This is a genomic window from Pseudomonas monachiensis, assembly GCF_047345015.1.
Lineage (GTDB): Bacteria > Pseudomonadota > Gammaproteobacteria > Pseudomonadales > Pseudomonadaceae > Aquipseudomonas > Aquipseudomonas monachiensis.
Genome location: NZ_CP178857.1, coordinates 3426449 through 3539942, shown reverse-complemented (window position 1 = coordinate 3539942; position 113494 = coordinate 3426449). Strand labels below are relative to the sequence as shown.

The 113494-nt window shown below is 61.3% G+C and carries 106 protein-coding genes, 1 tRNA gene and 2 pseudogenes (1 of these 109 only partly in view); 43 read left to right on the top strand and 66 right to left on the bottom strand.

Annotated elements, in window-relative coordinates; all coding sequences use genetic code 11:
* Positions 1-434: the 3' portion of an amino acid ABC transporter ATP-binding protein gene (locus ACMDB8_RS15740; protein WP_409078731.1), read on the top strand. 316 nt of this gene lie to the left of the window's left edge; 434 of the gene's 750 nt are visible here — the last part of the coding sequence; its start codon lies beyond the left edge, outside the window; the stop codon is at positions 432-434.
* A 62-nt stretch (positions 435-496) separates the two neighbouring features.
* On the opposite strand, the gene ACMDB8_RS15735 is transcribed toward ACMDB8_RS15740, so the two are convergent.
* On the bottom strand, positions 497-1255 hold the full coding sequence (locus tag ACMDB8_RS15735) for a DUF899 domain-containing protein (RefSeq protein ID WP_056727329.1): 759 nt from the start codon (positions 1253-1255) through the stop codon (positions 497-499).
* A gap of 84 nt (positions 1256-1339) precedes the next feature.
* Between ACMDB8_RS15735 and ACMDB8_RS15730 the strand changes: the two genes are divergently transcribed.
* Positions 1340-2560 carry a helix-turn-helix domain-containing protein gene (locus ACMDB8_RS15730; protein WP_223541790.1) on the top strand — a complete coding sequence of 407 codons (1221 nt, stop codon included), beginning with the start codon at positions 1340-1342 and terminating at the stop codon, positions 2558-2560.
* Positions 2561-2595: 35 nt separating this feature from the next.
* Positions 2596-3228 (top strand): DUF5074 domain-containing protein, encoded by a 633-nt coding sequence (locus tag ACMDB8_RS15725; RefSeq protein WP_056727325.1) that lies wholly within the window; start codon positions 2596-2598, stop codon positions 3226-3228.
* Between the two features lie 752 nt (positions 3229-3980).
* Here the strand turns inward: ACMDB8_RS15725 and ACMDB8_RS15720 are convergent.
* From ACMDB8_RS15720 to ACMDB8_RS15690, 7 genes are all read right to left on the bottom strand, one after another.
* Positions 3981-4841 carry a CAP domain-containing protein gene (locus ACMDB8_RS15720; RefSeq protein ID WP_056727323.1) on the bottom strand — a complete coding sequence of 287 codons (861 nt, stop codon included), beginning with the start codon at positions 4839-4841 and terminating at the stop codon, positions 3981-3983.
* A gap of 270 nt (positions 4842-5111) precedes the next feature.
* Positions 5112-5486, bottom strand: a complete 375-nt coding sequence (locus ACMDB8_RS15715) for a RidA family protein (protein ID WP_056727322.1) — start codon at positions 5484-5486, stop codon at positions 5112-5114.
* A gap of 29 nt (positions 5487-5515) precedes the next feature.
* The gene (locus ACMDB8_RS15710) at positions 5516-6238 is read right to left on the bottom strand and encodes a DUF3726 domain-containing protein (RefSeq protein ID WP_223541789.1); all 723 of its coding nucleotides are present in this window, start codon (positions 6236-6238) and stop codon (positions 5516-5518) included.
* A gap of 1 nt (position 6239) precedes the next feature.
* Positions 6240-7955 carry a hypothetical protein gene (locus ACMDB8_RS15705; RefSeq protein WP_056727318.1) on the bottom strand — a complete coding sequence of 572 codons (1716 nt, stop codon included), beginning with the start codon at positions 7953-7955 and terminating at the stop codon, positions 6240-6242.
* 23 nt (positions 7956-7978) lie between these two features.
* Positions 7979-9532 (bottom strand): BCCT family transporter, encoded by a 1554-nt coding sequence (locus ACMDB8_RS15700; protein WP_056727317.1) that lies wholly within the window; start codon positions 9530-9532, stop codon positions 7979-7981.
* Between the two features lie 106 nt (positions 9533-9638).
* Positions 9639-10625: a dipeptidase gene (locus tag ACMDB8_RS15695; protein WP_056727315.1), complete on the bottom strand. Its 987-nt coding sequence runs from the start codon at positions 10623-10625 to the stop codon at positions 9639-9641.
* A gap of 13 nt (positions 10626-10638) precedes the next feature.
* On the bottom strand, positions 10639-12081 hold the full coding sequence (locus tag ACMDB8_RS15690) for an aldehyde dehydrogenase family protein (protein ID WP_056727313.1): 1443 nt from the start codon (positions 12079-12081) through the stop codon (positions 10639-10641).
* 91 nt (positions 12082-12172) lie between these two features.
* Here ACMDB8_RS15690 and ACMDB8_RS15685 point away from each other — a divergent pair, with 91 nt between their 5' ends.
* A complete protein-coding gene (locus ACMDB8_RS15685) occupies positions 12173-13060 on the top strand; it encodes a LysR family transcriptional regulator (protein WP_409078732.1) in 888 nt (295 codons plus the stop codon).
* A 141-nt stretch (positions 13061-13201) separates the two neighbouring features.
* Here ACMDB8_RS15685 and ACMDB8_RS15680 read toward each other — a convergent pair whose 3' ends face one another.
* Positions 13202-13990, bottom strand: a complete 789-nt coding sequence (locus ACMDB8_RS15680; protein WP_409078733.1) for an alpha/beta hydrolase — start codon at positions 13988-13990, stop codon at positions 13202-13204.
* Between the two features lie 129 nt (positions 13991-14119).
* Between ACMDB8_RS15680 and ACMDB8_RS15675 the strand changes: the two genes are divergently transcribed.
* The gene (locus tag ACMDB8_RS15675; RefSeq protein WP_177336493.1) at positions 14120-15064 is read left to right on the top strand and encodes an aldo/keto reductase; all 945 of its coding nucleotides are present in this window, start codon (positions 14120-14122) and stop codon (positions 15062-15064) included.
* A gap of 123 nt (positions 15065-15187) precedes the next feature.
* On the top strand, positions 15188-15841 hold the full coding sequence (locus ACMDB8_RS15670) for a peroxiredoxin (RefSeq protein ID WP_056727305.1): 654 nt from the start codon (positions 15188-15190) through the stop codon (positions 15839-15841).
* 140 nt (positions 15842-15981) lie between these two features.
* Here ACMDB8_RS15670 and yghX read toward each other — a convergent pair whose 3' ends face one another.
* From yghX to ACMDB8_RS15640, 6 genes are all read right to left on the bottom strand, one after another.
* Positions 15982-16869 carry a YghX family hydrolase gene (gene yghX, locus ACMDB8_RS15665; protein WP_056727303.1) on the bottom strand — a complete coding sequence of 296 codons (888 nt, stop codon included), beginning with the start codon at positions 16867-16869 and terminating at the stop codon, positions 15982-15984.
* Between the two features lie 163 nt (positions 16870-17032).
* Positions 17033-17434 carry a heme-binding protein gene (locus ACMDB8_RS15660; protein WP_223542420.1) on the bottom strand — a complete coding sequence of 134 codons (402 nt, stop codon included), beginning with the start codon at positions 17432-17434 and terminating at the stop codon, positions 17033-17035.
* 19 nt (positions 17435-17453) lie between these two features.
* On the bottom strand, positions 17454-18671 hold the full coding sequence (gene glcF, locus ACMDB8_RS15655) for a glycolate oxidase subunit GlcF (protein WP_223542421.1): 1218 nt from the start codon (positions 18669-18671) through the stop codon (positions 17454-17456).
* A 3-nt stretch (positions 18672-18674) separates the two neighbouring features.
* Positions 18675-19739, bottom strand: coding sequence for a glycolate oxidase subunit GlcE (gene glcE / locus ACMDB8_RS15650; RefSeq protein ID WP_409078734.1), 1065 nt, complete (start codon positions 19737-19739; stop codon positions 18675-18677).
* A complete protein-coding gene (glcD, locus tag ACMDB8_RS15645; protein ID WP_409078735.1) occupies positions 19739-21238 on the bottom strand; it encodes a glycolate oxidase subunit GlcD in 1500 nt (499 codons plus the stop codon). The genes glcE and glcD overlap by 1 nt, the downstream gene beginning before the upstream one ends.
* A gap of 104 nt (positions 21239-21342) precedes the next feature.
* Complete coding sequence (locus ACMDB8_RS15640) at positions 21343-23106, bottom strand: L-lactate permease (protein WP_056727289.1); 1764 nt, start codon at positions 23104-23106, stop codon at positions 21343-21345.
* Positions 23107-23286: 180 nt separating this feature from the next.
* Between ACMDB8_RS15640 and ACMDB8_RS15635 the strand changes: the two genes are divergently transcribed.
* Complete coding sequence (locus tag ACMDB8_RS15635) at positions 23287-23523, top strand: hypothetical protein (RefSeq protein WP_056727288.1); 237 nt, start codon at positions 23287-23289, stop codon at positions 23521-23523.
* A 37-nt stretch (positions 23524-23560) separates the two neighbouring features.
* On the opposite strand, the gene ACMDB8_RS15630 is transcribed toward ACMDB8_RS15635, so the two are convergent.
* Both ACMDB8_RS15630 and ACMDB8_RS15625 read right to left on the bottom strand, forming a co-directional pair.
* Entirely contained in the window at positions 23561-23821 is a 261-nt protein-coding gene (locus ACMDB8_RS15630; RefSeq protein WP_056727286.1) for a hypothetical protein, read from the bottom strand.
* Entirely contained in the window at positions 23818-24099 is a 282-nt protein-coding gene (locus ACMDB8_RS15625) for a hypothetical protein (protein ID WP_409079548.1), read from the bottom strand. The genes ACMDB8_RS15630 and ACMDB8_RS15625 overlap by 4 nt, the downstream gene beginning before the upstream one ends.
* Before the next feature lie 44 nt (positions 24100-24143).
* Between ACMDB8_RS15625 and ACMDB8_RS15620 the strand changes: the two genes are divergently transcribed.
* Together ACMDB8_RS15620 and ACMDB8_RS15615 are read left to right on the top strand one after the other, a co-directional pair.
* On the top strand, positions 24144-25208 hold the full coding sequence (locus ACMDB8_RS15620; RefSeq protein ID WP_056727285.1) for a hypothetical protein: 1065 nt from the start codon (positions 24144-24146) through the stop codon (positions 25206-25208).
* Between the two features lie 17 nt (positions 25209-25225).
* A complete protein-coding gene (locus ACMDB8_RS15615; protein ID WP_409078736.1) occupies positions 25226-25579 on the top strand; it encodes a DUF1428 domain-containing protein in 354 nt (117 codons plus the stop codon).
* Positions 25580-25593: 14 nt separating this feature from the next.
* Here the strand turns inward: ACMDB8_RS15615 and ACMDB8_RS15610 are convergent, their stop codons facing one another.
* Positions 25594-25788, bottom strand: coding sequence for a hypothetical protein (locus tag ACMDB8_RS15610; RefSeq protein ID WP_056727280.1), 195 nt, complete (start codon positions 25786-25788; stop codon positions 25594-25596).
* 122 nt (positions 25789-25910) lie between these two features.
* Here ACMDB8_RS15610 and thpR point away from each other — a divergent pair, with 122 nt between their 5' ends.
* Entirely contained in the window at positions 25911-26453 is a 543-nt protein-coding gene (gene thpR, locus ACMDB8_RS15605; RefSeq protein WP_409078737.1) for an RNA 2',3'-cyclic phosphodiesterase, read from the top strand.
* A pseudogene (locus ACMDB8_RS15600) lies at positions 26450-26796 on the top strand (aldo/keto reductase); the annotation flags it as partial. The gene thpR and the pseudogene ACMDB8_RS15600, both read left to right, overlap by 4 nt.
* Before the next feature lie 781 nt (positions 26797-27577).
* Here the strand turns inward: ACMDB8_RS15600 and ACMDB8_RS15595 are convergent.
* The 5 genes from ACMDB8_RS15595 to ACMDB8_RS15575 form a co-directional block, all read right to left on the bottom strand.
* A complete protein-coding gene (locus tag ACMDB8_RS15595) occupies positions 27578-28675 on the bottom strand; it encodes a polyamine ABC transporter substrate-binding protein (protein ID WP_056727970.1) in 1098 nt (365 codons plus the stop codon).
* Between the two features lie 192 nt (positions 28676-28867).
* Positions 28868-29752 (bottom strand): ABC transporter permease subunit, encoded by an 885-nt coding sequence (locus tag ACMDB8_RS15590; RefSeq protein ID WP_056727968.1) that lies wholly within the window; start codon positions 29750-29752, stop codon positions 28868-28870.
* Entirely contained in the window at positions 29749-30663 is a 915-nt protein-coding gene (locus ACMDB8_RS15585; RefSeq protein ID WP_056727966.1) for an ABC transporter permease subunit, read from the bottom strand. The genes ACMDB8_RS15590 and ACMDB8_RS15585 overlap by 4 nt, the downstream gene beginning before the upstream one ends.
* Complete coding sequence (potA, locus tag ACMDB8_RS15580) at positions 30660-31802, bottom strand: polyamine ABC transporter ATP-binding protein (protein WP_046042409.1); 1143 nt, start codon at positions 31800-31802, stop codon at positions 30660-30662. The genes ACMDB8_RS15585 and potA overlap by 4 nt, the downstream gene beginning before the upstream one ends.
* A 366-nt stretch (positions 31803-32168) precedes the next feature.
* Positions 32169-32930 carry a gamma-glutamyl-gamma-aminobutyrate hydrolase family protein gene (locus ACMDB8_RS15575; protein ID WP_056727961.1) on the bottom strand — a complete coding sequence of 254 codons (762 nt, stop codon included), beginning with the start codon at positions 32928-32930 and terminating at the stop codon, positions 32169-32171.
* 283 nt (positions 32931-33213) lie between these two features.
* Here ACMDB8_RS15575 and ACMDB8_RS15570 point away from each other — a divergent pair, with 283 nt between their 5' ends.
* From ACMDB8_RS15570 to ACMDB8_RS15555, 4 genes are all read left to right on the top strand, one after another.
* Complete coding sequence (locus tag ACMDB8_RS15570; RefSeq protein WP_056727960.1) at positions 33214-34590, top strand: glutamine synthetase family protein; 1377 nt, start codon at positions 33214-33216, stop codon at positions 34588-34590.
* A 197-nt stretch (positions 34591-34787) separates the two neighbouring features.
* Entirely contained in the window at positions 34788-36278 is a 1491-nt protein-coding gene (locus ACMDB8_RS15565; RefSeq protein ID WP_409078738.1) for an aldehyde dehydrogenase, read from the top strand.
* Between the two features lie 51 nt (positions 36279-36329).
* On the top strand, positions 36330-37628 hold the full coding sequence (locus tag ACMDB8_RS15560; protein ID WP_056727956.1) for an NAD(P)/FAD-dependent oxidoreductase: 1299 nt from the start codon (positions 36330-36332) through the stop codon (positions 37626-37628).
* Between the two features lie 283 nt (positions 37629-37911).
* Entirely contained in the window at positions 37912-38460 is a 549-nt protein-coding gene (locus ACMDB8_RS15555; RefSeq protein ID WP_007975263.1) for a cupin domain-containing protein, read from the top strand.
* Positions 38461-38588: 128 nt separating this feature from the next.
* On the opposite strand, the gene ACMDB8_RS15550 is transcribed toward ACMDB8_RS15555, so the two are convergent.
* Positions 38589-39296, bottom strand: coding sequence for a CatB-related O-acetyltransferase (locus ACMDB8_RS15550; RefSeq protein ID WP_223542410.1), 708 nt, complete (start codon positions 39294-39296; stop codon positions 38589-38591).
* A 341-nt stretch (positions 39297-39637) separates the two neighbouring features.
* Here ACMDB8_RS15550 and yecR point away from each other — a divergent pair, with 341 nt between their 5' ends.
* On the top strand, positions 39638-40108 hold the full coding sequence (gene yecR, locus ACMDB8_RS15545) for a YecR family lipoprotein (RefSeq protein WP_409078739.1): 471 nt from the start codon (positions 39638-39640) through the stop codon (positions 40106-40108).
* Between the two features lie 136 nt (positions 40109-40244).
* Here yecR and ACMDB8_RS15540 read toward each other — a convergent pair whose 3' ends face one another.
* Positions 40245-40538, bottom strand: coding sequence for a hypothetical protein (locus ACMDB8_RS15540; protein ID WP_056727952.1), 294 nt, complete (start codon positions 40536-40538; stop codon positions 40245-40247).
* A 632-nt stretch (positions 40539-41170) separates the two neighbouring features.
* Between ACMDB8_RS15540 and ACMDB8_RS15535 the strand changes: the two genes are divergently transcribed.
* A complete protein-coding gene (locus ACMDB8_RS15535; RefSeq protein WP_056727950.1) occupies positions 41171-41974 on the top strand; it encodes a hypothetical protein in 804 nt (267 codons plus the stop codon).
* Positions 41975-42007: 33 nt separating this feature from the next.
* On the opposite strand, the gene ACMDB8_RS15530 is transcribed toward ACMDB8_RS15535, so the two are convergent.
* Positions 42008-42745 (bottom strand): hypothetical protein, encoded by a 738-nt coding sequence (locus ACMDB8_RS15530; RefSeq protein ID WP_056727948.1) that lies wholly within the window; start codon positions 42743-42745, stop codon positions 42008-42010.
* Positions 42746-42935: 190 nt separating this feature from the next.
* Positions 42936-43172, bottom strand: coding sequence for a hypothetical protein (locus ACMDB8_RS15525; RefSeq protein ID WP_056727946.1), 237 nt, complete (start codon positions 43170-43172; stop codon positions 42936-42938).
* Between the two features lie 449 nt (positions 43173-43621).
* Between ACMDB8_RS15525 and ACMDB8_RS15520 the strand changes: the two genes are divergently transcribed.
* From ACMDB8_RS15520 to ACMDB8_RS15510, 3 genes are all read left to right on the top strand, one after another.
* Positions 43622-44110 carry an anti-virulence regulator CigR family protein gene (locus ACMDB8_RS15520; RefSeq protein WP_056727944.1) on the top strand — a complete coding sequence of 163 codons (489 nt, stop codon included), beginning with the start codon at positions 43622-43624 and terminating at the stop codon, positions 44108-44110.
* A 120-nt stretch (positions 44111-44230) separates the two neighbouring features.
* Entirely contained in the window at positions 44231-44746 is a 516-nt protein-coding gene (locus tag ACMDB8_RS15515; RefSeq protein ID WP_409079604.1) for a hypothetical protein, read from the top strand.
* Between the two features lie 250 nt (positions 44747-44996).
* Entirely contained in the window at positions 44997-46916 is a 1920-nt protein-coding gene (locus ACMDB8_RS15510) for a tyrosine-protein phosphatase (protein WP_409078741.1), read from the top strand.
* A gap of 244 nt (positions 46917-47160) precedes the next feature.
* Here the strand turns inward: ACMDB8_RS15510 and ACMDB8_RS15505 are convergent, their stop codons facing one another.
* Positions 47161-48108, bottom strand: a complete 948-nt coding sequence (locus ACMDB8_RS15505) for an AraC family transcriptional regulator (protein ID WP_236709759.1) — start codon at positions 48106-48108, stop codon at positions 47161-47163.
* A gap of 280 nt (positions 48109-48388) precedes the next feature.
* On the bottom strand, positions 48389-48841 hold the full coding sequence (locus ACMDB8_RS15500; RefSeq protein WP_056727937.1) for a hypothetical protein: 453 nt from the start codon (positions 48839-48841) through the stop codon (positions 48389-48391).
* Between the two features lie 383 nt (positions 48842-49224).
* Here ACMDB8_RS15500 and ACMDB8_RS15495 point away from each other — a divergent pair, with 383 nt between their 5' ends.
* Positions 49225-50946 (top strand): SulP family inorganic anion transporter, encoded by a 1722-nt coding sequence (locus ACMDB8_RS15495; protein ID WP_409078742.1) that lies wholly within the window; start codon positions 49225-49227, stop codon positions 50944-50946.
* A gap of 58 nt (positions 50947-51004) precedes the next feature.
* Positions 51005-51823 (top strand): polyphosphate kinase 2, encoded by an 819-nt coding sequence (gene ppk2, locus ACMDB8_RS15490; protein WP_056727933.1) that lies wholly within the window; start codon positions 51005-51007, stop codon positions 51821-51823.
* A 50-nt stretch (positions 51824-51873) separates the two neighbouring features.
* On the opposite strand, the gene speF is transcribed toward ppk2, so the two are convergent.
* Positions 51874-54057, bottom strand: a complete 2184-nt coding sequence (gene speF / locus ACMDB8_RS15485; RefSeq protein WP_409078743.1) for an ornithine decarboxylase SpeF — start codon at positions 54055-54057, stop codon at positions 51874-51876.
* 405 nt (positions 54058-54462) lie between these two features.
* Between speF and ACMDB8_RS15480 the strand changes: the two are divergent.
* A pseudogene (locus tag ACMDB8_RS15480) lies at positions 54463-54549 on the top strand (DeoR/GlpR family DNA-binding transcription regulator); the annotation flags it as partial.
* Between the two features lie 150 nt (positions 54550-54699).
* Here the strand turns inward: ACMDB8_RS15480 and ACMDB8_RS15475 are convergent.
* The 7 genes from ACMDB8_RS15475 to ACMDB8_RS15445 all read right to left on the bottom strand — a co-directional run bounded on the left by ACMDB8_RS15475 (position 54700) and on the right by ACMDB8_RS15445 (position 60404).
* A complete protein-coding gene (locus ACMDB8_RS15475; protein ID WP_409078798.1) occupies positions 54700-55995 on the bottom strand; it encodes an NAD(P)/FAD-dependent oxidoreductase in 1296 nt (431 codons plus the stop codon).
* A gap of 506 nt (positions 55996-56501) precedes the next feature.
* Positions 56502-57860 carry a chromate efflux transporter gene (gene chrA, locus ACMDB8_RS15470; RefSeq protein WP_056727929.1) on the bottom strand — a complete coding sequence of 453 codons (1359 nt, stop codon included), beginning with the start codon at positions 57858-57860 and terminating at the stop codon, positions 56502-56504.
* Between the two features lie 43 nt (positions 57861-57903).
* Positions 57904-58392: a molybdopterin synthase catalytic subunit MoaE gene (moaE, locus tag ACMDB8_RS15465; protein WP_223542632.1), complete on the bottom strand. Its 489-nt coding sequence runs from the start codon at positions 58390-58392 to the stop codon at positions 57904-57906.
* A 3-nt stretch (positions 58393-58395) separates the two neighbouring features.
* Entirely contained in the window at positions 58396-58647 is a 252-nt protein-coding gene (gene moaD, locus ACMDB8_RS15460) for a molybdopterin converting factor subunit 1 (RefSeq protein WP_046044028.1), read from the bottom strand.
* A complete protein-coding gene (gene moaC, locus ACMDB8_RS15455) occupies positions 58644-59150 on the bottom strand; it encodes a cyclic pyranopterin monophosphate synthase MoaC (RefSeq protein ID WP_056727925.1) in 507 nt (168 codons plus the stop codon). Before moaC ends, moaD begins: the two co-directional genes overlap by 4 nt.
* A complete protein-coding gene (locus ACMDB8_RS15450) occupies positions 59147-59467 on the bottom strand; it encodes a hypothetical protein (protein ID WP_156385872.1) in 321 nt (106 codons plus the stop codon). The genes moaC and ACMDB8_RS15450 overlap by 4 nt, the downstream gene beginning before the upstream one ends.
* 46 nt (positions 59468-59513) lie before the next feature.
* Positions 59514-60404: a LysR family transcriptional regulator gene (locus ACMDB8_RS15445; protein WP_056727923.1), complete on the bottom strand. Its 891-nt coding sequence runs from the start codon at positions 60402-60404 to the stop codon at positions 59514-59516.
* 286 nt (positions 60405-60690) lie between these two features.
* Here ACMDB8_RS15445 and moaB point away from each other — a divergent pair, with 286 nt between their 5' ends.
* Together moaB and glp are read left to right on the top strand one after the other, a co-directional pair.
* Positions 60691-61230, top strand: a complete 540-nt coding sequence (moaB, locus tag ACMDB8_RS15440; protein ID WP_409078744.1) for a molybdenum cofactor biosynthesis protein B — start codon at positions 60691-60693, stop codon at positions 61228-61230.
* A complete protein-coding gene (glp, locus tag ACMDB8_RS15435; protein ID WP_409078745.1) occupies positions 61227-62432 on the top strand; it encodes a gephyrin-like molybdotransferase Glp in 1206 nt (401 codons plus the stop codon). Before moaB ends, glp begins: the two co-directional genes overlap by 4 nt.
* A 264-nt stretch (positions 62433-62696) precedes the next feature.
* On the opposite strand, the gene ACMDB8_RS15430 is transcribed toward glp, so the two are convergent.
* On the bottom strand, positions 62697-63596 hold the full coding sequence (locus ACMDB8_RS15430) for a bestrophin family protein (protein WP_409078746.1): 900 nt from the start codon (positions 63594-63596) through the stop codon (positions 62697-62699).
* A gap of 5 nt (positions 63597-63601) precedes the next feature.
* Positions 63602-64600, bottom strand: coding sequence for a GTP 3',8-cyclase MoaA (gene moaA, locus ACMDB8_RS15425; protein ID WP_056727916.1), 999 nt, complete (start codon positions 64598-64600; stop codon positions 63602-63604).
* Positions 64601-64933: 333 nt separating this feature from the next.
* On the opposite strand from moaA, the gene ACMDB8_RS15420 reads away from it, so the two are divergent.
* The 4 genes from ACMDB8_RS15420 (at position 64934) to ACMDB8_RS15405 (ending at position 69977) form a co-directional block, all read left to right on the top strand.
* Positions 64934-67258 carry an FdhF/YdeP family oxidoreductase gene (locus ACMDB8_RS15420; RefSeq protein WP_409078747.1) on the top strand — a complete coding sequence of 775 codons (2325 nt, stop codon included), beginning with the start codon at positions 64934-64936 and terminating at the stop codon, positions 67256-67258.
* A gap of 121 nt (positions 67259-67379) precedes the next feature.
* Positions 67380-68801 (top strand): cytochrome ubiquinol oxidase subunit I, encoded by a 1422-nt coding sequence (locus ACMDB8_RS15415; protein WP_056728101.1) that lies wholly within the window; start codon positions 67380-67382, stop codon positions 68799-68801.
* Between the two features lie 17 nt (positions 68802-68818).
* Positions 68819-69835 carry a cytochrome d ubiquinol oxidase subunit II gene (gene cydB / locus ACMDB8_RS15410; RefSeq protein ID WP_409078748.1) on the top strand — a complete coding sequence of 339 codons (1017 nt, stop codon included), beginning with the start codon at positions 68819-68821 and terminating at the stop codon, positions 69833-69835.
* A complete protein-coding gene (locus ACMDB8_RS15405; RefSeq protein WP_007992893.1) occupies positions 69822-69977 on the top strand; it encodes a DUF2474 domain-containing protein in 156 nt (51 codons plus the stop codon). The genes cydB and ACMDB8_RS15405 overlap by 14 nt, the downstream gene beginning before the upstream one ends.
* A gap of 104 nt (positions 69978-70081) precedes the next feature.
* On the opposite strand, the gene ACMDB8_RS15400 is transcribed toward ACMDB8_RS15405, so the two are convergent.
* Both ACMDB8_RS15400 and ACMDB8_RS15395 read right to left on the bottom strand, forming a co-directional pair.
* Complete coding sequence (locus ACMDB8_RS15400) at positions 70082-70462, bottom strand: hypothetical protein (RefSeq protein WP_056727910.1); 381 nt, start codon at positions 70460-70462, stop codon at positions 70082-70084.
* Between the two features lie 36 nt (positions 70463-70498).
* A complete protein-coding gene (locus tag ACMDB8_RS15395; protein ID WP_409078749.1) occupies positions 70499-71350 on the bottom strand; it encodes a CAP domain-containing protein in 852 nt (283 codons plus the stop codon).
* Between the two features lie 141 nt (positions 71351-71491).
* Between ACMDB8_RS15395 and ACMDB8_RS15390 the strand changes: the two genes are divergently transcribed.
* The 5 genes from ACMDB8_RS15390 (at position 71492) to ACMDB8_RS15370 (ending at position 75906) form a co-directional block, all read left to right on the top strand.
* Positions 71492-72112 (top strand): cell wall hydrolase, encoded by a 621-nt coding sequence (locus tag ACMDB8_RS15390; protein WP_409078750.1) that lies wholly within the window; start codon positions 71492-71494, stop codon positions 72110-72112.
* 198 nt (positions 72113-72310) lie between these two features.
* Positions 72311-73288, top strand: a complete 978-nt coding sequence (locus ACMDB8_RS15385) for an NAD-dependent epimerase (protein WP_056727901.1) — start codon at positions 72311-72313, stop codon at positions 73286-73288.
* A 48-nt stretch (positions 73289-73336) separates the two neighbouring features.
* Positions 73337-74077 (top strand): glycosyltransferase family 2 protein, encoded by a 741-nt coding sequence (locus ACMDB8_RS15380; RefSeq protein WP_056727899.1) that lies wholly within the window; start codon positions 73337-73339, stop codon positions 74075-74077.
* The gene (locus tag ACMDB8_RS15375) at positions 74074-74352 is read left to right on the top strand and encodes a lipid-A-disaccharide synthase N-terminal domain-containing protein (RefSeq protein WP_095945709.1); all 279 of its coding nucleotides are present in this window, start codon (positions 74074-74076) and stop codon (positions 74350-74352) included. The genes ACMDB8_RS15380 and ACMDB8_RS15375 overlap by 4 nt, the downstream gene beginning before the upstream one ends.
* Before the next feature lie 3 nt (positions 74353-74355).
* Entirely contained in the window at positions 74356-75906 is a 1551-nt protein-coding gene (locus ACMDB8_RS15370) for an ArnT family glycosyltransferase (RefSeq protein ID WP_409078751.1), read from the top strand.
* A 248-nt stretch (positions 75907-76154) separates the two neighbouring features.
* Here ACMDB8_RS15370 and ahr read toward each other — a convergent pair whose 3' ends face one another.
* The 9 genes from ahr to ACMDB8_RS15325 all read right to left on the bottom strand — a co-directional run bounded on the left by ahr (position 76155) and on the right by ACMDB8_RS15325 (position 85046).
* On the bottom strand, positions 76155-77186 hold the full coding sequence (gene ahr, locus ACMDB8_RS15365; RefSeq protein ID WP_056727894.1) for an NADPH-dependent aldehyde reductase Ahr: 1032 nt from the start codon (positions 77184-77186) through the stop codon (positions 76155-76157).
* Positions 77187-77312: 126 nt separating this feature from the next.
* Positions 77313-78080 (bottom strand): metallophosphoesterase, encoded by a 768-nt coding sequence (locus ACMDB8_RS15360; RefSeq protein ID WP_409078752.1) that lies wholly within the window; start codon positions 78078-78080, stop codon positions 77313-77315.
* Between the two features lie 266 nt (positions 78081-78346).
* Complete coding sequence (locus ACMDB8_RS15355; protein WP_223542622.1) at positions 78347-79819, bottom strand: aldehyde dehydrogenase family protein; 1473 nt, start codon at positions 79817-79819, stop codon at positions 78347-78349.
* Positions 79812-80639 carry an ABC transporter permease gene (locus ACMDB8_RS15350; RefSeq protein WP_223542621.1) on the bottom strand — a complete coding sequence of 276 codons (828 nt, stop codon included), beginning with the start codon at positions 80637-80639 and terminating at the stop codon, positions 79812-79814. The genes ACMDB8_RS15355 and ACMDB8_RS15350 overlap by 8 nt, the downstream gene beginning before the upstream one ends.
* A gap of 1 nt (position 80640) precedes the next feature.
* Positions 80641-81558: an ABC transporter permease gene (locus ACMDB8_RS15345; protein ID WP_223542620.1), complete on the bottom strand. Its 918-nt coding sequence runs from the start codon at positions 81556-81558 to the stop codon at positions 80641-80643.
* Between the two features lie 31 nt (positions 81559-81589).
* Positions 81590-82732: an ABC transporter substrate-binding protein gene (locus tag ACMDB8_RS15340; protein ID WP_056727887.1), complete on the bottom strand. Its 1143-nt coding sequence runs from the start codon at positions 82730-82732 to the stop codon at positions 81590-81592.
* A gap of 39 nt (positions 82733-82771) precedes the next feature.
* Entirely contained in the window at positions 82772-83887 is a 1116-nt protein-coding gene (locus ACMDB8_RS15335) for an ABC transporter ATP-binding protein (RefSeq protein WP_409078753.1), read from the bottom strand.
* A 188-nt stretch (positions 83888-84075) separates the two neighbouring features.
* Positions 84076-84564, bottom strand: coding sequence for an RES family NAD+ phosphorylase (locus ACMDB8_RS15330; protein WP_409078754.1), 489 nt, complete (start codon positions 84562-84564; stop codon positions 84076-84078).
* Positions 84561-85046: an antitoxin Xre/MbcA/ParS toxin-binding domain-containing protein gene (locus ACMDB8_RS15325; RefSeq protein ID WP_056727882.1), complete on the bottom strand. Its 486-nt coding sequence runs from the start codon at positions 85044-85046 to the stop codon at positions 84561-84563. The genes ACMDB8_RS15330 and ACMDB8_RS15325 overlap by 4 nt, the downstream gene beginning before the upstream one ends.
* Before the next feature lie 627 nt (positions 85047-85673).
* Between ACMDB8_RS15325 and ACMDB8_RS15320 the strand changes: the two genes are divergently transcribed.
* Entirely contained in the window at positions 85674-86036 is a 363-nt protein-coding gene (locus ACMDB8_RS15320; RefSeq protein ID WP_223542618.1) for a DUF6124 family protein, read from the top strand.
* A gap of 141 nt (positions 86037-86177) precedes the next feature.
* Here the strand turns inward: ACMDB8_RS15320 and ACMDB8_RS15315 are convergent, their stop codons facing one another.
* Together ACMDB8_RS15315 and ACMDB8_RS15310 are read right to left on the bottom strand one after the other, a co-directional pair.
* Entirely contained in the window at positions 86178-87002 is an 825-nt protein-coding gene (locus ACMDB8_RS15315; protein ID WP_056727879.1) for a response regulator transcription factor, read from the bottom strand.
* 171 nt (positions 87003-87173) lie between these two features.
* Positions 87174-88394 carry an MFS transporter gene (locus ACMDB8_RS15310; RefSeq protein WP_056727878.1) on the bottom strand — a complete coding sequence of 407 codons (1221 nt, stop codon included), beginning with the start codon at positions 88392-88394 and terminating at the stop codon, positions 87174-87176.
* A gap of 134 nt (positions 88395-88528) precedes the next feature.
* Here ACMDB8_RS15310 and ACMDB8_RS15305 point away from each other — a divergent pair, with 134 nt between their 5' ends.
* Positions 88529-89302: an AraC family transcriptional regulator gene (locus tag ACMDB8_RS15305; RefSeq protein ID WP_223542640.1), complete on the top strand. Its 774-nt coding sequence runs from the start codon at positions 88529-88531 to the stop codon at positions 89300-89302.
* Between the two features lie 41 nt (positions 89303-89343).
* On the opposite strand, the gene phnX is transcribed toward ACMDB8_RS15305, so the two are convergent.
* The 4 genes from phnX to psrA form a co-directional block, all read right to left on the bottom strand.
* Entirely contained in the window at positions 89344-90171 is an 828-nt protein-coding gene (phnX, locus tag ACMDB8_RS15300; protein WP_007980567.1) for a phosphonoacetaldehyde hydrolase, read from the bottom strand.
* An 86-nt stretch (positions 90172-90257) separates the two neighbouring features.
* Positions 90258-91130, bottom strand: coding sequence for a LysR substrate-binding domain-containing protein (locus ACMDB8_RS15295; RefSeq protein ID WP_056727874.1), 873 nt, complete (start codon positions 91128-91130; stop codon positions 90258-90260).
* 54 nt (positions 91131-91184) lie between these two features.
* Positions 91185-92480, bottom strand: coding sequence for an MFS transporter (locus ACMDB8_RS15290; protein WP_223542615.1), 1296 nt, complete (start codon positions 92478-92480; stop codon positions 91185-91187).
* Positions 92481-92611: 131 nt separating this feature from the next.
* The gene (psrA, locus tag ACMDB8_RS15285; protein WP_056727869.1) at positions 92612-93703 is read right to left on the bottom strand and encodes an iron-containing alcohol dehydrogenase PsrA; all 1092 of its coding nucleotides are present in this window, start codon (positions 93701-93703) and stop codon (positions 92612-92614) included.
* 259 nt (positions 93704-93962) lie between these two features.
* Between psrA and ACMDB8_RS15280 the strand changes: the two genes are divergently transcribed.
* The 3 genes from ACMDB8_RS15280 to ACMDB8_RS15270 all read left to right on the top strand — a co-directional run bounded on the left by ACMDB8_RS15280 (position 93963) and on the right by ACMDB8_RS15270 (position 97384).
* Complete coding sequence (locus ACMDB8_RS15280) at positions 93963-94586, top strand: NIPSNAP family protein (RefSeq protein ID WP_056727868.1); 624 nt, start codon at positions 93963-93965, stop codon at positions 94584-94586.
* Positions 94587-94765: 179 nt separating this feature from the next.
* Positions 94766-95146, top strand: coding sequence for a RidA family protein (locus ACMDB8_RS15275; RefSeq protein ID WP_223542614.1), 381 nt, complete (start codon positions 94766-94768; stop codon positions 95144-95146).
* A gap of 249 nt (positions 95147-95395) precedes the next feature.
* Positions 95396-97384: a peptidase U32 family protein gene (locus ACMDB8_RS15270; RefSeq protein WP_056728097.1), complete on the top strand. Its 1989-nt coding sequence runs from the start codon at positions 95396-95398 to the stop codon at positions 97382-97384.
* Positions 97385-97489: 105 nt separating this feature from the next.
* On the opposite strand, the gene ACMDB8_RS15265 is transcribed toward ACMDB8_RS15270, so the two are convergent.
* Positions 97490-97918, bottom strand: a complete 429-nt coding sequence (locus ACMDB8_RS15265; protein ID WP_056728096.1) for a hypothetical protein — start codon at positions 97916-97918, stop codon at positions 97490-97492.
* 321 nt (positions 97919-98239) lie between these two features.
* On the opposite strand from ACMDB8_RS15265, the gene ACMDB8_RS15260 reads away from it, so the two are divergent.
* Positions 98240-98314 (top strand) — tRNA-Gln (locus ACMDB8_RS15260).
* A gap of 97 nt (positions 98315-98411) precedes the next feature.
* On the opposite strand, the gene ACMDB8_RS15255 is transcribed toward ACMDB8_RS15260, so the two are convergent.
* Entirely contained in the window at positions 98412-99074 is a 663-nt protein-coding gene (locus ACMDB8_RS15255) for a glutathione S-transferase family protein (protein WP_409078755.1), read from the bottom strand.
* 90 nt (positions 99075-99164) lie between these two features.
* Entirely contained in the window at positions 99165-99671 is a 507-nt protein-coding gene (locus tag ACMDB8_RS15250; RefSeq protein ID WP_409078756.1) for a DoxX family protein, read from the bottom strand.
* Positions 99672-100023: 352 nt separating this feature from the next.
* On the opposite strand from ACMDB8_RS15250, the gene ACMDB8_RS15245 reads away from it, so the two are divergent.
* A complete protein-coding gene (locus ACMDB8_RS15245; RefSeq protein WP_223542611.1) occupies positions 100024-101526 on the top strand; it encodes an aldehyde dehydrogenase family protein in 1503 nt (500 codons plus the stop codon).
* A gap of 115 nt (positions 101527-101641) precedes the next feature.
* Here ACMDB8_RS15245 and ACMDB8_RS15240 read toward each other — a convergent pair whose 3' ends face one another.
* From ACMDB8_RS15240 to ACMDB8_RS15230, 3 genes are all read right to left on the bottom strand, one after another.
* On the bottom strand, positions 101642-101971 hold the full coding sequence (locus ACMDB8_RS15240) for a hypothetical protein (RefSeq protein WP_032829393.1): 330 nt from the start codon (positions 101969-101971) through the stop codon (positions 101642-101644).
* A 523-nt stretch (positions 101972-102494) separates the two neighbouring features.
* Positions 102495-102998 (bottom strand): GNAT family N-acetyltransferase, encoded by a 504-nt coding sequence (locus ACMDB8_RS15235; protein ID WP_056727858.1) that lies wholly within the window; start codon positions 102996-102998, stop codon positions 102495-102497.
* Between the two features lie 193 nt (positions 102999-103191).
* The gene (locus ACMDB8_RS15230; RefSeq protein WP_236709758.1) at positions 103192-105138 is read right to left on the bottom strand and encodes a DNA topoisomerase III; all 1947 of its coding nucleotides are present in this window, start codon (positions 105136-105138) and stop codon (positions 103192-103194) included.
* 255 nt (positions 105139-105393) lie between these two features.
* On the opposite strand from ACMDB8_RS15230, the gene ACMDB8_RS15225 reads away from it, so the two are divergent.
* Positions 105394-105762, top strand: coding sequence for a DUF427 domain-containing protein (locus tag ACMDB8_RS15225; protein ID WP_008046975.1), 369 nt, complete (start codon positions 105394-105396; stop codon positions 105760-105762).
* A 54-nt stretch (positions 105763-105816) separates the two neighbouring features.
* Here the strand turns inward: ACMDB8_RS15225 and ACMDB8_RS15220 are convergent, their stop codons facing one another.
* Together ACMDB8_RS15220 and ACMDB8_RS15215 are read right to left on the bottom strand one after the other, a co-directional pair.
* Complete coding sequence (locus ACMDB8_RS15220) at positions 105817-107439, bottom strand: MFS transporter (RefSeq protein WP_056727853.1); 1623 nt, start codon at positions 107437-107439, stop codon at positions 105817-105819.
* A 154-nt stretch (positions 107440-107593) separates the two neighbouring features.
* A complete protein-coding gene (locus ACMDB8_RS15215) occupies positions 107594-109255 on the bottom strand; it encodes a GMC family oxidoreductase (protein WP_409078757.1) in 1662 nt (553 codons plus the stop codon).
* 132 nt (positions 109256-109387) lie between these two features.
* Between ACMDB8_RS15215 and ACMDB8_RS15210 the strand changes: the two genes are divergently transcribed.
* Entirely contained in the window at positions 109388-110284 is an 897-nt protein-coding gene (locus tag ACMDB8_RS15210; protein WP_056727849.1) for a LysR family transcriptional regulator, read from the top strand.
* A gap of 87 nt (positions 110285-110371) precedes the next feature.
* On the opposite strand, the gene ACMDB8_RS15205 is transcribed toward ACMDB8_RS15210, so the two are convergent.
* Positions 110372-111469 carry a DNA alkylation repair protein gene (locus ACMDB8_RS15205; RefSeq protein WP_409078758.1) on the bottom strand — a complete coding sequence of 366 codons (1098 nt, stop codon included), beginning with the start codon at positions 111467-111469 and terminating at the stop codon, positions 110372-110374.
* A gap of 160 nt (positions 111470-111629) precedes the next feature.
* Entirely contained in the window at positions 111630-113438 is a 1809-nt protein-coding gene (locus ACMDB8_RS15200) for a monovalent cation:proton antiporter-2 (CPA2) family protein (protein WP_056727846.1), read from the bottom strand.
* Positions 113439-113494 lie beyond the last annotated feature (56 nt).

Here is a 113494-nt window from a genome sequence, read left to right as displayed (position 1 = left end):
TCGGCCCGATAAAACTTAAGGGGCTTACAAAAAAAGCATCTCGTGAATTGGCGATGGAATACTTGTCAAAAGTTGGATTGGCCAACAAGTTCGATGAGTATCCTTCTCGCCTGTCGGGTGGACAGAAGCAGCGCGTTGCCATAGCAAGGGCACTGGCGATGCAGCCAAAGGTTATGCTGTTCGATGAAGCTACATCGGCACTGGACCCCGAGCTTGTCGAAGAGGTCAACCTGGTCATGAAGCAACTCGCTGCGGAGCACATGACGATGTTGATCGTCACTCATGAAATGCGCTTTGCAGGCGAAGTGGCAGACCGGATTGTCTTTATGGATGGCGGGGTTGTCGTAGAAGAAGGAGCGCCGCAGGAGATCCTGCAGAACCCCGTCCACGAGCGAACCCGGTCATTCTTGAAAAAGCATCTGCACGATAGATAAGTGGCGCTTTCCTTGCGTGATCTGGCAAAGCGTAGTCTCGCAGACCAAACCGGCGCTGCCGCTCACCGGTACTCATCATGCCGACGCCACCAGGGCCCCGTCTCATTGCGGCCCTTGGGCGCGCGGTCGAGCCATTGGTACATGCTCCACAATCCGTCCAGACCCCGCGCGTAGGTGGAGTAGGTGTGATAGATCGCGCCGTCTTCCAGCACGAACGTACTCAGCCCCGGCCGGTCGCGGGTATAGGTGGGCGCATCGGTGCCACAGGTTGCGGCGAACTGTTTCACCGGTTCCGGTATTTCACTGGCGTCCATGGCATGGCCGCCGCGCTGGTAGTTGTATTCGACCAAGCCTTCGCGCTGCTGCGCTTCGGTGAAGTAGACATTGAAGTCGGCGGTGAAGTCGCTGTCGGCGGCCGAGGCCCAGGGGAAGGTCCAGCCCATTCGGCGCTTGTAGGCCTGCAGTTTCGCCAACGGTGCGCGGGATATCGCCAGCAGGGTCACGTCGTGGTTCGCCAGGTGGACGACGACGGGCTCGAAGCCATCGGCGATGGCTGAGCAGGACGGGCAGCCTGCCGTGTAGTCGGGGCCGAACATGAAGTGGTAGACCAGCAGCTGCGAGCGCCCTTGAAAGAGTTCGGCCAGGGTGGCGCTGCCGTTGTCGGTATCGAAGCGGTACGTCTTGTCGAGGCGAACCCAGGGCAATGCCTGGCGTTGCCTGGCCACTTCATCGCTGCGTCGGGTCAGGGCCTTTTCCGCTTCGAGCAGTTGCAGGCGAGCCGTCAGCCATTGGTCCCGGGACGCGGTTGTGTGGGTGTTCATCGTTCTACGCTCCTGGTGAAAGGTCGTGATTTAGACTAAACCCGGGTGTCAAATGATGGGAGTGACAAGCGTGGCGGGATTTCCATGGACTCGATGATTACGGCCGCCGCACAGGCGCTGGCAGCGGGCAATCCGCTGGGCGCACTGGACCGCGTGGCCTTGCGTGACGATGCGCCGGCGCTTGCCCTGCGCGGTATCGCCATGGCGCAACTGGGCGATCTGGTGCGGGCCAGGTCACTGGTCAAGCGTGCGCAACGGGCATTTGCGCCCAAGGAAGTGCTGGCCCGGGCGCGCTGTGTGGTGGCCGAGGCCGAAATCGCCCTGGCTTCGCGGGAGCTCGGGTGGCCGGTCAAGGCGCTCGAAACGGCGCGGGTCACCCTTGAACACCACGGTGACCGGGTCAATGCCGCCCATGCGCGCTACCTGCAAATTCGCCGTTTGCTGTTGATCGGGCAACTCGACGAGGCGCAGCAGTTATTGACCGGACTCGATCCCGGCCGATTGCCGCCGGCCTTGCGGGCAACCCATGAACTGGTGCTGGCGGGCATAGCCATTCGGCGCCTGCAATCGCACGTGGCGCGGGGGGCGTTGAACAGGGCCGGGCAGGCTGCCGGTCAAGCCGGGATTGCCGCGCTGATCGCTGAGGTCCAACACGCTGCGCATCTGCTCGATGCCCCCGCGGCACGCCTGATTGCCCAGGGTGAAGTACGGCCGCTGTTGCTCGATGATGTTGAAGCGTTGTTTTGTTCAACGTCACTGGTGGTGGATGCCTGCCGGTACGTTGTGCGCGGTTGTGGCATGTCGGTATCGCTCGCGACGCGGCCGATTTTGTTTGTGCTCGCCCGTGCGTTGGCCGAGGCGTGGCCCGGCGACGTTGCGCGGGAAGTGCTGATCGCCCGGGCGTTTCGCCTGAAGCTCTCGGATGAATCCCATCGTGCCCGGCTTCGCGTGGAAATCGGCAGGTTGCGTAAAGCGCTCAAGCCGTTGGCCGGTGTCATCGCGACGGCCCGCGGTTATGCCCTGCAATCGCCGGTGTGTACGCAGGTGGTGACACTGGCGCAACCGGTCGAGGAAAAATTTGCCGCGGTATTTGCCTGCCTCGCCGATGGCGAGTCGTGGTCGAGTTCCGCCCTGGCACTGGCGCTGGGTACCAGTCAGCGCACGGTGCAACGGGCGCTCGATACACTGGCGGAGCAGGGCAAGGTGCAGTGGTTTGGCCGTGGTCGCGCACGGCGCTGGATGACGCCGCCCGTGCCGGGATTCGCGACGACCTTGTTACTCCCGGCGCCGCTGCCCGGTGGTTAGGATGAACGCCACCAACCCCCGTCGAGGAATGCCAGATGAAACAAGCAACTGCTGAAATCATTCGCGAATATGGCCCGTTTGCCGATGTCGACCACGTGTGCGGCGTCACCTGGGACGGCGAAAAGGTCTGGTTCGCCTGCAACAGCAAAATCAACGCCCTGGACCCGGAAAGCGGCAAGGTGCTGGGTTCGATCAATGTCGCTGCCCATGCCGGCACCGCGTTTGACGGGGAGCACCTGTTCCAGATCGCCGAAGACCGCATCCACAAGATCGACCCCCGCAACGGTCGTATCCTCTCAACCATTCCTGCCCCCGGCGCAGGCACCGATTCGGGGCTGACCTGGGCCGAAGGGACGTTGTGGGTGGGCCAGTACCGTGAACGCAAGATCCACCAGATCGACCCCGAGACCGGCAAGATCTTGCGCACCATCGAATCCAACCGTTTCGTCACCGGCGTGACCTGGGTGGACGGTGCGCTGTGGCACGGTACGTGGGAAGGCGATGAGAGCGAATTGCGCCGCATCGATCCGCAATCGGGCGAAGTGCTGCAGAGCCTGACAATGCCCGAAGGCGTGGGCGTGTCGGGGCTTGAGTCCGATGGTGGCGAGCGGTTGTTCTGCGGTGGTGGCGATAGCGGCAAGGTGAGGGTGGTGCGTCGGCCTTCGTGAGGCGCAGCGGCCAGGTCAACAGGTACAACCTTTGTGGGAGCGACGGTGCGGCGATCCGCCCTGCTCGCGAATGCGGAGTGTCAGGCAACATCAATGTTGACTGATTTGACGCTATCGCGAGCAAGCTCGCTCCCACAGGATTAGCGGGTGTACGCAAAATCTGCGAGCAGTCGAAATCACTGTGGGAGAGTGTCAGGCAACATCAATGTTGACTGATTTGACGCTATCGCGAGCAAGCTCGCTCCCACAGGGTTAGCGGGTGTACGCAAAATTTGCGAGCAGTCGAAATCAATGTTGAATGTGCTGGCCACATCGCGAGCAAGCTGGCTCACACAAAGGCAGCTGCCCTGGCGAAATTCATCTATTACAGTCATCTGCGCACTGATAGTATTTTTCCGTCCTGCCATGTTTTCTGCTGGTCGAAATCGGTCTAAAAGCCCGGTTGGAAAACGCTCCTGTTTTGCTATCCTCAAACCTGTAGGTGAAGACGCAGACTGATGCGCAAAAGGATAGCAAGGAGACGTGGGGCGCGTTCCGAAGGGTACACGGTTAGAAAGATCCCCGCGCTGGGATCCAGCCCTTATGCCGTGTGAAGCAGAAGAGTTCCATTACAGTTTCACGACTCTTTTGTGGGAGGCCTGATAAACCTTGTAAGCCGGAGACCAGCACCGGCCACCTACTTGTTACATCCACCCACAAAGCCCGCTCAGTGCGGGCTTTTTAATGCCCGCGAGGTGGGTCCGGCCGGCGGCTCAAGGCGCGCCAAACAGCATCGTCCAGTAGACACCGTTGTCGCTGCGGGCGTTGGCGGCGTAGGCGGCACCGACCTGGGTGAACATCGGGTTCATCAGGTTGGCGCAGTGCCCGGGGCTGGCGAGCCAGCCGGCCATGGCCTTGCTGGGTGAGCCTTGCCCGGCGGCGATGTTTTCACCGATCTGCCGGCCACGGTAGCCGGCGGCCTTGGCACGGTCATAGGGCATGTCTCCGTCGGGGGCCTGGTGGGCGAAATAGTTGCCGTAGGCCATATCCTTGCTGTGGTTTTGTGCTGCGGAACCCAAGGCGGCACTCCAGGACAGCGGCCGCGCGGCGCCAAACCGCTGGCGACCGCACATGCGCGGCCTGGCCCGGGCGGCGTTGACCTGCGCCAGCAACGCCTGTGCGGCGCTGCGTGGGTCGCCGGTTTTCCCATCGAGCACCGGCCGTGCCAGCACCACTTGCCATTCACTCCCGGCGCGGCTGACGCCGATGTCGGCGTATTGGTTGTCGAGCAGTGCGGCGCAGTGCTCGTCCTGGAACAGATCGAAGGCTTCTTCGGCATCCCGTGCACCCACCACGCGAATCGACCGCACCATGGTGGCCTGATAGCCGGAAGCCTTTAACCGGTCCCGCAGCCCACCGCCATAGCCAACAGGCAGGGCCAGGTTCGACTTGAGCGTCAGGGGTGATAAGCGTTGCGTCGGCCGCCGGTCGCAGCGTTGCGGATGGGCGCGATAGTCGTTGATGGCGTCTACCAGTTGCCGTTGCCCATCGGCATGGGCGGGGCTTGCATAAACGGGGAGCAGGGAAAACAGGCACAGCGAAGAAAAGCGCAAGGCAACGGCGGTTTGGCGCATGGACGGACAACTCGGATGAGATGACGACGATAGGAGAGGAAAAACGCTCGGGTATGACCGGGGTCTGGAGACAAGGTTCACGGCGCGAGCGAACCTGTTTGTAGCCGGAACCGAATGTCCGACGAAGGGTAGGACTTTTGTGGGAGCGGGCTTGCTCGCGAAGATGGCCTTTCAGGCAACAGAGATGTTGACTGATCTACCGCCATCGCGAGCAACCTCGCTCCCACAGGTTTTGTGTACATCAGTGACCCGCAAGCGGACCTGAATCGATCAATCCATGCAGGCGTACACCACCAGCTCCACGAGCATTTCTTCCCGGGCCAGGCCCGCCACGACCATGGCGGCGCGGTTAGGGTAGGGCGCCTGGAAGTACTCGGTGTAGAGCGCATTCACGGTTGCCAGGTAGCTGCGGTCAGTGACGTAGATCAGTACCTGGGTGACCGCGTCCAGCGAGCTGCCGGCGGCTTGCAGGGTATGGCGCAGGTTGTCCAGGGTCTGCCGGGTTTGTGCTTCGATGCCGCCGCTCACCACCTGGCCCTGGCGGTCGATGGGGATTTGCGCGGTGTACAGCGTGCCGTTGCCGACAACAGCCCATTCCAATGGCGCGCGCGAGGCAAAGAGGTCGGTCTTGATCGCCTGTTTCATTGATGATTCCTGATACGGGTTTGAGGGGCTTACCGGGCGTCGCTGCCTTCACCGGCTCCACGGCGACGGGATTCTTCGGTGCTTTCCACCAGCACCCGTTCACCCAGCTTTTTCAACTGGGCCCAGACTTCATCATTGACCTGCAGCCCGCCCGCGGCTGCCGGCTGACTGAATTCAAGCGTCGGGGCCGCGTCTTCGGCACTCAGGCGTGGCAGCAGCGCGAAGTGTCTGGAAATCAGCACGTTGATGCTTTGCTCGTCGCCCTGCGCCGGTTGCGGCAGGTCATATACCCGCAAGGCCGGGTGTGTGTTCCCGGCGCTGAAGGTGGCCACCAGCTCCTGCCGGGCATCGCGCCAGTACACACAAAAATTCAGGCCTTCTCCGGCACAGCGCGCCAGGTAGCCCAGCAGCAGGATGCGGTTGTGGCAATGGCGGACGCGGATCAGCGCACTGCCGCGGCGCAAGGCCTTGCTCACCCCCAGTTCGATTGCCTGGGCGGCGCAGCGCAATACGCTCTGGCCATGGGCGTCGAGGGTCAGTTGCGTGGCGTCTTCGTAGCAGGTTTCGATGGGGCGATCGACTTCATCGTGAAGGAAGTCCAACGCTTTTTTCAGCGCGCCGATACCGTCGAGGCCTTGCTGTTGCAGCCTGGCAATCATTTCGGCGGCGTCGTCGCAATCACCGGGTGCAAAGCCGATGCCTTCGAAGGCCTTGCGGCAGATCACCTGGATTTCATTGAGCGATACACGCATTTCAGAGTGCTCCGGCAGCGTTGGTCAGTTCAGGCATGACGGCAAAATTCCAGTCGTCGGGGAACGGCTGGCCGATCTCGCTGACCAGCGGTGCCCCCTGAAACAAGGTGATGCGCACCCAGCGGCTGGACTTGGGGTCGAACTTGCCGGCGCCGAAGAACGCCAGCTTGCAGCGCAGCAAGTGGATCGGCAGCATGCCGCGGTCCATCAGGTTGGCGCGGATTTCCCCGAAGGCGCAGCGAGCCATGCCTTGCAGGCGGCAGACCGTGCCTTTGAACTGCGGTAGCGCCAGCAGAAAGTGCGCGGTCAATTGCCGTGGGTGTTGCTCGCGGTAGGCCAGCAGGGCGCGATGACAACGTTGAATGTTGTGCGCGATCCCCAACTGCATTTCCTTCTCGGCGCCTGGCTCCATGGCCCGCTCGCCCAGGCGTGGTTCTTCCTTTTCCGCCGAGCGATACCAGAAAAAGTGGTTGGCCTCGGCGTCGCTCAAGTCGTAGTCGAGCGCCCAGCGGTACTTGGTCTCGATGAGATCGCACAGCTCATCCAGTGGCATCTCGGCGTTCAGGCGAAACCCCTCGTTGACCGACATCTGCTCGGCCAGCGGATCGACCTGTTCGGGGTACAACTCCAGCAGCAGGCTGACCAGCAGTTCCTGGCAACCGGTGCCGACGTTCACCTCGGCCCAGGCTTGCAGGCGTGACCACAACCCCGCGTTGACCGACTGGCCCGCGAACCACTCGGCCAATTGCTCGAGATCGGCCAGCGTCTGCTGGTCGATGCCGCTTTGCCGTTGGTCCTCGGTGCTGGTTTGCTGCAAGTGCCGGCGGGCCCGTAGCAGCAACGCCTGAAAGCGCTGGGCATGAGGCAAGTCAGCCGCTTGCGCCACAACCTGCGCCAGTGCGGTTTCCCTGGCCCACAGCCATTGGTTGACCAGTTGCGGGTGATTGATCAGGAACGGCGCCATGCCCAGCCCCGTGGAATTGCCGACCCCAAGGTAACGCTGCAGGGCAGGGTCCAGGCCCACCGCCCGCTGTGGATTGCGCGCCCGGGCCATGTGTTCGATCTGCTCGATGCTGAAATGCCGCAACAGATACACGGTGAACATCTGGGCGCTGAAGGGTTGTGTGAAGTCCGCAGTGCCTTGCAGGCAACTGAAGTCGGCGATGCCGAACTTGCCGTTGCCGTACACCGCGGTGGTGCGATACAGGTAGCCGACCTCGGCCAGTTGCCGCGGGTCTGGCTGACAACCTTCGGCCAGCGCTTCGAGGAAGCGTTCGAAGTTGCGCAGGCTGCGGTTGGCCCGCGACAGCACCAGCACTCGCGAATCAAAACGCCCGGCTTCCTGCAACGGCACATTGCGTCGCAGGTCAGCCAGTTGCTGCTCATCGACATCGCCGGCGAGCAGGACAAAACTGACATCCCACTGATCGGCGATGACCCGGTCGCTGCGCTTCTCCGGCGGCAGGTACGTGGAGAAAATCACGCAGTGATAGTGGGCACTGGCGGTGTCGATGCGGTAGATCGCCGTACCGAAGCCCTCGGCATCCAGGTCGAAGCAGGTGCGCTGGATGCGCCACTGCTCGTTCATCATCCGCCGCATGCTGCTGCGCACGAAACTCAAGCGGCTTTGAAAGTGGCTGCCCAGTCGCTCCAGGTCCATGACCCGGGCGGTGGGCCGCAAGGCCGAAGAGGTGTCTGTGTCGGTGTGCGACATCATTGCGATTCCTGAACTGTTCATCGTCAGACTGCCTGTTCGCGAGCCATCTGCCGGGCGATGCGCAGAGCATCCCAGAGCGACGGCAGGATCAGCAGTGAAACCGGTACGGCAGTAATTACGATAAAGGATTGCAGCGCCGTGACCCCGCCAGAACCAATGGTGATCAACACCACCGCGGCCAGGCCCATGCCGATGGCCCAGAAGGCACGCAACCATGGCTTTGGCTTGTCATTGCTGGACATGGCCATCGCCACGGTGAACGCCATCGCATCGCCGTTGGTGGCCACGGAAATGAAGCTCAGGAACAGGAACAGCGCCGAGATCAGTCCACCCAGGGGCAGGTTCTGGGTCACGCCCAGCAGCAGATCTTCGGGCTGCGCGCCGTGGGCGGTGACGATGCCTGGCGTCTGCAATTCCATGCCGATGCCGGCGCCACCGACGATGGTGAACCAGAACATGGTGACCAGCGGTGCGATGATCGACAGGGTCATGATCACTTCACGGATGGTCCGGCCACGGGAAATCTTCGCCACATACAGGGCGACCATCGGCGCGTAGCCAATGAACCAGCCCCAGTAGAACACCGTCCACCAGTCCAGCCATTTCGGATCGGCGCGGAACAGGGTCATCGGAATGAACTGCTCCAGGTGCAAGGCGAACGCGGTGGGAAAGCCGCCGAGAATGAAAGCGGTGGGCCCCAGCAGCACCATGAACACCGCCAGGCCGATCATCAGCCAGACGTTGATCCCGCTGACGAAGCGGATGCCTTCGAGGCCGACCAGGCAGGAAATGGTGTACATCACCGTGACCAGCACGATGGTGATGGACTGCACCATCAGGTCATTGGGAATGCCCCAGACCGAATGCAACGCACTGCTGATTTGCAGGCCGAGGAAACCGATCGGGCCGATGGTCCCGGCGACGACGGCGATGATCGAGGTGGCGTCCGCCAGCGTGCCGATCGGGCCCTTGAGCGCACGCTCACCGAACAACGGATAGAGCAGGGTACGCGGTGCCAGTGGCAAGCCTTTGTCGTAGTGCAAATGCATCAGCACGATGGCCAGCAGGCTGCCCAGCACTGCCCAGGCCAGAAAGCCCCAATGCACGAACGATTGCGCGAGCGCAGCGTGTGCGGCGGCTTCGGTGTGAGGCTGCACCCCGGCGAACAACGGTGGCGGGCTGGCGAAGTGCATCATCGGTTCCGCTGCCGCCCAGAACGCACCGCCACCGGCGAGCAGGGCGCACATGATCACGGCGATCCAATTGAAGGTGCTGGTATCGGGACGCTGGTCGACGCCGCCCAGGCGTACCCGCCCGCATTTGCTGAAGCAGATGAACAGGCTCATGGCGAAGGTCGCCAGCATCAGGATCTGCCAGTACAAGCCAAAGAACTTCGTCGACCAGGCGAACAGCGTATTCACCAACAGCGATACGCCATCGATGTTGATCAGTGCCGCGATCAGGAAGGCGCCGAGGAAGCCGCCACTGATTAAAAACAGCGGCCAGTCGATGTCTTTTTTCGGCGGTGCGAGGTCCAGTGGCTGGACGTCGGCTTGCAGGGAGTCGGATGTTTTCATGATGCCTCCAAAATACGCGCCTGGGGCTGTGCATCGCCGGTCGGGGAGATGAACGGGAGGCTATTGTTGTTATTTTTCATGCTGTCCTCACGGTGTCGATCAAGAGTCAGTCTTGCGCCGTCGTAGCGTTTTCCAGCAGGCGCAACCAGTTGAGTCCCATGATGTTGCGTACCTCGTCCTCGGCGAAGCCACGGTCGCGCAGGCCCTGGGCGATGACCGGGAAATCCCGGCTGTCGCGGAACCATTGCAGCGGTGCCGGCCAGTTGGCGTTGTCCTTTGATCCTTCGCCGTAATCCTTGTCTTTGCTCCAGCGCCCGTTGCGCATCCATTCGAGCACTTGCAGGGGTTGTTGCTGGCACAGGTCGGTGCCGATGCCGATGTGTTCGACGCCCATCAGCTCCGCCGTGCTGGCGACCATGTCGCAGAACGATTCCAGGGTGCAGCCCGACGCGCCCTTGAGGTGAAACGGGTAAGTACTGAAACCCAGCAGACCGCCGGACTCGGCGATGCCGCGCAACACCGCGTTGGACTTGTTGCGTTTGGCCGCGTGGAAACTCGACGGGTTGGCGTGGGAGACGATCACCGGCCGGCTCGACAACTCGATGGCTTCCAGGGTGCTGCGCTCGGCGCTGTGGGACATGTCGATCAGCATGCCGACGCGGTTCATCTCGCGGATCACCTGGCGGCCGAAACGGCTGATGCCATTGTCTTCGGTCTCGTAGCAACCGCTGGCCAGCAGGCTCTGGTTGTTGTAGGTGAGCTGCATGATCAGTACGCCGAGCTGGCGGAAAACCTCCACCAGGCTGATGTCGTCTTCGATCGGCGAGCAGTTCTGGAATCCGAAGAAAATCCCGACGCGGCCTTCCTGGTGTGCCAGGCGAATGTCCGAAGCCTCGCGCACCGGACGAATCAGCTCGGGCCAGGTTTCGAAGCGCCGGTTCCATTCGCCGATGCGCGACAGGGTTTCCCTGGCGTTCTCGTGGTAGGCGATGGTGGCGTGCACCGCGCTCAGGCCACCGGCCTGCATCTGGCGAAAGATCTCTTCGTTCCAGTGGGAATATTGCAGGCCGTCGATCATCAATAAATCGTGCATGGTGATCTCCTGTTCAAGGACGCACGTAGGTGGTCTTGACCACGGTGTAGAACTCGCGGGCGTACTGCCCTTGCTCGCGCGGCCCGAAGCTGGAGGCTTTGCGGCCGCCGAACGGCACGTGGTAATCGGTGCCGGCGGTGGGCAGGTTGACCATGACGCAACCGGTGCGGGCACGGCGCTTGAAGTCGCTGGCATAACGCAGCGACTGGGTGATGATCCCGGCGGTGAGGCCGTATTCGGTGTCGTTCAACACGGCGAGGGCTTCTTCGTAATCGCCGACCCGGATCACACAGGCAATCGGCCCGAAAACCTCTTCGCGATTGATGCGCATGCTGTTGTGGGTGTTGGTGAACAGGGCGGGGCGCATGTAGTGCCCGGCCGGTTGCAGGTTCAGCAGTTCGCCGCCCTCGACCAGGGTTGCGCCTTCGTCTTCGGCCAGTTGCAGGTAATGAAGGTTCTGCTCCAGTTGCCGGGCTTCAGCCACCGGGCCGATCTGCACCCCTTGTCCGAGCGCATGACCGACCTTCAGTTGACGCATGCGTGCCACCAGCGCCTCGACGAAGCGGTCATGGATGCCGTCGCAGACGATCAATCGCGAAGAGGCCGTACACTTTTGCCCGGTACCGAAGAAGGCGCCGTTCAACGCGCATTCCACGGCGATTTCGAGGTCGGCGTCATCGAGCACCACCAAGGCGTTCTTGCTGCCCATTTCCAGTTGGCAACGCACCAGATTGCCGGCGGTGGCGACCGCGACGCGGCGACCGGTCTGCAGGGAACCGGTGAAGGTCAACGCATCGATGTCGGCGGACTGGATCAGGCTTTCGCCAACCACCGCGCCGCTGCCCATGACCAGGTTGAAGGTGCCGGCGGGCAAGGCCTGGCGGCTGATGATTTCAGTCAGGGCCCAGGCACTGGCCGGTACCAGGTTTGCCGGTTTGAACACCACGGCGTTGCCGAAGGCCAGGGCCGGGGCGATCTTCCACGCGGCGGTGGCCATGGGGAAATTCCACGGCGTGATGATGCCGATCACGCCGACCGGTTCACGCTGGACTTCGATCTCGATGCCGGGACGTACCGAGGCGGCTGTCTCACCCATCTGACGCAGCACTTCAGCCGCGTAGTAGTGGAAGAACTGCGCGGAGCGATTGACTTCGCCGACGCCCTCGGCCAGCGGCTTGCCTTCTTCCCGGGAGAGCAGTTCGCCGAGTTCTTCCTTACGCGCCATCAACTCGTTGCCGATGGCCATTAATACTTGCTGGCGCTGCTCCAGGCCACTGGCGGCCCATTGCGGCTGGGCATCGCGGGCGGCGGCGATGGCATCCAGCGTCTGCTCGGCGCTGGCCTGGTGGTAATGGCCAATGAGGTCTTGAACATCCGAAGGGCTGTGGTTGGCGATAACGCCCTGGCCTTCGCACCAGTTGCCGCCGATGTAGTTTTTGTAGGGTTGCAGTGCCATGGGAACCTCCGATTGCGTTGGCCCCATCTTGAGAGTATTAGTCTGCAAATAAAAATTAATAATAAATATGAAATGATAAGGAAAACTTACCGTGCTTCCCGAGCTGAAGATTACCCAACTGCGCTATTTCGTCCTGGTTGCCCAGTTGAAAAGCTTCCATGGCGCGGCAAGGCAGGCCTATCGCACGCAACCGGCGCTGTCCCTGGCTGTGCGCGAACTGGAGCTGAAACTCGGCCAGCCATTATTCGAAAAGGGCGGCAAAACCGAACTGACGCCATTCGGCGAGCACTGTTTGCCGCTGTTCCAGGATTTACTGGCGCATCACGACCGCATCGCCCGGGAAGTCAGTTTGCTGGCGCGGCATGAAATCGGTCAGGTGAGCATCGCTACGGTGCCGTCGGTGGCCAGTCGGTTGTTGCCGCATCTGCTCGCGCGGTTTGTCAGCGAGCACCCGAAAATGCAGATCAGCATGCAGGACGGCAATGCCGACAGCGTGCAGCAGTTGTTGGTCCAGGGGCAGGTGGATTTTGCGATCAGTAGCGTGTGGGCGGCCGACGAAAACATTGAGTTCGTGCCGATCCTGAGTGATCGGGTGGGTGTGGTCTGCCGCCACGATCATCCGTTGGTGGCCCAGGGTGAGGCACTGCATTGGTCGAGCCTGCAAGCCTATCCGTTAGTGCGCAATGGCACCTCGCGCTTGCTCGCGGGCACGGAAGCGGCGGGGTTGCTGGACAGCAGTCTGCTGTTCGTCTCCAACATGATTTCGCTGATTGCGATGCTTGAAGAGGGCATTGGCATCACCACGTTGCCGTCCCTGGCGTTCCCGCAGGGCAATGAGAAACTGACGTTCCTGCCGCTTTCAGAACCGCGGCTGGAACGCCAGATCGGCATTCTGTGCCGCAAGGGGCACAGCCTGTCGCCAGCGGCAGCCGAGTTGATGGGCTTTCTCAAAGCGAACATGCAGTTGATCGATCTGTAAGGTCAGTGTTCGTGTGGGGGCTCCGGGGGGGGGGCGCTCGGACGCAACTGCGGGTAATCGTGCGCGGCGACTTAAGGGCTTGTCTGTGGCGAGGGAGCAAGCTCCCTCGCCACAGGTCACAGGTATGTTCTACCTTGCTTGCTACAACCCATCCCCCAGCGCCTTTAAGTATTCAGGGCTTTCGCCGATCGAGTTATGCCCCGTCCCCGGTATCACCCGCAATGACGCCACGCCTTTGGTGAAGTGCGTGTACAAACGTTCGGTGCTCGGGCGCGGAATCACCTCGTCATGCTCGGCCGCGATCAACAGTGTCGGCACCGTGATGCGGGCGGCGTACTGCCAGGACGGGTATTTGTCCTTCAACAACCAGCGCACCGGAAACCAGCGAAACTGCCGGGCGGCGAGCCCTTCGAGGCTGTTGTAGGGCGTGATCAGCACCAGTCGCGCGGCCGGGCGTTCGCTGGCCAGGCGCACGGCCACCCCGGAACCCAGGCTGCGGCCGACCACCGCCACATGCGGATGGCTGGCATGTACCTGGTCGAACAAAGTGATGGCGTCGCGGGCAATGGCCTCTTCGGAAGGCGAGCCGGAACTGCCGCCATAACCACGGTAATGCAGCAGGTACAGGGCGTAGTCAGGGAACGCTTGAGAGAACCCGGGCAGGTTGTGCGAGACGTCTTCGGCATTGCCGCCAAAATAAATCAGTGCGTTGGGACCTTCGTGCGGTCGGATGGAAACCAGCACCTGCGCGTCAGCGACCGGCAGGGTGAGCAGCGTCCCGGCGGTCCCGACGGCGCGTGGTTGCGGGTAGTAGATCAGCGCCCGCTGGAACACGAACAGCGCCACGCACAGCGCCAGGTACAACGCAGCGACGATGACGACGAGTAACAACAAGGTGCGTGACATTCGACTAACGTTAGTGGGCGGCATTGACTGCTCGGGGTTTGAAAGTGGCTGGCGCCGCAAGGCTTTCTGAGTGTAGTCAATCGACCCTTGGCGCGGGTTATCCGGGTTGTCGGCGCAACAACCCGGACCCTGGCGACTGGTGAGAAACGTTTTATGAGCCATCCTGAGGGTTACACCCGTAGAGAAGTACTCACGCTGGCTGCCGGTGCTTCGGCGGTCTTCACCTTCGGTCAGGCGGGGGCACAACCCGCGCCGTCGACGGGAACAGGAGGCAAGACCATGCAGACCCGCGTCATTCCTTCCAGCAACGAGTCCTTGCCGATCGTAGGCTTGGGCACTTACCGCGGATTCGATGTCGAGCCTTCGCAACCGGCCTACAAGGACTTGCCCGCAGTGCTGGATGCCTTGTTCGACAAGGGTGGCAAGCTAATCGACAGCTCGCCGATGTACGGTCGCGCCGAACAGACCATAGGCGAGTTGCTGTCGATCCATGAGCCGCGCTCGCCGGCCTTCCTGGCCACCAAGGTGTGGACCCGGGGCCGCGAAGAAGGCATCGCGCAGATGGAACAATCCTTCGCCCTGTTGCAGACCGACCGGATCGACCTGATGCAGATCCACAACCTGCTGGACTGGCAGACGCACCTGCCGACCCTGCGCCACTGGAAGGAAGCAGGGCGTATCCGCTACATCGGCATCACCCATTACACGGCATCGGCCTATGAAGAAGTGGAAGCGGTACTCAAGGCCGAGCCAGTGGATTTCTTGCAGATCAACTACGCCCTGGATGATCGCGGCGTCGAGAAACGCCTGCTGCCGTTGTGCCGCGAGCGGGGCGTGGCGGTGATTTGCAACCGGCCTTTTGGCGGTGGCGGCTTGCTGGCCAAACTGAAAGATAAGCCGCTGCCAGGCTGGGCGGCGCAGGTCGGGGTCAAGAGCTGGCCGCAACTGGCGCTGAAGTTCCTGCTGTCACATTCGGCGGTGACCTGCGTGATTCCCGGCACCGGCAACCCGCGCTACATGGCGGAAAATGCCCGGGCCGGTTTCGGCCCGATGCTGACCGATGCCCAGCGTCAGCAATTGATTGCGCTGGTGGGCTAGCGACGTGTTCAACCCGTCGCGGCGAGTCCTCGAACCTCTCCTATACTGATTCGCGTCCATGCCGTGGGAAGTGCATTCGCTGCCCTGACGGCGTCCCTGTCCATCACTGCAAGGAGATCGAACATGGCTATCCGCATTGGCGACGAAGCACCGGATTTCACCGCCGACACCACTGAAGGCACCCTCAATTTTCACCAATGGATCGGCGATGGCTGGGCCATCCTGTTTTCCCATCCCAAGGATTTCACCCCGGTGTGCACCACCGAACTGGGTTACCTGGCCAAACTCAAGCCGGAATTCGACAAGCGCAACACCAAGGTCCTGGGCCTCAGCGTCGACCCGGTCAGTGACCATAACCGCTGGGTCGGCGACATCGCCGAGACCCAGGGCACGGCGGTCAACTATCCGCTGATCGGCGACGAAAACCTGGTGGTGGCCAAGCTCTACGACATGATTCACCCTAATGCCAGCGGCGGCGCGCGCACGGCGGTGGACAACGCCACGGTGCGTTCGGTGTTCATCGTCGGCCCGGACAAGAAGGTCAAGGCCATGCTGATCTACCCGATGAGCGCCGGGCGCAATTTCGATGAAGTGCTGCGTCTGCTCGATTCCCTGCAACTCAATGCCAAGCACACCGTTGCCACGCCGGTTAACTGGCGGCCGGGTGAAGACGTGATCATCCCGACTTCAGTGTCTGACGAAGACGCGAAGAAGAAATACCCGGATGGCTTCAAGACCCTGAAGCCGTATCTGCGGACCGTGGCTCAGCCGAAGTAGTCGCCATTAGTGATGCCGCCATCGCGAGCAAGCTCGCTCCCACAGGTTCCTGAGTCGTTCACAGACAGGTGCTTCGACTCGGACCCTGTGGGAGCGAGCTTGCTCGCGATGAGGCCAGCCCTGCCGGCCTCAACCTCTGGTCAAACCAGATACTTGCGAAACCAACCCAACGTCCGCTCCCACGCGAGCTTCGCCGCCGCCTCGTCATAACGCGGTGTCGAATCATTGTGAAAGCCATGGTTGCAGCCAGGGTAGATATAGGCCTCATAGGTCTTGCCCCCGGCCTTCAACGCTGTCTCATAGGCGGGCCAGCCTTCGTTGATCCGCGTATCCAGTTCGCCATAGTGCAACATCACCGGGGCCTTGATCCGGGGCACTTCCTCGGCCGTTGGCTGACGGCCATAAAACGACACGGCGGCCCCCAGTTCCGGATAGGCCACGGCGGCGGCGTTGGTCACGCCACCGCCGTAGCAGAACCCGGTGATGCCGACTTTGCCAGTGGCGGCAGGGTGTTTCATCATCCACTCGACGGCGGCGAAAAAGTCGTTCATGAGCTTTTCCGGGTCAACCTTGGCCTGCAGCTCGCGGCCCTTGTCGTCATTGCCGGGATAACCGCCGACCGAACTCAGGCCATCCGGGGCCAGGGCGATGAACCCGGCTTTGGCCACACGCCGGGCCACGTCTTCGATGTAGGGGTTGAGCCCACGGTTTTCGTGCACGACCACCACCGCCGGCACCTTGCCGGTGGCCTTGGCCGGACGCACCAGATAAGCGCGAACCTGGCCGTGGCCCTTGGGCGAGGGGTAGGTGATGTATTCGGCAATGATGTCCGGATCGGTGAACTCGACTTGCTCGGCCAGCGCATAGTTTGGGCTTAGCGCGGCGAGCAGGGCTCCAGCGGTCAAACCGCCGAAGGTAAACAACGCCGCGCGATCGAGAAACTCCCGGCGGTTGATCTTGCCGTGGGCGTAGTAGTCGTAGAGTTCCAGCAGTTCAGGGGCGAAATCTTTGGCAGTTAGACGGGTCATGGCTGCAACTCCTCTCGGCTGGTTTAACACGGACTCTGTGGGACGGACCTTGTGGGAGCGAGCTTGCTCGCGATGGCGGAGTGTCATTCAACATCGATGTCGACTGGTCTGCCGCTATCGCGAGCAAGCTCGCTCCCACAGGGGGAATGGTGATGCCGACATCTTATTTCAGGCACTGCGCCCCGGCCTTGGCCACCTGCGCATCCTGCCCGGGCTTGACGCCCGACACCCCGATGGCACCAATCACCTGGCCATCGAAAACAATCGGCACGCCACCCTCAAGCGAAGTCAGCAAGGGTGCTGACAGGAAAGCGTAGCGCCCGGCGTTGACCATGTCCTCATAGCTTTTCGAATCGCGCCGCCCGAGGGCTGAAGTGCGGGCCTTTTCGGTGGCGATGTAGGCACTGCCGGGGGCGCAGCCGTCGAGGCGTTCGAGGGCCAGCGGGTGGCCGCCGTCATCGACCACCACTATGGTCACGGCCCATTGATTGGCCTGTGCTTCGGCGCGGGCGGCTTTGATGATCTGGCCGACTTCGGCCTGGCTCAGGACGGCTTTGCTGTTCATGGGCATCTCCAGGGTTCGGTTAAGGCAGGGCGGCTTCGACCAGTTCGATCCAGTGTCGCACCGGGGTTCGGCCCGCGCCGTCGAGGTGCGACTGGCAGCCGATGTTGGCCGTGACAATGACCTCGGGATGGCCGCTTTCCAGGGCGTTGAGCTTGTTGTCGCGCAGTTGTCGCGAGAGTTCGGGCTGGGTCAGCGAATAGGTGCCCGCCGAACCGCAGCACAGGTGGCCGTCGGGGACGGAGGTCAGGTTGAAACCGAGTCCGGTCAGCAGCGCTTCCACGGCACCGCCGAGTTTCTGCCCGTGCTGCAAGGTGCAGGGGCAATGGAAAGCCAGGCGTTGCGAGGCGTGAATGCCAAGTTTTTCCAGCGGTTCGTCGCGCAACACCTCCACCAGGTCCCGGGCCAGCGCGCTGACCTTTTTCGCCTTGTCGGCATAGGCCGGGTCGCTGGCGAGCAGGTGGCCGTAATCCTTGATGAAGGCGCCGCAACCGCTGGCCGTCTGCACAATCGCCTCGGCACCTTTTTCGATGCCCGGCCACCACGCGTCGATGTTGCGCCGGGCACGGTCGAGGCCGATGGCCTGGGCGTCCAGGTGGTAGTCCACGGCGCCGCAGCAACCGGCTTCGCGGCTCGCGATGACGCTGATCCCCAACCGGTCCAGCACCCGCGCCGCCGCGGCGTTGGTGTTGGGTGACAGGCTGGGCTGCACGCAACCTTCGAGCATCAGCACCTGACGCTCACGCACGGTCACGGGGCGCTGTTTGGCCGGCGGTGCATTGCGCGGCAATTTGCTTTGCAGGGTGCCGGGCAGCAGCGCGCGGAACACCTGGCCGCCATTGACCAGGCTCTTGAACAGCTCTGGATGCGGCACAGTCTGGCGCAACCCCTCGCGCAACAGGCGCTGACCCAGCGGGCGCGGCACCGCCGCATCGACCACCGCCCGGCCGATGTCCAGCAGGTTGTGGTAATCGACGCCCGACGGGCAGGTGGTTTCGCAGTTGCGGCACGACAGGCAGCGGTCCAGGTGCTGTTGGGTCTTTTGCGTGACGTCGTTGCCTTCCAGCACCTGCTTGATCAGGTAGATACGGCCCCGTGGTCCGTCCAGTTCATCGCCGAGCAATTGATAGGTCGGGCACGTGGCATTGCAAAACCCGCAGTGCACGCAGGTGCGCAGGATGCTTTCGGCTTCTGCGGCGCGGGGCAGATGGCTGGCGCGTTCACTCAAGGTCGTCTGCATGGTTCATAGCTCCGCGTACAGGCGTCCGGGGTTGAAGATGCCCAGTGGATCGAGTTGTTGTTTGAGGTTGCGGTGATAACGCATCAGCGCCGGTGGCAGCGGATGGAAGGGGCTGTCGGACAGGCCGTGGCTGAAGCAGGTGGCATGGCCGCCGACCTCGTCGACGACCTGGCGGATGTACGCGGCATCGGCATCGGATTTCAGCCAGCGCTGGGCACCGCCCCAGTCGATCAACTGGCGCCCCGGCAGCGACAAAAGCGGCGTGTTGTGTGGCAACGACAGGCGCCACAGCGGTTGGTCTTGATCGAAGAAACTCAAGCGCTGTTCATTGAGATCGTCCCACCAGCAAGCCTCCAGACGTTCGCCACCGAGGCGCTCATGGGCCGCCGCCACCGATCCCTCGCCGCCCTCCAGTCGCAGGTGCAGGCGCGAACCGTCGTGACAGGCCGCACTGATCGGCAACGGCTGCTGGCCCCATTCCGCCAGGCGCAGCAAGGCCCGTTCGGCGTCCATTTCCAGGCTGATGCTTAAGGCTTGCCGGGGTTTGGGCAGCACTTTGAGGGAAACTTCGGTGATCAGCCCGAGGCTGCCGTAACTACCGGCCATCAGGCGCGACAGGTCGTAGCCGGCGACGTTTTTCATCACCTCGCCACCGAAGCGCAACAGCTTGCCGTGGCCGGTGATGACCCGCGTGCCGAGCACGAAATCCCGCACCGAACCGGACCACGGGCGCCTTGGCCCGGACAGCCCGCAGGCGATCATGCCGCCGACGGTGGCGCCGTCGCCGAAGGACGGTGGCTCGCAGGGCAGCATCTGTTGCGCGGCGTCCAGCACCTGCGCCAGCTGCGACAACGGTGTGCCGCAACGGGCGGTGATCACCAGTTCAGTCGGGTCGTAACTGACGATGCCCCGGTGCGAACGGGTGTCGAGAATTTCCCCGGCCGTGGTGCGCCCGAGAAAGGCTTTGCTGTTGGAACCCTGGATGCGCAACGGCGTGGCGTTTTCCAGCGCCTGATTGACCTGTTCCAGCAGTGACTGGCTGTCATCGAAATCTTCAGGGCTGCGCATCAGAAACGCTCCAGCTCGGGGAAGGGCAACTGACCGCCGTGTATGTGCATGGCACCGAATTCGGCGCAGCGGTGCAGGGTCGGAATGTTCTTGCCGGGGTTGAGCAGGCCACCGGGGTCGAAGGCGGTCTTGACGGCATGGAACAGGGTCAGCTCATCGCTGTTGAACTGCGCGCACATCTGGTTGATCTTCTCGCGGCCCACGCCGTGTTCACCGGTGATGCTGCCGCCGACTTTCACGCACAACTCCAGGATCTTGCCGCCCAGGGCTTCGGCGCGATCAAGTTCACCGGGTTGATTGGCATCGAACAGGATCAGCGGATGCATGTTGCCGTCGCCGGCATGGAACACGTTGGCCACCCGCAGACCGTATTCCTTCGAGAGCTCGGCGATGGCGTGCAGCACGCCGGGCAGTTCGCGACGGGGGATGGTGCCGTCCATGCAGTAGTAGTCCGGCGAGAGGCGGCCCACCGCCGGGAAGGCATTCTTGCGCCCGGCCCAGAAACGCACGCGCTCGGCTTCGTCCCTGGCCTGGCGCACCTCGATGGCGCCGGCCTGTTGCAGCACCTGGCGCACCCGCTCGCAGTCATCCGAGACATCGGCTTCAACGCCGTCGAGTTCGCACAGCAGAATGGCCTGGGCATCCACCGGATAACCGGCGTGGATGAAGTCCTCGGCGGCGCGGATGGCCAGGTTGTCCATCATTTCCAGGCCGCCGGGGATGATGCCGGCGGCAATGATGTCACCGACGGCGCGCCCGGCTTTTTCCACGGAGTCGAACGCCGCCAGCAGCACTTTGGCGGTCTGGGGCTTGGGCAGCAGCTTGACCGTGACCTCGGTGATCACCCCGAGCAGGCCTTCGGACCCGGTGAACAGCGCCAGCAGGTCGAAACCGGGGGCGTCGAGGGCGTTGGAGCCCAGGTTCAGGTGCTCGCCATCGACGGTGAGGATGTCGACCTTGAGCACGTTATGCACGGTCAGGCCGTACTTCAGGCAGTGCACGCCACCGGCATTTTCCGCGACGTTGCCGCCGATGGAGCAGGCGATTTGCGAGGATGGGTCCGGCGCGTAATACAGGCCGAAGGGTGCCGCCGCCTGGGAGATCGCCAGATTGCGTACACCGGGCTGTACCCGCGCAGTGCGGGCGGCGGGATCGATGTGCAGGATGTTGTTGAAGCGCGCCATCACCAGCAGCACGCCTTTCTCCAGGGGCAGCGCACCGCCGGACAACCCGGTGCCGGCGCCACGGGCCACGACGGGGACGTGCAGTTCATGGCAAACCCGCAGCACCCCCTGGACTTCCTCGATGTGCCGGGGCAGCACCACCAGCATCGGCGTGGTGCGATAGGCCGACAGGCCGTCGCATTCGTAGGGCTTGAGTTCCTCGCGCTGATGCAGGACTTGCAGATTCGGCAAGCGGGTTTGCAGGGCCTGCAACAGCGCCTGTTTGTCGACATCGGGCAGGGCGCCGTCAACGCGTTCATCGTAGAGAATGTTCATGGGTTCACGATTCTCGCAGGAGGCCACTGACCTTCATCATTGGCCTGATACAGCCGACTGTCCATTGGGATGTTTGTCTGCACGACGTACCATGTGGGGTCGATTCAGTGCCCGCCCACCACCATGTGGCTGAACGGCGCGACGTAGGCCTGCAGCGTCACCAGGCCACCGACCAGGATCGCCAGCACAATCGAGTGGAAGAACACGTAGCGCAGGATTTCCCCTTCATGGCCGTACCAGCGGGTGGCGGTGGAGGCGACCACGATCGACTGGGCGTCGACCATCTTGCCCATGACCCCGCCGGAACTGTTGGCGGCGGCCATTAACACCGGGCTGATGCCCAGTTGCTCGGACGTCACCCGTTGCAAACCGCCGAACAGCACGTTGGACGCCGTGTCCGAGCCGGTCAGCGCCACGCCGAGCCAGCCGAGCAGGGTGCCGAACATCGGGTAGAAAATGCCCGTCGCGGCGAAAGCCAGGCCCATGGTCGCATCAAGCCCCGAGTAGCGGGTGAGGAAGCCCAGCGCGAGCATTGCCGCGATGGTGATCAGCGAATAACGCACCACCCACAGAGTGCGCAGGTACTGGTGAATCAGTTGCGGGATCGAGTACCCCATCAGCAAACCGCCGACAATCGCCGCCAGCAGAATGCCGCTGCCGGTGGCGGTGAACCAGGTGAACTTGTATACCGCTTCTTCGGTTTTCGGCGCGGCCACCACGGGCGGGACTTTCTCGACCTGCAAGTGCAGGGTGGTGAAGGTCACGACCGGCGCAAACAGCGGATTCGCCTCGCGCATCGGCTTGCCCTGTGGATCGAGCTTGGCGGCACTGGTTTGCGGGTCGATGGCGGGGCGGGTGTCGAAGGTGTTCTTGAAGCCCTGGGTGCCCCAGATGAACACGAAGACCGTCAGGATCAGCCACGGCATCCACGCCCGCATCACTGCCGGTTTTGCCTCATTGGCAAAGGTTGCAGTGGGTACGGGCTTTTCGTCGTGCTCGGCGTCGATTTTCGAGTTGTCGACCCGGCCGGTCAGGGCGGCGGACGTGTGTACGGTGGCCGGTTTCCACACCTTGAGGAAACCGGTCAGGCAGGCCATGGAAATCAGTGCGGCGATCACGTCCACCAGCATCGGCCCGTGATAGTTGGACACCAGGAACTGCGGTACGGCAAAACTGACCCCGGCCACCAGGATCGCCGGCCAGATTTCGAGCATCTTGCGCCAGCCGGCAAAGGCCCAGATCAGCCAGAACGGCACCAGCACCGAGAAGAACGGCAACTGCCGGCCAACCATCATCGACAGTTCCATTTCATCGAGCCCGGTGACCTTGGCCAGGGTGATGATCGGCGTGCCGAGGGCGCCGAAGGCCACGGGGGCGGTGTTGGCGATCAGTGCCAGCCCTGAAGCGGCAAGTGGCGAAAACCCCAGCCCGATCAGGATTGCCCCGGTCACCGCCACCGGCGTGCCGAATCCGGCCGCGCCTTCGAAAAACGCCCCGAAGCAGAAGGCGATCAGCAGCAATTGCAGGCGCCGGTCATCGGTGATGCGCGCCAGGGAGTCTTGCAACACCTTGAACGAACCGTTCTCGGTGGTCAGGCGGTGCAGGAAGATGATGTTCAACACGATCCAGCCAATGGGCAGCAGGCCGTTGGCCGCACCGAACAACGCCGCCGAACCGGCCATGCCCGCTGGCATGCCGAAGGCGAAGATCGCGATCAGCAAGGCCGAGGCCAGGGCGAGCAATGCCGCCAGGTGCGCCTTGACATGGAAAAACGCCAGGGACGCCAGCATCACCACCACCGGCACCGCCGCCATGAGCGTTGAAAGCACCGGGTTACCGAACGGATCGTAGACTTGCTGCCAGACCATGTTCCACCTCTGCTTTTTATTGTTGGACGTGCAGATCCCCTGGGGGGGAGGTGGTCTTCAGTATAGGTGGCATTGCGCCGCTGTCAGGGCAGGCCTCCGGTCCTGCCAATCGGCGCATTCCGGAGGGCTGAGCTAGCATGGCCAGTAGGGTTTGAATTCAGCCAGGGGAGCAATGCAGTCATGACCGAGCGCCATATGGAGCACAAGGAAACGCTATCGAACGGATGCAACATCAAAGTCACGGCCGAGATATTGAAAGACGGTTCGTTGGGCATGTTCATCGGTATCTATCGGCCGGACGGTACGGCCATCGATGAAAACCACGACCCACGGCCGCATATGCTGGACATGGAAGCGGCGATGGATTGGGGGATCGATATTGCCAAGGGGATCGGCAATAGCCAGCGAACATTGTGAGCGGTGCCGTCTGTGCCCGGGCGACCGGCGGTCGCTGTCAGAACCCGAACGAACGTGCCGAGCTTTTTGCCAGTTCGACTTCCAGCAGATGCTCGACCAGCAGGTCATTCAAAAACCGGAACTGATCATTGAGCCCGACCACTTCGTTGCTGAAGTGATGATCGGCTGCCGGGATCAGCAACGCCTCGAAATTTTTGTCGAACATCAGAGTCAACTCTTTACATGACTCGAATTCCTGCGCGTAGAAATTGTTGCCGAACACCGGGAAACGTACGGCGAGGGTGACAGTGTTAATCATGATGTTTGTTCCTCGCTCAGGACGTACCAGGCAAACACACTCAATGTGAACGCCGTCAGGGCCAGGCAGGTCAGCAGATGGATCAGCATGAGGTTCCCCTCCGGTTCGGGGCTTCGTGTTGGCTTGGGATCGATCCTACGCTGACGGCGTACAAGCGGAAGGCAATCGCGGCGATGGTGAATATCGACGCCAGTGATGGTGGTTTTTGTGCTGATGATGCGGCCCCCTTCGCGGCCATGCACATGCCGCCACCTATACTCAAAACAGAGGTTGTCCAATCACCGAACCTCCGGTTCGATGACAACTGTAGGAAGCCGCCATCGTGAACCTGCGTTCGCTGATCATTACCGTGCTGGTGGTGTTGGCAGGCTGCGCCACACCCCCGCGTGCGCCGGTGGAAACGGCACCGGTCATCGTTTCAGCGAGCACCTGGCAGCAAGTGGACCGGGAGATCGTCGCCGCGTCGCAGTCGGCCACCGAGCAAACCCGAATCTACTCCCGCGGTGCCATGGATTACTGGCGTACCCGGGTCTATGAATTGACCGAACAGAACTTCATTCCATGGTTCAGCAGTTACTGGACCCAGGAATGGCTGTCGATGAAGGTCAGCTGGTACACCCTCAGCGCCAAGGGCGAGCAGGACGCATCGGAAAAACGTCTGGCGGCCTACCTGCTCGAAGCCTATCAAGAGAAGGTTCTGGCCCCGGTGGCGCTGGAAGTCGATCCCGATTCGATTCTGGGCCTGTCAGTGGCGTTCTACGTCGACATCCTCAAGGAAGAGCTGCAGAAGATCTCTACCCGCCACGGCGTGCCGATAGCCCAGCTCAACGGGCGTATCCAGAAAATCCCGGCCATCGCCCTCGGTCCACCCCCGGCGCGGAACGCCTCGTTGTACCAGATCGTGCACACCGATCCGCTGAACACCTTGCCGGCCTACGCCGCGCTGATCGACAAAATCCACAAGGCCGGCGGCGACAGGGGCGTGGGTTCGACCGACACCGCGATGGCGCCGGTGGCCAGGCGCGCCAGCCGGCGGATGGAAGCCGAGATGGCCCCGCGTGGGGCCGCCAGCGCCGTGGCCGCGGCCGCCGGAAAACTTGCCGGTGGTTTGATCACTGTAGGGGTGGCGGGCATTCGCGCACTGATTCAGGCCAACGACCGGCCCGACAGTGAGGCGCTGATCCGCAGCAGCCTGGGCAATACCTTCGACAAGGCCTGGCTCAAGCTGGTGCAGAACCCGACGACCGGCGTCATGGCCGGCACGCTGTACATGGCAGGGCAGATCGAAGGCAGCCTGGCGGACCGCACTGCACCGCCGGTCGGTTTGAGCGCCGGGACTGTCGATTTGACGCCATCGCAACCGACTACCCAGCAGAACACCCCATGACCCAAGGAGAAATGCTCATGTCTTATGTCGATGGTTTTATCGCTGCCGTACCCACCGCCAACCGCGGGCAATACCTCAAGCACGCCGAAGTCGCCGCCTCGATCTTCAAGGAAAACGGTGCCTTGAGTGTGGTCGAATGCTGGGGCGAGGATGTCCCGGAAGGCAAGGTCACCTCGTTTCCCATGTCGGTGAAGCTCAAGGACGGTGAAACCGTGGCCTTCGGCTGGATCATCTGGCCGGACAAGGCCACTCGCAATGCCGGAATGGACAGGATGATGCAGGATCCGCGCATGAAGCCGGACGTCAATCCGATGCCCTTCGACGGCCAGCGCATGGTCTACGGCGGGTTCGAAGTACTCCTCCAGGCCTGACGCCGCACGCGGGATCACTCCGGCGTCGGGGTGATCCTGCAACTCTTGCGCTGGCGGATCTCGTCGTCCGTCGGCCGCTCGCGGATGAACTCGAAGCGCGGCTCGCCTTCGCTGTAATGCACCAGCCAGCCCCATTCCAGCTTGAGTTCATCCTGGCCGGGCTCGGGCGGTCTGGCCCACCATGGTTCCTTGCTGATGATCTGTCGCATGGCCCCCTCCGGTTTTTCGGGATGCTGAAACTATAACGCGCATGTCCCACCGCGCCACATATGCGCTGGCCGGCATTCGAGAGTTGAGTACACTCAGGCAGTCTTCCCAGGAGGTGCCCGGCATGAGCGACGAATCCCGCGAGCCGTTCAAGCGTCTGTTCTTTGCGTTGAACTGCGCCCCGGCCCAGCGCCGGGAGATAGCGCAATGGCGCAGTGCATTGCAACTGCGCAACGGACGGCCGGTGCCGGCGGAAAACTTTCACCTGACGCTGAAGTTTCTGGGGGCGGTGGGCGTGGCGCAGATTGCCGAAGTCTGTACCGCGGCGGCGGCGATCCGTACACCGGGCGAGCGCTTGACGGTGGTGCTGGACCGGCTGGACGTGTGGCGCAGGGCAGGCGCGCTGGTGCTCGCGCCACAGCAGGCGCCCCCGGCATTGCTGCGCCTGGTGTATGCCCTGGAACAGGCGATGTTGCCGTTCGGCCTGGAGCAGGCCCCAAGGGAATACCGTCCGCACCTGACCCTGGCGCGGGACTATCGGGCGCCGGTACCGGAGTCCGCAACGACGCCGGAGTTTTTCCTGCGTGCCGACCGGTTCACCCTGTTCGAATCCCGCAAGGGCCGTTATCGGGCGCTGGCCGAATGGCCTTTGATTGACCCCCAATAAAAAGCCCGGATGATTTCGCGGCCGACGATTATCGTCGTTTCAGCCCGCGCTTCCAGGGCGAAAACGTCGCGAAAAACCTGCTGCTGGTGCAACAGGTACAAGCGCTGGCGGCAGAAAAAGGCGTGACGGCGGGCCAACTGGCGCTGGCGTGGGTGCTGGCCCAGGGTGACTACCTGATTCCGATTCCGGGCACCAAGCAACGTAAATACCTGGAAGAAAACGTGGCCGCACTGGAGGTGACGCTGAGTGGCGAAGAACTGCACGCGCTGGAAGCGATCTTTGCGGCCAATGCCACCGCAGGCCTGCGTTTCCGGAAGAAGTCATGAAACTGCTCGACCGCTAAGGGTTGCCGGCCCGTTCGATGAACCGGGCGGGCCGTGCAACACCGCGTCAGGCCTTGGCCGGCAGACCATTTCCCGATCGCAAAAGCAAGATCAAAAGATCGCAGCCTTCGGCAGCTCCTACAGGGGAACGCGTACACCACCATACAACGAGGTCGAGCGTTAGCTCGCCTCGCGGTGCTGTTGCGGTGCACGCCCCCTCGAGAGGCCGAGCGCAGGTTCTGCGCAGTGGGCAACCCGGCATGGATGCCGGGTTAGCCGCGTACGGCCATGGATGGCCGATCGCGGCGGGCCCACGGAGCAGGACCGGAGCAAGGGGATGCCGAGCCTAGGCGAGGCACCGAACGTAAGGGGCAAAAGCGTTTGGTTACTTGGCGCTTTTCCAAGTAACCCGCTGTAAAAGCGGAACCATAGGAGGCCGTTACCGCAGAAATGAATATGTACACCACCAATAAAATACTCCAGCCAGGAGGCCGCCATCGCCAGCAAGCCGTTTCCTACAGGTATCGGTGTTCCCCGGAATTGCGTGAAGAACCATAAAAAAGGCGCCCGAGGGCGCCAAAATTCACCTGAACCGAGGGAGCCAGGTGAGGCCGTTCTACTTGCAGGAGAGGCAGCGGTGGTAAGGCGCTGCGTGAACGGAAAAGGTTTGAACATCGTACTTGATCGAACACATCACTCCGTAGGAGCTGCCGGAGGCTGCGATCTTTTGATTTTGCTTCGGCACGAACTCTCAAGATCAAAAGATCGCAGCCTCCGGCAGCTCCTACAAAAGCAGGTGAATTACTGGCCGAGTTTCACCTTGGTCCAGCCCCGGGTCATGATCCGCTGGACGGCAATCGGCTGGTCCGGCACGGCATAGAGCGTGGCCATCACCGCTTCCGGCGGATAGGAGCCCGGATCGTTGCGGATCGCTTCATCCACCAGTGGCGTGGCCGCAGCGTTGGCGTTGCTGTAGCCGATGTTGTTGGTGATGTCGGCAATCACGTCGGGGCGCATCAGGAAGTTCATGAACAGGTACGCATTCTCGACGTTGGCGGCATCGCGGGGAATGGCGAGCATGTCGTAGAAACTGGCGGCGCCTTCTTTCGGGATGCTGTAGTCGATCTTCACCTTGTCCCCGGCTTCCTGGGCGCGGGCCTTGGCCTGCAGCACGTCGCCGGAGTAACCGACGGCCACGCAAATGTTGCCGTTGGCCAGGTCGGAGATGTATTTCGAGGAATGGAAGTACGCCACGTTCGGGCGAATCTTCATGAACAGCGCCTCGGCTTCGGCGATGTGCTGTTTGTCCTGATCGTTCACCGGGTAGCCCAGGTAGTGCAGGGCGGTCGGGATCATTTCAGTCGGCGAATCGAGGAAACTGATGCCGCAGGCTTTGAGCTTCTCGGCGTTTTCCGGTTTGAACAGCAGGTCCCAGGAGTTGGTCGGGGCGTTGGCGCCGAGCACTTCCCTGACCTTCTGCGGGTTGAAACCGATGCCGATCGAGCCCCACATGTACGGGATGGCGTGGGCGTTATCGGGATCGCTGGCGGAGGCGTTTTTCAGCAGCACCGGGTTGAGGTTTTTCCAGTTCGACAGCTTCGTCTTGTCCAGTTCCTGATAGACGCCGGCCTTGATCTGCTTGGCCAGGAAGCTGTTGGACGGCACGACGATGTCGTAGCCGGACTTGCCTGCCAGCAGGCGTGCCTCAAGGGTTTCGTTGCTGTCGAAGACATCGTAGGTCACCTGGATGCCAGTCTCGTCCTCGAACTTCTTGACGGTATCCGGGCCAATGTAATCCGACCAGTTATAGACGCGCAGAACCTTGTCATTGGCCTGGGCACCAGTGGCGATTGCGCCCAATAAGGACAGTGTCAGCAGAGTCCTGCCAAACATTTTCATCGGTACAACTCCATTTCTTTTTTATTCAAAAACACAAAGCAAAATTGCAATCAACATAAAACCTGTGACGAGGGAGGGTACCCATCATCCTGTAGGCGCTGTGTAGGAGCTGTGTAGGAGCTGTCGAGTGCAACGAGGCTGCGATCTTTTGAAGGCAAGATCAAAAGATCGCAGCCTGCGGCAGCTCCTACATTAAGCTGTCGCTCCCGCCATTTTCTTTTCAGGCTGCTGCCAGGATTCGCTGGCGGTCTGGTCCATGGCTTCCTGGATCGCGCGCTTGCGGGTGGCTTCGGCGCGGCGGCTGAAGTACCAGACCATGAAGGTCACGATCGACACGGCCAACAGGATCAGGCTGGCCACGGCGTTGATCTCGGGCTTGACCCCAAGGCGCACCGCCGAGAACACTTCCATCGGCAGGGTCGTGGAGCCCGGGCCGGACACGAAGCTCGCCAGCACCAGGTCATCGAGCGACAGGGCGAACGACATCATGCCGCCGGCCGCCAGTGACGGCGCGATCATCGGAATGGTGATCAGGAAAAACACCTTGAACGGCTTCGCACCCAGATCCATGGCCGCTTCTTCGATGGACAGGTCCAGTTCGCGAAGGCGGGCGGAGACTACCACCGCCACATAAGCGGCACAAAACGTGGTGTGGGCGATCCAGATGGTGACGATGCCACGCTCCATCGGCCAGCCGATCAACTGCGCCATGGCCACGAACAGCAGCAACAGCGACAGACCGGTGATCACTTCAGGCATCACCAGCGGCGCGGTGACCAGGCCACCGAACAGCGTGCGACCCTTGAAGCGGGTAACGCGGGTCAGGACGAACGCGGCCAGCGTCCCGAGTGCGACTGCCGCAATCGCGGTGTAGCAGGCGATTTCCAGCGAGCGCAACACAGAGCCCATCAACTGGCTGTTGTCGAGCAGACCGGCGTACCACTTGAACGACCAGCCACCCCACACCGTCACCAGCTTGGAGGCGTTGAACGAGTAGATCACCAGGATCAGCATCGGCAGGTAGATAAACGACAGGCCGAAAATCAGCATGAACTTTGAAAATCCGAAGCGTTTCATCCCCGTGCCTCCATCTCTTTGGCCTGGCTGCGGTTGAACAGCAGAATCGGCACAATCAGGATCAACAGCATCACCACCGCCAGGGCGGACGCCACCGGCCAGTCGCGGTTGTTGAAGAACTCTTGCCACAACACACGGCCGATCATCAGGGTTTCCGGGCCGCCCAGCAGTTCCGGAATCACGAACTCACCGACCACCGGAATGAACACCAGCATGCAACCGGCGATGATGCCGTTCTTGGCCAGCGGCACGGTGATTTTCCAGAAGCTGTTGAAGGTGCTCGAACCCAGGTCCGATGCCGCTTCCAGCAGGCTCTGGTCATGCTTGACCAGGTTGGCGTACAGCGGCAGCACCATGAACGGCAGATACGCATACACCACGCCGATGTAGACGGCGATGTTGGTGTTGAGGATCTCGATCGGGTGTGACGTCAGCCCGGTCCACATCAGGAAGCCATTGAGCAGGCCGTTGTTGCTGAGGATGCCCATCCACGCATAAACGCGAATCAGGATCGCGGTCCAGGTCGGCATCATGATCAGCAGCATCAGCACGTTCTGCGCTTCCTTGCTGGCCTTGGTGATGGCGTAGGCCATCGGGAAACCGATCACCAGGCACATCACGGTGCTGAAAAACGCCACCTTCAACGACCCCAGGTAGGCGGACAGGTACAGCTCATCCTCGCCCAGCAGGGTGTAGTTGCCGATGTTGAGCAACAGCTGGAATTTCTGCTCGGCGTAGGTGTAGATCTCCGAGTAGGGCGGAATGGCCAGGGCCGCTTCCGAGAAGCTGATCTTCATCACCAGAAAGAACGGCAGCATGAAGAACAGGAACAGCCAGATGAACGGAATCCCGATGACGAACTTGCGCCCGCTGGGGACCCACCTCAGGAATTGCTGATTGAAGGTTTTCATGCGCGCAGTACCACGCCGCTGTCGTCTTCCCACCACACGTAGACCTGATCGTCCCAGGTCGGACGCGCACCACGGCGTTCGGCGTTGGCCATGAACGACTGGACGATCTTGCCCCCGGGCAGCTCGACGTAGAACACCGAGTGGCCACCGAGGTAGGCGATGTCATGCACCTTGCCGGCGGACCAGTTGTAGCGGTTCTCCGGCTTGACGGTGCTGACCAGCAGTTTTTCCGGGCGGATCGCATAGGTGATCGACTTGTCCTGCACCGACGTGCTGACGCCATGACCGACGTAGATCTTCTGCTCCAAGTCCGGGCTGTGGATGATCGCGTGACCTTCCAGGTCCTCGACCACGGTGCCGTCGAAGGCGTTCACGTTGCCGATGAATTCGCAGACCATGCGGCTGACCGGTGCTTCATAAATGTCCACCGGGCTGCCGATCTGGGCGATCCAGCCCAGGTGCATGATCGCGATGCGCTGGGCCATGGTCATGGCTTCTTCCTGGTCGTGGGTCACCATCACGCAAGTCACGCCCACGCGCTCGATGATCTCGACAAGTTCAAGCTGCATTTGCGAGCGCAGCTTTTTATCCAGGGCGCCCATCGGTTCGTCGAGCAGCAGCAGCTTCGGGCGTTTGGCCAGGGAACGGGCCAGGGCCACGCGCTGACGCTGGCCGCCGGACAGCTGGTGCGGCTTGCGCTTGGCGTACTGGGTCATGTGCACCAGGCGCAGCATCTCCTGCACCCGGGCGTCGATTTCGGCCGCTGGCAAACGGTCCTGCTTGAGGCCGAAGGCGATGTTCTGCGCCACCGTCATGTGCGGGAACAGCGCGTAGGACTGGAACATCATGTTGATCGGTCGTTCGTACGGCGGCATGTCGGTGATGTCGACGCCGTCGAGCAGAATCCGGCCCTCGGTCGGGCGCTCGAAACCGGCGAGCATGCGCAGCAGGGTCGATTTGCCGGAACCGGAACCACCGAGCAGGGCGAAGATTTCGCCCTGGTGGATTTCCAGGGACACATCGTCCACGGCGGTGGTTTCGTCGAACTTCTTGGTGACGCGATCGATTTTCACCAACACCTTTTTCGGTGCCTGGTGACCCTCAAGAGCCTTCCTGTAGATGCTGGAGGCGTTTGCCATGTGAAACTCCCAACAGGTTTCAGTCGCCCGGCCAACACGGCCCGGCTTAATAGTGGATTGCAAACCCGTATCGGGGACTTCGGTCAGAACGCAGACCCTGTGGGAGCGAGCTTGCTCGCGATGAGGCCGGCACAATCGACATTGATGTCACCTGACACATCGCTATCGCGAGCAAGCTCGCTCCCACAGGGATTTGCGTTTGCTGATCGAACTCACCCATACCGCTCGGGTTTATTCGGCGCCGCCATCCTGGCTGCCTGGTCGTACTTGTTGTTATTGCAGTGTGTTGTTTTCGCGAGCGGGGCACGCAAAAGCGCCTGCCCGCTCGCGTTGGGCAGTTAATCGTTGAATGTGGGTATCAGTTCGTCAGCTCGAGTGACGCAGCGCCGCCCGTTGCCGGCAGGCTTCGCCGAACGCCTGGAAAATACTCAGATAAGGAGGGTTGCTCAGCACCTGCCATTCCGGGTGCCATTGCACGCCGAGGGCAAAGGCCTTGCTGTTCTCGACCGAGATCGCCTCGATCAGGCCATCGGGCGCGACGGCTTCGGCGCGCAGGCCGGGAGCGAGGCGGTCGATGCCCTGGCTGTGAATCGAGTTGACCTGGAACACCGCAGGCAGGTCCAGCGCTTCGAACACACCGCCCGGCTGCACATTCACCCCGTGAGCGGGAGCGTATTGCACGGCCAGGTCCGGATGGTCGGCCTCGCGATGGTCGAGCAAGCCCGGGAGCTCATGGACCTTCTGATGCAGGCTGCCGCCGAACGCCACGTTCATTTCCTGGAAGCCACGGCAGATGCCGAGCACCGGCACGCCCGCTGCAATAGCGGCGCGGATCAGCGGAAGGGTGGTGGCATCCCGCGCCGGATCGTGATCCGTGCCGGGGGCGCTGTCGGGGCCTTGATAGTGGAAGGGTTCCACGTTCGACGGCGAGCCGGTCAGCAACAGACCGTCGAGCTGCGGCAGCAGGTCCTCGATGTCGGTCAGGTCGCCTAAGGAAGGAATAACGACAGGCAGCCCCAGCGCGGCAACGCTGACAGCACGCAAGTACTTGTCACCGCTGATGTGGTAGGGGTGCAGGCCAATCTGTTTGACGCATGCAGTAACGCCGATCAATGGCTTGAATGCCATTTTTATCACCTCGAAGTTTCACACTTGAACGAGCTTTTCCGGAGCTTAGCCTTGTTGATTTTAATTAACAACTCTCATGTAAAAAATTCTAAACGCCGCACGTCCGATCTTCAGGATTTACGCGTGTTTGAGGGCGTATCTGGCACTCTCGTCCCCCTGAGAGGCCCGAAAATAAACGTTGAAAGGCCAGGTGTTCGCTATTGACTTCACTTTGCCTTTCGGATTGACTGGGCTCGTGAAAGGGCGGTGAACATAATAATTAACAGTAAAAAATAGGTGCATCATGTCGGTCCCTCTGCGTACCGTTCAACTCAACGAAGCAAACGCATTCCTTAAGAAATATCCTGAGGTTTTGTACGTCGACCTTCTGATTGCGGATATGAACGGTGTGGTGCGCGGTAAGCGCATCGAACGCACCAGTCTTCATAAGGTTTACGAGAAAGGCATCAACCTGCCGGCGTCTCTGTTCGCTCTGGACATCAATGGTTCCACGGTGGAAAGCACCGGCCTGGGTCTGGACATCGGCGATGCCGACCGGATCTGCTACCCGATCCCCGGCACCCTCAGCATCGAGCCATGGCAGAAGCGCCCGACCGCGCAACTGCTGATGACCATGCACGAAATCGAAGGCCAGCCGTTCTTCGCCGACCCGCGTGAAGTACTGGCCAATATCGTGCGCAAGTTCGACGACCTGGGCCTGACCATCTGCGCCGCGTTCGAGCTGGAGTTCTACCTGATCGACCAGGACAACGTGAACGGTCGTCCGCAATCGCCGCGTTCGCCGGTTTCCGGCAAGCGTCCGATGTCGACCCAGGTGTACCTGATCGACGACCTCGACGAATACGTCGACTGCCTGCAAGACATCCTCGAAGGCGCGAAAGAGCAGGGCATCCCGGCTGACGCCATCGTCAAGGAAAGCGCCCCGGCGCAATTCGAAGTGAACCTGCATCACGTGGCTGACCCAATCAAGGCGTGCGACTACGCCGTCCTGCTCAAGCGTCTGGTGAAGAACATCGCCTACGACCACGAGATGGACACCACCTTCATGGCCAAGCCGTATCCGGGCCAGGCAGGTAACGGTCTGCACGTGCACATTTCGATTCTCGACAAAGAAGGCAACAACATCTTTGCCAGCGAGGATCCCGAGCAGAACGCCGCGCTGCGACACGCGATCGGCGGTGTGCTCGAGACCCTGCCGGCGCAGATGGCGTTCCTTTGCCCGAACGTCAACTCGTACCGTCGTTTCGGCGCTCAGTTCTACGTGCCGAACTCGCCGAGCTGGGGCATCGACAACCGCACCGTGGCCGTGCGTGTACCGACCGGTTCGCCGGACTCGGTGCGCATCGAACACCGCGTAGCGGGCGCCGATGCCAACCCGTACCTGTTGATGGCTTCGGTGCTGGCCGGCGTGCACCACGGCCTGACCAACCAGATCGAGCCGGGCGCCCCGGTGGAAGGCAACAGCTACGAGCAGAACGAGCAGAGCCTGCCGAACAACCTGCGCGACGCCCTGCGCGAGCTGGACGACAGCGAAGTCATGGCGCGCTACATCGACCCGATGTACATCGACGTGTTCGTGGCGTGCAAGGAAAGCGAGCTGGCCGAGTTCGAGAACTCCATCTCGGACCTTGAGTACAACTGGTACTTGCACACGGTCTGATTGGCAGCTACCCGCCACACCCTTGATGGCGGGTGACTACCCCTGTAGGAGCTGCCGAAGGCTGCGATCTTTTGACTTTTGCTTTTAAGATCAAAAGATCGCAGCCTTCGGCAGCTCCTACAGGGATCGGGTTTCAAGTTTTTGATTGAGGGCATTCGGCCCGACGATCACCTATTCCCCTGCGTCGAGTCACAACCATGACAAACACTCGCAGCGATTGGGAGCAACGCTTCCAGTCCCTCTCTATTGAAGGTCGCGCATTCATTGACGGCCAATACTGCGCGGCCGCCAGTGGCGCCACGTTCGAATGCATCAGCCCCGTGGACGGTCGTTTCCTGGCGAACGTCGCCGGCACCGACGAAGCCGACGCCAATGCGGCGGTCGCCGTGGCGCGTCGCACCTTCGAATCCGGCGTGTGGGCCAACCTGGCCCCGGCCGAGCGCAAGCGCATCCTGATCCGTTTCGCCGATCTGATCCTGGCCAACCAGGAAGAACTGGCCCTGCTCGAAACCCTCGACATGGGCAAGCCGATCAGCGACTCCATGAGCATCGATATTCCGGCGACCGCCAACGCGATCCGCTGGACCGCCGAAGCCATCGACAAGATCTACGACGAAGTCGCCGCCACGCCCCAGGATCAGCTTGGCCTGGTGACCCGCGAAGCAGTCGGTGTGGTCGCGGCCATCGTGCCGTGGAACTTCCCGCTGATCATGGCCAGCTGGAAATTCGCCCCGGCCCTGGCGATGGGCAACTCGTTCATCCTCAAACCTTCGGAAAAGTCCCCGCTGACCGCGATCCGCATCGCGCAACTGGCGCTGGATGCCGGCATCCCCAAAGGCGTGTTCAACGTCCTGCCGGGCTACGGCCACACCGTGGGCAAGGCGCTGGCGTTACACATGGACGTCGACGTGCTGGCCTTCACCGGCTCCACGGCGATCGCCAAGCAACTGATGATCTACGCTGGGCAAAGCAACATGAAACGCGTCTGGGCCGAAGCCGGGGGCAAGAGCGCCAACGTGGTGTTCGCCGATGCGCCGGACCTGCGCGTCGCCGCACAAGCCGCGGCCGGTGCCATTGCTTTCAACCAGGGCGAAGTCTGCACCGCCGGTTCGCGCCTGCTGGTGGAGCGTTCGATCCGCGAGCAGTTCATTCCATTGCTGGTGGAAGCCCTGCAAGCCTGGAAACCGGGCCACGCCCTCGATCCTGCGACCACCGTCGGCGCGGTCGTGGACCAGCGTCAACTGGACAACGTGCTGCGCTACATCGGCATCGGCAAAGAGCAGGGCGCCGAACTGATCGCGGGCGGCAGCCGCACCCTCGAAGACACCGGTGGCCAGTACGTGGAACCGACGATTTTCGACGGCGTGACCAACGCCATGACTATTGCCCGGGAAGAAATCTTCGGCCCGGTGCTGTCGGTCATCACCTTCGACACTGCTGAAGAAGCCCTGGCAATTGCCAACGACAGCATCTTCGGCCTGGCCGCCGGCGTGTGGACCAGCAACCTGAGCAAGGCCCACACCTTCGCCCGTGGCCTGCGTGCCGGCAGCGTCTGGGTCAACCAGTACGACGGCGGCGACATGACCGCGCCGTTCGGCGGGTTCAAGCAGTCGGGTAACGGTCGGGACAAATCGCTGCACGCGTTCGACAAGTACACCGAACTCAAAGCGACCTGGATCAAGCTCTGATAACAATAAAGCGACGGTCGCCGGCTCTGTCGGCGGCCATCGGAGAAACGTATGAAACAGAACTCTTCAACACAACAGCATGTAAACAGCTACTACGCCGCCACCCGCAACTTCACCGGCGATTTCCCGGTGCTGGAAGGGGCGGTGGACTGCGACGTCTGCGTGATCGGCGCCGGCTACACCGGCCTGTCCTCGGCCCTGTTCCTCGCTGAAGCGGGCTACAGCGTGACCGTGCTCGAAGCAGCCAAGGTCGGCTTCGGCGCCAGCGGTCGCAACGGCGGCCAGCTGGTCAACTCCTACAGCCGCGACGTCGATGTCATCGAAGAGCGCTACGGCGACAAGACTGCCGAAATCCTCGGCAGCATGATTTTCGAAGGCGCCGACATCATCCGTCAGCGCATACAGCACTACGACATCCAGTGCGACTACCGCCCAGGCGGTATCTTCGCGGCGATGAACAAGAAACAACTCAAGGGCCTGGCCGAGCAGAAGAAGAGCTGGGAACGCTACGGCAACAAGAACCTGAAAATGCTCGACGCGGCCGACATCAAGCGCGAAGTCGGTTCCGAAGCCTATGTCGGCGGCCTGCTGGACATGCAGGGCGGCCACATTCACCCGCTGAACCTGGCACTCGGCGAGGCTTCGGCCATCATCGGCCTGGGCGGCAAGATCTACGAGCAATCGGCGGCGGTGGAAATCACCTACGGCGAGCCCATCACCGTGCGCACGGCAAAAGGCGTGGTCAAGGCCAAGTACCTGCTGATCGCCGGTAACGCCTACCTGCCGCAGGGCCTGGACAACCGCGTGACCAGCAAGAGCATGCCGTGCGGTTCGCAGATCGTCGTCACCGAGCCGTTGTCGCAGCAGCAGGCCCGCAGCCTGATCAAGAACAACTACTGCGTCGAAGACTGCAACTACCTGCTCGACTACTACCGCCTGACCGCCGACAACCGCCTGCTGTACGGTGGTGGCGTGGTCTACGGTGCGCGCGAGCCGGACGACATCGACCAACTGATCCGCCCGAAGATCCTCAAGACCTTCCCGCAATTGAAGGACGTGAAGATCGATTACCGCTGGACCGGCAACTTCCTGCTGACCATGTCGCGCATGCCGCAATTCGGCCGTATCGAGAAGAACGCCTACTACATGCAGGGCTACAGCGGCCACGGCGTGACCTGTTCGCACCTGGCCGGCAAACTGATCTCGGAAATGATCCGTGGCGACGCCGAGCGCTTCGATGCGTTTGCCTCGCTGCCGCACATGCCGATGATCGGCGGGCGCACCTTCTCGGCGCCGTTGACCGCCCTGGGCGCCGTGTACTACTCGCTGCGTGACCGTTTCGGCATCTAAGCTTTACCTCGCCGACGGCATCTCCCCAAAGGGTGCCGCCGGCTTTTTAATACCAGAAACACCAAGTCCCCTGTGGGAGCGAGCTTGCTCCCACAGGTCTTGTGACTTAACTCAGAAATATCACCAACAGGTTGTTTTCTTCAGCCGTTTATCGAACCTGCTGAGCATTATGAACAAACGTGATTTAATAGCCGCCTTTCACGTTTCCGGGACCGGAAAACGGCGTGATCCGCGCCTGCACTCCACCCCCATTACCCTTAAGTAGCACGCACATAAGGCTGTCATGGACACGGGCTCACGACTCAAATTAGTACGCGAAAGCTACAAACTGTCCCAGCGCGAGCTGGCCCGGCGTAGCGGCGTCACCAATGCAACCATCTCCCTGATCGAACAGAATCGGGTCAGTCCTTCCGTCAGCTCCCTGAAGAAATTGCTGGAGGGCATCCCCATGTCCCTGGCCGACTTCTTCACCTTCGATCAGCCACCGCGCGAACACCAGTACGTCTTCCGTGCCAACGAACAGCCCGACCTCGGTCGCCATGGCCTGCGCCTGCTGCTGATCGGCGCGTCCGTGCCAAGCCGGCAGATGCGCTTGCTGCGCGAGCAATACGCACCGGGTGCAAGCTCTGGCGAAGAGCCGATCGTGCATTCCGAAGGCGAGGAGTGTGGGTTGGTGACCCGGGGCACCGTGGAGTTGACCGTGGATGGCCAGGTGAGCGTGCTCAACGCCGGGGATGGCTATTACTTCCCGACGACCTTGCCGCACCGGTTTCGCAACATCGGGGCGGATGAGGCGGAAATCATCAGCGCCAACACACCGGCGAACTTCTGATAACCGCTTTACAGGCAGGGTTCATCAGCAACCAACCGTCAAAACCCGCATCTGATGCGGGTTTTTTTATCACTCGAATCTGGTTATTGCCTGGCATCTTGAAGTGCAGCGCTGGTCATTCCCGCTGCTCAAGAGGAAACACTGCACCCTTTGCGGGTTATCTCGATCTGTTGGTAGTCGGCGCGGTTTTCTTTCTGCAGGGTGGCCAACAGAGACAAGGTTGCTTGCGGATCATTGAGCGGTAATGTCTTGAGTACCTCGACATCGACATCCCACCACTGGCTGTTGATCAGCGCCTCGATCAACTCGGGTGTGTGCCGATACCTGACAATTTTTGCCGGGGTGCCGGCAACAATGGCGTACGGTGGCACGTCATGGGCAACCAGGGCGCGGGTTGCGATGACTGCGCCGGTGCCTATGGTCACGCCTTCCAGGATCATCGCGCTATGGCCGATCCAGACGTCATGCCCAATCGTGATGTCCGCAACCTCCGGGTCGTAAACCAGCGCCGTGTCGGTATATTGAAAGGGATGTGAACTGAGCCAGTCCAACGGATGCGAGCTCTTTTGCTGGCCGATAAAACAGCTGCTGCTAATGGAACAAAACCTGCCAATGGAGGAGACCGCCGAAAGGAAGCAGTCACTGCGGATATAGGTATGCGCGCCGATCTCCAGCTTTTTTGATTCTATGACCACATTCCCAAGCGTCACGCCTTCTTCAATGGTCAGTGTCGTTCTTTTGTGCAGTGACAATAAACCGCCCGCCACTTTGCATTTGTGTTTGCGAATCCATCTTTTCCAGTAACTGTTTCGCAAATAGCTGATTATTTTTTTCATGACGGGCTGTCTTGGATATCCGTAATAGGGCTTGGTCATGGCCCCATGAGCCAGCGGCCGAGTCTAAATGAATCGGCGGGGGAGATGAATTTTTTAGACGTTTTTCAAAAAACCGCTTTTGTGCGTCTCGGGCGCTGATCAGTGCAGGAACTGCGCCGGATGAGGGTCGTGAGCAATGTGCTGCTAATACACCGGCGAGTTTATGATCAGGGATTCAACGATCATTGTTTGGCCGCAAATTTCCGTCGTTGTTGATCGTCCATCCGGAAATCGTTTTTGTGGACAGAGAGAAGGCGTATTGCCATCATTGCGCTTCTTGCACCTCAAAAGGATTTCTTCTCATGCGCAAGCTACTTCTTCTGGTCATGTTGGCCGTTGTAGTAACGGGTTGTTCCAGTCGTAAAGAATTTTACGCAACCGGCGGGAGCCGAGCGGATGGCTCGATCGATATGGCTTACGACTTCAAACCTTTCGAGACTCCGGTCGTTGATTACAAGCAGGCTGAGTCGATTGCAAACAGCAAATGTGCGGTGTGGGGTTACGAGCGCGCAGAACCCTTCGGTGGTCAAACCCAGAATTGTCAGTCAAGAGATGGCTGGGGTAATTGCAACGCCGGGCAGATGATCGTCAAGTATCAATGCATTGGAAATATCACACCACCAAACCAGGCTTCAGCGTCTTCGCAGTCGTCTGTACCGGTTGGAATGCTGACGCCTGCTCAGTACAAGGAAGCGCGAGTGAAGGCTTTGATCGACAAAAAGCTCCCTTACGCTGAGTACCAGAAGGAATATCAGGCGATCATGGCTGAATAGTTCAGTCGATATCGTTTCCGCTGCTCGGTTTCATTTCTTTAGTCTGAGTGCGGTCGTCGGTTGAAAAGCAAAAAGTGAGATTTTGAGCGAGCAACAAAAACCCGCAGAAATGCGGGTTTTTTGTGCTTGAAAAATATCACTGCTTCTTCGGCCCCTCAAACCCTCGCTGCTCGATCACCCCAAACACATCCCGCACATCCTGAAGCAGAATCCGCGAAATGTTGGTGACGGTGTTGATGTCGTTTTCGGCGTAGTCGGGGAGGCTGGTGCAGGCCATGAGGTTGAGGTATTGCAGGACGGCGTTGAGACGTTCGGCGGCGCAGTTGTGGAGTTCGCGCAGCGGGGCGTCGCTGTCGATGAGGAGGACGGGGTAGCTGGTTGCGATTTGTTTCATGGGGGTGAAGCGGCGAGGCGGATTTTGCATTGTCATAAGGTAGAACTCTTCAAAGGTTCGTGAAGTGCCACCTTTTGCTGCGAAACAAATGGGTGGCAGCTATGTGCGGGTTCGCAGACCGGAGAAGAGTCAAGCCGGCAGACCCGAAGGTCTCCCACACACAGCCGCCATAAAACGAAACGGCGGCAAATTTTGCCACAGTTGTCATTTAGCTGTGTTCCTTCTTCTACAGGGCTGCGAAACCCAATCGCCAACTCAAGTCAGCGACCGGCGCACATTAGGCATGGATTTCGACGGCTGCAACCGGCCTGTAGGACGCCAAAAGCCCCCTGTGGCGAGGGAACTTGCTCCCGCTCGGCGGCTCCGGCGCCGTAAAACCGGGCGCTGCGGTGTGTCTGAGGAAATGAGTTGCAAGGGATGAGGGCTGCTTCGCAGCCCAGCGGGAGCAAGCTCCCTCGTCACGGGGGGTAAATTCCTACAAATTATTCAGACGTCAAAATTGAACGTTCGTCGGATGGCGGGTTGCTACCATCGCAATTGCCTGCCGATATCAACACGGCTGCTACGCTTGGTCGTTGCAGTGCCCGAGCCCCATTCCTGCTCACGCTGCAAGGGTTATCACGGAGTGCGACATCCATTCCTGTCGGCAACCTGCACGGAGGCAGGCGATGGTGATCAAAAGCATGGCCGATCCGACTGCGGCGGGGGTTCCCGAGCCGCTCGATCGGGAAGAAATCGAGCGGGTGCTGGCACTGTTGCTGGTCAGCCCGTTGTTTGCCAAGTCCAGGCGCATGGGCAGTTTGTTGCGCTTTCTGGTCGAGCACGACCTTCAGGCTTGCAAAACGCCGCTGACCGAACACGCCATCGGCATCGCGGTGTTTCGTCGTGACCCGGCAGTGTATTGCACGGGCGACGATCCGGTGGTGCGAGTGCAGGTGGGGCGCTTGCGGCGCAAGCTCGCAGCGCATTACGCCGGCAACGGCCAGCAGGACTCGGTGCGTTTGTGCATTCCACCCGGGTGTTATCGCTTGACCTATCAGCGGCTGCGGCCCAAGGGCGTCGGCACTCGCCATCCGGTGGTCCAGATCCAGCCGTTTACCTGCCTCACCCGCGATGGCGATGACTTTACCCGGGGCTTGTGCGAGGAGTTGAGCTGCCGATTGTTCGAGTCGTTCGAGCAGGCGCAGACCGGGACCAATCATGTGTTGATGCGGGTGGCACGCAACAGCGAGCCGGTACCGGACTTCAAGCGTGGCGGGCGTTACAGCTATTGCCTGGAGGGCAGCGTGCGGGTCGAGCCTTCGCGGGTGCGAGCGTCATTGCGCCTGGTGGATGTGGCGCAGGGGCGGATTCGCTGGTCGGCGCAGTTCGATCGTGATCGACCCTATGGCATCGCCACCCAGGAGGACCTCGCGCAGTCGATCTGTCGCTCGCTGACGGGCTACTTCGCCACGACGGGCAAAGAGGAGTGAAAGGGCAACCGCAAGGTTGCCCCGGCATGACGGTTACACGGTTTTCCACTGACCGCCTTCGTAAAGGCGAGCTGCGGTGTTATCGAACGTCAGGTCGATTTCGATCGCCTTGGAGCGTGAGGTACTGAACATGGTGCTGGTCTGTACGTTCTGTTCGAACCACACGAGGATGGTTTCCACCGGCGTCAGCACGGTATTGCCGGTGACGACCTGGTTTACGGCCACGTAGATTGGCGTACTGACCTGATTGCCATCGATACCGGTGGACAACTGGTTGACCCCCGGATGAATCGGCGCGTAGTTGTTCACGAAAGTCAGGGAAGTGTCCGGGCCACCGGTTACCGCCGGGCTCAGCAGGCCGCTTTCATCAAGTGTCGAGGTTTGCCCAAGGCCAATGTTGACGATGTTGGTCGAGACTTTGACTTGCACGTTTTCCTTGAACACGTTGGAGGCGAACAGCTGATACTGCGGCGTCCAGCTGAACTCGTTGTTGCTCAGGTACGCGTCATAGGACTGCCAGACCACGTTGTAGTCGGCGTCACCTACCTTCTTGGCAAAGCACAGCTTGTAGCCGGACTTCTTCAGCAGCGTCAGGTCTCCGGCGGCGATTTCGATGGTGACGGTTTTTTGCGAAGCCGCCAGGGCCGACCTCAGTACCCGGCCGTAATCTGACGCCTTCAGTTGCGTTGCACCCATGATCGACTTGACGGCTTCTTGCACATCATTGTGAAGCTGCTGGCTCTGTTGGCTGACAGCGATTGATTTGCTCATGGTTTCCCTCTTCCTTGGTGGTGTGTTGGGCAAATAATGGGCTGCTGGCGCTTGGCGCTGCAGTCCATTGACGGCTTCACTCTAGGGTCGAGGGGCAGGGCGGCTAAGTGTCTTGGTGTTACAAGCGGGTATCGGGGTTGTATCAGGGGCTGAGCCAGCGGGGCAGCCGATCGACCGCCCCGCCTTGACCTCAGGCGGCCCGGGCATCGGCCCAGACGAAGTTCCAGCTGGTGCGTTTGCCCTTGGCGATCTCGATCAGCTTGTTCTCGTACACCGTGTGATTGACCACGCCGGTGTAGGTCAGGGTGCGGGCGGCATTGGTCCCGGTGACCTCGTCCGGCTTGCCGCCCGCCTCGAACATGGCTTTTTTCATGTCGGCATCCGACGGGGCGCTGCTCTGGTTTTTTTCCACTTTGACGAAACTCATGATTCACCTCTTCCGTGATGGGGGGATCGGTGCAAGCGCGGGCCGACAAGTCGACGACCCTGTTCCACACCGACGGCCATACTCTATTGGCCCGTTCGGCGGCGCAGAAGTGACAACTGCGCCGCTGAGGTAACAATCGGGAAACAGCGCCACGCTTTGAAGTATCTGCGACGTATCAAGCGTGGATTCACGTCGAAGCGTCGCAACGCGTTCTTGATGAGTGCAGTGGCGGCCACGTTGGTACTGGCATGTTTTTCGGATGTCAGGGCTGTGTGATGAGCAAGCGCAGTGAGATGCCTATAATTGACAAGCCCCATCCTCCGGCAAACGCCTGCAAGGCTTCGATCGGATGAGCGTAGACGGTTTGGCGGTTGGTGACTTGATGGAACCAACTTCGTCTATAACATCTAAATATTCAGGGAATATTCCCCACGACGAAGGAATGAATCATGTTCAGGACTCGATCATTGATTGCAGCTGTTACCTGTTTGGCTCTGGTCTGCGGCTCGGTGACGGCGCTGGCTGATCCCGGTAATGGCCAGGGTAGCGGGAAAGTCACCCATGGCAACCAAGGCAACAAGGGCCAGGGCAACCAGGGCCAGGGCAACCAGGGTGGTCATGGCAACAAGAACAAGAATTCCGGCGGCGGCGGGGACTGGAGCAATGGCCCGAGCATCAACCGTGGCAGCGTGCTCGAGATCATTGGTGTGAATACGGGCTACTGGAGCCCAGGGCCTGACTTGCCACCGGGTATTCAGAAGAACCTTGCCCGAGGCAAGCCGCTTCCACCCGGTATCGCCAAAAAACTCGATGGCCGACTCGTCGGCAGGCTGCCCCACTATGATGGCTACGAATGGCAGCAAGTCGGCACGGACCTGATCCTGGTTGCGCTGGCCACCGGGCTTGTCTATGAGATTCTCGACGGTGCGTTTGATTGACGTGTGGAAGGTAGTCTTCCCGCTGATTCAAAGTGCTCCAGCCGTTTGTCGTGGTACTTGAACTGTTGGAGGGATATCGCGTCATACCTAACGCGATATCAACCTCCTATGGAAGCAATCATGCTTTTTAAAAACAAGAGTCTCGTTGCTGTAATGTCATGCGCCATGATGCTTGCAGCCGCCCCTTTGCTGCCTGATGGCCTGTCGATCATGGGCTCCGCATACGCGAAGGACGGCGGTGGCGGTGGCGGTGGCGGCGGAAACGGCGGCGGTGGCGGCGGTGGAAATGGCGGCGGTAACGGCGGTGGTAATGGTGGCGGAAACGGCGCAGGTCACGGCGGCGGCATGGGTGGCGGACACGCCGGTACCGGCCACTCCGGCAGTAACGGCCGCGGCAACGGGCTGGACAGCGACCATGCTGGCAAATCCGTGCGCGACCATGGCCTGAGCGGGAACCACTACGGCAGTGCGCGCAACGATGACAGCGGTCATGGCAGCACGACCTCGGGCATCGCCCATTCCAAGGATACTCGTGGCGTCGCCAAGGCCACGGCCATTTCGGCCTCGACGCCGGGTGAGCACAACACCAAAGGCTTGAGTAAAGCCGGGCTGTCGACCTCGAAAAAAACCCATTGAGTTCGCGGCGACAGATCAGTTTCTAAAAAAGCAAAAAACCCGCTGCAAGGCGGGTTTTTTTATGCCTGGAAATTGATCGGCGACCACCGCGCAGCTTGTTCCCCGCCAGCACAACAGGCATTACACGGACAGAAAACGAGCCACCTGGACACATCGCGCAGTGATTTGCGTACGCGGGCGATTTGTCATGTTCAGCGCCATTTCAATGTAGATATTAGTCAGCCCAACGCGATTTCAATGAGGCTGCACTGTGTTCCAACGACTTGTGTGTTCGCTGTCTGTTTTGAGCCTGTCCATCGCTGCCGCCCAGGCTGCCGAGACTGTCCCCCTCAACACCCCACGCCTGAAGAGCATCGATAACTTGCGCGATGTCGCCGGTCTCACCACCGCGTACACCACGGCCAATGACGGCACGATGCGGGGCGGGGTGTTTTACCGCTCCAACGCGCTGACGCCATCGGCGGCGGATCTGGCGACCCTCAACGGCCTGGGCATCAAGGCGGTCTACGACTTGCGCACGCCAACCGAAATCGCCGCTACGCCCGACACGATGCCCGCGGGTGCGACGTACACCAACATCGACATCATCGGCGGCTCCACGTCGGGCGCGAACGTCACCAACGTCGCGTTCCAAAGCGCCGCCGAAGCCACCGCCATGATGCAGGACACCAACCGGGATTTCGTCCGCAACGCTGGGATGCGCAGCGAGTTCAACCAGCTGTTCAATGAGCTGGCCACGGTCGACGGCGCGGCTGTGTTCCACTGCACCGCCGGCAAGGACCGCACGGGCTGGACCGCCGCTGTGCTGCAAAGCATCGCCGGGCTCGACGATGCCACCATCATGAGCAACTACCTGGCGACCAACGACTACACCGCCGCGCGTATGAGGGCGACCCTGGCGGCGTTGCCACCGAACCTGGCGACCATCTATGGCCCGTTGATCGGTGTGGAGGCCAGTTACCTGCAGGCCGGCCTGGACGAGGTGAGCGCGCAGTACGGCACGATGGATAACTACCTCAAGGAAGGCCTCGGCCTGTCCCAGGAAACCATCTACGTGCTGCGCGGCAAGATGGTGTTCTACAACAGCCTGCCGGGCGCGGCGGACCTGGCTGGCAACGCCGCGGCCGGCGCGCAGTTGTTGCAGCAACTGCAGAACAGCAACCTGTCGGGCACCTACAGCGCCTACAACTACTACCTGCAGTCGGCCATCGATGCCCGCAGCCTCGGGGGCGTGGAGTCCACCGTCGGCGGTCAGGTGCACGCCGACGCCGCCAGCTACCTGCTGCGCCAGGGCGCGATGATCGAACAGGCCGCCGCGCCGTTCACCAGCGGAATCGACCTCAAGGCCGGGCAATATCGCCTGTGGAGCACAGCGTTGGCGGGGTATCTGGGCACCGATGGTTCCTCCCAGGCCTCCAGCAGCAACGAGCATAGCCAGGGCATGATGATCGGCCTGACCCAGCGCTTTTCCGAACAGCTCAGCGCCCATGCCGGCTTTGGCTACAGCAGCGGCAATGTCGGTGGCGCAGGTGGCGAGGCCGATACTGACCTGACCTTCTTCAGCGTCGGCGCACGCTTTGCCCCGAACGGCCTGGAGCGCGGCCTGTTTGTGGATGCCGATGCCAGCGCCGGCTATCTCGATTACGAGAGCAAGCGTGAACTGGGCGGCGGTCTGGGCACGGCCAAGGGCGACAGCCATGGCAACCTCACCGGCGCGACCCTGGCCCTCGGTTACCGTGTACCGGTGAATGGCGTGACCCTCGAACCGAGCCTCGGCGTGCGGATCAGTCACGTCAACCTGTCGGGTTTCCAGGAAAAAGGCAGCGAACTGGCCCTGGACGTCGACGGCATCCACGAGACCCGCAAGAGCGCGGTGGCCAACCTCAACGCATCCTTTGCGCCTGTCAGCCTCGGTGCCTGGCAAGTGGTGCCGGGCCTGCAAGTGGGCTACGAGCATGTGTTGGGTGACCATGAGGTCGACAGCGAAGGGCAACTGCTGGGCCTGGACATCGAACAGCAAGCCGCCTTCGACAACCGTGACCAGTTCACCGGTGGCGTCAACGTCATGGCCAACCTTGGTCCGTGGAGCGTGGGGGCAGAAGTCGGCGCCAGCGGTGGCGGCGATAGCCACGGCTTCAATGGCGGGCTGAAGGCCAGTTATCTGTTCTGACGATCAGTTGAGGCAATCTGTGGGAGTGAGCCTGCTCGCGAAGTGGTCGTGTCAGTCGACGTAGATGTTGAATGTCACTCCGCCTTCGCGAGCAAGCCCGCTCCCACAGTGGTTTTTTGTCGTACGCGGGAATTGTGTTCGACACCGATCAAAGTGTGGGAGCGGGCTTGCTCGCGAAGGCGGACTCACAGCTAACGAAGAGGGCGGCTGACATTCCGCTTTCGCGAGTGCTCCCGCTAACCCCTCAATTGATCGCCATCGGCCGCGCTCGCAGGCCCTTTCTCACGTCTGCGGGACTGATGCCGTAGGCACTCTGGAAATACTGGCAAAACCGCCCGACATTGCTGAAACCCTGTTGCAAGGCCACGTCTGTCACCGACGGCGATACCTCCTGGGACAGTGCGGCAAAGGCGCGCTCCAGGCGGACCTGACGCTGATAGGCAACGATCGAAGTGCCCATGAAACGCTGAAAACCTTCCTGCAAAGCGCGCAGGCTGACGTTGGTCAATTGCGCCAGCTCGGTGCCGCTGGCCAGGTGATCGGGGTGCTCCTGAATGTACTCGACAGCGAGCTTCACATGCCGTGGCGCAATCGATGGGGAAGGGCGCCGGAGGGCTTCGGTGAAGTTGTGCGGCCAGGCTTCCAGTACCGCATCGACCAGCATCTCGCGAAGACGCGAAGGCATCAGCGAACCGCTGTTGATCAGCAGGTCGAACTCGGTGCCCGTGGCCAGGTCAATCAATGCGCGGATGCCCTGCAAGGCCAAGACATTCAGGTCCACCACCGGCTCGAAATGCACCTTTTGCAGGATAGGTTTACCCAGCAGCGTCGACAGGCGCTCGGTGATCAGCCGGCGGCTGATCGAAATCCCGTGCTGTGCGTGGTTGTCGACAAAGCGCGTCGAGTGGACCTCGGCCTTGTCGATTGCCAGGCCTGTCTGCGCGAAGCCGACCGACTCGGTGACGTGGTTGAAGATGATCTTGCCGGCGGTGGGGATGACAAAGGTGATTTCATCAAGGGGGGCGGGAAAAGCCACCGTGAAGTCACCGCGATAGTGCATGCGACGAAAACTGACACCTTCATGCCGGCCGTAGACCCCGCCGATGATGATGTTTTTCGGCGGCGGCGGTGAGTCGCTATAGAGGTTGCCGAACAGGTTCGAGAACAACGCGCCAAAGTCGTCGCAGCTCATGTCGTCGGACCTGATGATGATTTGCTTGCGCGTCGTGCTTGCGTACACCTGAAGTGGCACCTTGAGCGGATGGGCAAAGCCCCGGTACAGGGAACTGGGGCGATCGGAGATCGAGCGGATGCGATTCGGGAAAACGCTTGGACGTTATCAGTGAGTAATGACAGGTTTGTTACCGGTTGTTGCCGTCGCCCCCGTTTCCGTCCATCCGACGCCACCGCTCGCACCGGACAACCGGTGGCGCGAGCGGTACTCGGGCGTGGGCCGGCTTGCAAGGGCGCGGCTATTTCACCGGCTCTGTTGCCTTGATATCCCCGCAAAAGATATCGACGTTGCCATCGGTCGGAGCCGTTCGCACGACCACCGAATATTTGCCGTCAAGCAGGGTTTGCAACGGCACAGGCGCGGTCCGGGTAAAAGACCAGCCGCGTACGGGTTGGGCTTCGGTGTTGACGGTGTCGTTCATCGCGTAGGCGACTGACCCGGGTTGCTGGCAGGTGCCGTTATTGATGAACGAGTAAAGGCGCAGGGGCAGGGTAACCCCCATTGGAGCACCGCTGATGAAGAAACTGAGCCCGGTTTTCTTGTCCCAGTCGGTCAAGGTGACAGTGCCGATCTGACCGGCGTTTTGCCGGGTGGCGACCAGGTTGACGTTCACGCCGTGGGTCGATGAAGTGGTGCAGCCGAAAAGGCTTGCCGCAACCATGAGTGCTGCCAGTGAGGTTCTGAGCTTCATTGCCAAACTCCTGGGTTGAAGAACTGCAAGGGGGGGAATTAGCGGGTATAGCTCATTTATCGCTTTCATGACGTCGTCCATACGAGGCTTCCCCTTTCAGCGAGGACGTGATGGACGCCTTCGAGCCTGAATCAACGAATCCATTCATCGCCGCACAAACCGGCTACATTTGTAATCTACCGAGCGCCATTACCCGGACATTTACCGGTGTATTCGACCCATGCCCCACCCTTTGAATTTCCCGAGCCCGAGCTGATTGCCTGCTGGCACACGCGCTTTGATGCCGATGAAGGTTTGCAATGGTTGCGCGTGCAGTTAAAGGATTGTGCGGTCAGTTGAGCCCACTCATCATCCGCATGGAAGATTTGCCACTGGAGTGACTGATGAATCAACAAGGCAGCCATCCGCAAGAGCGGATTCCAGGTGCTCCACAACGGGGAACCTTGCGCAGCCTGTTGATCCCGGAATGGCTTGGCAACTACCGGCCAGACTGGCTGCGCAGCGATGTGGTCGCCGGGCTGACGGCAGCGGCGGTGGTCATTCCCAAGGCGCTGGCGTACGCCACCATTGCCGGCCTGCCGGTGCAGGTCGGGCTGTACACGGCGCTGGTGCCGATGGTGATCTATGCCGTGCTCGGCACGTCGCGCCCGCTTAGCGTCAGCACCACGACTACCCTGGCCATTCTCGCCGGCTCCGCACTGGGCCAGATCAGTCCCGATGGCGATACGGCGACCTTGCTCGCCGGTTCCGCGACGCTGGCCCTGATGGTGGGCGCGATCCTCATCGTCGCGGGACTGCTGCGCCTGGGTTTCGTCGCCAATTTCATTTCCGAACCGGTGCTGGTGGGGTTCAAGGCCGGCATCGGCGTGGTCATCGTGCTCGACCAGTTGCCCAAGTTGTTGGGCACGCACATCGACAAAGGCGGCTTCCTGCACAACCTGGTGGCCACGGTCCAGAGCGTCGGCCATGCCTCGCTGCCGACCGTGGCGGTCGGCGTGTTCATGGTCCTGCTGCTGGTAGGCATGAAGCGATTTACGCCCCGGCTGCCCGCACCCTTGATTGCGGTGGCGCTTGGCATCATCGGCATGAGCCTGTTTGGCCTGGAGCGCTTTGGTGTGTCCGCCGTCGGCGTGGTGCCGATCGGGTTGCCCGCGCCGACCCTGCCGGTATGGTCGATGGCCGAGACCCTGTGGTCCTCGGCGATGGGGATCGCGCTGATGAGTTTCACCGAAACCATCGCGGCGGGGCGCGCGTTCGCCCGCAGTGACGAGCCCGCGCCACAACCGAACCGGGAACTGCTGGCCACGGGCGTTGCCAACATCGGTGGCGCGTTTCTCGGGGCCATGGTCGCCGGTGGCGGCACCACCCAGACGGCGGTGAACCGCCTGGCCGGCGCCCGCTCGCAACTGGCCGCACTGGTCACCGCCGCACTGGCACTGGGCACCTGTCTGCTGCTGGCACCGCTCATTGGCCTGATGCCCAACGCCACGCTCGCGGCCGTGGTGATCGTGTATTCGGTGGGCCTGATCGAGCCGGCGGAGTTTCGCGAGATCCTGTCGGTTCGCCGTACCGAATTTGCCTGGGCCGTGGTGGCCATGATCGGCGTGATCCTGCTGGGCACGCTGCAAGGGATCGTCGTGGCGATCATCGTCTCGTTGCTGGCCCTGGCCTATCAGGTCTCGGACCCGCCCGTGCATGTCCTGGGACGCAAGCCCGGCACCAACGTCTATCGTCCGCAGGCCACGGACAACGCAGACGACGAACACTTTGACGGGTTGCTGTTGCTCAGGCCCGAAGGGCGGGTGTTCTTCGCCAATGCCCAGCGCATCGCCGACAAGATCCGCCCGCTGATTGACGTGGCGAACCCCAAGGTCGTGGTCCTGGACCTGCGCAGTGTGTTCGACCTGGAATACACCGCGCTGAAAATGCTCACCGGGGCGGAACAGCAACTGCAGGAAAAAGGCATTTCATTGTGGCTGGTGGGCATGAGCCCGAGCGTATGGGAGATGGTCATCAAGGCCCCCCTGGGCCATGCGCTGGGCGAGGCGCGCATGTTCCTGAACCTGGAACTGGCGGTTGAACATTATCAGCGCAGTCGACGCTGAATGAACGCGGCCGGGGACACTCCGGACGCTATGTGACGCATTGAAGGAGTTAACTGGCATGGCGAAGAAGAAGGCGGCAAGCAAAAGCAAACCGGTTGAAAGCGGCAAGCTCAGGAACAAGGTGTATCTCGAGGAACTGGCGCGGCTGCATGTCGAGATGGTCAAGCTGCAGGAGTGGGTGCAGCACACGGGCGCCAAGGTGTGCATCATCTTCGAGGGCCGCGATGGCGCCGGCAAAGGCGGAACCATCAAGGCGCTCACCGAGCGGGTCAGTCCGCGGGTGTTCCGGGTAATGGCGCTGCCGGCGCCGACCGAGCGGGAAAAAAGCCAGATGTATGTGCAGCGTTATCTGCCGCACCTGCCGGCGGCCGGTGAAGTGGTGATCTTCGATCGCAGCTGGTACAACCGCGCCGGAGTCGAGCGGGTCATGGGCTTTTGCACCGAAGAGCAGGTGCGCAATTTTCTCACCTCGGTGCCGCGCGTCGAGCAGGCACTGGTGGAATCGGGAATCATCCTGATCAAGTACTGGCTTGAAGTGAGCCAGGAGGAACAGACCCGACGCCTCAAGGAGCGTATCACCGACGGGCGCAAGATCTGGAAGCTGTCGCCCATGGACCTCAAGTCCTATAACCGCTGGTACGACTACTCCCGTGCCCGGGACGACATGTTCGAGGCTACCGATACAGACTTCGCCCCGTGGCGGGTCGCCAACTCGAATGACAAGCGACGGGCGCGACTGAACATCATCAGCGATGTGCTCAACAGTATTCCTTATGAGGAAGTACCGCGGGCGAAGGTGAAACTGCCCAAGCGCCAAAGTCCTGGTAACTATCGGGATCCGAACTATCCGTTCAAATTCATCGCGGAAAAATTCTAGAACGATGCATTGGACAGGAGCCGGCCCGGACCGGCTCCTGCTGCATGCCATCAGGCCTTGATCACATACCCATACGCCCGGGTACGACCGCCTTCCTGCTTCAGGTACACCCCTTGCAACTCCGGCGTGAAACCGGGCAAGCGGTTGATGCCCTCTTCCAGGGCCAGGAAGTACTTCAATACCGCGCCGCCCCAGATCTCTCCCGGCACCACGCACAAGACCCCCGGCGGATAAGGCAACGCGCCCTCGGCGGCGATACGCCCATCGGCCTCCGCCAGCGCCACCAGTTCGACGTTGCCGCGGATGTACTCGATTTGCGCTTGCTGCGGGTTCATGGCCTTTTTCGGGAAGTGCTCCTTGCGGAACATGTCCTTCTGCAGTTGCTGCACGTTGTGATGGCGGTACAGGTCGTGCATTTCCTGGCAGAGCTGGCGGATGGTGTAGTTGCGATAGCGCTCCTGGTGCTGCGCGTAGATCGCCGGCAGCACCCGGCTCATCGGCGCGTCATCGCTGATGAAGCGTTCGAAGCGGGCGATTTGCGCGGCCAGGTGGGTCATCTTCGCCCAGTCTTCGGCCGGCGTGAGCAGGAACAGGATCGAGTTGAGGTCGCATTTTTCCGGAACGATGCCGTTCTCGCGCAGGAAGTTGGCCAGGATGCCGGCGTGTATGCCGAAGTCGGTGTAGCTGCCGTCCACCGGGTCGATGCCCGGCGTGGTGAACAGCAACTTGCACGGGTCGATGAAGTACTGCTTCTCGGCGTAGCCGGCAAAGGCGTGCCAGCGGTCCTTGGGGTGGAACTCGAAGAAGCGGATGTCGTTGGCGATTTCTTCCGTCGGATAGTCTTCCCACGCCCGCCCTTCAATGGTGTAGGGCACGAACGGGCGGACCATGGTGCAGGCTTCGAGGATCAACTTGCGCGCCTCGATGCCGAACTTCACACAGTCTTCCCACAGGCGCAGGCCGCTGCGACCCGAGTGAATGCGCGCGTTGACATCCAGCGAGGCGAACAACGGGTAGAAGGGGCTGGTGGACGCCTGGGCCATGAACGCGTTGTTGAGCCGGTGGTGGTTGCAATAGCGCGCCTGGCCTTTGATGTGGCGGTCCTTCTTGTGCACCTGGGAGGCCTGGGAAAAACCGGCCTGCTGCTTGTGCACCGACTGGGTGACGAAGATGCCCGGGTCGTTCTCGTCGAGATCGAGCAACAGCGGCGAGCAGTCCTTCATCATCGGGATGAACTGCTCGTAGCCGACCCACGCCGAGTCGAACAGGATGTAGTCACACAGCTGGCCGATGCGGTCGACCACTTGCCGGGCGTTGTACACGGTGCCGTCGTAGGTGCCCAGCTGAATGATCGCCAGGCGGAACGGCCGTGGCAGCTGGGCCTTGTCCGGGGCGACTTCGGCGATCAGTTCGCGCAGGTAGTCCTCTTCGAAACAGTGGGCGTCGATGCCACCGATGAAGCCGTAAGGGTTGCGCGCGGTTTCCAGATAGACCGGCGTGGCACCGGCCTGCAACAGCGCGCCCTGGTGGTTGGACTTGTGGTTGTTGCGGTCGAACAGCACCAGGTCACCGGGGGTCAACAGGGCGTTGGTCACCACCTTGTTCGAGGCCGAGGTGCCGTTGAGCACGAAGTAGGTCTTGTCCGCGTTGAACACCTGCGCGGCGTGTTTCTGCGCCAGCAGCGCCGGGCCTTCGTGGATCAGCAGGTCGCCGAGCTTGACGTCGGCGTTGCACATGTCGGCGCGAAACAGCGTCTCGCCGAAGAAGTCGAAAAACTGCCGGCCGGCCGGGTGCTTGCGAAAGAACTGGCCGCCCTGGTGACCGGGGCAGGCAAAGGTGGCGTTGGCCGCCTCGGTGTAGTGTTTGAGCGCGTCGAAGAACGGCGGCAGCAGGCTTTCTTCATAGGCCTTGGCGGCGGTTTCCAGTTGGTTGCCGTGGTATTCGACGTTGCTGGGGGACAGGTCGAAGATGCCGTTCACTTGCAGCAGCACGTCATTGAGGTGTTTGTAGACTTCCCGGGGGCGGGTGCTGGTGCCGGGGGACGCCACCAGGAAGATCGGTATATCAAAACCGGTGCGCTGAATGACGTCGAGGGAACCGGCCAGCACATCATTGACCGACACCACGGCCACGGCGACGTCGGTGAAGTCGGTGTGACCGAGCGGGACCACCTCCCGGGCGTTCAGGAAACAAGCGGATGCGCCTTCACTGGCGGCGATTTTCAGGGCTTTCATCGGTGGTGTCTCCTGGCGGGCACTCAATTGTCCGCTGCATTTTTAGAGATCAACTTCCGGGAGAGCCTTCCAGTTCCCCTGATCGGAAATCGTGTCACCACTGGTTATAGAGCATATTCCTGATCTGTCAGGCTTTTACCGCGACCTTGCACATCTTGACGCCTCGCGACCGGCCGGTCAGGCGTGTACCAGCGCAATGGTGAACGAGACCACGATCATGCACGCAAAAGCAAAATTGATATTCATGAGGTTTCCATCCGAAACATGAGTGACGGCGCCATCTTGAACAGGTCACGGGAAAATAAAAAATTCGGCGTAATGATTTGAAAAATCGAAAAAAATGATACCTGGCCGGTTCGGCACCAGATCGCGCGTTCGCTGCCGGTGGAAACCACCATTACCGGCGTGCACACGCTGATCACCGAACGGCATTTGGCGTCTGGCAATGTCGAGGACTATCGGGCGCTGGGGATTGAGGTGGTGCAGGCTTGAGTGGGGCTCTGTGGGAGCGAGCTTGCTCGCTCCCACAGGGGTTGATGTCGACCACAAATATCGAGGCCGGCAAACGAACCCTGTGGGAGCGGGCTTGCCCGCGAAGAGGGCGGCACAAACAACATCAATGCTGGATGTGCAACCAATGGCTCAGCGCAATCGCTCAAGCATCTGGTAGTACCACATGCCGGCGGCGAGCATCGGGTTGCCGAGCAGGTCACCCATGGGCACGCGGATGTGCTGGCAGGCGGCGAAGGTGTCGAACTGTTCCAGTTTTCCTGTGATCGCCAGGCCCATGATTTCGCCCATGATGTGGGTGGTGGCGATGCCGTGGCCGGAGTAGCCCTGGCAATACCAGACGTTGTCCGACAGCTTGCCCAGTTGCGGGATGCGGTTGATCACGATGCCCATCGCGCAGCTCCACTGGTAGTCGATGGCCACGCCTTTGAGCGCCGGGAAGGTCTGCTCGATGCACGGGCGCAGTTCGGCGGCGATGTCCCGCGAATCCTTGCCGCTGTAGTTGGCGCCGCCACCGAACAACAGGCGACCGTCGGCGGTGAGGCGGTAGTAGTCGAGCACGAAACGGCAGTCGTAGACCGCCAGGTCTTCGGGGTTGATCTGCCTGGCCAGATCGCCCAGGGGCGCGGTGGTGACGATGCCGCCCATGGCCGGGAAAATCTTGCCCTTGAGCTTGCCCGGTTCCAGCTTGTGGTAGACGTCGCCGGCCAGCAGCACCTGGCTGGCGTCGATCTGCCCGTGGGCGGTGCGTACGCCCGGGCTCTTGTGCAGGCCATCGCCGTGGATGATCTCCAGCACTTCGCTGTTCTCGAAGATCAACGCGCCCAGGCTTTCGGCTGCTCGGGCTTCGCCGATGCACAGGTTCAACGGATGCAGGTGCATGTTGCGGGTGTTCTTGATCGCGCCGTGGTAGAGGTCGCTTTGCAGCAGGTCGCGCACCTGGCTGCGGTCGAGCAGGCTGACTTCGTCGCCCATGCCACGGTGTACCGCCTCTTCGTAATCCTTGCGCAAGCCGACCATGTGCGCGGGTTTGTACGCCGCGTGCAGGTGACCGTGCTTGAGGTCGCAGGCGATGCCGTATTTTTCCACGCGCTGCTGGATGATCTGGTGCCCGCGCCAGCGCAGGTTCCAGATGAAATCGTCGACCTCATCACCGATGCTGCGGCGCATCTGTTTGCGCATGGCCTCGTCGCCCGACAGGCTGCCGGTGACCTGGCCGCCGTTGCGCCCGGTGGCGCCCCAGCCGATCTTGTGGCTTTCGACGATGGCGACCTTCAGGCCTTTTTCCGCCAACTCGACGGCGGTGGCCACGCCGGTGAAACCGCCGCCGATGATCACCACGTCAACCCGGTGCCGGCCTTGCAGCGTCGGGTAATCGGTGTCCTGGTTGAGGGTGGCGGTGTAGTAGGAATTGCAACGTTGAGTCATGTCGGTGTCCAGGCAGAATTGGGAGAAACCAATGCCGGTCAGGTGAGCGCAGTCATTGTGGGAGCGGGCTTGCTCCGGGCGGCGTTCCGACGAAGGCGTACTTTCAGCCGACATCAGTGCTGAATGACACACCGCTTTCGCGAGCAAGTCGGATCGCCGCACCGCCGCTCCCACAGGTTCTGTGTATGGCTGAGCTTCACGCGGACCGGGATAGCGAAGGAGGGGGCTCGCCGATCAGGCGGGCAGGATGCTATCCGGCGGACGTGCGGAGTGACGCAGTTTGGAGCGGCGCAGGGCCATGGGCAGGTTGACGATGCGCTTCATGCAATGCCGTCCACGGCCAGCAGCGAGGTGGCCAGGTTCGAGAGGTTCAGCAGGTGCTGTTCTGACGGCAAAGTACGCATGGCGCAGGTTTCCGGCGGCGGAAATCGTCGGTGGCGAGTGGAACAAGCCATCCGGGGATGGCTGGATACTAGGGAGGATTGGGCCGCGTGTAAATGTTTGATTCAGAACATCAGGTGCACGACAAGGCCGATCAACCCGCAGCCGATCAACACCTCGATCACTCCGCGCTTGAATCCAAGCAATGCAACGCCCGCCACCATCGCGATCAGCAGCGAAGGCCAGTCCAGTGCTCCTTCGAAGCCTTTGGGCCACAGCACGTGGTAGCCAAAGAAACAGGCCAGATTGAGAATCACGCCCACCACGGCGGCTGTAATGGCCGTCAGCGGCGCGGTGAACTTGAGTTCGTTGTGCGTCGATTCCACCAACGGTCCGCCAGCGAGGATAAACAGGAACGAGGGCAGGAAGGTGAACCAGGTCACCAGCGTGGCGGCCACGGCACCGGCGACAAACGCTTGATCCGGTCCGAAGACCTGAAGCACGTAGGCGCCGATGAACCCGACGAAGGCGACGACCATGATCAATGGACCTGGCGTGGTTTCACCGAGTGCCAGGCCGTCGATCATTTGCGTCGGCGTCAGCCAGGCGTAGTGACCGACCGCGCCCTGGTAGACATACGGCAGCACCGCGTAGGCGCCGCCGAAGGTCAGCAACGCGGCCTTGGTGAAGAACCAGGCCATCTGGGTCAGCGTGCCTTCCCAGCCGAACAGTGCGGTGAGCAGGGCCATGGGCAACGTCCACAAGATCGCACCGATAATGGCCAGGCGCGCCAGTTTCCAGCCACTGAAACGGGCGTGTCCGGGGGTTGGGGTGTCGTCGTCGATCACGGCCGGGCCGAAGGACTTTTTCGCCGCGCTGTGGCCACCGGTCCTGAATTTTTCCGGTGCCAGGCGTCCGCCGAAAAAGCCGATGACCGCTGCGCCGAGCACGATCAACGGAAACGGCATATTGAGCACGAAGATGGCTACGAAGGAGGCGGCGGCGATGCCCCATAACCAGCCGTTCTTCAGCGCCCGCGAGCCGATCCGGTGAGCTGCCTGCACCACGATTGCCGTGACCGCGGGCTTGATCCCGTAGAACAGTCCGGCGACCACGGGCACTTCGCCAAAGGCGATGTACACCCAGGACAGCGCAATCAGGATGAACAGCGATGGCAACACAAACAGCACGCCAGCGATTACACCGCCCCAGGTCCGGTGCATCAGCCAGCCGATGTAGGTCGCCAACTGCTGAGCCTCGGGCCCGGGCAGCAACATGCAATAGTTGAGGGCATGCAGAAAGCGTCGCTCGGAGATCCAGCGCCGGCGCTCGACCAGCTCCTGATGCATGATCGAAATCTGCCCGGCCGGCCCGCCGAAACTGATGAAGCCAAGCTTGAGCCAGAACAGGAAGGCTTCGCGCAGGCTGATGGACCGGGGCTGCGGCACATCCTGTTGGGTGATCGGGGAGGGCGTGGGGCTCAAGCGGGAATTCCTTGTGCAGAAAGCTTGGAGCCAAAGACTGTAGCTACGCCGGGGCGCGTTGCATAGCCGCCTGATGCGTCGTACCTGCCCAGCGCTCGAGAGCCGAGCGGTCGCTGTCACGGGCATCGACCCAGCGTGCGCCGCACGCCACGTCTTCGCGTTTCCAGAACGGCGCGTCGGTTTTCAGGAAGTCCATGATGAACGCGCAGGCCTCGAAAGCCGCTTGACGATGGGGGCTGCTGACACCGACAAACACGATCGGCTCGCTGACCGACAACGGGCCGATCCGGTGCACGATCTTCACGGCCCGGAGTGGCCATCGGGCCCTGGCGTTGTCGATGATTGTTTGCAGCGAGCGTTCGGTCATGCCCGGATAGTGCTCCAGAAACAACCCGGTGACCGCCTCACCCTGATTGATGTCGCGCACGTAGCCGACGAAGTTGACCACGGCACCCACCCCCGGATCGTTCGCCTGCAGGCTGTCGATCAAGCGGCCGACGTCGAACATTTCACGCTGGACCCGAACCGTCATGCCTCAACCCCCGGTGACCGGCGGAAAAAAGGCGATCTCGTCGTAGTCCTCGATCACCCGGTCCGGATGGCACAGCTCCTGGTTCAGCGCACACATCAGGTTGTTTTCACCCAGCACATGGCTCCACAGCTCACCGCGAGCCATCAGCAGTCGGCGCACGTCCTCGATGGTCTTGAGGCTGTCGGTCAGGGGCAGTTTTTCGCCGCCCAGGTTGAGCTGCTCGCGGTAACGGGCGAAGTAATTGATCAGGATCATTGTGCGTCCTCGAACTTGAAATGACCGGAGCGGCCACCTTGTTTGCTCAGCAGGCGGATGTCGTCGATGACCATGCCGCGGTCCACCGCCTTGCACATGTCGTAGAGGGTCAACGCCGCCACGCTGACGGCGGTCAGGGCTTCGAGTTCGACCCCGGTCTGGCCCTCGACGCGGCAGGTGCCGACGATTTTCACGCTGTCCGGTGTGCAGGCCTTGAGTTCGACGTGGATCGAACTGAGCAGCAGGGTGTGGCACAGCGGGATCAGCTCATGGGTTTTCTTCGCCGCCATGATTGCGGCGATCCGCGCCACGGCAAATACATCGCCCTTGGGGTGGCCGTCGCTTTGAATCAGTTTCAGGGTTTCCGGGCGCATGCGCACCCAGGCCTGGGCCTGGGCTTCGCGCTGCGTGGGGGCTTTTTCGCTGACATCGACCATGTTGGCGCGACCCTGGCGGTCGAGGTGGGTCAGGCCATCGGGGGATGCATCTGCAATGTCTGTCATGGAAGGTTCCTGCGCTTGCCGGCGCGGTGATCGGGTGAAGGCATCATGCCGGGCTGTAAATGCGTGGTGCGTTGCGGTGGGGGACGTGAATCAGGTTGAGGCGTCGCCTGACAAACTGACGCGGCATTGTCGTATTCGCCAAAGTTCACACCCGATGGTTTTGGCGCGGGGGCGTTAGTGTCGCTTCGAACATCGGCTTGTTCAACTTTGCACAACATGAAAAGAACCTCGAAGCGCTGGATTAAGTTCAGGCTACGGGTAACTTTTAAACGCGTCCAATCGCTTGTTCCGATGTGCTGATTGGTGATGTCTATCAAGCCGGGCAAACATGTCCGGCTCGGTTTATATAAAACCGAAACTTGATCAGTCGGTCCGGCTGAATAACGTTCGTGCTTCGGCGAAACACTTCTCGGCAATCGCCGAGCGGGGTTCGGTCTTGCGCATCACCAGACCCAGGGGCGCGAGCACGCTGGCATCCGGCAATTCGATGAACGACAGGTGTTCGATGGGCTCTTCCAGGCCGCTGTCCAGTGGCATGATCGCGCAGCAGAAACCCTCGTGGATCGCCTGCAGCAACTGGTAGGTCGAATCGCTTTCGAGGATCGGCTGCGGGTCCAGTCCGCGGCTGCGAAAGCTCAGGTCGATGGATTTGCGGTAGTGCATGCCGTTGCTGAGCATCCCCAGCGGCAGCTCGGCGGCGTCCTCCCAGCTCATTTGCGTGCCGTCGAAATGGAAGTGGCGATTGTCGTACAGCAGGCCGACGCGGGTCTCGCCGATCTCGAAAAACTCGAAATAGCTCGGGTTGACGTGATCGAGGTAGCACACGCCCAGGTCCAGCTGATTGTTGCCTAGGCCCTCGATGATCTGGTCGGAACTCAAGGACGACAGGCTGTACTTGAGCTCGGGAAAGCTGCGGGACAGGCCCTGGATGTAGGTGACCGGGTTGAAGCTGCTCAGCGGCACCAGCCCCAGGCGCAGGTTGCCGACGAGCTGGCCCCGGCACGCGGCGGCCTCGGCGAAGAGCCCGTCGTGGGCGGCCAGCAGGGTCCTGGCCCACGCCAGCACGCGTTCGCCGGCCTCGGTAAAGCCCTCGAAGCGCTGGCCCCGGGTGACCAGCACCAGGTCCAGTTCATCCTCCAGATTGCGCAGGCGCATCGACAGCGTGGGCTGGGTGATGTGGCAGCGCGCGGCCGCCTGGCCGAAGTGGCGGGTCTGCTCCAGGGCGATCAGGAACTTGAGTTGTTTGATGTCCATGACGGCACCTGCTGGCGGGGGAGTGAGGGGGTAAGTATTGACTCAGGTGCGCAAGACACAAGGCGAGGCAGCAATCGTGAGGTGCAGACGATCTCATTGTCCTTGGCGGGCGTCCAATCACTACTATCTAAGGGGTTATCGATGGGCTCTATCATTGATGTGGTTCGTGGTCTTTTTATATTGATAGATCGGCTCGATAGTCTGGTTGGTTAGAGTGATTAGACAGGGCTTTATTTGTCGAATTAGTCTCCGGAAGTCTTTTAATCAATATCTGCCGGAGAACCCCATGAGCGTCAAACCGAATGCATTGTTTATACCTTTGAATATTGCCGTGCTGACCGTCAGCGATACCCGTGAATATGCCAATGACACCTCCGGCCAACTGCTCGTCAGTCGCTTGCTGGAAGCCGGCCACACCCTCAGTGAGCGCAACCTGCTCAAGGACGACCTGTACAAGATCCGCGCGCAGGTGGCGAACTGGATTGCCGACGACGGCATCCAGGTGGTGCTGATCACGGGCGGCACCGGCTTCACCGGCCGCGACAGCACGCCCGAGGCCGTGGCCTGTTTGCTGGATAAGCAGATCGATGGCTTCGGTGAGTTGTTCCGGGCGATCTCGATTCTCGACATCGGCACCTCCACGGTGCAGAGCCGGGCCCTGGCCGGGCTGGCCAATGGCACGCTGGTCTGCTGCCTGCCGGGTTCCACGGGCGCCTGCCGCACCGCCTGGGAAGGCATCCTCGCCGAGCAACTCGACGCGCGCCACCGGCCGTGCAATTTCGTGCCGCACCTCAAGCCGGTGCTAGCCTGCGGGACGCGGGGATGAGCACTTTACCGCTGATGTCGGTGGAGCAGGCCATCGACCGGCTGCTGACCATGGCCGAGGCGCAGTGGATTGAAGACAGTGAGGCGGTGCCGCTGAGTGCCGCCAGGCAACGGGTGTTGGCCAATGACCTGGTGGCGACCCTCGATCTGCCGCCGTGGCCGAACAGCGCCATGGACGGCTATGCCCTGAATCTCGACGGTTGGGGCGGGGAGCCACTGATCGTGTCGCAGCAGGTATTTGCCGGTCACGCCCCCGAAGCCCTGGCACCGGGAACCTGCGCGCGGATCTTCACCGGCGCGCCGGTTCCGCCGGGTGCCAACTGCGTGGAGATGCAGGAGAACACCGAGGTGCTGGATGGCGGATGTATCCGCTTCAAGCAGCCCCTGAGCGCCGGCAGCAACATCCGCGCGCAAGGCCAGGAGAACCGCGTCGGCGATGTGCTGTTGCGCGCCGGCAAGCGCCTCGGCCCCTTCGAACTGGCGGTCGCGGCGGCGCAGGGCTGCACCCATGTACAGGTCGTGCGGCGACCACGGGTGGTGTTGTTGTCCACCGGCGATGAACTGGTCGAGCCGGGCACGCCACTCAAGCCCGGCAGCCTCTACAACAGCAACCGCACCTTGTTGAGCCATTGGTTGAGTGCGTTGGGTTGCGAGGTCATCGAGGCCGGCATTCTCCCCGACGAGCCACGCCAGACGCGACTCAGGCTTGAACAGCTGCAACACACGGCGGACCTGATGCTCAGCACGGGCGGTGTGTCCGCCGGCGACGCCGACTGCCTCGGCCAGGTGCTGCGCGAGTGCGGCAAGCCGTTGCTGTGGAAACTCTCGATCAAACCAGGCAAACCGTTGACCGTGGGCCACTTCGGTCGCGTGCCGGTGATTGGCCTGCCGGGCAATCCGACATCGGCGTTGGTGACTTTCGGCCTGTTGGCCCGGGCTTATCTGTTGCGGATTCAGGGGGTCGAAGACGTCGAGCCTTTGAGCTTCCCGGTCAGTGTCGGCTTTGCCTGGCCCAAACCCGGAAGCCGCCGCGAGTACCTGCGGGCGAAACTCGAAGGCGGTCAAGCGGTGCTCTATCCGAACCAGAGCTCAGGCGTTTTGCTGGGGGCATGCTGGGCCGATGGACTGGTGGAAGTGCCGGAAGGCTGCACCCTGGAAGCGGGCGACACGGCGCGATTCATACCCTTCAGCGAACTGTTCTGAATTCCGCAAACAAACTGTGGGAGCGAGCTTGCTCGCGATGAGGCCGGCAAATCCAATAGAGATGTTGGCAGGCAGACCGCTATCGCGAGCAAGCCCGCTCCCACAGTTTTGATCTTCAGTGAACCCGAGTCCCGCGACCACCTGCAGTACCCTGTGGGAGCGAGCTTGCTCGCGATGATGCTGGCAAATCCAATAGAGATGTTGGCAGGCAGACCGCTATCGCGAGCAAGCTCGCTCCCACAGGTTTTGTGTGTTTCCTGAGTCTCAGTTCAACACAAAATCCACCGGCTCCAATTGTGGCGGCAACTCCGTCACACCCAGGGCCGCCAGTACATCACGTTCGATGTTGCGCACGATGGCGTCGGTGGGCAGGTCGTTTTCGTCGCGGCCGAAGGGGTCTTCCAGTTCGTCGGCAATCGCATCCAGGCCGAAAAAGGTGTAGCTGACAATCGCCGTGAATATCGGTGTCAGCCAACCCAGGGGTTCAGCCATGGCAAACGGCAGGAGGATGCAGAACAGGTAGATGGTGCGGTGCAGCAACAGGGTGTAGGGGAAGGGCAGCGGGGTGTTCTTGATCCGCTCACAGACGGCCTGGGCATGGGTCAGACTGGTCAGATGGTTGGCCATGAGCGTGTAGCGCCAGTCGTTGATCGCCCCGGACTCGTTGAGTGCCGAACACTGTTGACCGACCTGCATCAGGATCTGCCCGCTGATGTCGGTGGAGTTGCCCTTGGGCATCGGGTGCAGCCAGTCGCCACTGGCGCCCATTTCGTTTTCCTGGCGCAGCCGCGCGTTGAGGGCATGGGCGAAGCCGCACAGGTTGCTCAGGATCGTGTGGCGTTCAGCGGTGTCCTTGATCACCAGGGTTTCACGAATCATCGAGCGGACATCCACGATCACATCGCCCCACGCCTTGCGCGCTTCATACCAGCGGTCGTAGCAGGCGTTGTTGCGAAAGCTCATGAAGATCGACAGCGACAAACCCAGCAGCGTGAAGGGCGTGGCGCTGACCTTGGAGAAGTAGCTGGGGTGCAAGGTTTCGATAAGCACGATGGCCGAGGCGAGCAGCGTCACCATCAGGCTGCGCCAGGCGATGCGTTTGGCAATCGAACCCTTGAGGGACGTCAGCACGCCGATCAGGTTGGGTTTGGGTCTTACGATCATGGGGTTCAGCCGCCCGTCATGTTCATGAAGCGAACAACCTGAACATCGTCGTTCACTTCGAAGTTGTGTCGATAAGGCTTGAGCTTCATCGCCTCGATAATGGCTTTTTCCAGGCGCTCGGGCTGTCCGGGGTGGCTGCGCAGGACAGCCTTGAGATCCACGGAGTGCTCATTGCCCAGGCACAGCAGCAGACGTCCTTCCACGGTCAGCCGCACCCGGTTGCAGGTGCCGCAAAAGTTGTGGCTGTGGGGCGAGATGAACCCCAGGCGAATCTGCGGCGCCTCGGCCAGGCGCCAGTAGCGCGACGGCCCCTGGGTCGACTCGGCGGAATCAATCAAAGTGTAGCGTTCGGCGATGCGTTCGCGGACCTGGCTGCTTGCGAAAAACGCTTCGGCGCGGCTGTGCTCGTCGATGGTGCCCAACGGCATTTCCTCGATGAAGGAGATGTCGAGGTTGCGGTCGATGGCGAAGCTCACCAGATCATTGATCTCATGGTCGTTACGGCCTTTCATCACTACGCAATTGAGCTTGGTGTTGCGAAATCCGGCCTGGATGGCCGCGTCGATGCCCTTGATTACCTGCGCCAGGTCACCGGTGCGGGTCAGTTCGCGAAAACGTTGCGGGTCCAGGCAGTCGAGGCTGATATTGAGGCGCTTGACCCCGGCGTCGAACAACGGCCCGGCCAGTTTGGCCAGCTGCGAACCGTTGGTGGTCATGCACAGTTCACGCAGGCCGGGCAGGGCGGCGATCTTCTCGCACAGTTGCACCACCCCCGGACGGATCAGCGGCTCGCCTCCGGTCAGGCGAATCTTGCGGGTGCCCAGCGCCACGAAGCTTTGTGCCAGTTGATAGATCTCTTCCAGGGTCAGCACCCGTTGGCGCGGCAGAAACTGCATGTCCTCGGCCATGCAATAGACGCAACGGAAATCGCAGCGGTCGGTGACCGACATCCGCAGATAGTCCACTCGCCGGGAGAAGCCATCGATCAAGACTCGTTCTGACATGACACCCTCGCTTGGCGTTTTTTTGTATGAGGTTTCCGTCACTGACGGACTTGTTGAACGCAGGCTAAGAGCAACTTCAGCGGGCGTCCAATCACTATTGATGACCGGCTGATCGAGCGGATCTATGATGAACTTTATTTTGTGGCTTAAAGAGTTTTAAGTAATTTCAAGTCATTGATAAACAACGATAAAAATCCATGATAGAGCGTTTCGATAATGTGGTCATAAATAGCGATTAGACAATAATTAAACGCCATTCATATGCTTTCTCCGCAAATCGAACAATGACCTGAATCAGGTCGAAGCCTGTGTGCATTGTCACGGAGAAGTACCATGTCTCAAGTCGACCGCTACAAACCCTATAAAGGTGCCGCCGCTGGTTGGGGCGCGCTGATCGCTGTTACCAAAAACTGGCTGGGCAGTGAAAACGCGCTGAAGAACATTCGCGCCATGCTCAAGACCAACCAGAATGGCGGGTTCGACTGCCCCGGTTGCGCCTGGGGCGAGTCGCCGGAAAACGGCATGGTCAAGTTCTGCGAGAACGGCGCCAAGGCGGTTAACTGGGAAGCCACGGGCCGTTTGGTCGACCCGGCCTTCTTCAACAAATACAGCGTCTCGGCGCTGGCCGAGCAGAGCGATTACTGGCTGGAGTATCAGGGCCGCCTGACCCACCCGATGCGTTATGACGCGGCCACCGACCGTTACGTGGAAACCACCTGGGACGAAGCGTTCGCGACGATCGCCCGGCACCTCAACGCGCTGGAATCGCCGGATCAGGCCGAGTTCTACACCTCGGGCCGGGCCAGCAACGAGGCCGCCTATCTCTATCAACTGTTTGTCCGGGCCTATGGCACCAACAACTTCCCGGACTGCTCGAACATGTGCCACGAAGCCAGCGCGGTGAGCATGATCGAAAGCCTCGGCGTGGGCAAAGGCACCGTGGTGTTTGACGACCTGGAGCATGCCGACGCGATCTTCGTCATCGGCCAGAACCCCGGCACCAACCACCCGCGGATGCTCGAACCCTTGCGCGAAGCGGTCAAGCGCGGTGCACAGGTGATCTGTATCAACCCGCTCAAGGAGCGTGGGCTGGAGCGCTTCCAGCATCCACAGCACCCGATCGAAATGCTGCTGAACGGCTCCGAGCCGACCAACACCGCGTACTTCCGCCCGGCACTGGGCGGCGACATGGCGGTCATGCGCGGCATGGTCAAGTTCCTGCTGCAGTGGGAGCGCGAAGCACAGGTCAGCGGCGGCGAGCCGGTGTTCGACCACCAGTTCATCGCCGAACACACCTCGGGAATGGGTACCTACCTGGGGGAAGTCGACGCAACCAGCTGGGAGCACATCGAGCAGCAGTCGGGCATGTCCCTGGCTGACATCGAACTCGCCGCCCGCATGTACGCCCGGTCCAAGCGGGTGATCATGTGCTGGGCGATGGGCTTGACCCAGCACACGCACTCGGTGCCGACGCTGCAGGAAGTCATCAACCTGATGCTGCTGCGCGGCAACGTCGGCCGTCCGGGCGCGGGGCTGTCGCCGGTGCGTGGTCACAGTAACGTGCAGGGCGACCGCACCATGGGCATCAACGAACTGGCGCCCGTGGATTTGCTCGATGCCCTGGAAAAGCGCTTCTCCTTCAAGCCACCGCGCGAGCATGGTCACAACACCGTGATGGCGATCGGCGCGATGGAGCAGGGGCGTTCGAAAGTGTTTATCGCCCTGGGCGGCAACTTTGCCCAGGCCACCCCCGACACGCCGCGCACCCACGCCGCGTTGCGCAAGTGCGACCTCACCGTGCACATCGCCACCAAGCTTAACCGCAGCCATCTGGTCACCGGTCGTGAAGCGCTGATCCTGCCGTGCCTGGGCCGCACCGACATCGACATCCAGGCCGAAGGGCCGCAAGGCGTCACCGTGGAAGACACCTTCAGCATGATCCACATCTCCCACGGGCAACTGAAACCGAAGTCGAAACACCTGCGCTCCGAGCCTGCGATCATTGCCGGCATCGCCGCCGCGACCCTGGGCAAGCACCCGATCGACTGGAACTGGGCCATCGGCGACTACGGCCGCATCCGCAACATGATTGCCGACACCATTCCCGGCTTCGAGGATTTCAACCGGCGCTTGCTGCATCCGGGCGGTTTCCACATGCCGAATGATGCGGCCAAGCGCATCTGGAAAACCGCCAGCGGCAAGGCCCAGTTCACCCCGAGCGTGTTGCCGGAGCACCTGATCAGCGAGGGCGTGCGCAACCTGGCGGTCAAGCCGCACCTGATCCTGCAGACCATGCGCTCCCACGATCAGTACAACACCACGCTGTACGGCCTGGATGACCGTTATCGCGGGGTATACGGCATGCGCGACGTGGTGTTCGCCAACGAGCAGGACATTCGCCGCCTGGGTTTCGAGCCGGGGCAGAAGGTCGACCTGGTGGCGCTGTGGGACGACGAGCGTGAGCGTCGGGTCAGCGGTTTCACCCTGATCGCCTACGACATTCCGGCCGGTCAGGCAGCGGCGTACTACCCCGAGACCAACCCGCTGGTGCCGCTGGAAAGTTACGGTGACCGCACCTTCACCCCGACTTCCAAGTTCATCGCCATCCGGCTGGAACAGGCGAAGGCCAGCAACCTGATTTCGACTTCCGCCGCCTGACACCGGGGGCGGCCCGATGCCGCTCGCGTAACCCTTTCGACTTGTGTTGGCTGCAGGCCCCCCGGCCTGACGGTGGCCCGGCCGTGTGCCGCCGTTTTTCAGCCGCGATGAGGATATCGACATGTTTAACCTGGAGGCACTGGACCTGGCGCGCATGCAATTCGCGTTCACGGTTTCGTTCCACATCATCTTTCCCGCCATCACCATCGGGCTGGCCAGTTTTCTGGCGGTGCTCGAAGGGCTTTGGCTGAAGACCCACAACGACACCTACCGCGATCTCTACCATTTCTGGTCGAAGATTTTCGCCGTCAACTTCGGCATGGGCGTGGTCTCGGGGCTGGTCATGGCCTACGAGTTCGGCACCAACTGGAGCCGCTTCTCCGATTTCGCCGGCAGCATCACCGGGCCCTTGCTGACCTATGAAGTGCTCACGGCGTTCTTCCTCGAGGCCGGTTTCCTCGGGGTCATGCTGTTCGGCTGGAACCGGGTAGGGCGCGGCTTGCACTTCTTCTCGACGGTCATGGTCGCCATCGGCACGCTGATTTCGACCTTCTGGATTCTTGCCTCCAACAGCTGGATGCAAACGCCCCAGGGCTTCGAGATCGTCGACGGTCGGGTGATGCCGCTGGACTGGCTGGCCATCGTGTTCAACCCGTCGTTCCCGTACCGCCTGGCGCACATGGCGATCGCTGCATTCGTGGCCACGGCGTTCTTTGTCGGCTCGTCGGCGGCGTGGCACCTGCTGCGCGGCAACGACACCAAACAAGTGCGCAAGATGCTGTCGATGGCGTTGTGGATGGCCTTGATCGTCGCGCCGATCCAGGCCGTGGTCGGCGACGCTCATGGCTTGAACACCCTGGAACATCAGCCGGCAAAGATCGCGGCCATCGAAGGGCACTGGGAAAACAACGGCAGCGAAGCGACGCCGCTGGTGCTGTTTGGCATCCCCGACATGCAGGCCGAGAAGACCCGATATGCCATCGAGATTCCCTACCTGGGCAGCCTGATCCTGACCCACAGCCTCGACAAGCAGATCCCGGCGCTCAAGAGCTTCCCGAAAGAGGACCGGCCGAATGCGACGGTGGTCTTCTGGAGTTTCCGCGTCATGGCCGGGCTGGGCATGTTGATGGTGCTGGCCGGCGTGCTCGGCCTGGCCCTGCGCCGCAGCGGCGCCATCTACCGCAATCGCTGGTTCCTGCGCCTGATGTTGTGGATGGGGCCAAGTGGCCTGATCGCCATGCTGGCCGGGTGGATCACCACCGAAGTCGGGCGTCAGCCGTGGGTGGTGTATGGCCTGTTGCGTACCGCCGATGCCGCGTCCAATCACAGTGTCGCGCAGTTGAGCATCTCGCTGGCGCTGTTCGTGGTGATCTATTTCTCGGTGTTCACGGTGGGCATCGGCTACATGATGAAACTGGTCGGCAAAGGGCCGCAGCCGCATCACGGGCATGCCGTCGACGGGCATTCCGATCAGGTCATCACACCGCGCCGGCCGCTGTCCGCCGACGCTGAAATCCTCGAAACCGACGCCCGCGTCAATTGAAGGAAGGGAGTTGAGTCATGGGTATTCAAGGTATCGATTTATCGCTGATCTGGGGCGTGATCATCGCCTTCGGCGTGATGATGTACGTGATCATGGACGGCTTCGACCTGGGGTTGGGCATTCTGTTTCCGCTGATCCCGGATGCGCAGGAACGCGATGTGATGATGAACACCGTGGCACCGGTCTGGGACGGCAACGAGACCTGGCTGGTGCTGGGCGGCGCGGCGCTGTATGGCGCGTTCCCGCTGGCCTATTCGGTGATTCTGGAAGCGTTGTACCTGCCGCTGATCCTGATGCTGTGCGGCTTGATCTTTCGCGGCGTGGCCTTCGAGTTTCGTTTCAAGGCCAGCCCTGAAAAGCGGCATGTCTGGGACATGGCGTTCATCGGTGGTTCGCTGCTGGCAACCTTTTCCCAGGGTGTGGTGATCGGTGCCTACATTGCCGGCATCCCGGTGGTCGACCGCCAGTTCGCCGGTGGTTCGCTGGACTGGCTGGCGCCGTTTCCGCTGTTCTGCGGTGTCGGGCTGATCGTCGCTTATGCGCTGCTCGGCAGCACCTGGTTGCTGGTCAAGACCGAAGGCATGCTCGAATCGCGGATGCGCCTGTTCACCCGGCCCCTGGCCTGGCTGCTGTTGGCGGTGATCGGCGTGATCTGCGTATGGACGCCAATCCTGCATCCGGAAATCGCCACCCGCTGGTTTGCCCATGCGCACCTGGCGGTGTTCGGTGGCCTGGCGGTGCTGGCCTTGCTGGCGATGTTCGGCTTGCTCAAGACCCTGCGCCAACGCCACACCCATTGGCCGTTCGCCTTCACCCTGATGCTGGTGTTTCTCGGCTACATCGGCCTGGCGTTCAGCATCTGGCCGAACATCGTGCCGCCGTCGATCAGCCTGTGGGCAGCGGCGTCACCACCGACCAGCCAGTTGTTCATCCTGATCGGCGCACTGTTCATCCTGCCGATCATCCTGATGTACACGGTCTGGAGCTACTACGTGTTCCGCGGCAAAGTGAGGATTGGCGATGGCTACCATTGATTCCCGTGAACCAGCTCCGGCGCCTTGGTACAAACGCCTTGGGTGGCTGGTGTTGATCTGGCTGGGCAGTGTGGTTGCGTTGGGTGTGGTGGCGGGGGCGTTGCGGATGTTGATGCATGCGGCCGGGATGAGTAGCCACTGAGGTTCACTGCGAAAAAAGAAACCCGGAGCCCATGACAGGGCTTCGGGTTTTGTTGGGTAGGCGTTGTGATTTCTTCCAAAGCGGACTTGATTCTTCAGTCCTTTTCAATGGCTCTCTATGAAGTAGGCTGAAACCCTGAGTGCGATCAGGGAAAAAAACAAAACGAACAAAATAATCACCGGAATGATCAAAAGGTTCTTGTAGTGCCTTGGAAGGTCTTTCACTTCGCTGGCATCAATAACGCCCCTTCGAGCGCTGAGCGCGGGCATCATCAATACCATGGCAATAGCGCCACCGCGCATGACCTTGCCGACCAGGCCGCCAGCTGAAAATGCGTCTCTGGTGGTTTTTATAAAAGAGCAATTGGGTAGACGTTCTTCGATAGCGTCAACGTACTTGTGTGCGATGAAGGCGACAGCGAAACAAGTCAGTATCATCGGCGCCAGTATCAATCCGGCAATTAAACCTATCGGGATACTTGTCATTTTGTCACCTCGCCGTATAGAAACTCGCCAAGTTGCTCACTGAGCCCCAAACATCGCCGTCCAGTAAATCCCCGCATCGCTCTTCGGATCATTCGCATAGGCCGCGCCCAATTCGTTGAACTGAGGGTTCATCAGGTTGGCGCAGTGGCCGGGGCTGGTCAGCCAGCCTTCGACCACCTTGCGTACGCTGTCTTGCCCGGCGGCGATGTTTTCGCCGATCTGCTGGAAGTTGTAGCCGGCCAGTTCCGCGCGGTCACCCGGGGTGCGGCCGTCGCGGTCCTTGTGGTCGAAGAAGTTGTTGTTGGCCATGGAGCGGGAGTGGGTTTCGGCGGCCGTGCCCAGTATGGCGTTCCAGGCCAGCGGCGCGGTCGCATTGAAAGACTGGGTGCCGCATTGACGCGGCTTGGCCCGTGCTGCGTTGAGTTCGATGAGCAGCTTCTGGCCCTCGGTCTGCCAGTCGCCCAGGCGTGCGCTCAACAACGGTCGTGCCACGACGATGCGCCACTGATTGTCTTGGCGGCTGACGCCGACATCGACGAATTGCGGGTCGAGGACGATCTGGCAAAAACTCTCCTGGATCGCTTTCATCGCCGACGCCGCATCACGAGGTCCGGACAGGCTGATGGCCTGCACATTCTTCATGGGATATCCGGCAGTGGCCATGGCCTGCTGCAGATTACCGATGCTCGGGGCGGTCAGCACCAGGCGTGGGTCGGCCGACAGCGGCGGAAGTTCCGATGAAACCTGGCCGGCGCAGCGCTGCAGTTGGCTGCGATAGACGTTGATCGATTCGACCAATTGCGCTTCGTCGGCCGCCATGGCGTTGGCGGCGAATACCAGGCCCAGTGACACCCCGGCCAAGCGCATTGCGGATGAGATGAAACCCATGAATATCCCCTTGAGCAGATTGCGTCCATGATGCGCGAAGTTGGTCCATCCAGGACAACGGATTTATCCAGAGTGTAGTGGGGTGGGCGAAATCATTTCACTACTAGACTCAATCGAACCACTCACCGAGTGACACCGACCATGCGCTTCGACTGGATCGCCACCTGCCTCGCTCTGACGTTGATTGCCGGCCCGGTATTCGCTGCGGATCAAGCGCAAAAGCAGCAAGAGGCCGAGAACAAGGCCGAGGTGCTGGAACACAAAGCCGCCGAGAGCAACAACCCGGCACCGGCGCCCAAGGCAGAAGCCATTACCCCGTCAGAAGTCCAGGCCGTCGACCCGGCCGGCGCCGCGCCGCTGGATGATGCGATCACCTGCCTGGCCCGGTCCATTTACTGGGAAGCCAAGGGCAAGGACACCGCCGACATGGAGGCGGTGGCCAATGTGGTCATGAATCGCCTGGGCCACGAGGGCTTTCCGGACACGGTGTGCAAAGTGGTCAAGCAGGGTTCGCAGACCAAGAGTTGCCAGTTCTCCTGGTGGTGCGACGGCAAATCCGATTCGGTCCAGGAAGAGCTGCCTTACGCGATGGCCAAGGAAATCGCACGCAAGGCCCTGAACAAGGAACTGCCGGATCGCACCCGGGGTGCCTTGTATTTCCATGACCGTACCGTCAATCCGGACTGGGCCAGGCAATACATCAGGACCGTGGATATCGGCTTGTTCCGTTTTTACAAACCCCGTGGCGAGTCGGCCAGATAACCGGGGTGTTTTCGGCCAGATATTTTATTTTTCCGAGGTAGTGCGAGGCGTTATCCAAACTGAAATGTGTCTGTTTTATAAGCTTCATAACGCAACCGTGCGTGAATGACGCCATAAGCAGGGACTACACATGAAGTTGACGAGGGTCCGGATCAGTAACCTCGCGTCGATCGCGGCGCAGTCTCCGGCGCGTTTCCCATGACCGTCCTGGTCACCGGTGCGGCCGGTTTCATCGGCTTTCATACGGTCCAGCGCTTGTGCCGCGAGGGGCAGGAGGTCGTCGGTATCGACAACCTCAACGACTACTACGACGTGGAACTCAAGCACGCACGCCTCAAGGTGCTGGAGACGCTGCCGGGTTTTCGTTTCCGGAAAATGGACATCGTCGATAAGCCGGCCCTGATGAGCCTGTTTCAGGAGCACGCTTTTACCGAGGTGATACACCTGGCCGCCCAGGCCGGGGTGCGCTTCTCGCTGGACAACCCGGATGTCTATGGGCAATCGAATCTGGTGGGCTTCCTCAATGTGCTGGAAGCCTGTCGGCACCATCGCCCCGAGCACCTGATCTACGCCTCGAGCAGTTCGGTGTACGGCGCCAACAGCAAGCTGCCGTTCAGTGTCGAGGACCCGGTCGAACATCCCGTTTCGCTGTACGCCGCCAGCAAGCGCGCCAATGAACTGCTGGCCGAAAGTTACTGCCATCTGTATGGCCTGAAAGCCAGTGGCCTGCGCTTCTTTACCGTCTACGGCCCGTGGGGTCGCCCGGACATGGCGCTGTTCAAGTTCACTGACGCCATTCTCAAAGGCTTGCCAATCGACATCTACAACCAGGGGCAGATGTCCCGCGACTTCACCTATGTCGACGACATTGTCGAAGGGATCGCCCGACTGCGCCCAAGGCCTCCGGTGCCGGAAGGCTCGGTCGCCGGGGTCAACCGGCTCTTCAACATCGGTCGCGGCATGCCTGTGGCGTTGCTGGATTTCGTCGAGTGCCTGGAATCAGCCCTGGACCTGCAGGCCCGGCGCAACTACCTGCCGATGCAGGCCGGTGATGTGGTCAAGACCTGGGCCGATGTCTCGGCACTGGCCGAGCGGGTGGGCTTCAGCCCGCAGGTGACGCTGGAAACCGGCGTAAGAGCATTTGTGAAGTGGTATCGGCAGTTCTACCGGATTTGAAGCGTTCGCCTCTGATCTCGAAAAATCAAACAGGGCGAGAGAGACCCCATGAGCCAAGATATTTTTGTATCCGTACTGATTCCCGCCAGGAACGAATCAAACAACCTCAAGCCATTGCTGGAAGAGATCCGTGTGGCGCTGGCCGACGAGGCTTACGAAATCATCGTGGTCGACGATGGCAGCACCGACGCGACCCTGCAGGAGCTGCGGCAGATCCGCAACGACGGCTTGAACACCCTGCGCATCCTGCATCACGAGCGGTCGCTGGGACAGAGCACCTCGCTGTATCACGCGGCCCGTGAGGCTCGCGGGCAGTGGCTGGCGACGCTCGATGGCGACGGCCAGAACGACCCGGCGGACATTCCCGGCATGCTCGCGCTGGTGCGTGGCGAACCGGGCAAGGTCGACGTGCAACTGGTGGCCGGGCACCGGGTCAATCGCCGTGACACCGCGAGCAAACGCTACGCCTCGCGGTTCGCCAACAACCTGCGTCGGCGCCTGCTCAAGGACGCTACCCCGGACACCGGTTGCGGCCTGAAGCTGATCGAGCGTGCGGCATTCCTGCGCCTGCCGTACTTCGACCACATGCATCGCTACATTCCGGCGCTGATCCAGCGCCATAACGGACGCATGATCGTGCACCCGGTCAACCATCGGCCGCGCACGGCCGGAGTCTCGAAATACGGCAACCTCGACCGCGCGCTGGTCGGCATTCTTGACCTGATCGGTGTCTGGTGGCTGATCAAACGCACGCGCCTGCACACCCAGGCCCAGGAGCTCGAAGGATGATTCTGACCCGTGAAACCCTCTGGCTGCTGGTCGGCTTTGCCGGGCAGGCTGCCTTTACCGGGCGGTTTGTCTTGCAGTGGTTGTACAGCGAGTACAAGAAACGCAGCGTGATCCCGACCAACTTCTGGTACCTGAGCATCGTCGGCAGCACCTTGTTGCTCGCCTACGCCATTTACCGCCAGGACCCGGTGTTCATCGTCGGCCAGGCCTTTGGCTCTCTCGTCTATTTCCGCAACCTGCAATTGATTGCCAAAAGCCGAAGCGCAAAGGAATAAGCAATGCGTAGATCGTTGTCGCCCAGGGTCGAGTGCCTGGGCCTGATGCTGCTTGCCCTGTTGCTGATCGGCGCGGGAATGGGCCTGCGTCAGGCGCAGAATGTGGACGAAGAGCGTTTCCTCGGTGTCGCGCTGGAGATGTTGCAGAACGGCTCGTGGCTGATCCCGCACCGGGCCGCCGAGATCTATGGCGACAAGCCGCCGATTTTCATGTGGACGGTGGCGTTCTTCACCTGGCTGAGCGGCAAGCCCAACATCGCCCTTTATATCCCGGGGCTGTTTTCGGCGGTAACGGTCACGGCGATGGTCTATGACCTGGGGCGGCGCCTGTGGACCCAGCGTACCGGGCGCAACGCCGCGCTACTGTACCTGGCGACCTACCAGACCTACAGCATCCTGCGCACCGGTCAGATCGACAGCTTGCTGATTCTGTTCACCTCCCTGGGCCTGTACGGCCTGGCGCGACACCTGCTGCTGGGACCCGCGTGGCGCTGGTTCTACGCGGGCTGTGCGGCCATGGGCATTGGCGTGATCACCAAGGGCGTGGGCTTCCTGCCGGCGTTGTTGCTGATTCCTTACGCCTATGGGGTGCGCAAAGGCTGGCCCGGTGTGGTGGCGATGCCCGGCGAGGCGCGCAAGTGGTTGCTCGGGTTTGCACTGATGCTCGCGGCGATTGCGATCTGGCTGCTGCCCCTGGCCTTGTCCATCATCTTGGATGGCAGCGCAGACGAAGTGGCCTATGCGCGGGAGATTCTCCTGCGCCAGACGGCGGGCCGGTATGCCGCCGCGTGGCATCACCGCGAACCGTTCTGGTACTTCTTCACCAAGGTGATTCCGCAGTATTGGCTGCCGTTGGTGCTGGTGCTGCCATGGCTGGTGCCGGCCTGGCGCCGTCAGTTGCAAAAACGCGATGGCCGGGTGTTGGTGCTACTCGGTTGGGTGCTGCTGGTGGTGCTGTTCTTCTGCATCAGCACGGGCAAGCGCAAGTTGTACATCTACCCGGCGCTGCCCGGGCTGGTGCTGGTCGCCGCGCCGTTGGTCCCGTGGCTGCTCAAGCGCTGGTTCAAGCGTCACCCGCGTTTGCGTCGGGTGTTCCCGGCACTGGTGGCGACCTGGTTCGCGTTGTGGTTCGCCCGTGGTTTCATCGAACCGCTCAAGGACGGCACCAACGTTGATCAGGTGCTCATGACCCAGGCGGCGACCATGACCCAGGGCGCCGATCTGGTGCTGGTCAACTGGGAGGAGGGGCACTGGTTGTTCGCCCGGCAGCCGATCGTGCATTTCGGCATGGACAATTCGACCATCGAAAAGGCCGCGCTCTATTTGCGCGAACGCCCCAAGGCCTACGCTTTAGTGCCCGATGACGTACTCAACCAGTGCTTCAAGCCCGAAGCGGCCCGTGAGCTGGGGGGAAACGCCCGGGCGAACTGGTCGATCGTCGGCGCGGATGCCGACAACGGCAAATGCCTGCCGCAAGAGGCCGGCAAAGCCTATCGGTTTACCTGGAACGACCCGCATATGCCAGCGTTGCCTGCTCAGGTGGCCAATCCCTGAGGAACAAAAAGGGGCCGCTGTTCACTTAGGCGCGCTCTTGGATCGTGAGTACCTTTGTGGCGAGCGAGCTTGCTCGCGCTGGGCTGCGTAGCAGCCCCAAAAATCTGACAATCATTGCCGATTTTTGTGAGTGCTACGCACTCAAGCGGGAGCAAGCTCCCTCGCCACAGGTTTCTCTGATTCAAGACGCTCTTAAGTGAACAGCATTACGCTTGAACAAGCGGCCCTTTCTCTTCGTTTTTCGCCTGTCACTGACTGGCGTCCAGCACCACGCGGTAGCGCGCCTTGCCGCTGCGCAAATGATCGATGGCCTCGTTGATCCGGCTCATGGGAAACATCTCGACCTGCGGCACAATCTGGTGGCGTGCGCAGAACTCCAGCATGGTCGCGGTGTTGGCGGGCGAGCCGACCGGTGAGGCGGACATGGTTTTTTGCTGGGGAATCAGTTCGAACACGTGCATGGGGATGGCATCGGGCACGACGCCGACAAAGTGCAGGCGACCCTTGCCGCGCAGGGTGGCGAGCATGGCGCTCCAGTCGAGGTTGGCGTTGGCGGTGACCAGGAGAAAATCCAGGGTGCCGGCAATGGCATTGAGCGCATCGGTATCGGTCGAGGCGACCACCTTGTGCGCGCCCAGGCGCTTGGCTTCGTCCTGCTTGCTCAGCGATGAGGTGAACGCCGTGACTTCGCAGCCCCAGGCGTTGAGGAAGCGCAGCGCCAGGTGACCAAGACCGCCGATGCCCACCACGCCGACCCGGTCGGTGGGCTTGATGCCGAATTCCACCAGCGGGTTGAACACGGTGGAACCTGCACAGAACAACGGCCCGGCCATCGCCGGATCGAGCCCGGCCGGGATCGGCAGGGCCCAGGCCCAGTGCGAACGAATGCGGTCGGCAAAGCCGCCGTTGCTGCCGATGATGGTTGGTTGCACGGTGCGACACAGGTTATGGGAGCCTTCGATGCACGACGTGCAATGCATGCAACTGCCCTTGTACCAGCCGATGCCCACCCGTTGCCCCATTTCCAGGCCGCGCACCTGATCGCCCAGGCGTACGATACGGCCGACCACCTCGTGGCCGGGGATGAACGGGTAGTGGCTGATGCCCCAATCGTTGTCGATCAACGACTGGTCGGAGTGGCAGACGCCGCAATATTCCACGGCGACTTCCACCTCATCGTTGCCCAACGGACCGGGATCGTAGCTGTAGCGTTCCAGTGGCGCGCCCGCTGCGGTGGCGGCCCAGCCGGTAAAGGTGGTGAGTTCGCTGCTGTCGCTCATGGGATACCTCCAGATCAGAAGTCAGGGGTTTGGCCGCTTTGGTGCAGCGGCGCAGCGAGGAAAGTGTAGCGGGTTGCCGGCGTTCCATCGGGTGCGAGCCTGGAGACTGTTGATTTCAGCGTTACCTCAGATCTGCAGGTCAATCACGAAGGCCGCGTCGAAATCAGGGTTTTCGTTGATGCCATTCCTGGCATAGCCCCGGGGGTTGCAGACCACCCGGGTGTTGCCTACTCGATAGTCAAAGCTGCCATGGGTATGGCCATGCAGCCACAGTGCCGGCTGCCAGTCTTTGATCCGCGCTTCGAGGTCCGAGACAAAGCTTGAGTTGATCGGCGAACCGGCAAAGGTCGGGCTGATGCTCGACCGTGTCGGGGCGAAATGCGAGACCACCACCGTGGGTGTGCTGCTGTCGCGGCTGAAGCAGTCTTGCAGCCAGGCGACCGTCTGCAAAAATACCAGCTGGGAAATGGCCGGTGTGAACAGGTCCGGAAAGTCGGGGGCGATCTTGATGTGGCTGAAGTCACGGATCAGCCGGGTCGCCAGATCGATGCCCAGCGCCCGATCATCCGGGCTGTCGAGCAGGCGATAGTCAGACCACAAGGTGCAACCGAGAAAGCGCACGCCGTCGTGGACGTACTCCGAGCGTTCCAGTACGTGGATCCGGGTGCCTTGCGCCAGACTGTTCAATTGTTCGTAGGTGGTGACCAGGTCACTGCCATAGAACTCGTGATTGCCCGCCACATACAACAGTGGAACCGGGCAGGCTCTGGCCCACTCGATGGCCTTGGCCGGCCGTGCTATGTCCCCGGCGAGCACGACGATATCGGCCTCCACGGCGGGAAAGGGGATCGCATTGACGGACAGGTGCATGTCGGACAGCAAGGCGATGCGCATGGATCAACTCCGGCGTGTCTTGAAGGGCGGGCCATTCAAGTTACGCGTTGATAACCCGTCGTCACAAGCCTGCTCCCACAGTTTGATCGTCAGTGAATGCCAATCCCGCGGCTGGCCACAATCCCTGTGGGAGCGGGCTTGCCCGCGAAGAGGCCGGCACATTCAACAGAGATATTGCCTGACCCACCGCAATCGCGAGCAAGCCCGCTCCCACAGTTTTGATCTTCAGTGAACGCTAATCCCCCGGCCGGCCACAGTTGACCTGTTTACTTCAAATACCACCCCCACGGCTGGTCACTGACGTACTCGGTCACCTGCTTGACCTCCAGGTAATTGTGCAGCCCCCACTGGCCCAGTTCCCGGCCAATGCCGCTGTGTTTCATCCCGCCCCAGGGGGCTTCGACGAAGGTCGGTTGCGAGCAGTTGACCCAGACGATCCCGGCGCGCAGTTGGTTGGCGACCCGGGCGGTGCGCTGCAAGTCGGTGCTCATCACCGCGGCGGCCAGGCCGAAGCGGCTGGCGTTGGCCATTTGCACTGCTTGCTCTTCGGTCTTGAAGCGCTTGATGCACAGCACCGGGCCGAACACTTCTTCGCGCCACAGAATGCTGCTGTGTCCCGGCTCGTCGAAGATTGCCGGCTCAATGAAATACCCTTCGGCCAGATGCGCCGGTCGCCGTCCGCCGGTGAGCAAACGGGCGCCGCTGGCCAGGCCCTGATCGATGAAACCGAGCACCTTGTCGTACTGGCCCTGGCTGACCAGCGGCCCGAGCAGCACGCCGGGCTGCATGCCGGGACCGATGCTGATCTTGCGGGTTTCTTCCACCAGCCGTTCGGTCAGGCGCGGGGCGATGCGTTCCTGCACCAACAGGCGTGATGTGGCGCTGCACACCTGACCCTGGTTCCAGAAAATCCCGAACAGAATCCACTCCACGGCGGCGTCGACATCAGCATCATCAAACACGATGAAGGCTGACTTGCCCCCCAGTTCCAGGCTGATGTTCTTGATGTCCCGCGCCGCCACCGACATGATTTTCGCCCCGGTGGGCACGCTGCCGGTGAACGCCAGTTTGTCCACCCCCGGATGCTCGGTGAGCGGGCTGCCGGCGTCGGCGCCAAGGCCCGTGACCAGATTCAACACCCCGGCGGGCAAGCCGATGCGGTCGGCGGCAGCGGCCAGTTCCAGGGCGGTCAGCGGCGTCAGTTCGGACGGTTTCAACACCACCGTGGCCCCGGCGGCCAAGGCTGGCGCGACCTTCCACGCGGCCATCAGCAGCGGGTAGTTCCAGGGAATGATCTGCCCGGCCACGCCAATCGGCTCGTGGCGGAGGCGGCAGCGAAAGCGCTCATCCGGCAACGCCAGCGGTTGGTCCTGTTGCTGATCCAGCTCACGGGCCAAACCGGCGTAGTACCGGAAGCAACCAATCGCATCACCAATGTCCCACTGTGCTTCGGGCAAGGGTTTGCCGTTGTCACGGACTTCCAGTTCCGCCAGCGCCTGCTGGCTACTTTCCAGTTCATCGGCTAGCGCCTCCAGCCATTGCGCTCGCTCGGTGCCACTGGTCTGGCCCCAGCCATTGTCGAAGGCACGCCGGGCCGCACGCACGGCATGGTCGACATCTTCTTCAGTGCCCGCCGCGACTCGGTGGAAGACTTGTTCGGTGGCCGGATCGATCACGTCCAGATAGCCGCCCAGGTCCGGGCTGACCCATTCGCCGTTGATGTAGAGCTGATCACGCATGGTGCGACTCCTGGACGCCGGTGCGGCGATTTTGCAGATGGCGGGAAGTGAACAGCAGGGCCAGCGACACACAGATGATCACCGTGGAAATGGCGTTGATCTCTGGCGTCACGCCGCGGCGGATGGAGGAAAAGATGTAGATCGGCAGCGTCGTTTCGGAACCGGCGACGAAGAACGCGATGATGAAATCGTCGAAGCTGAAGGTGAACGCCAGCAGGAAGCCGGCCATGATCGCCGGACTGATCTGCGGCAGGGTCACTCGCCAGAAGGTGTCCATCGGTGGCGCGTAGAGGTCCGCCGAGGCTTCGAGCAAGGCCTTGTCCAGGGAATCGACACGGCTGCGCACGATCACCATCACCAGGGCCATGGTGAACAGCGAATGCGCGGCGATCACCGTAAAGAACCCCATGTTCAACTTCGGCACCGTCGGCAGCCAACTCGCCAACAACGGGTTGATCAGGTCGAACAGGCTGATGAAGGCGATCAGTGTCGAGATGCCGATGACGATGCCCGGCACGATGATCGCGCAGTAGGTCAGGGCATCGAACAGCAGGCGTACCTTGGCACCGCAGCGCTGCAAGCCGAACACCGCCAGGGTGCCGAACAGCGAGGCGATCACCGCCGAACTCAACGCGATCAGCGCGCTGTTGCCCAGGGCTTCCATGATGAACGGGTTGCCGAACGCGGTGGCGAACCATTGTACCGAGCAGCACTGGAACGCCAGGCCACTGCGCCCGGCGTTGAAGCTGAACAGCACGATCAAGGCAATCGGCGCGTAGAGAAACAGGTACAGCGAAGTCGAATAGCTGCGCAACCACATGTCACAGGCCTCCGTCGGCAGGGCGGCCGCCATAGCGCGCCACCAGTTTCAGATACACGCCGATGATCAGCAGCATCATCGCCACCAACGTCATGGCCAGCGCACTGCCGAACGGCCAGTTGCGCGATTGCAGGAACAGGTCGACCAGCGCGTTACCGACAAAGAACACCTTGCCGCCACCGAGAATGGCCGGGATCAGGAACTCGCCCATTAATAGGATGAACACCAGCATCACCCCGGTGATGATCCCTGGCGCGGACAGCGGCAGGGTGATCCGACGGAAGCTTTCGAAGGCGCTGGCGCCGAGGTCCGCCGAGGCTTCGAGCAGGCGCTTGTCGAGCTTTTCCAGGCTGACGTAGATCGGGAACACCATCAGCGGCAGGTAGCCGTAGACGATGCCGATCAGCACCGCCCACGGCGTGTTGATCAGCCGCACATCCTCAAGACCCAGGCTGGCCAGCAGCGCCGGAATACCCTTGCCGCTGAGGATGAAAATCCACGCGTAGGTGCGGATCAGGAAACTGGTCCAGAACGGCACGATCACCAGGGTCAGCAACAGCGAGCGGTTCCTCGTGACCTTGACCGCAAGGAAGTACGCCAGCGGATAAGCCGCCACCAGGCACACCAGGGTGCCCAGCGGCGCCAACATCAGCGTATTGCTGAACGCCGCGCCGCGAGAACCGAGGTTCAGGTAGTTGGCCAGGGTGAAGCCACCGGCGTAACCGCCCACGGCGCTGCGCTCGCCGAAACTGAAGACCAGGATGATCACCAGCGGCATCAACAACAGCAGCAGGAACCACAGGGTCGAAGGCAAGAGCATCAGCAGGGTGATGCGCCGGCCGAGGCTGCGCCGTTGGCGAACTTCGACCGACAGGGCATGGCCCGACTGCACCGTTTGCGGGTGGGCGGCGGCATTCATGGGTGACTCCTCATTGGCCATGGTCAGGCGATCAGGCGGACTTGAAACGCGCCATCAGCTCGGCGCGGGCCGGGCTGGTCAGCGTCGCGGCGGCACCGAACTCCAGCGGGCTCAGGGCCTCGGCGGCCGGGTACATGATCGGATCGTCGAGCATCGCCACCGGCAGCAGCGCGTCGACACGCTTGTCGCCACTCGGGTAACCGTGGCTTAGCACTTCGAGCTTGTTGTGCTGCGGGTCGAGCAAGTAGTTGATGAAGGCGTAGGCGGCGTCCTTGTGCTCCGAGCTTTTGGGGATGGCGAAGAAGTCGCTCCACAACTCGCCACCTTCCTTGCCCAGTTCGAACTGCATTTGCGCGTTGTCGCGGTGCAGTTGCGAGGCGTCCCCGGTCCAGGACATCGCCAGCCAGGCATCGCCGCTGCGCATCGATGGCTGAATGTCGGAGTTGATGGCGAACAGGTGCGGCTTGACCTCGATCAGCAGTTTTTCCGCGTCGGCCAGTTCTTTCGGGTCCAGGGAGTTGAAGCTGTAGCCGAAGCTTTTCAGCGCGTTGCCGATGGCGGTCAACTGGTAGTCGTGGACCATCGTGCGGCCGCTGGCCGGGCCTTGGGCGGCGGCCCAGAATTCCTTCCAGCTGGCGGGGCCATTTTTCAGCTTGCCGGTGTCGTAGAGCATGCCGGTAGTGCCCCAGTTTTTCGGCACCGCGTAGACCTTGCCATCCACCGTGCCCTGGGCCATGAACTTCTGCTGGAACGCCGAGGCATCGAAGTTGGGAATGCGCGACAGGTCCAGCGGCTCGATCAGCCCCAGGCCGACGTAGGTGCTGATGGTGTAGTTGGTCGGCACCAGCACGTCCCAGCCACTGCCGCCAGCCTGCAATTTGGCGAGCATTTCTTCGTTGGAACCGAACACGCTCATCGACACCCGGGCACCGGTGGTCTTGCCGAAGGTGTCGAGGTTTTCCTGGCTGTGGTAGTTCGGCCAGGTCGCCAGCGACAGGCGATCCCCCAGCTTGGCCTGTTCGGCGGCCTCGGCGGTGGAGGTCAAAAGGCCGGGCATGTTGGTCGCGACCACGGCGGCGGCGATGCCAAGGCCCGTGCGGCCAAGGAACTCGCGGCGGCTGATCGAGCCGTTCTGCCAGCTGCGCAGGGTTTTTATAAAAGTCTTCTGGTCCATAGCACGCTCCACATCCGGTTGATGAAACGAATCGATGATTTACAACGCCATGGCCAGGCCATTGGCGTGATCCCAGCCGACGCGCACTGGCGCGCCGTGTTCGAATGCATTGGCGCCATGATCCTGCTGGCGCGGCACCCGCACGCAGACCACGCCGAAGGCCTGGGTGCGCACGCGGTATTCGGTGGAATTGCCCAGGTAGATGCGGTCCTCGACGCAGCCTTGCAGCTTCACTTCCCGGGCCATCTCGGCGTTGGCTCCGGCGATGCTGATCAGCTCCGGCCGCACCGCAATGCAACCGGCGGCGTTAGCGCTCAGGCCCTTGCCAGTGGGGGTGAGGGGGCTGGTCAGCTCCAGACCCTGCTCGGTACGCAGTACCACCGAGTTGCCGTTGAGCTGGCGCACAGTGCCGTCGAACAGGTTGGACTCACCGATAAAGTCGGCCACGTAACGGCTGGCCGGGGCTTCGTAGAGTTGTTCCGGGGTGGCGGTCTGGATGATCGAGCCGTTGTGCATCACGCTGATGCTGTCGCTCATCGACAGGGCTTCTTCCTGGTCGTGGGTGACCAGCACGAAGGTGATGCCGACCTCGCGCTGCAAACGCAGCAGTTCCGATTGCATCTCCTTGCGCAGCTTGCGGTCCAGCGCCGCCAGCGGCTCGTCGAGCAGCAACACCGTCGGCTTGTTGACCAAGGCGCGGGCGAGGGCGACGCGCTGTTGCTGACCGCCGGACAACTCACTCGGTTTGCGCTGGCCGAAGCCGCTCAGGCGCACCATCTCCAGCGCCTCATCGGCCATGCGCATTTGCTGCTTTTTGTCCGGGCGTGGGGTGCGATAACGCAGGCCGTAGGCAATGTTTTGCGCCACGGTCAGATGCGGGAACAACGCGTAATGCTGGAACACCATGTTCACCGGCCGCTCGAACGCCGGCACACCGGCCACGCTTTTGCCGGCCAGACGAACCTCGCCGCTGGTGGGCTGCTCGAAGCCGGCGATCATGCGCAGGGTGGTGGTCTTGCCGCAGCCAGAACCGCCGAGAAAGGAATGAAACGAGCCACGCCGCACCGCGAAATCCAGACCACTGACGGCCTGCACCTCGCCATAGCGTTTGACCACATTGCAGAATTCGATATCGCTTGGCGGGGTGTTGTTCACGAGGCGGGCTCCCTTGCAGTGATGAATCAGTGCGTCGGGGGCCAAACTAGCAATCGGGGTTTTGCGGTGTATATATCCCTTGGGGGATAGGAGGGGGAGTGGTTCAAGTGTTTAGTAGGTGTGCAGTGTAGAGATCACACGCGACAGGCCGCATTTGAGGTTCTGGTGAGCAAGTTCGACTTTCTCATTCATTTCAGTAAGCGGGTATCCAGTCCAAAACGCTCCTGCGAAACAAGCTTGAATTGATCCGCCGCCAAATCACAGCTAACGAGTAGGTTCCAAGAGTGGCGGGTAACTGCGGACGGGATAAGCACGAAAGGATGTTCGGAAAGTAACTCATCGGCAAAGTGCTGCTGATTGGGCGAGAGCTCAGACGGGATGAGCCAGTTCGGGTTTGGCACGTCTTCGGGTTGAACAACTTTTATGAAGTTGGAATCCAGTACTTCGAAACACGTGAGCACGTGGGGCACCGTATCGAGCGTATCGAAACCAGCGTGGGTTGCGACTTCCAAAATGGCGGTGGCCGGGTCGGCCGAAGCGTAAATAACCCGGCGACCGGGAGGGTTCCACCGGCCACCGGATCGCTGAGCACCCAAGCCACTATTCCACGTGTCCTTGTAGACCTCGCGGTCAAGGCGCCAAGCGTGCCACTTCCCATCCCACGGTAAAGGATTCATTGATAAACCCCGTGTTCAATCCGGGTCAAATAATCCTCCACCACCTGGAAACCAAGCGAGTTGTCGATCAGTTCCAGCGGGATATGATCTTCCAGGTACTTGCAGGGTTTCTTCAGCCAGTTCTCAGCCAACTGTAGATTGCCGAACACGTTGATGGCGTGCTCCAAGGCCTGAGCATATTGAAAGGCGACGGTACTTTGCTGCTGATTTAATCGCACCGGTTCTGTCTCCTTTGCCAAGCGTTGTACAGTCCTGACGGACTTCCCTGTGATGCGCTCAACAAGGCCGTGCTCCATGTACAGTTCGGAGGTAGAAAGCATCTCCCTCACGTCGCTCAGATCAAAGCCTTCTTGTGTGTATTGGATGATCATCATGCGCGTATTACCTTCGCGGCCATGTAACAGCACCTCAGTCGGCTTTCGGGTGACAGGTTTTGTCTCCGTCGTGACGACTGTTCTTCCTTTGGATTTGACGGCGGGCATACCGAATATCTCCATGCGACATTTGACGCGATCATAACGCCAAATGTCGCTGTTGGGGCAATTAGCTTTGTCGACTAGTGTCCTGCTCATGCAATCGTTTCACCCTCAATGTCTGAGAGAGCGCCTGCATCAGGCGAAGAATCTCTCGTCTCTGTTTAGGGCTGCAAAGTTAACCCTCGTGCTTCCGGTCGCCAACCTTAAAAATACGTCAGACATTTCCTCTGGCTTCCTAAGAAATTCAACGCGAGTAGCCTGCGTAAATTTTCGGTTGGATATACGTGTTTAATCGCTGTCAGCGTTACTTCATGAAAGCTACAACGCCTTGCGTCGTTGCCTACAGGTACGCCAGAATCCGCCGGCTTGTGCGCCTTGGGGCTGGGTTTTATCGTTCCCGGGTCGCTGCCAATTCAGCGACCGGGCTTGGAACCCCGAGGAGTAAACGGCACAAGGCGTGCCGCTTAACATATGCTGCGCACCTTCAAGTGTGCACTCCGTAATGGCGGCTGTGCGCGGGAGACCTTAGGGTCTGCCGGGTTCCGTTTACCCCGGGTTCCAACCTGCGTACAGCTGCCACCCCTTCGCTTGGAACCGAATGGAGCAGCTCCAACTCGTAGACGGAGACTTGCCATGTTCAAGGTCACACCCAACCCGCCGGACACCGATCCAGCATCCCCATACGAAAGCCTCGACTCCAAAAAACTCCACGAAGCCGCCGAGCGCGCCCTCGATCATTACCTAAACCCCGGCCCTGCAATCATGGCCACCCCGCGCACACCCAGCACGATGTTCATCGTCAATCCCGAACTCAGTGCCGAAACCTTGCTGGTGCACGCCTGTGAATCGCTGGCGTCGGCCAATGTCATGGCCAACGATCTGGTGGATCATCTGGAAGGAACGAGCCGCAATGCGCTGCTCGGGATTGCGCAGGTGATCATGCTGGGGGAACTGGCCGTAAACCGCGTGCTGGATCAACTCGATCCGCCTGAATAACCGCTTATCTGCGGATCACCAATAGACCTGTGGGAGCGAGCTTGCTCGCGATGGCGGTGTGTCAGACACATCAATGTTGAATGTGCTGCCGCTATCGCGAGCAAGCTCGCTCCCACAAGGATATGCGTATACCAACGGGCATCAGGCCTGCAGCTTGAAACCGGGAGCCTGCAACGGATCCTCCGTCAACTCCCGAATAAACAACCCCAGCAACTCCGACTGGCTGCCAATGCCCAGCTTGGCGTAGATGTTCTTGCGGTGAATCTTCACCGTGCCGGGGCTGATGTTCAGTTGTTCGGCCACCGAGGCGCTGGAGTGGCCACGCAGCAACAGTTGAACGATTTCCTGCTCGCGCCCGGTGAGGATGTGCGCGCCGAAGTGGTCGAAGGCTTCGCGGATCTTGAAGTCGAGGTCCTGTGCCGGTCGCGGTTGCTGGGCCTGACGCAAGCGCCAGGCCTCATTGATGACTTGTTCGACCACCGCTTGCGCACACTCGACCAGTTGCATTTCGTCCCGGCTGAATGCACAGCTGGCGCTCGATCGCATCAATGACAACACCGCCGTGGCACCACCACCGAGGTCGACGAAAAACGCCACTTCTTCAGCCAGACCCGTCTGCTGGTAATAGGTCAGGAAGTACTCGCCGAGGTAGAAGTGGTCGGGGGCGAACTGGCGCAAACGCCACAGCCCCGGCGCCTGCCCGCGTGTACAAGCCAGGTAGAACGGATCGAGCAGGTAAGGCCCGCACTGATAATCGTCGACATACACCGCCCGCTTGTCCGCCGAGAACGTATCGAACAACGCCAGTGGCCGGTGATTGCCTTCGTAGACAAACAACACGAAATGATCGACCGGGCAGATTTGCCGAAGCCAATGGCTCAACCCCGACAGCCGTCCATGCCCGGCAGGCAGGTCGAGCAGGTGGGCGACACCGGTGGTCCAGAGTTTCAGTTCCTTGGGGCGCATGGCGGCTACAGGCAGAAGAGGATGGCCATTGGATGCACAAAGTACGCCATGGCGGGTGGCCCCGTGTGGAGCAGGGTGGGTGGCGGCGCGTCGTTGAAAAGACGCACCGCAACAGGGCCGGGTGTTACCGAGTGCTACAGAGTGGGTAGCAAAAGTGATCGGCTGAATCCTTCAGCGAGCACTCCGGGTCGAAGGCAACAGGATCGTCAAAATTCCCAGCAACGGCAGGAACGAACACAAGGTGTAGACATATTCGATGCCATGGATATCCGCCAGGTGCCCCAGCAGCGCGGCACCGATCCCGCCGAAACCGAACATCAGGCCGAAGAACACCCCGGCGATCATGCCGACGTTGCCGGGCACCAGTTCCTGGGCGAAGACCACGATGGCCGAGAATGCCGAGGCGAGGATGAAGCCGATGATCATGCTCAGCACGCCCGTCCAGAACAGGTCGACGTAGGGCAGGGCGAGGGTGAAGGGCGCGGCGCCGAGGATGGAGAACCAGATCACCTGCTTGCGGCCGATCCGGTCGCCGATCGGGCCGCCAAAGAAGGTGCCTGCTGCGACAGCGCCAAGAAACAGGAACAGGTACAGCTGCGAACTGGCCACCGACAGGTCGAATTTCTCGATCAGGTAGAAGGTGAAGTAACTGGTGAAGCTGGCCATGTAGAAGTATTTGGAGAACACCAGCAGCGCCAGCACCACCAGGGCGAAGGTCACCCGCCGTTTCGACAGGCCGTGGGTGGCCTTGCTGCCTTGCTTGAGCTTGAACAGGTTCAGGTGATTGCGGTACCAGCGGCTCAGGCCGTATTGCACGAGGATGGCGAACACCGCGAACAGGCCGAACCAGGCGACGTTGCCCTGGCCGTAGGGAATGATGATCGCGGCGGCCAGCAACGGGCCGAAGGCGCTACCGGCGTTGCCACCGACCTGAAAGGTCGATTGCGCCAGGCCGTAACGACCGCCCGAGGCCAGCCGCGCCACCCTCGAGGTCTCCGGGTGAAAGGTCGACGAGCCAACCCCTACCAGCGCCGAGGCCACGAGAATCGCCGGGAAGCTGCCGACCATCGACAGCATCAGAATACCGATCAGGGTGCAGACCATGCCGGCCGGCAGCAGCCACGGCTTGGGATGGCGGTCGGTGTAGAAACCGATCCAGGGTTGCAGCAGTGAAGCGGTGAGCTGGAAGGTCAGGGTGATCAGGCCGACCTGGGTGAAGCTCAGGCCATAGCTGGCCTTGAGCATCGGATAGATCGACGGCAGCACGGCCTGGATCAGGTCGTTGATCAGGTGCGCCAGCGCGCAGGCGCCGATGACGCGCATGACCAGCGGGCTGGCCTGGCTGGCCACCGAAGCGGTGGGTGACGGTGAACTGAGGGTGGTGGTCGACATGGGCGATCTTCCGGATAAATAACGCGAACTGCGAACGCAAGGCGCAGCCAATTTCAGGGTTCGGCGTTATCCTAGGGGCCTCAAGGGCGCCCGTCTCGCGCAACTCGGGCATGGACCATCGCAAAAAGGGCGTCATGATCAAACCATTGCAGACATTTCTTGCGGAGATCGACCAGGGCGGCTGGAGCGTTCGCAGCAGTGCGACCGACTACCCGGAAAACTGGTTCATCCCTCCGCATTCCCATGAAAAGCACCAACTGATCTATGCCATCGAAGGCGTGATGGTGGTGCACACCGCCATCAGCCAATGGACGGTGCCACCCAGCCGTGGCATCTGGATGCCCAGTGGTGAGGTGCACTCGATTCGCTGTGTGGGGGCGATCAAGATGCGCAGCGTATTCGTGCGCCCTGACCCGAGCCTGAACCTGCCCGCCGAAACCCGGGCGGTGAGTGTTTCGGCGTTGCTGAGCGAGTTGATCAAGGTCTCGGTCGATTTCGACTTTGCCTGTGAGCCGGACTCGCGGGAGGCCCGGGTGCTGCGGCTGATCCTGGATGAACTGACGATCCTGCCGACCTTGCCCCTGAACCTGCCACAGCCCGCCGATCAGCGTATCAACCTGATTTGTAGCGCGTTGCAGCGTGATCCCGGGGATGGCTCGACCTTGTCGGACTGGAGCGCCCGCTTGAGCCTCGACGCCAAAACCATCCAGCGCAGGTTCCGCAAGGAAACCGGCATGACGTTCGGCCAATGGCGCCAGCAAGCGCGACTGTTGTTAGCGCTGGAACGCATAGCCGTCGGGGAGAAGATCATCGACATCGCCGGGGAGCTGGGATACGACAGCCCGAGCGCGTTCACGACCATGTTCAAGAAGCAGTTCGGCAAGACGCCGAGTGATTTTTTCAAGTGAGGCGGCCGCCCGTGGGACGGCCGCTTGATGCCTGAATCGGATCAGGACCCTTGCGGTGTTTCACCTCGCGCCAGTCGCGCATTGATGTCTTCGATGACCGCCGGCAAATCGACGATGGTGTCGATCAGGTAGTGCGGGCGGGAGCCTTCGAACATCTTGACGATACGCGCCCGTTCGCTGTCCAGCCTGTCGGAAGGCAGGGCCTTGTATTGCTCGTAGGTCAAGCCCAGGGCATTGCCGGAGCAGGTCAGCGCCACCGTCCACATCCCGGCGGCCCGGCCTTCGAGAATGCCGGGCCAGGTGTCGTCGACCTTGACGCAGGCGGCGACGTCGCTGATCCCCAGGGCAATCACGTTGGCCAGGGCCTGGGCCGGGTAGGGGCGGCCGTTCGGCACTTCGTCGGTGGCCACCACATGGTCGGCCACGTAGCCATTGTGCCGCGCCAGTTCGACCACTTTTTCCATGACCACGGCCGGGTAACCGGAGCAGGAACCGATTTTCAGGCCCTTGTCGCGCAAGGCATCGATGGTGTTAAGCGCGCCGGGAATCAGGGCCGAGTGCAGGGCAATTTTCTCGATCTGCAGCGGCATGAACCGTTCGTACAGTGCGGTGACATCGTCATCGGTCGGCAGGCGATCAAACACCGCACGGTAGCGTTCGGCGATCTGCGGTTGATTGCACAAGGTGCGGATGTGATCCCACTTGCCCATGCCCATCGGGCCCCGCGCTTCTTCCAGCGAAACGGCGACGCCGAACTCGGCAAAGGCCTCGACGAAAATCTGCGTGGGGGCGAAGGAGCCGAAATCGACGACGGTGCCGGCCCAGTCCAGGACCACGGCTTGCAGTTGGGTCGGTTGTTGGTAGTTCATGGTATTTCTCCATTTTTTGTTGTGGGCAGGCCGTCCCTCCTGTCGCCAGGAAGTAGGCCTATGGATTGCTCAAGGGTGAGACGAAATCAGGTGGCCGGTATCGGGCTCGAGTCGAACAACTCCGCGATCATTGGCCGGTTTCGGCGAATACCCAGGCAGCACAGGTGGTAGTCGATGGAAAACGGGTGATTGACGAAGGTGATCGGTTTGGTGCCCGGGGTTTCGGCGTACTCGACCGCCGAGACGAAACCGATGCCGATGCCCTTGGCGATGGCATGCACGATGGCCTCGCGGCTGTTCAACTGCATGACGCAGTTCAGTGCGACGCCCAGGTGCTTGCAGCTTTCCTCCACCAGTTGACGAGTGCGTGAGCTTTTTTCCCGCAGCACCCATTTCTCTTCGCTGATCTGCTCGACATGCACTTCTTTCTGCCGGGCCCAGGGATGGTCGTCACGCACCACGGCAATGATCGGATAGCGCCGGTAAAGCTGCGTGTCAAAACGCTGGTCGAATTCGGACAACGCCAGGATCGCCACGTCGATATCGAAGTTGAACAGGCGATCCAGGGTCTCCTTTTCCGGGGAGAACGAGGTTTCCAGCTCGATGTCCGGATGCCGTTGCATCAGTTCGTAGGTCAGGTTCATGGCAATCGGTGGCGACACCGCGCCGAGGCGCAGCATGCCGGTCTTGCGTTGCTTGAAACTTTGCAGCAATTGCACGGCTTCATCCTCCTGGCCGAACAGGCCCTGGGTGATCGCGTAGAGCTGGTGCCCGGCGGCACTCATTTCGATAAAGCGGCCGCGGCGATGGAACAGCTCCACGGAAAACTTCTTTTCCAGGGCATTGACCTGCTCACTGACCGTGGGCTGGCCGACGCTCAAATACTCGGCGGCGAGGGTGAAGCTGCCGGTCTTGGCCACGGCATGAAATGAACGTAGCCACTTGTGGTACTGGTACATAGACGATCCTGTTCCTGAGCCGCTGCCGTTGATTCAATCTGTCCAGCCGGGCCATCAGCGCCTGATGAACAGCGCCACCGACGCGCTGCACAGACAGGCCGCGGTGACCACGATGAAGATCAGCGAGGTGTTGCCGGTACTGTCGAGCATACTGCCGATCAGCGGTTCCGCCAGGCCGGCGAACAGGTAGGACGAGAAGTTCATCACCCCGGTCGCCGTGCCGGCGCGTTTGGCGCCGACCAGGTCCGGGCATAGCGCCCAGAAGCTGGAGGCGGGGCCGTACACGAAGAAGCCGCAGAGAAACAACGCCACCAGACCGGTCGCGCTGTGGGGGGCAAGGGTCCACATCCACAAACTGGTCGCCGCACCGAGGAACATGTAAAGCATGATCGCCAGGTAGCGTTTGGAGCCGAACAGCTTGTCCGAGATCCAGCCGTTGCTCAGCGCACCGATTGCCATGCCGACCGGAAGGGCCACGGTGATCCACTTCGGATCGATCATGCTGTCGCCGGTCTTCCAGTTGGCACCCAGGAAGTGCACCGGCACCCAGACGATCAAACCGTAGCGGGCGGCGTTCTGGAAACCCAGGGACACGGCGGCGATGATCAGGCGGAAGTTTTTCAGAACAGCTTTGTAGCGTTGCGCGGAGGTTTCGACTTCGTCATGGGCCACTTCATGGCTTTTGTCCTCGGCGTTGGCCACGCCCGTGTCGGCAGGCGGTTCGAAACCCAGGTCTTGCGGACGCTCGCGGGCCACCAGGTAGAAGATGATGCCGCCCGCCAGCATGAGCAATACGGGCAGGCGGAAGATCCAGCGCCACTCCAGATGCATCACCTCCAGCACGACGATCGAGGTCACGTAGGAAAGCACCGACGCGCAGCCGGCCGCGAACACATAAAAGCCGTAGACCTTGCCGCGTTCGCCCGCGCTCCACCAGTTGGAGATCAGCCGGCTGCCCGGTGCCCAGCCCAATGCCTGGAAGTAGCCATTGATGCCCCAGGGCAGGATCAGCCCGGCGAAGCCGCTGGCGAAACTGGTCACCCAGTTGGCGCCACAGGACAGCACGGCGCCCATGGTCATGATGCGTCGACCACCGAACTTGTCGGCGAGGTTGCCGTTGATGGCCTGGCCAATGGCGTAGGCCCAGAGCATGGCGGCCGATGCCCAGCCAAGGTGCTCTTTGGTAAAGCCGAACTCGGCCTGGATACCGGGAATGGCGAAACCGAACGTTTGTCGCCCGGTATAGAAAAACAGATAGCAAAACATGGCTGCCAGCAGCATGCGCCACTGGGCGACGCGAAACGATGCGGTATGTACAGCGAGACCTGGCATGGCTTGGGCACGATTCATGATCTTTTCCTTATTTTTGTTCGGTCCCTGCGAGTTGCATCGCAGGGTGCACTCTTTTTCAGGTGCAGCAGGAAATCGTCGCGGCTCGTTTCGCCGCTGGCAGGGTAGTGTCTTTGGGGGGCTGGCGAGCCCTAGGCCGCTCGTGAGCCGATGAAGTTCTTGCCGCGTGCGCCCAGCAGGGCGAAGTCGATCATGGTTTGGGCCTCTTCGGCCGTCACGCCGTAGTCGGCGAACTCGGTTTTCACCTCGAGGCTGTGCAGGAAGGCGCGCAAACGGGCCTGGGCTTTATCCAGGTCTGGCCCGAAAACCCGTTGCAGGGTCTTGTCGCGCGTTGCGTCGTGGCCCCAGGCAAGGCCCAGAACCAGTGGCAGGGTGAAGGAGCAGGCGATGCCGTGGGGCAGGCCGAAGCGCAAGGTCATCTCATAGGAAATGGAGTGGGCCAGTGCAGTCTTGGTGTTGGAGAACGCCATGCCGGCCTTGAGTGCGGCGAGGGCCATCCGTGAGCGCAGCTCCTGATTGGACAGGTCACTCCGCAGCAAGGGCAGGCATTCGAGGATGTCCTCGATGGCAGAGATGGCGAAGGTGTCGGAAAGCGGGTTGGCATTGATGTTCCAGATCGACTCCAGCGCGTGGGACAGTGCATCCAGCCCGGTGGAAACGGTGACGCTGGCCGGTACCGTGAGCATTAGTTGCGGATCGATGATCGCGACCTTTGGCCAGGTGCAGTCCAGGTGCAGGGAATACTTCTTGTGGTTGGCCGCGTCCCAGATCGTCGCCCAGGGCGTGACCTCACTGCCGGTGCCCGCCGTGGTCGGGGCAGCGATCAGCTGTTTACTGCGAACCGGAACGAAGGGTTTGCCGCTTGCCAGCAAGGCCAGCAGCTCATCGAAGCGACCTGACTCGGTGCCGACAATCAGTGCCTTGGCAGTGTCGATCGCACTGCCGCCACCGACGGCAATCACGGCGTGGCATTCGCCGGCCTCTTGCCAGAAACGTTCATAGGTCGCGCGAAGTTGCGCGACATCGGGATTGGGCTGGACATCTTCGATCACGTAGACCAGGCGGTCGCCCAGCAGCGCTTGAAGGCGATCCACCAGCCCCAGGCCACGGGCTTCGGGAAAGGTCACGACGGCAACGTTCTGGTGTTCGGTGATGGCGGCAAGCTCTTGCAGGCTGCCCCAGCCGAAGCGGGTATCCACTGGATTGTGAAATCGGGCGGTCATGGCGGGTCCTTGGTTTTTGTTGTTGGAAGTGACGCCATGCTCGCGGTCCACGGACCACTGCACAAATCGATAATTCGCAGGTTTGAATCGGCTGGGCCGATAATGGCCGGTAGCTGATGCTTCGCTTTTTCAATCCCAATAAAGAAACTACCTAGAACACTGCGGCAAATGCCGTTGCCGATGGGGTTCGTCTCAATATCCCGCTGGCGGGGGCTGCCCTAGGCTGTGTGCTTTTGGCAAACCGGTGGGCGGAGTCGCTATGCGTTTATTTGAACTGATCACTTTTACCGTGCGGGTGCGCACAGTGACTGATGCGCTGGTACGCATCGAGGCAGAGTTGGCGAAGCCGGAAGTCGGCGGGGTGTTGATGGGCTGCTGGGCCTCGGAAATCGGTCAGTTGAACCAGATCGCCGTACTGCGCGGCTACGCCGACGAACACCTGAGGCAAGCGGAGCGCGAGCGTTTCCTGCTGGGAGGCGGGGCGTTTGGTATCAACGAGTTGATCACCGATCTGCGCATCGAAAACTACACACTGTTTCCCTTCCTCGAACCCTTGAGCGCGGGCCAGCACGGTCCATTCTACGAACTGCGCGTCTATGACCTGGTCAGCAGCGGGTTGCAGCCCACCCTCGAGGGCTGGAGCAACGCCATCGAAGCGCGGACCGCCGAACAATATTCGCCGGTGTACGCGGCGTTCTACGCCACCGACGGCGCGCTGCCGCGCTATCTGCACATCTGGCCGTGGAGCACCCTGGAACAGCGCCTGCAAGTACGCACCCAGGCGGTCGCCGATGGCGTCTGGCCGCCGGAAAACTCCGGCCCGCAACTGCGCGACATGCGCTCGACGATCTACCTGCCCGCGACGTTCTCGCCCTTGCAATGACTCGCGCTCGGCTCGACCGTGGCTCAGAAACGATCCAGCCGGTACGGTGCAGTCGCCGGCAGGCCATGAGGCTGGGCCACGAGCAGCCGTCCGGCCTGGATTAGCGACGGACCGCCAATGGCCCTGTAAACTGGCCGCGCAAAGGCACCAGCCTCATCACTTCAAGCAAGAGAGTCCCCATGGCAAACCACGACCTGACCTTTACCCCCGACCCCGATGCGGATTCGATTTCCTCCGACGTCGTCGGTTTCGCCGGTGTGCTGGTCTCCACCCAGATCCCCACCCGCGCCGACGGCAGCCTGGAACTGGGCGACATCACCCTGCAAAGCGAATGCACCCTGCAAGCGCTGAAGGTCGCGCTGGAGCGTGCCGGCAGTTCCATGGACCGCGTGATGCACCTGACCATCTACCTCACCGACATGGCCGACCGCGCCGCGTTCAACGAAGTCTACAAGCGCTACTTCGCCAAGCCATGGCCGGTGCGCGCCGCAGTTGGCGTGGCGTCCCTGGCGATTGAAGGGATGCGGGTGGAAGTGACGGCGATGGCGGCCAAGGGCTGATAGCCGCGATAGATGCAGTCCCCTGTGGGAGCGGGCTTGCCCGCGATGACGGAGTGTCAGTCGGCATTGATGTCGACTGAAATTGCGCAATCGCGGGCAAGCCCGCTCCCACAGTAGTTATTTGTTGAATCCGGAAATGGGCACATGTCCCGCTCCGCCAAAACACCACCCGGCAGCATTCGGGTGCCGGTCAGGCGTTTCGCCGCTACAATGCACGCCTCGACCGTGACAAGCCTGACTAAAAAAATTATGTCTTTGCCCAAACATCACCTGGAATTGCTCAGCCCTGCCCGCGATGTCGCCATTGCCCGCGAGGCCATCTTGCATGGCGCCGATGCCATCTACATCGGTGGCCCGAGCTTCGGCGCCCGCCACAATGCCTGCAACGAAGTGAGCGATATCGCCCAATTGGTGGAGTTCGCCCGTCGCTACCACGCCCGGGTGTTCACCACCATCAATACCATCCTGCACGACAACGAACTGGAGCCGGCGCGCAAGCTGATCCACCAGTTGTACGACGCTGGCGTCGATGCGCTGATCGTCCAGGACCTGGGGGTGATGGAACTGGACATTCCGCCGATCGAACTGCATGCCAGTACCCAGACCGACATCCGTACCCTGGAGCGGGCGAAGTTCCTCGATCAGGCCGGGTTCTCACAATTGGTGCTGGCCCGCGAGCTGAATCTCCAGGAGATCCGCGCCATCGCCGACGAAACCGACGCGGCCATCGAGTTCTTTATCCATGGCGCGTTGTGCGTGGCGTTTTCCGGTCAGTGCAACATTTCCCACGCGCAAACCGGGCGCAGCGCCAACCGTGGCGACTGCTCCCAGGCCTGCCGTCTGCCGTACACCCTCAAGGACGAAAAGGGCGGGGTGATCGCTTACGAAAAGCACCTGCTGTCGATGAAGGACAACAACCAGAGCGCCAACATCCGCGCCCTGGTCGAGGCCGGCGTGCGTTCGTTCAAGATCGAGGGCCGCTACAAGGACATGGGCTATGTGAAAAACATCACCGCCTACTACCGCCAGCGCCTCGACGCCGTGCTCGAAGACCGCCCGGACCTGGCCCGCGCATCCAGCGGCCGCACCGCGCACTTCTTCCTGCCCGACCCGGAAAAAACCTTCCACCGTGGCAGCACCGATTACTTCGTCACTGACCGCAAGATCGATATCGGCGCCTTTGACTCGCCGACCTTCACCGGTCTGCCGGTGGGTGTGGTCGAGAAAGTCGCCAAGCGTGACATGCAGGTCGTGACGCACGAGCCGCTGTCCAACGGCGACGGTCTCAACGTGCTGGTCAAGCGCGAAGTGGTGGGTTTCCGCGCCAACATCGCCGAACCCAAGGGCGAGTTCGAGGAGGACGGCGAGAAGCGCTATCGCTATCGCGTCGAGCCCAACGAGATGCCGGAGGGGATGTACAAACTGCGCCCCAATCACCCGCTGAATCGCAATCTCGATCACAACTGGCAACAGGCGCTGCAAAAGACCTCAGCCGAGCGTCGCATCGCCCTGAACTGGGTCGCTCGCCTGCGTGAAGACCAGTTGGAACTGACCGCTACCAGCGAAGAGGGCATCAGCGCCAGCGTCACCCTGGCTGGCCCGTTCGGCGCCGCCAACAAGCCGGAACAGGCGCTGGAGCAATTGCAGGATCTGCTCGGCCAACTGGGTACCACGCAGTACCACGCCATCGATATCAAGCTGGACGCGCCGCAGGCGTACTTCATCCCGAACTCGCAGCTCAAGGCCTTGCGCCGTGAAGTGATTGAAGCCTTGACCGAGGCGCGGATCGCCGCCCACCCGCGTGGCAGCCGCAAGGCCGAGACCACGCCGCCGCCGGTGTACCCGGATTCGCACCTGTCGTTCCTGGCCAACGTCTACAACCAGAAAGCCCGGGACTTCTATCACCGCCATGGCGTCAAGCTGATCGACGCGGCCTACGAGGCCCACGAGGAAACCGGCGAGGTGCCGGTGATGATCACCAAGCATTGCCTGCGTTTCTCCTTCAACCTGTGCCCGAAACAGGCCAAGGGCGTGACTGGCGTGCGCACCAAGGTTGCGCCGATGCAGCTGATCCACGGCGATGAAGTGTTGACGCTGAAGTTCGACTGCAAGCCTTGCGAGATGCACATCATCGGCAAGATGAAGGGCCATATCCTCAACTTGCCGCAACCGGGCAGCGTGGTCGGTCACATCAGCCCCGAAGACCTGCTCAAGACCATCCCGCGCGCGCCGCACTGAGTGGCAGGCGAGTGCGTCGCAACGGCGCACTCAGCTGTTCTTGCTTGAAACCTGCTTTTGCTGAAGTCTGGACGCTGGCGACAAGCGTGGAGCTGGCGGTCGACACTATCCGCAGGTGTCGGCGACGGCCTTTTCAGCGCGTTTGAATTCCTGTTTGACGTCGGTGGGGATGCGTTGCTTTTTCAGTTCCTGACCGAGGAAAGGTTGTTCGCCTCGGGACTGGACCTCAGCGTCCTCGGCCGATATCTGCGCCTCGATGGCAGCGGCGTGCTTGTCGATGACGGCATCGACCTCGGCTTCATTCCTGGCGGTATCGAGTGCCATGACCAACTGGCCGGCCTCGGCTTTTTCGGCTTCGGCATAGGCTTCGACCGACAACCCGGAGGCCAGGGCTCGCGCCTGGGTTTCCAGGCTATTGAGATGCTCCCGGGCGGCCTTGCAGACTGCTTCCTGTCGCTGGTCCTGGATGTGCTCCCAGGTGTTCAACCCATAAATCGCGGCCCCGAGTACCAGAAGGGTTGCAGCGGCCCCCAGTAATTTGCCTTTCACTTTTGGCGCCCTCAAATGGCAAGGGAAGGGTGTTGCATAAACGATTCCCGATTCAATTCGAGTAAGCAAAAGCGTAGCAGAGCTGTTCGGGGTGAATGTGCGCCGATAGCACCCCGAGATTCGGCTCGACACTAAGCGTCTGTTTTAATAAACAATTTTTTTTGTTTGGGCTTCCCAGATGAAGGAAAAGTTGGTAAATTTGCGCCCACTCTTGCAGCGGTCCTCAGGGAACCAGTCGTGCAGGCAGGCAACAGGTCTTGTTGCCACTCAAGAAAGCGAGTGCCAGGCACTCATTGCAACAGATACAGGGGCGTCGCCAAGCGGTAAGGCAGCAGGTTTTGATCCTGCCATGCGTTGGTTCGAATCCAGCCGCCCCTGCCATTTTTTATTCCTGCCTAATCAGAAAACACTCTACCGACGGTAATTATTCGTCGATTCATTGTTTTTTGCCTCCCGTTCCCCGCTAGCACTGGCGCCACTACCGAAAGCGCTCCGGGATGGCCTCGGCAAACGGATACCAGGAAAAGTACGGCCTTGCCTCGTCGATCACCCGCTTGACCGAGGGCCTTTGGGTCAACCTGTCGAAATAAGCACTCAAGTGGCGATGTTCGGCGGGAAACGGCACGAGGGTACTGGCATAGAACAGCGCCGGGGCGGCGGCGCAATCGGCCATGCTGAATGCAGCGCTGGCTGCCCAGGTGTTTGCGGCCAACTGACGTTCAAGCATGCCGTACGCCGTCAACAGCGCGGCGCGTTCGCGGGTCAGGTCGCCGTTTGCGGCATTGATTCGGTCAGCGACGATCTTCTGCATCGGCACCTGGACGTGCAGGTCGAAAAAGCGATCCCACAGGCGGACTTCCAGCGCGGTTTCCCAATCATCCGGAATCAGATGTGCCTGGCCGGGGTGAAGCCGGTCCAGGTACTCAATGATCACACTCGACTCGGGTACGTCCCGTTGGCGGTCGTGATCGCGGATCACCGGGAATTTGCAGAGTGGCCAAAGTGCTTGTAGCTCGGCCCTGTCAGCCTCGTCTCCCAGGTCGATGATCCTTTTTTCAAACTCGATTTCCAGTTCATAGAGCGCGATGAGCGCTTTGTGGCAGAACGATGAGAGCGGATGGAAATAAAGAGTCAGCGGCATCCTTCAATTCCTCGGTGAGATGAAAACCAGTTGATTATCCGTCGCCATCGGCCAAGGCGCGAGGGGCTCCATTCTGGTGTTTTTTGCGTTTCAGCGACGCCAGATGAAACGCGCCAGCAGCGCATCGATGCTGAACTTGCCGGCGCCCGACAGCAGCAGCGGCGTGAGGGCCACAAGGTAGATCAGCGGCAGCTTGAAGTTGCCGTAACCCTTGTTGCTGATGGCATAGCCTTGGGCGAGTTCACTGAGGCTGTGCCAGTCGGCGGGCCAATGCACGGCGGCAGTTGCGACGAGGGTCACCACCATCAGGCTCAACGCCGAAAAACGTGTGCCCAGGCCCACCAGCAAGGTCAAGGCGAAGATCAGCTCCGCCCACATCGACAGTTCCCAGTTCAGCGTCGCTGGAAGGTGGTCGAACGGAAAAGGGAAGCGCGCCTGGATATCGGCGAACCAGTTCTCGCCGTTGTATTTTTCCAGGCCGGACTCGAGGAATTCCCAGGCGAGGAACACCCGCAACGCCAGGGGGGCAACCCAGTCGCCGGCACGGTCGAGGTTCAGGTGCAGGCCTTTGACGGCCGAAGAAATGGAGGTGCTCATGGACGTTGCTCTCTTTCAGGTCGGGGGAGGTGGGGCAACGACATGCCCCGTGAGTTGAGCGCTTTGATCGGCGTGGCCAATCGACAGGCGCATTTCATCAACGGGGTGTATCTGCGGTGTGTCGTTATGACGGGGTTTTGAGTGTGGGGTGTGTCTGGGGCGGGGCTGTATACATTGAGATACGTAACCGCCACTCCAGTGGGAAAGAGCCTGCCCGGGGCAGCGATCCGACGATGGCGGAGTGTCAGGCGCGATGGACGTTGGATGGAAAGGCCTCTTCGCGAGCAGGCTCGCTCCCACAGGGAAATTGCTATACATTTTCCGGCCGCCCCCTGCATGGTGATACTGCTTCATGTCCCTCGCGCTCGAACGTCTAGTCGCTGGCACGCCAATCCCTTTCGCCGGCAATCGTGTCACTGTCGTCAGCCCCGAACTGGCGCAACGTTTCCAGCCCGGTGATCACCTGCTGGTGGAGCAGGTCAGTGGCGAGTTGCTGCTGATCCCCGTGGCGGACCAGCAAGCGGCCAACGTCGCGATCGAGCGCGCCCAGGCGGCATTCACCGCGCTATCGGCGGTGTCTGACCAGGCGATCAGCGCTTTCTTCGACCTGTTTGCCCAACGCCTGGAAACCCCGGAATGCTGGGCCTTGATCGAAGCTGCCAACCTGGCCGACATCGAACGGGCCAAGGCGCGCGGTCGCTCGACCACCCGGTTGCTGGCCGATGAGCGCATGCGTCGCGACATGATCGCCGGCCTGCGCGCCTGGCGTGATGCGGCGGTCAGCCGTGGCAAGGTGATCAGTTGCGTCGAGCACGATGGCTGGAAGGTCGAGCAAGTGGTCTCGCCGTTGGGCATCGTCGCGTTCGTCTTCGAAGGCCGTCCAAATGTGTTTGCTGACGCGGCCGGTGTGTTGCGCACCGGCAACACCGCCGTGCTGCGCATCGGCAGTGATGCGTTGGGCACGGCCCAGGCGATCGTCACCCATGCACTGAACCCTGCACTAAGTGACGCCGGCTTGCCGGTCGGTGCCGTATCGCTGGTGGAAAGTGTCAACCACGCCGCCGGTTGGGCGATGTTCGCCGACCGGCGCCTGTCATTGGCGGTGGCCCGTGGTTCGGGTCGTGCCGTCAGCCAGTTGGGCAGCATCGCCCAGCAGGCCGGCACGGCGGTCAGCCTGCACGGCACCGGTGGTGCGTGGCTGATCGCCAACACCGATGCCGACGCCCCGCGCTTTGCCGCCGTGGTGCGCAACTCCCTGGACCGCAAAGTCTGCAACACCCTGAACGTCTGCCTGATTCACCGCGACCGCGCCGCTGAACTGGTGCCGCTGTTCTTAGGCGCGCTCAAGCAGGCCGGCGCCGCACGGGGGCAGGGCTGCAAGCTGCACATCGTCGAAGGCAGCGAGTCGTGCCTGCCGCAAGACTGGCTGGCTGCAACGGTCCAGGTGTACCGCGCCGAAGGCTATCAGGGCGAAGCGCAGGCCGAGCCGTTGCCGGAAGATCAATTGGGTCGTGAGTGGGAGTGGGAAGAAACCCCGGAAGTCAGTCTGAAGATTGTCGACGACCTGGACGATGCCATTACCTTGTTCAATCGTTATAGCCCGCAATTCACGGTGTCTTTGATCAGTGACAGTGCCGAGGTCCAGGAGCGTTTCTACAACGCGGTCAACGCGCCTTTTGTCGGCAATGGCATCACCCGTTGGGTCGACGGCCAGTACGCGCTGAACAAGCCGGAACTGGGGCTTTCGAACTGGGAGAGCGGGCGCCTGTTTGCTCGCAGTGCGATTCTCTCCGGCGATGGTGTGTTCACCATTCGTAGCCGCATGACCCAGGTCGATCTGGGCGTCAAACGCTAAACCCTGTGGGAGCAGGCTCGCTCCCATATCCGGTTTTCGTTCCAGCATAAAAAAGGCCTGCTCCTTATCGGGAGCAGGCCTTGTTTATCTATAAGTCAGTAATGACTCATTTCAATTAGTAGAACCGGTCAATCACCCGAACTTCGTTCTGATTCTGCATCGAGGCCCAGGCCTGTTTCAGGGTTTGCAGAACATTACCGATGAAGTCCTTGTCGGCTGCGGCCTTCTTGCCGACATAGCCCTGGCCGCGACGGTACATCTTCAGTCGGGCCAGCAGGTTCTGGTTGTTCTGGTCGAACTCTGCTTCATGGGCGTGCGGCGACAGGCAGTCGATATGAACCTGGCCACATTTGCTGATCCAGAGAATATGGTTGTCGTGGCTGTCTTTCTTTGCAGCGAAGATACGAGCCAGTTCATCGATAGTTGGTTGATTGTTCAGATTCATCATAAAGCCCCTTGACCAATTGGTGATCTTTCAAAGTTGATTCGCTAATACAGGTAGCCCATCGGTTAGTTGATCCCTGGCACCGAAACCAGGACGTCAGCGTTCGGCCGCCTTATCGGGCGGGGTCCTGCGTCTGTTGCATGTAGTCGTGTTGAATAACTGCTACGCAATAGCGTCACAACGAAGAGAAGCGGCGAAAACCTTAAGGCCACTGCCGACGTTTTCAAGGTCGGCCACAAGCTTCATGAGGATTGCTCGCCAAGTCTTCTCGCCCTTGTACTGGACGTTCAGGCCAGGTCAGCTTCTTCAATCTGCCTTGTGGGCAGCGTGTATCCGGGAAAAACAGCTCGGCGGTCAGACGAGCTTGCTCAAACGTGTTGCCTGTACTCCCGATCGGGGAGACGTCTGCATCATGCAAGGGCAAATCGGAGGCGTCAACGGTTTTGTAGTGAATATTTTCAGTCACTACATATTGTCGGACAAAGCTGTTGGGAATTAGCAGGCGGAGTCGAAGGTGTGTCGGTCAGGACGACAGGGACGGACACTCAAAGCGGTAAAAAGTGCAGGGATAGCGGTCAACCACCTGCTGATGCAAGGTGAAACCGTCAACGTTGAGCCCCGGCATCACGGCGGCCCAGAACTGGCGTGCTGGCTGGTTCGCCTCGATGTGGAAAATCTGCCATTGACCGGGGAATTGACTCAAGAGGGTGGAAACGACAAATCGCGCGACACCCTGGCCACGGAAGCGTCGGCTGACAAACAGATAGCCGATGTTGTAGTCGGCACCGGGTAGATGGACCTGGTTATCCACGGTGACGAAGCCGGCCAGTTCACCGTCGACCTTGATCAGGAAGGGGCGGGTGGCCGGGTTTCGCCAGTAGTCGGGCATGGGCAGGATGTTGAACAAACCGTATTCGCCCAGTTTCAGCGGCAACCATTCGCTGAAGTCGTAGGTGTAGAACTGCATCAGGTTCTCGATGGTTTCCAGTTCATCGCGTTGGGCGGCGTGCAGTTCTATCGAAGGCATTCGAAGTGGCTCCTGATCGGCCAAGGGACACAACTGATTATGGCCGGCGTCGCACGATCCGTGGCGAGGGAGCTTGCTCCCGCTGGACCGGTCCGCGTTCGGGCGCAGCAGTCCCATTCACGTTGTTGGAGAGAAGGGCCGCTTTGCGGCCCAACGGGAGCAAGCTCCCTCGCCACAGGGTTCGCTGTAAGGTCTAGGTTTTGCTTGCCGGTTTTGCCCTGCGCTTGGTGCCGCTTGCTGGTTTACGCGGGGCGCCTTTTCGTTTTTTCTTCCAGGGGGCTGCAGCGGAGCCGCCGGGCGGTGGGCCGCTGATGGTCAGGCTCAGCCCGGCACAGCGACTGACCTGCTTGCTCATCCAGGCGGCCTGTTTGGTGACGAACTCTTCCAGGCTCATTTCGCCGCTTTGCACCATGTCCAGGGCCTGCTCCCAGATCGCCGTGGTACCCGGATCGGCGATGGCCCGCGGTACCGCGTCGATCAGGCTGAACGCGGCCGGCGTGGCGGCCAGGGCCTTGCCGTTCTTGACCAGGTAACCACGGTCGAGCAGGCCCTGGATGATCGACGCACGGGTCGCTTCGGTGCCGATGCCGGTGGTGTCCTTGAGCTTTTGCTTGAGCAGCGGGTCTTTCACCAGTTTGGCGACATTCTTCATGGCCTTGATCAGGTCGCCTTCCGTGAACGGCTTTGGCGGTTGCGTCCACAGGTCCTTGAATTGCACGCCGGCCACTGTGCAATCGATGCCTTCGGCCAGGTTGGGCAGTGTCTGCGGTGCCGGGGCTTCGCGCCCCTTGGCCGGAGCCAGCGCTTCGGGCAGGGCGCGTTTCCAGCCCGGCTCGATGATCTGCTTGCCGACAGCGCGCAGGGCCTCGCCGGCACAGTCGAAGTCGGCCTGGGTGCGATCGTATTCGTGATTGGGCAGGAACTGCGCCAGGTATCGGGCGCGGATCAGGGTGTAGACCGCACGCTGTTTGCCCGCCAGCTTGTCGAGATTCTTCGCCGCAGCGGTGGGGATGATGCCGTGGTGGGCGCTGACCTTGGCATCGTTCCAGGCCCGTGAGCGCCGTTGCGGATCAAGATGATCGTGCAAGGCGTTCAGCGCTGGATCGGCCTGGCGCAGTGCCGCCAGAATGGCCGGTGCCTCGCTGTGTTGACTGATGGGCAAGTAGCCGCAATCACTGCGCGGATAGGTGATGACTTTGTGGGTTTCGTAGAGCGCCTGGGCGATGTCCAGGGTTTCCTGGGCGCCGAGGCCGAGCTTCTTCGAGCAGACTTCCTGCAGGGTGCCCAGGTCGAACGGCAGCGGGGCCACTTCGCGCATCCGTTCGGTGCGCAGCTTGATCACCCGCGCACAGGCCGCGCCGCTCATGGCGGCCGCCGCTTGTTGCGCCAATGCCTGGTTCAGGCAGCGGTCCTGATCGTCGCAAAGCTGCGACGGCGCGCGCCATTGCGCCGTGAACGCGGTGCCGTTGTGCTGTAACTGCACGTCGATGGCCCAATAGGGGACGGGCACAAAGTCGGCAATGCTGCGATCGCGATCCACCACCAGGCGCAAGGTCGGCGTTTGCACCCGGCCCACCGGCAACACGCCTTGATAACCGGACTGGCGCCCCAGCAGGGTGAACAGCCGACTCATGTTCATGCCGATCAGCCAGTCGGCCCGGGAACGCCCCAGCGCCGAGTGATAGAGGCTGAAGGTCTCGCTCCCCGGTTTGAGCGCCGCGAGGGCCTTGCGAATGGACGCATCGTCCAGCGCCGACAACCAGAGCCGGCGGATCGGCCCGCGATAGCGGCAATGTTCCACCAGTTCCCGGGCGATCATCTCGCCCTCGCGGTCGGCGTCCGTGGCGATGATCAGTTCGCAGGCTTCACCGAGCAGGCGCTTGACCGCCTTGTACTGGCTGGCGGTACGCGGCTTGACGGTCATTTTCCATTTTTCGGGAATGATCGGCAGGTCCGCCAGCACCCAGCGCTTGTAGCGCGCGTCGTAGGCATCCGGCGGTGCGGTTTCCAGCAGGTGGCCGATGCACCAGGTCACCGTGACGTCCGTTCCCAGCCAGCAGCCATCGCCCCGGCGCCGGGCGCCGAGGACTGCCGCGATGTCTTTGGCCTGGGAAGGTTTTTCACAGAGGTACAGCCGCATAACCACCATCGTCGATCAATGTGCCAAGGCTGCACAGAATGGCGCTTGACGGGCGATGGAGCAATCTTTATCTGTATGGATGTACAGCTTTGTGTGTCGCTCCCGTTCGGCTGCGAAGCAGTCGCGAGGGTAAAACTTGGGTTATACCTGATAAATCGTGGTTTCAGGTTTTGGGGCTGCTGCGCAGCCCATCGCGGGCCAGCCACGCTCCCACATCGATTTGCAGGTCCATCACCGTCATGAGGAACGTTTTCCATGAAAAGCTCCGGTCCTAGTCCTGTCATCACCATCGCCGAGCAGCCTGGCTGTCTGCTGGTGAGATTTCACGGTATTCAAGTGGCCGCCTCGGCGCGGGCCCTGGTGTTGCTGGAGGCCAACTACCCGCCGGTGTACTACGTGCCGCGAGAGGACATCGACGAGAAGTATTTCGCCCGCACCGACCACACCAGTTATTGCCCGTACAAAGGCGATGCCAGCTATTTCAGCCTGCAGGTACCGGGGCATGAAAGCGCCAACGCGGTGTGGAGTTACGAAGACCCCAAGGTGTCGGTGGAGCAAATCCGCGGTTACCTGGCGTTCTATCCGGATCAAGTGAAGTTCGAACTGCTTGATGCCGAAGTTTGATTGGAGCTGATCGCCGCGACGAGGGAGCCCGCTCCCTCGTCGTCAGGCATTGCTTCAGTTCTTGTCGAGATCGACGTTGCGCGTCTCACGCAGACAAATCATCCCCACCACCAGGCTCACCCCGGTGATCACCACCGGGTACCACAGCCCGTAGAAGATGTCCCCGGTGTACACCACCAACGCGAACGACACGGTCGGCAGGAAACCGCCGAACCAGCCGTTGCCAATGTGGTAGGGCAGGGACATCGAGGTGTAGCGGATGCGGGTCGGGAACAGTTCGACCATCAACGCCGCCAGCGGGCCGTAGCACATCGCGGAGATGATGATCAGTGCGACGATCAGCGCCACGATCATCGGTTTGTTGATCTGCTGCATGTCCGCCTGTTGCGGGTAGCCGGCGAGGGTCACGGCACCGCGCAGGGCGGCTTCGTCGAACCCGTCGATCTTCACGTCACCGACGCTCACCTGCACGCCACTGCCGGCCGGGGCCGCTGCGCTTTGGTACGGCAGGCCCTGCTTGACCAGGAAGGTCTTGACCTTGTCACAGGGGCTGTCGAATTTCGCCTTGCCCACCGGGTCGAACTGGAAGGTGCAGGTGGCGGGGTCGGCCATCACGGTGATCGGTGCCTGGCGGCTGGCCTGGTCGATGGCCGGGTTGGCGTAGTGGGCCAGGGTCTTGAAGATCGGGAAGTACAGCGCGGTGGCCAGCAGCAGGCCGATCATCAGCACCGGTTTACGCCCGACCTTGTCCGACAGCCAGCCAAAGAAGATGAAAAACGGGGCACCAATGGTCACGCTGACAATCAGCAGACCGTTGGCCACCGCCGGGTCCATTTTCAGGAACTGGGTGAGGAAGAACAGCACATAGAATTGCGCGGCGTAGAAGGTCACCGCTTGCCCGGCATTGATGCTGAACAGGGCGATCAACACCACCTTGAGGTTTTCCCATTTGCCGAAGGAGTCGCGAATCGGCTGTTTGCAAAGCTTGCCTTCTTCTTTCATTTTCACGAAGGCCGGCGACTCATGCAGGCTCATGCGAATCCAGGTCGAGATGCCCAGCAGCACGATGGAAAACAGGAACGGAATGCGCCAGCCCCAGACTTCGAACTGATCGCCGGTAAAGTAGCGGCAACCCAGCACCACCAGCAGCGACAGCAGCAGGCCGAGGGTCGCGGTGGACTGAATCCAGCTGGTGTGGAAGCCACGCTTGCCGATGGGCGCGTGCTCGGCGACATAGGTCGCGGCGCCACCGTATTCACCGCCCAGGGCCAGGCCCTGGAGCATGCGCAGCACCACAAGGATGATCGGCGCCGCGATGCCGATGCTGGCGTAGGTTGGCAGCAGCCCGACGCAGAACGTCGCCAGGCCCATGAGGACGATGGTGGCGAGGAAGGTGTACTTGCGCCCGATCATGTCCCCCAACCGCCCGAACACCAGCGCGCCGAACGGCCGGACGATGAAGCCGGCGGCGAAGGCCATCAACGCAAAGATAAACGCCGTGGTGTCGTTGACCCCGGCGAAAAACTGTTTGCTGATGACCGCCGCGAGGGCGCCATAGAGGAAAAAGTCGTACCACTCGAAGACCGTCCCCAAGGACGAGGCGAAGATGACTTTCTGGGTTTCCTGGCTGGTGCCCGCGCTGCGCACGGCCTCCAGGGTTTGAACGTTCTCTGACATACCGGTATCCCTCACAGTGATTGTTTTTGTTGTTCCACTGGTGTTGCGTGTTCCTTGCAGGGGTGATGCTCGATGTCCGTGAATCTAATGCGGTCCTTGTGGGAGCGGGCTTGCTCCGGGCGGCGTTCCGACGAAAGCGTCGTGCCATTCAACATCAATGTGAATGATCCACCGCCTTCGCGAGCAAGCCCGCTCCCACAGTTGATGTGTTTACAGAAGGGTTGAGGATCATCTGCGCAGCCTTCTCGGCAATCATCAACGTCGGCGAGCAGGTGTTGCCCGAGGTGATGCGCGGCATGATCGACGCATCGGCAATGCGCAGGCCGGGGATGCCATGGACCTTGAGTTGCGCATCGACCACGGCGTCGGCGTCATTGCCCATGCGGCAGGTGCCCACCGGGTGGAAAATAGTGGTGCCGATCCGCGCGGCGGCTTCGTGCAGTTGATCCTCGCTTTGCAGGCTGTCGCCGGGCAGGTATTCCGCCGGGTTGAAGGCGCGCAGGGCCGGGGCGGCGACGATGCGCCGGGTCAGGCGAATGGCGTCGGCGGCGACCCGCAGGTCTTCCGGGTGGCTGAGGTAGTTGGGTTGAATCAGCGGGGCTTCTTGCGGGTCGGCGGAGCGGATGTCCACCCGGCCACGGCTTTGCGGACGCAGATCGCAGACCGATGCGGTGAACGCCGGGAAGGCATGCAGCGGTTCGCCAAAGCGCTCCAGCGAAAGCGGTTGCACGTGGTATTCGAGGTTGGCTGTCGTCTGCTCCGGCCCCGAGCGGGCAAAGGCGCCCAATTGGCTCGGCGCCATGGACAGCGGGCCGCTGCGGTCATACAGGTAGCGCAGGCCCATGCCCATCTTGCCCCACAGGCTGCCGGCAATCTGGTTCAGGGTGCGGGCATTTTCCAGCTTGTAGATCAGCCGCAGTTGCAGGTGATCCTGCAGGTTGCCACCGACGCCGGGTAGTTCATGGGCGACGCCGATTCCCAGCCGTTCCAGCAGCGGGCGCGGGCCGATGCCGGAGCGTTGCAGGATGCTGGGCGAACCGATGGAGCCGGCACACAGGACGATCTCCTTGCGCGCCTTGAAGGTTCTCGCCTGGCCTTGCCAGCGTGCGCTGACCGCCGAGGCGCGGCCATTGTCCAGCAACACGCGGTCGACTTCGACACCGGTCAGTACGGTGAGATTGGGGCGCTGGCGAATGGGTTTGAGAAAGGCCTTGGACGCGTTCCAGCGGATGCCGGCCTTCTGGTTGACCTGGAAATAGCCGCAACCTTCGTTGTCGCCCTGGTTGAAGTCATCGATGCTGGCGATGCCGCTTTGCTCGGCGGCGCTGCGAAACGCATCGAGAATCGGCCATGACAGGCGCTGGCGTTCGACCCGCCATTCGCCCGCGGCGCCGTGGAATTCGGCGGCGCCGGCAAAGTGGTTTTCACTCTGTTTGAACAGCGGCAACACGTCTTGCCAGCTCCAGCCAGGGTTGCCGTCGGCGGCCCAGCGGTCGTAGTCGCCGGCCTGGCCGCGCATGTAGATCATGCCGTTGATCGAGGAGCCGCCGCCCAGCACCTTGCCGCGCGGGTAGCTCAGGGCGCGGCCTTGCAGGCCCGGTTGCGCTTCGGTCTTGAAGCACCAGTCGGTGCGCGGGTTGCCGATGCAGAACAGGTAGCCCACGGGGATGTGAATCCACGCATAGTTGTCGCGGCCGCCGGCCTCGAGCAGCAACACGCGATGCTGTGCATCAGCCGACAGTCGATTGGCCAGCAGACACCCGGCCGGCCCGGCCCCGACCACGATGTAATCGTATTCATCCAGGGGAGTCTGCATCCCTGACCTCGTGTTGTTGTTCTTGTTGTCTGTCATCCTAGTTGTTAGCTTTCGTCAAAAGAATGTTAGTTTTTGCGCAGCCGCTGTGCGTTTTTAAACAGTGTTCCGAACGGCAACGAACAAGGACGCTTCATGTTCGACTGGAATGACCTGCGGTTTTTTCTCGAATTGCAGCGCAGCGGGCGTTTGCTCACGGCTGCCCGTCGCCTGAACACCACCCACGCCACCGTAGCGCGGCATATCGAGGCCATCGAAAAAAGCCTCGGTACGGCGTTGTTCGTCCAGCATGCCCAGGGTTACGAGATGACCCCGGCGGGCGAGGCGTTGCTTAAACACGCCGAGGCGATGGAGAACGTGGCGCTGCTGGCCCAGGAGGAAATCACCCAGTCCACCGCGCCGTTGGGCAAGATCCGCGTCGGGGTAACGGAAGGGCTGGGCATCATGTTCCTGGCCAGTCGCATGAACGGTTTGTTCGAGCGCTATCCGGGGCTGGAGGTGGAGTTGGTAGCGGTGCCGCGTTTTGTCAGCATCCTCAACCGCGAGGCGGAAATCAGCATCCACCTCGAACGCCCGGCCGCCGACATGCTGGTCACCCGTAAACTCACCGATTATCGGCTGGCGCTCTATGCCAGTCAGGACTACCTCGACCGTTCACCGCCGTTGCGCACTCGTGAGGATCTGGGACGCCATGCGTGGATCGGCTATGTCGACGATCTGCTGTTCAGCCAGGAATTGATGTTCCTCAATAGCTTCTGTCGCAACCCGCGGGTGGTGTTTCACAGCACCAGCGTGATCGCCCAACAGCAGGCGGCGCGCTCAGGCCTGGGGATTGCCGTGCTGCCGTGCTACATGGCCAGTGCCGATCCCGGTCTGGTGCCATTGTTGCCGGACGAAAGCATCCAGCGCAGCTACTGGATCAGCACCCGCCGAGAGCTGCACAAATCGGTGCGGTTGCGGGTGTTGTGGGATTATGTGGTGGAGTTGTGTGAGCGGGAGCAACCCCTGTTGTTCGGCGAAAATCCCCCGTAGGAGCTGCCGCAGGCTGCGATTTTTTGACCTTGAAACAACAGAATCAAAAGATCGCAGCCTGCGGCAGCTCCTACGGTCGGCGGTGTTTCAAGGCGTGATTTCGAACGCCGTGCTGGCCAGCCGTTCACCATTCACCATGATGTGTACGGTGTGAACGCCCGCATAATGCCGGCGGGTGGTGAGTTCCTTGATCTGCTGGCCACGGCTGACGGCTTCGACGGCGTTACCAGGCAGCGTCAGCGCCTTGAGCTTGAACACCTTCGCCGAAGTGCTGCCGTTGGCCTTGACGTAATCGATGGCGTAGTCGATCACCAGGCGTTGACTGTTTTCTACCGTGGATTTGACGGCAAACGACAATGTGATCTTTTCTCCCAGGCCAATCACCGGCGGTTCGACTTTCACATCAACGATCTCGACCTCAGGCTTGCCGCCCGCGCCGATGATCGCCAGTGCCCGCCGGTTGCCCTGTTTGATCAGGCTGCGCAGGGCGTGTTTGGCGATCCATGCGGTGTGCCGGTTGTCCAGCGACCAGCCTTCGATCAGGTCCAGCACCCAGTCGGGATGATCCTTGGTGATGTCGTTGAGGTGGTTAGCCACGGATTTGCGCACGTACAGACTGGTGTCGGCCTTGAGGTTGTCGAGGATGTTCGCGGCCAGTGTCGGATCGGCCTGGATGGTCTCCAGCCGGAATGACCAGGGCAGGCGTGGCCGGCATCCTTCGCTGGCCAGGCGCCGCACATGCTCGTTGTCGTCCAGCGACCAGGCATGCATCAGCTTGAGCGAACGCTCGAGGTCACGGCGCAGAAAGTGACGGATTGCGAACTCCGAAGAGCCAAAAGCGGTGAAGTACTTCAGCGCGTCCATCGACTGCTCGAACGCATGGGCGCCGTAACTGGCGACGTAGTGCGGCAGGCACATGCTGACGAAGCCGCTGTTCAGGCGCGGTGCGAGGGCGCGCAGCACCTGCAGCGATGCCTCGTAGTCCAGGGGCAGTACGGTGTGCAGGCTCTCGCTGACCCGGGCCATGCGCTGCATGACGCTGAGGTCCGCCAGGCCGGACCGGGCCAGCTTCAGGAAACGTGCGGCCTTGAATGATGGATAGACCGCGGTCATTTCACTGGCGATGTGTTGGAGGCGCTCGGTGTTGAAGATTTCCTTGAGGGCGGGGGCAGGTTGGTCAGTCATGGTGGTTCCCTGGCAATTGTTGTTGATCCATCACACCGCGTCATCGTTCTTCGCGAGCAAGCCCGCTCCCACACTGGATCTCAGGTGCTCACAAATATTGAGCCTGGCAGATTACCCTTGTGGGAGCGGGCTTGCTCGCGAAGAGGCCCGAATAGTCACCTCAATTCTTGCCCGCTTGCTCCTGCAGTTGATCCGACTCGAACAACCTGGCCAGTTCAACCCGCGCTTCCTGCGCCGTCTGCATCACTTTCACCGCGTCGTCATACACCGCATGCTGGGCTTCAAGCACCTCTTCGTCGTGCTGCTTGAAGCGTTTGATCCGCGCATCGGCCTGGGCCTGGGTCAGCCCCAGGCCGATCAGGGTTTGCCGGCTCATTTCCAGGCTCGAATAAAAGGTTTCGCGCACGGCGTGGGCGCCGACGTCCATCAGCCGGTGTACATGCTGGCGGTTACGGGCCCGGGCGATGATTTTCATGTGCGGGTAGAGCTTGCGCACCAGTTCCGCGGTCTTGATGTTGGTGTCCGGGTCATCGGTGGCGATCACGAAATACTCCGCTTCCCCGACCTTGGCCGCGTTGAGGATTTCCGGGCGCATCGGGTCGCCGTAGAACACTGGCACGCCACCAAAGCTGCGGGACAGTTCGATGGTTTCCACCGAGGTGTCGAGGGCCACGAACTTGATGTTCTGTGCGCGCAGAATCCGCGCAACGATCTGGCCCATGCGACCCATGCCGGCGATCACCACCCGTGGCGCGTCGGCGTCGATTTCGCGGAACTTCTCCGGCACTTCCACCGGTTGCACCTTCGGGCTGACCAAGCGTGCGCAAAGTAGCAGCAACAGCGGCGTCACGGCCATGGACAGGGTGATGGTCAGCACCAGCAAGTCATACAGTCCGGTGGCGAACAGCCCGTGGTCGCGACCGATCTTGAACACCACAAAGGCAAATTCACCACCGGCCGCCAACACGATGCCCAAGCGGATCGCACTGACCTTTTTCAAGCCTCCGGCCAGGCGACCGACCAGGAACAGCAGCGGCAGTTTGATCGCGATCAGCAGCAGGGTCAGGCCCAGCACCGCCACCGGCATGCTCAGTAACAGGCTCAGGTTTGCGCCCATGCCGACGCTGATGAAAAACAGCCCCAGCAACAGGCCCTTGAACGGTTCGATCTGGGCTTCCAGTTCATGGCGATACTCGGAGTCCGCCAGCAGCAGGCCGGCGAGGAAGGCGCCCAGGGCCATGGAAATGCCGACCAGCTCCATCAGCCATGCCGTGCCGATCACCACCAGCAACGCCGTGGCGGTGGAGACTTCAGGCAATGCGGTCTTGGTCACCACGCGAAACACCGGCCGCAGCAGATATCGCCCGCCGATCACCACCACGGCGATGCTGGCCAGCACTTGCAGGCCGTGGTTCAGGTTTTCGCTGGCGCTGGTGCTGTGATCGCCACCGGCAAGCAACGGCACCATGGCGATCAAGGGGATGGCGGCGATGTCCTGAAACAACAGGATCGCGAACGCCAGCCGCCCGTGGGGGCTGGTCAGTTCCTTGCGTTCAGCCAGGCTTTGCAGGCCGAACGCCGTGGACGATAGCGCCAGGCCCAGGCCCAGGACGATCGCGGTGTTCAACGGCTGGCCAAACAGCCACAGCGCCACCACGCCAATCACCGTGCCGGTGAGCAACACTTGCGCCAGACCCACGCCGAACACTGACTTGCGCATCACCCACAGGCGTCGCGGCGACAGTTCCAGGCCGATGATGAACAGCAGCAACACCACGCCGAGTTCGGAAATGTTCGCGACGCTTTGCGGATTGTCGATCAGGCCCAGCACCGACGGGCCGATGATCACCCCGGCAAACAGATAGCCCAGAACCGCCCCCAGTTGCAGGCGCTTGGCCAAGGGAACGATGAGCACGGCCGCCATCAGAAACACGACAGCGGCTTGTAGCAGGTTGCCTTCATGGGGCATGAGAAAACTCCAGGACTCGGTACTGCGGGGGTGACAAGAATAAAGGCTGAGCCCTT

Coding starts and splice junctions, on each gene's coding strand:
- ACMDB8_RS15735 (WP_056727329.1), bottom strand. CDS start 1,255: ATGAACACCCACACAACCGCGTCCCGGGACCAATGGCTGACGGCTCGC.
- ACMDB8_RS15730 (WP_223541790.1), top strand. CDS start 1,340: ATGGACTCGATGATTACGGCCGCCGCACAGGCGCTGGCAGCGGGCAAT.
- ACMDB8_RS15725 (WP_056727325.1), top strand. CDS start 2,596: ATGAAACAAGCAACTGCTGAAATCATTCGCGAATATGGCCCGTTTGCC.
- ACMDB8_RS15720 (WP_056727323.1), bottom strand. CDS start 4,841: ATGCGCCAAACCGCCGTTGCCTTGCGCTTTTCTTCGCTGTGCCTGTTT.
- ACMDB8_RS15715 (WP_056727322.1), bottom strand. CDS start 5,486: ATGAAACAGGCGATCAAGACCGACCTCTTTGCCTCGCGCGCGCCATTG.
- ACMDB8_RS15710 (WP_223541789.1), bottom strand. CDS start 6,238: ATGCGTGTATCGCTCAATGAAATCCAGGTGATCTGCCGCAAGGCCTTC.
- ACMDB8_RS15705 (WP_056727318.1), bottom strand. CDS start 7,955: ATGATGTCGCACACCGACACAGACACCTCTTCGGCCTTGCGGCCCACC.
- ACMDB8_RS15700 (WP_056727317.1), bottom strand. CDS start 9,532: ATGAAAACATCCGACTCCCTGCAAGCCGACGTCCAGCCACTGGACCTC.
- ACMDB8_RS15695 (WP_056727315.1), bottom strand. CDS start 10,625: ATGCACGATTTATTGATGATCGACGGCCTGCAATATTCCCACTGGAAC.
- ACMDB8_RS15690 (WP_056727313.1), bottom strand. CDS start 12,081: ATGGCACTGCAACCCTACAAAAACTACATCGGCGGCAACTGGTGCGAA.
- ACMDB8_RS15680 (WP_409078733.1), bottom strand. CDS start 13,990: ATGCCGCCCACTAACGTTAGTCGAATGTCACGCACCTTGTTGTTACTC.
- ACMDB8_RS15675 (WP_177336493.1), top strand. CDS start 14,120: ATGAGCCATCCTGAGGGTTACACCCGTAGAGAAGTACTCACGCTGGCT.
- ACMDB8_RS15670 (WP_056727305.1), top strand. CDS start 15,188: ATGGCTATCCGCATTGGCGACGAAGCACCGGATTTCACCGCCGACACC.
- yghX (WP_056727303.1), bottom strand. CDS start 16,869: ATGACCCGTCTAACTGCCAAAGATTTCGCCCCTGAACTGCTGGAACTC.
- ACMDB8_RS15660 (WP_223542420.1), bottom strand. CDS start 17,434: ATGAACAGCAAAGCCGTCCTGAGCCAGGCCGAAGTCGGCCAGATCATC.
- glcF (WP_223542421.1), bottom strand. CDS start 18,671: ATGCAGACGACCTTGAGTGAACGCGCCAGCCATCTGCCCCGCGCCGCA.
- glcE (WP_409078734.1), bottom strand. CDS start 19,739: ATGCGCAGCCCTGAAGATTTCGATGACAGCCAGTCACTGCTGGAACAG.
- glcD (WP_409078735.1), bottom strand. CDS start 21,238: ATGAACATTCTCTACGATGAACGCGTTGACGGCGCCCTGCCCGATGTC.
- ACMDB8_RS15640 (WP_056727289.1), bottom strand. CDS start 23,106: ATGGTCTGGCAGCAAGTCTACGATCCGTTCGGTAACCCGGTGCTTTCA.
- ACMDB8_RS15635 (WP_056727288.1), top strand. CDS start 23,287: ATGACCGAGCGCCATATGGAGCACAAGGAAACGCTATCGAACGGATGC.
- ACMDB8_RS15630 (WP_056727286.1), bottom strand. CDS start 23,821: ATGATTAACACTGTCACCCTCGCCGTACGTTTCCCGGTGTTCGGCAAC.
- ACMDB8_RS15615 (WP_409078736.1), top strand. CDS start 25,226: ATGTCTTATGTCGATGGTTTTATCGCTGCCGTACCCACCGCCAACCGC.
- ACMDB8_RS15610 (WP_056727280.1), bottom strand. CDS start 25,788: ATGCGACAGATCATCAGCAAGGAACCATGGTGGGCCAGACCGCCCGAG.
- thpR (WP_409078737.1), top strand. CDS start 25,911: ATGAGCGACGAATCCCGCGAGCCGTTCAAGCGTCTGTTCTTTGCGTTG.
- ACMDB8_RS15595 (WP_056727970.1), bottom strand. CDS start 28,675: ATGAAAATGTTTGGCAGGACTCTGCTGACACTGTCCTTATTGGGCGCA.
- ACMDB8_RS15590 (WP_056727968.1), bottom strand. CDS start 29,752: ATGAAACGCTTCGGATTTTCAAAGTTCATGCTGATTTTCGGCCTGTCG.
- ACMDB8_RS15585 (WP_056727966.1), bottom strand. CDS start 30,663: ATGAAAACCTTCAATCAGCAATTCCTGAGGTGGGTCCCCAGCGGGCGC.
- potA (WP_046042409.1), bottom strand. CDS start 31,802: ATGGCAAACGCCTCCAGCATCTACAGGAAGGCTCTTGAGGGTCACCAG.
- ACMDB8_RS15575 (WP_056727961.1), bottom strand. CDS start 32,930: ATGGCATTCAAGCCATTGATCGGCGTTACTGCATGCGTCAAACAGATT.
- ACMDB8_RS15570 (WP_056727960.1), top strand. CDS start 33,214: ATGTCGGTCCCTCTGCGTACCGTTCAACTCAACGAAGCAAACGCATTC.
- ACMDB8_RS15565 (WP_409078738.1), top strand. CDS start 34,788: ATGACAAACACTCGCAGCGATTGGGAGCAACGCTTCCAGTCCCTCTCT.
- ACMDB8_RS15560 (WP_056727956.1), top strand. CDS start 36,330: ATGAAACAGAACTCTTCAACACAACAGCATGTAAACAGCTACTACGCC.
- ACMDB8_RS15555 (WP_007975263.1), top strand. CDS start 37,912: ATGGACACGGGCTCACGACTCAAATTAGTACGCGAAAGCTACAAACTG.
- ACMDB8_RS15550 (WP_223542410.1), bottom strand. CDS start 39,296: ATGAAAAAAATAATCAGCTATTTGCGAAACAGTTACTGGAAAAGATGG.
- yecR (WP_409078739.1), top strand. CDS start 39,638: ATGCGCAAGCTACTTCTTCTGGTCATGTTGGCCGTTGTAGTAACGGGT.
- ACMDB8_RS15540 (WP_056727952.1), bottom strand. CDS start 40,538: ATGACAATGCAAAATCCGCCTCGCCGCTTCACCCCCATGAAACAAATC.
- ACMDB8_RS15535 (WP_056727950.1), top strand. CDS start 41,171: ATGGTGATCAAAAGCATGGCCGATCCGACTGCGGCGGGGGTTCCCGAG.
- ACMDB8_RS15530 (WP_056727948.1), bottom strand. CDS start 42,745: ATGAGCAAATCAATCGCTGTCAGCCAACAGAGCCAGCAGCTTCACAAT.
- ACMDB8_RS15525 (WP_056727946.1), bottom strand. CDS start 43,172: ATGAGTTTCGTCAAAGTGGAAAAAAACCAGAGCAGCGCCCCGTCGGAT.
- ACMDB8_RS15520 (WP_056727944.1), top strand. CDS start 43,622: ATGTTCAGGACTCGATCATTGATTGCAGCTGTTACCTGTTTGGCTCTG.
- ACMDB8_RS15515 (WP_409079604.1), top strand. CDS start 44,231: ATGCTTTTTAAAAACAAGAGTCTCGTTGCTGTAATGTCATGCGCCATG.
- ACMDB8_RS15505 (WP_236709759.1), bottom strand. CDS start 48,108: ATGAGCTGCGACGACTTTGGCGCGTTGTTCTCGAACCTGTTCGGCAAC.
- ACMDB8_RS15500 (WP_056727937.1), bottom strand. CDS start 48,841: ATGAAGCTCAGAACCTCACTGGCAGCACTCATGGTTGCGGCAAGCCTT.
- ACMDB8_RS15495 (WP_409078742.1), top strand. CDS start 49,225: ATGAATCAACAAGGCAGCCATCCGCAAGAGCGGATTCCAGGTGCTCCA.
- ppk2 (WP_056727933.1), top strand. CDS start 51,005: ATGGCGAAGAAGAAGGCGGCAAGCAAAAGCAAACCGGTTGAAAGCGGC.
- speF (WP_409078743.1), bottom strand. CDS start 54,057: ATGAAAGCCCTGAAAATCGCCGCCAGTGAAGGCGCATCCGCTTGTTTC.
- ACMDB8_RS15475 (WP_409078798.1), bottom strand. CDS start 55,995: ATGACTCAACGTTGCAATTCCTACTACACCGCCACCCTCAACCAGGAC.
- moaE (WP_223542632.1), bottom strand. CDS start 58,392: ATGACGGTTCGGGTCCAGCGTGAAATGTTCGACGTCGGCCGCTTGATC.
- moaD (WP_046044028.1), bottom strand. CDS start 58,647: ATGATCCTGATCAATTACTTCGCCCGTTACCGCGAGCAGCTCAACCTG.
- moaC (WP_056727925.1), bottom strand. CDS start 59,150: ATGACAGACATTGCAGATGCATCCCCCGATGGCCTGACCCACCTCGAC.
- ACMDB8_RS15445 (WP_056727923.1), bottom strand. CDS start 60,404: ATGGACATCAAACAACTCAAGTTCCTGATCGCCCTGGAGCAGACCCGC.
- moaB (WP_409078744.1), top strand. CDS start 60,691: ATGAGCGTCAAACCGAATGCATTGTTTATACCTTTGAATATTGCCGTG.
- glp (WP_409078745.1), top strand. CDS start 61,227: ATGAGCACTTTACCGCTGATGTCGGTGGAGCAGGCCATCGACCGGCTG.
- ACMDB8_RS15430 (WP_409078746.1), bottom strand. CDS start 63,596: ATGATCGTAAGACCCAAACCCAACCTGATCGGCGTGCTGACGTCCCTC.
- moaA (WP_056727916.1), bottom strand. CDS start 64,600: ATGTCAGAACGAGTCTTGATCGATGGCTTCTCCCGGCGAGTGGACTAT.
- ACMDB8_RS15420 (WP_409078747.1), top strand. CDS start 64,934: ATGTCTCAAGTCGACCGCTACAAACCCTATAAAGGTGCCGCCGCTGGT.
- ACMDB8_RS15415 (WP_056728101.1), top strand. CDS start 67,380: ATGTTTAACCTGGAGGCACTGGACCTGGCGCGCATGCAATTCGCGTTC.
- cydB (WP_409078748.1), top strand. CDS start 68,819: ATGGGTATTCAAGGTATCGATTTATCGCTGATCTGGGGCGTGATCATC.
- ACMDB8_RS15405 (WP_007992893.1), top strand. CDS start 69,822: ATGGCTACCATTGATTCCCGTGAACCAGCTCCGGCGCCTTGGTACAAA.
- ACMDB8_RS15400 (WP_056727910.1), bottom strand. CDS start 70,462: ATGACAAGTATCCCGATAGGTTTAATTGCCGGATTGATACTGGCGCCG.
- ACMDB8_RS15395 (WP_409078749.1), bottom strand. CDS start 71,350: ATGGGTTTCATCTCATCCGCAATGCGCTTGGCCGGGGTGTCACTGGGC.
- ACMDB8_RS15390 (WP_409078750.1), top strand. CDS start 71,492: ATGCGCTTCGACTGGATCGCCACCTGCCTCGCTCTGACGTTGATTGCC.
- ACMDB8_RS15385 (WP_056727901.1), top strand. CDS start 72,311: ATGACCGTCCTGGTCACCGGTGCGGCCGGTTTCATCGGCTTTCATACG.
- ACMDB8_RS15380 (WP_056727899.1), top strand. CDS start 73,337: ATGAGCCAAGATATTTTTGTATCCGTACTGATTCCCGCCAGGAACGAA.
- ACMDB8_RS15375 (WP_095945709.1), top strand. CDS start 74,074: ATGATTCTGACCCGTGAAACCCTCTGGCTGCTGGTCGGCTTTGCCGGG.
- ACMDB8_RS15370 (WP_409078751.1), top strand. CDS start 74,356: ATGCGTAGATCGTTGTCGCCCAGGGTCGAGTGCCTGGGCCTGATGCTG.
- ahr (WP_056727894.1), bottom strand. CDS start 77,186: ATGAGCGACAGCAGCGAACTCACCACCTTTACCGGCTGGGCCGCCACC.
- ACMDB8_RS15360 (WP_409078752.1), bottom strand. CDS start 78,080: ATGCGCATCGCCTTGCTGTCCGACATGCACCTGTCCGTCAATGCGATC.
- ACMDB8_RS15355 (WP_223542622.1), bottom strand. CDS start 79,819: ATGCGTGATCAGCTCTACATCAACGGCGAATGGGTCAGCCCGGACCTG.
- ACMDB8_RS15350 (WP_223542621.1), bottom strand. CDS start 80,639: ATGTGGTTGCGCAGCTATTCGACTTCGCTGTACCTGTTTCTCTACGCG.
- ACMDB8_RS15345 (WP_223542620.1), bottom strand. CDS start 81,558: ATGAATGCCGCCGCCCACCCGCAAACGGTGCAGTCGGGCCATGCCCTG.
- ACMDB8_RS15340 (WP_056727887.1), bottom strand. CDS start 82,732: ATGGACCAGAAGACTTTTATAAAAACCCTGCGCAGCTGGCAGAACGGC.
- ACMDB8_RS15330 (WP_409078754.1), bottom strand. CDS start 84,564: ATGAATCCTTTACCGTGGGATGGGAAGTGGCACGCTTGGCGCCTTGAC.
- ACMDB8_RS15325 (WP_056727882.1), bottom strand. CDS start 85,046: ATGCCCGCCGTCAAATCCAAAGGAAGAACAGTCGTCACGACGGAGACA.
- ACMDB8_RS15320 (WP_223542618.1), top strand. CDS start 85,674: ATGTTCAAGGTCACACCCAACCCGCCGGACACCGATCCAGCATCCCCA.
- ACMDB8_RS15315 (WP_056727879.1), bottom strand. CDS start 87,002: ATGCGCCCCAAGGAACTGAAACTCTGGACCACCGGTGTCGCCCACCTG.
- ACMDB8_RS15310 (WP_056727878.1), bottom strand. CDS start 88,394: ATGTCGACCACCACCCTCAGTTCACCGTCACCCACCGCTTCGGTGGCC.
- ACMDB8_RS15305 (WP_223542640.1), top strand. CDS start 88,529: ATGATCAAACCATTGCAGACATTTCTTGCGGAGATCGACCAGGGCGGC.
- phnX (WP_007980567.1), bottom strand. CDS start 90,171: ATGAACTACCAACAACCGACCCAACTGCAAGCCGTGGTCCTGGACTGG.
- ACMDB8_RS15295 (WP_056727874.1), bottom strand. CDS start 91,130: ATGTACCAGTACCACAAGTGGCTACGTTCATTTCATGCCGTGGCCAAG.
- ACMDB8_RS15290 (WP_223542615.1), bottom strand. CDS start 92,480: ATGAATCGTGCCCAAGCCATGCCAGGTCTCGCTGTACATACCGCATCG.
- psrA (WP_056727869.1), bottom strand. CDS start 93,703: ATGACCGCCCGATTTCACAATCCAGTGGATACCCGCTTCGGCTGGGGC.
- ACMDB8_RS15280 (WP_056727868.1), top strand. CDS start 93,963: ATGCGTTTATTTGAACTGATCACTTTTACCGTGCGGGTGCGCACAGTG.
- ACMDB8_RS15275 (WP_223542614.1), top strand. CDS start 94,766: ATGGCAAACCACGACCTGACCTTTACCCCCGACCCCGATGCGGATTCG.
- ACMDB8_RS15270 (WP_056728097.1), top strand. CDS start 95,396: ATGTCTTTGCCCAAACATCACCTGGAATTGCTCAGCCCTGCCCGCGAT.
- ACMDB8_RS15255 (WP_409078755.1), bottom strand. CDS start 99,074: ATGCCGCTGACTCTTTATTTCCATCCGCTCTCATCGTTCTGCCACAAA.
- ACMDB8_RS15250 (WP_409078756.1), bottom strand. CDS start 99,671: ATGAGCACCTCCATTTCTTCGGCCGTCAAAGGCCTGCACCTGAACCTC.
- ACMDB8_RS15245 (WP_223542611.1), top strand. CDS start 100,024: ATGTCCCTCGCGCTCGAACGTCTAGTCGCTGGCACGCCAATCCCTTTC.
- ACMDB8_RS15240 (WP_032829393.1), bottom strand. CDS start 101,971: ATGAATCTGAACAATCAACCAACTATCGATGAACTGGCTCGTATCTTC.
- ACMDB8_RS15235 (WP_056727858.1), bottom strand. CDS start 102,998: ATGCCTTCGATAGAACTGCACGCCGCCCAACGCGATGAACTGGAAACC.
- ACMDB8_RS15230 (WP_236709758.1), bottom strand. CDS start 105,138: ATGCGGCTGTACCTCTGTGAAAAACCTTCCCAGGCCAAAGACATCGCG.
- ACMDB8_RS15225 (WP_008046975.1), top strand. CDS start 105,394: ATGAAAAGCTCCGGTCCTAGTCCTGTCATCACCATCGCCGAGCAGCCT.
- ACMDB8_RS15220 (WP_056727853.1), bottom strand. CDS start 107,439: ATGTCAGAGAACGTTCAAACCCTGGAGGCCGTGCGCAGCGCGGGCACC.
- ACMDB8_RS15215 (WP_409078757.1), bottom strand. CDS start 109,255: ATGCAGACTCCCCTGGATGAATACGATTACATCGTGGTCGGGGCCGGG.
- ACMDB8_RS15210 (WP_056727849.1), top strand. CDS start 109,388: ATGTTCGACTGGAATGACCTGCGGTTTTTTCTCGAATTGCAGCGCAGC.
- ACMDB8_RS15205 (WP_409078758.1), bottom strand. CDS start 111,469: ATGACTGACCAACCTGCCCCCGCCCTCAAGGAAATCTTCAACACCGAG.
- ACMDB8_RS15200 (WP_056727846.1), bottom strand. CDS start 113,438: ATGCCCCATGAAGGCAACCTGCTACAAGCCGCTGTCGTGTTTCTGATG.